70 protein-coding genes and 4 pseudogenes (1 of these 74 running past the window's edge) are annotated in these 115,343 nt (G+C 75.6%); 30 read left to right on the top strand and 44 right to left on the bottom strand.

Going from position 1 to position 115,343, the window contains the following annotated elements:
- Both ABD363_RS18210 and ABD363_RS18205 read right to left on the bottom strand, forming a co-directional pair.
- Nucleotides 1–574, bottom strand: the beginning of a protein-coding gene (locus ABD363_RS18210; RefSeq protein ID WP_344604758.1) for an amidohydrolase family protein. It extends 668 nt beyond the left edge of the window; the window shows 574 of its 1,242 coding nt (coding positions 1–574); the start codon lies at nt 572–574; its stop codon lies beyond the left edge, outside the window.
- A 183-nt stretch (nt 575–757) separates the two neighbouring features.
- A pseudogene (locus ABD363_RS18205) lies at nt 758–1,200 on the bottom strand (Rrf2 family transcriptional regulator).
- Nucleotides 1,201–1,468: 268 nt separating this feature from the next.
- Between ABD363_RS18205 and ABD363_RS18200 the strand changes: the two are divergent.
- From ABD363_RS18200 to ABD363_RS18190, 3 genes and pseudogenes are all read left to right on the top strand, one after another.
- Nucleotides 1,469–2,110, top strand: coding sequence for a hypothetical protein (locus tag ABD363_RS18200; RefSeq protein WP_344604756.1), 642 nt, complete (start codon nt 1,469–1,471; stop codon nt 2,108–2,110).
- A 114-nt stretch (nt 2,111–2,224) separates the two neighbouring features.
- Nucleotides 2,225–2,536, top strand: a complete 312-nt coding sequence (locus ABD363_RS18195; protein ID WP_344604754.1) for a site-specific integrase — start codon at nt 2,225–2,227, stop codon at nt 2,534–2,536.
- Nucleotides 2,475–3,421: pseudogene (locus ABD363_RS18190) on the top strand (GlxA family transcriptional regulator). Before ABD363_RS18195 ends, ABD363_RS18190 begins: the two are co-directional and overlap by 62 nt.
- A 29-nt stretch (nt 3,422–3,450) precedes the next feature.
- Here ABD363_RS18190 and ABD363_RS18185 read toward each other — a convergent pair.
- From ABD363_RS18185 to ABD363_RS18170, 4 genes are all read right to left on the bottom strand, one after another.
- A complete protein-coding gene (locus ABD363_RS18185) occupies nt 3,451–3,708 on the bottom strand; it encodes a DUF5133 domain-containing protein (protein WP_344604752.1) in 258 nt (85 codons plus the stop codon).
- A gap of 474 nt (nt 3,709–4,182) precedes the next feature.
- Nucleotides 4,183–5,952 (bottom strand): ABC transporter ATP-binding protein, encoded by a 1,770-nt coding sequence (locus tag ABD363_RS18180; protein ID WP_344604750.1) that lies wholly within the window; start codon nt 5,950–5,952, stop codon nt 4,183–4,185.
- A 122-nt stretch (nt 5,953–6,074) separates the two neighbouring features.
- Nucleotides 6,075–6,620: a hypothetical protein gene (locus tag ABD363_RS18175; RefSeq protein ID WP_344604748.1), complete on the bottom strand. Its 546-nt coding sequence runs from the start codon at nt 6,618–6,620 to the stop codon at nt 6,075–6,077.
- A gap of 28 nt (nt 6,621–6,648) precedes the next feature.
- Nucleotides 6,649–7,140, bottom strand: coding sequence for an ATP-binding protein (locus ABD363_RS18170; RefSeq protein WP_425577997.1), 492 nt, complete (start codon nt 7,138–7,140; stop codon nt 6,649–6,651).
- 279 nt (nt 7,141–7,419) lie between these two features.
- On the opposite strand from ABD363_RS18170, the gene ABD363_RS18165 reads away from it, so the two are divergent.
- Together ABD363_RS18165 and ABD363_RS18160 are read left to right on the top strand one after the other, a co-directional pair.
- On the top strand, nt 7,420–7,665 hold the full coding sequence (locus ABD363_RS18165) for a DUF397 domain-containing protein (RefSeq protein ID WP_344604747.1): 246 nt from the start codon (nt 7,420–7,422) through the stop codon (nt 7,663–7,665).
- Nucleotides 7,666–7,815: 150 nt separating this feature from the next.
- Nucleotides 7,816–8,742, top strand: coding sequence for a helix-turn-helix domain-containing protein (locus tag ABD363_RS18160; RefSeq protein ID WP_344604745.1), 927 nt, complete (start codon nt 7,816–7,818; stop codon nt 8,740–8,742).
- A 177-nt stretch (nt 8,743–8,919) separates the two neighbouring features.
- Here the strand turns inward: ABD363_RS18160 and ABD363_RS18155 are convergent, their stop codons facing one another.
- From ABD363_RS18155 to bdeA, 9 genes are all read right to left on the bottom strand, one after another.
- Entirely contained in the window at nt 8,920–9,738 is an 819-nt protein-coding gene (locus tag ABD363_RS18155; protein WP_344604743.1) for an SAM-dependent methyltransferase, read from the bottom strand.
- A gap of 203 nt (nt 9,739–9,941) precedes the next feature.
- The gene (locus tag ABD363_RS18150) at nt 9,942–11,219 is read right to left on the bottom strand and encodes an ABC transporter substrate-binding protein (RefSeq protein WP_344604741.1); all 1,278 of its coding nucleotides are present in this window, start codon (nt 11,217–11,219) and stop codon (nt 9,942–9,944) included.
- Complete coding sequence (locus ABD363_RS18145; protein WP_344604739.1) at nt 11,216–12,331, bottom strand: branched-chain amino acid ABC transporter permease; 1,116 nt, start codon at nt 12,329–12,331, stop codon at nt 11,216–11,218. The genes ABD363_RS18150 and ABD363_RS18145 overlap by 4 nt, the downstream gene beginning before the upstream one ends.
- Nucleotides 12,324–13,220, bottom strand: a complete 897-nt coding sequence (locus tag ABD363_RS18140; protein WP_344604737.1) for a branched-chain amino acid ABC transporter permease — start codon at nt 13,218–13,220, stop codon at nt 12,324–12,326. The genes ABD363_RS18145 and ABD363_RS18140 overlap by 8 nt, the downstream gene beginning before the upstream one ends.
- Nucleotides 13,217–14,029 carry an ABC transporter ATP-binding protein gene (locus ABD363_RS18135; protein ID WP_344604735.1) on the bottom strand — a complete coding sequence of 271 codons (813 nt, stop codon included), beginning with the start codon at nt 14,027–14,029 and terminating at the stop codon, nt 13,217–13,219. Before ABD363_RS18135 ends, ABD363_RS18140 begins: the two co-directional genes overlap by 4 nt.
- Nucleotides 14,026–14,808, bottom strand: coding sequence for an ABC transporter ATP-binding protein (locus ABD363_RS18130; RefSeq protein WP_344604733.1), 783 nt, complete (start codon nt 14,806–14,808; stop codon nt 14,026–14,028). Before ABD363_RS18130 ends, ABD363_RS18135 begins: the two co-directional genes overlap by 4 nt.
- Before the next feature lie 168 nt (nt 14,809–14,976).
- The gene (locus tag ABD363_RS18125) at nt 14,977–16,248 is read right to left on the bottom strand and encodes an RsbRD N-terminal domain-containing protein (RefSeq protein ID WP_344604731.1); all 1,272 of its coding nucleotides are present in this window, start codon (nt 16,246–16,248) and stop codon (nt 14,977–14,979) included.
- A 121-nt stretch (nt 16,249–16,369) separates the two neighbouring features.
- Nucleotides 16,370–19,258 carry a helix-turn-helix transcriptional regulator gene (locus tag ABD363_RS18120; protein ID WP_344604729.1) on the bottom strand — a complete coding sequence of 963 codons (2,889 nt, stop codon included), beginning with the start codon at nt 19,256–19,258 and terminating at the stop codon, nt 16,370–16,372.
- A 209-nt stretch (nt 19,259–19,467) separates the two neighbouring features.
- Complete coding sequence (gene bdeA, locus ABD363_RS18115) at nt 19,468–20,412, bottom strand: bis(hydroxyethyl) terephthalate hydrolase (protein ID WP_344604727.1); 945 nt, start codon at nt 20,410–20,412, stop codon at nt 19,468–19,470.
- Between the two features lie 330 nt (nt 20,413–20,742).
- On the opposite strand from bdeA, the gene ABD363_RS18110 reads away from it, so the two are divergent.
- The gene (locus ABD363_RS18110) at nt 20,743–21,630 is read left to right on the top strand and encodes a Gfo/Idh/MocA family protein (RefSeq protein ID WP_344604725.1); all 888 of its coding nucleotides are present in this window, start codon (nt 20,743–20,745) and stop codon (nt 21,628–21,630) included.
- 47 nt (nt 21,631–21,677) lie between these two features.
- Here ABD363_RS18110 and ABD363_RS18105 read toward each other — a convergent pair.
- Nucleotides 21,678–22,576, bottom strand: a pseudogene (locus ABD363_RS18105) (GNAT family N-acetyltransferase).
- 481 nt (nt 22,577–23,057) lie between these two features.
- Between ABD363_RS18105 and ABD363_RS18100 the strand changes: the two are divergent.
- From ABD363_RS18100 to ABD363_RS18090, 3 genes and pseudogenes are all read left to right on the top strand, one after another.
- Nucleotides 23,058–24,260, top strand: coding sequence for a beta-1,3-glucanase family protein (locus ABD363_RS18100; RefSeq protein ID WP_344604723.1), 1,203 nt, complete (start codon nt 23,058–23,060; stop codon nt 24,258–24,260).
- A gap of 268 nt (nt 24,261–24,528) precedes the next feature.
- Nucleotides 24,529–24,738, top strand: a complete 210-nt coding sequence (locus ABD363_RS18095) for a hypothetical protein (protein ID WP_344604721.1) — start codon at nt 24,529–24,531, stop codon at nt 24,736–24,738.
- A 160-nt stretch (nt 24,739–24,898) separates the two neighbouring features.
- Nucleotides 24,899–25,060: pseudogene (locus ABD363_RS18090) on the top strand (Si-specific NAD(P)(+) transhydrogenase); the annotation flags it as partial.
- A 168-nt stretch (nt 25,061–25,228) separates the two neighbouring features.
- Here the strand turns inward: ABD363_RS18090 and ABD363_RS18085 are convergent.
- The 4 genes from ABD363_RS18085 to ABD363_RS18070 form a co-directional block, all read right to left on the bottom strand.
- Nucleotides 25,229–25,714 carry a DUF5709 domain-containing protein gene (locus ABD363_RS18085; protein WP_344604767.1) on the bottom strand — a complete coding sequence of 162 codons (486 nt, stop codon included), beginning with the start codon at nt 25,712–25,714 and terminating at the stop codon, nt 25,229–25,231.
- Between the two features lie 286 nt (nt 25,715–26,000).
- On the bottom strand, nt 26,001–27,494 hold the full coding sequence (locus ABD363_RS18080) for a hypothetical protein (protein ID WP_344604720.1): 1,494 nt from the start codon (nt 27,492–27,494) through the stop codon (nt 26,001–26,003).
- 265 nt (nt 27,495–27,759) lie between these two features.
- The gene (locus tag ABD363_RS18075; RefSeq protein ID WP_344604718.1) at nt 27,760–30,114 is read right to left on the bottom strand and encodes a glycoside hydrolase family 65 protein; all 2,355 of its coding nucleotides are present in this window, start codon (nt 30,112–30,114) and stop codon (nt 27,760–27,762) included.
- Nucleotides 30,111–30,848: an HAD family hydrolase gene (locus ABD363_RS18070; RefSeq protein WP_344604716.1), complete on the bottom strand. Its 738-nt coding sequence runs from the start codon at nt 30,846–30,848 to the stop codon at nt 30,111–30,113. The genes ABD363_RS18075 and ABD363_RS18070 overlap by 4 nt, the downstream gene beginning before the upstream one ends.
- Nucleotides 30,849–30,960: 112 nt before the next feature.
- Between ABD363_RS18070 and ABD363_RS18065 the strand changes: the two genes are divergently transcribed.
- Nucleotides 30,961–31,644: a nucleoside/nucleotide kinase family protein gene (locus tag ABD363_RS18065; RefSeq protein ID WP_344604714.1), complete on the top strand. Its 684-nt coding sequence runs from the start codon at nt 30,961–30,963 to the stop codon at nt 31,642–31,644.
- Between the two features lie 153 nt (nt 31,645–31,797).
- Here ABD363_RS18065 and ABD363_RS18060 read toward each other — a convergent pair whose 3' ends face one another.
- Together ABD363_RS18060 and ABD363_RS18055 are read right to left on the bottom strand one after the other, a co-directional pair.
- A complete protein-coding gene (locus ABD363_RS18060) occupies nt 31,798–32,199 on the bottom strand; it encodes a DUF3662 domain-containing protein (protein ID WP_344604712.1) in 402 nt (133 codons plus the stop codon).
- Nucleotides 32,200–32,251: 52 nt separating this feature from the next.
- On the bottom strand, nt 32,252–32,425 hold the full coding sequence (locus ABD363_RS18055) for a hypothetical protein (protein ID WP_344604710.1): 174 nt from the start codon (nt 32,423–32,425) through the stop codon (nt 32,252–32,254).
- A 167-nt stretch (nt 32,426–32,592) separates the two neighbouring features.
- Here ABD363_RS18055 and ABD363_RS18050 point away from each other — a divergent pair, with 167 nt between their 5' ends.
- The 4 genes from ABD363_RS18050 (at nt 32,593) to ABD363_RS18035 (ending at nt 37,730) form a co-directional block, all read left to right on the top strand.
- Nucleotides 32,593–33,510 (top strand): MurR/RpiR family transcriptional regulator, encoded by a 918-nt coding sequence (locus ABD363_RS18050; RefSeq protein ID WP_344604708.1) that lies wholly within the window; start codon nt 32,593–32,595, stop codon nt 33,508–33,510.
- Between the two features lie 432 nt (nt 33,511–33,942).
- A complete protein-coding gene (locus ABD363_RS18045; protein ID WP_344604706.1) occupies nt 33,943–34,323 on the top strand; it encodes a hypothetical protein in 381 nt (126 codons plus the stop codon).
- Nucleotides 34,324–34,523: 200 nt separating this feature from the next.
- Nucleotides 34,524–36,950 carry a SpoIIE family protein phosphatase gene (locus ABD363_RS18040; RefSeq protein ID WP_425577996.1) on the top strand — a complete coding sequence of 809 codons (2,427 nt, stop codon included), beginning with the start codon at nt 34,524–34,526 and terminating at the stop codon, nt 36,948–36,950.
- 318 nt (nt 36,951–37,268) lie between these two features.
- Nucleotides 37,269–37,730 carry a Zn-ribbon domain-containing OB-fold protein gene (locus ABD363_RS18035; RefSeq protein WP_344604704.1) on the top strand — a complete coding sequence of 154 codons (462 nt, stop codon included), beginning with the start codon at nt 37,269–37,271 and terminating at the stop codon, nt 37,728–37,730.
- Nucleotides 37,731–37,741: 11 nt separating this feature from the next.
- Here ABD363_RS18035 and ABD363_RS18030 read toward each other — a convergent pair whose 3' ends face one another.
- The gene (locus tag ABD363_RS18030; protein WP_344604702.1) at nt 37,742–39,085 is read right to left on the bottom strand and encodes a Gfo/Idh/MocA family protein; all 1,344 of its coding nucleotides are present in this window, start codon (nt 39,083–39,085) and stop codon (nt 37,742–37,744) included.
- A 62-nt stretch (nt 39,086–39,147) separates the two neighbouring features.
- Nucleotides 39,148–39,534 (bottom strand): PPOX class F420-dependent oxidoreductase, encoded by a 387-nt coding sequence (locus ABD363_RS18025; protein ID WP_344604700.1) that lies wholly within the window; start codon nt 39,532–39,534, stop codon nt 39,148–39,150.
- 366 nt (nt 39,535–39,900) lie between these two features.
- Here ABD363_RS18025 and ABD363_RS18020 point away from each other — a divergent pair, with 366 nt between their 5' ends.
- Nucleotides 39,901–40,956, top strand: a complete 1,056-nt coding sequence (locus ABD363_RS18020; protein WP_344604698.1) for a hypothetical protein — start codon at nt 39,901–39,903, stop codon at nt 40,954–40,956.
- A 170-nt stretch (nt 40,957–41,126) separates the two neighbouring features.
- On the opposite strand, the gene ABD363_RS18015 is transcribed toward ABD363_RS18020, so the two are convergent.
- The 5 genes from ABD363_RS18015 to ABD363_RS17995 form a co-directional block, all read right to left on the bottom strand.
- Nucleotides 41,127–41,312 carry a hypothetical protein gene (locus ABD363_RS18015; RefSeq protein WP_344604696.1) on the bottom strand — a complete coding sequence of 62 codons (186 nt, stop codon included), beginning with the start codon at nt 41,310–41,312 and terminating at the stop codon, nt 41,127–41,129.
- A gap of 200 nt (nt 41,313–41,512) precedes the next feature.
- A complete protein-coding gene (locus ABD363_RS18010; protein WP_344604694.1) occupies nt 41,513–42,208 on the bottom strand; it encodes a L,D-transpeptidase family protein in 696 nt (231 codons plus the stop codon).
- 157 nt (nt 42,209–42,365) lie between these two features.
- A complete protein-coding gene (locus tag ABD363_RS18005; protein ID WP_344604692.1) occupies nt 42,366–43,280 on the bottom strand; it encodes an SDR family oxidoreductase in 915 nt (304 codons plus the stop codon).
- Nucleotides 43,281–43,515: 235 nt separating this feature from the next.
- Nucleotides 43,516–44,145: an MBL fold metallo-hydrolase gene (locus tag ABD363_RS18000; RefSeq protein WP_344604690.1), complete on the bottom strand. Its 630-nt coding sequence runs from the start codon at nt 44,143–44,145 to the stop codon at nt 43,516–43,518.
- Nucleotides 44,145–45,233, bottom strand: coding sequence for an S-(hydroxymethyl)mycothiol dehydrogenase (locus ABD363_RS17995; RefSeq protein ID WP_344604688.1), 1,089 nt, complete (start codon nt 45,231–45,233; stop codon nt 44,145–44,147). Before ABD363_RS17995 ends, ABD363_RS18000 begins: the two co-directional genes overlap by 1 nt.
- Before the next feature lie 186 nt (nt 45,234–45,419).
- Between ABD363_RS17995 and ABD363_RS17990 the strand changes: the two genes are divergently transcribed.
- Together ABD363_RS17990 and ABD363_RS17985 are read left to right on the top strand one after the other, a co-directional pair.
- Nucleotides 45,420–47,174 (top strand): ABC transporter ATP-binding protein, encoded by a 1,755-nt coding sequence (locus tag ABD363_RS17990; RefSeq protein ID WP_344604686.1) that lies wholly within the window; start codon nt 45,420–45,422, stop codon nt 47,172–47,174.
- Between the two features lie 87 nt (nt 47,175–47,261).
- Nucleotides 47,262–47,627, top strand: a complete 366-nt coding sequence (locus ABD363_RS17985; RefSeq protein ID WP_344604684.1) for a nuclear transport factor 2 family protein — start codon at nt 47,262–47,264, stop codon at nt 47,625–47,627.
- Between the two features lie 114 nt (nt 47,628–47,741).
- On the opposite strand, the gene ABD363_RS17980 is transcribed toward ABD363_RS17985, so the two are convergent.
- A complete protein-coding gene (locus ABD363_RS17980; RefSeq protein ID WP_344604682.1) occupies nt 47,742–48,242 on the bottom strand; it encodes a metallophosphoesterase family protein in 501 nt (166 codons plus the stop codon).
- A gap of 195 nt (nt 48,243–48,437) precedes the next feature.
- On the opposite strand from ABD363_RS17980, the gene ABD363_RS17975 reads away from it, so the two are divergent.
- Both ABD363_RS17975 and rfbC read left to right on the top strand, forming a co-directional pair.
- Complete coding sequence (locus tag ABD363_RS17975; RefSeq protein WP_344604680.1) at nt 48,438–50,372, top strand: glycosyltransferase; 1,935 nt, start codon at nt 48,438–48,440, stop codon at nt 50,370–50,372.
- Between the two features lie 19 nt (nt 50,373–50,391).
- Nucleotides 50,392–50,985, top strand: a complete 594-nt coding sequence (rfbC, locus tag ABD363_RS17970; protein ID WP_425577998.1) for a dTDP-4-dehydrorhamnose 3,5-epimerase — start codon at nt 50,392–50,394, stop codon at nt 50,983–50,985.
- Nucleotides 50,986–51,051: 66 nt separating this feature from the next.
- Here rfbC and ABD363_RS17965 read toward each other — a convergent pair whose 3' ends face one another.
- The 6 genes from ABD363_RS17965 to ABD363_RS17940 all read right to left on the bottom strand — a co-directional run bounded on the left by ABD363_RS17965 (nt 51,052) and on the right by ABD363_RS17940 (nt 56,547).
- A complete protein-coding gene (locus ABD363_RS17965) occupies nt 51,052–51,855 on the bottom strand; it encodes a class I SAM-dependent methyltransferase (RefSeq protein ID WP_344604676.1) in 804 nt (267 codons plus the stop codon).
- On the bottom strand, nt 51,852–52,727 hold the full coding sequence (rfbD, locus tag ABD363_RS17960) for a dTDP-4-dehydrorhamnose reductase (protein ID WP_344604674.1): 876 nt from the start codon (nt 52,725–52,727) through the stop codon (nt 51,852–51,854). Before rfbD ends, ABD363_RS17965 begins: the two co-directional genes overlap by 4 nt.
- Nucleotides 52,724–53,704: a dTDP-glucose 4,6-dehydratase gene (rfbB, locus tag ABD363_RS17955; RefSeq protein ID WP_344604672.1), complete on the bottom strand. Its 981-nt coding sequence runs from the start codon at nt 53,702–53,704 to the stop codon at nt 52,724–52,726. The genes rfbD and rfbB overlap by 4 nt, the downstream gene beginning before the upstream one ends.
- On the bottom strand, nt 53,701–54,768 hold the full coding sequence (locus ABD363_RS17950) for a glucose-1-phosphate thymidylyltransferase (protein WP_344604670.1): 1,068 nt from the start codon (nt 54,766–54,768) through the stop codon (nt 53,701–53,703). Before ABD363_RS17950 ends, rfbB begins: the two co-directional genes overlap by 4 nt.
- 336 nt (nt 54,769–55,104) lie before the next feature.
- Nucleotides 55,105–55,527 (bottom strand): CBS domain-containing protein, encoded by a 423-nt coding sequence (locus tag ABD363_RS17945; RefSeq protein WP_344604668.1) that lies wholly within the window; start codon nt 55,525–55,527, stop codon nt 55,105–55,107.
- A gap of 93 nt (nt 55,528–55,620) precedes the next feature.
- On the bottom strand, nt 55,621–56,547 hold the full coding sequence (locus ABD363_RS17940; protein WP_344604666.1) for a LysR family transcriptional regulator: 927 nt from the start codon (nt 56,545–56,547) through the stop codon (nt 55,621–55,623).
- 194 nt (nt 56,548–56,741) lie between these two features.
- On the opposite strand from ABD363_RS17940, the gene ABD363_RS17935 reads away from it, so the two are divergent.
- A complete protein-coding gene (locus ABD363_RS17935) occupies nt 56,742–57,437 on the top strand; it encodes a type 1 glutamine amidotransferase domain-containing protein (RefSeq protein ID WP_344604664.1) in 696 nt (231 codons plus the stop codon).
- A 284-nt stretch (nt 57,438–57,721) separates the two neighbouring features.
- Here ABD363_RS17935 and ABD363_RS17930 read toward each other — a convergent pair whose 3' ends face one another.
- The 7 genes from ABD363_RS17930 to ABD363_RS17900 form a co-directional block, all read right to left on the bottom strand.
- Complete coding sequence (locus ABD363_RS17930; RefSeq protein ID WP_344604662.1) at nt 57,722–58,237, bottom strand: GNAT family N-acetyltransferase; 516 nt, start codon at nt 58,235–58,237, stop codon at nt 57,722–57,724.
- Between the two features lie 227 nt (nt 58,238–58,464).
- Nucleotides 58,465–58,668 (bottom strand): MbtH family protein, encoded by a 204-nt coding sequence (locus tag ABD363_RS17925; RefSeq protein ID WP_155072829.1) that lies wholly within the window; start codon nt 58,666–58,668, stop codon nt 58,465–58,467.
- 125 nt (nt 58,669–58,793) lie between these two features.
- Nucleotides 58,794–78,758: a non-ribosomal peptide synthase/polyketide synthase gene (locus ABD363_RS17920; RefSeq protein ID WP_344604658.1), complete on the bottom strand. Its 19,965-nt coding sequence runs from the start codon at nt 78,756–78,758 to the stop codon at nt 58,794–58,796.
- A 13-nt stretch (nt 78,759–78,771) separates the two neighbouring features.
- Complete coding sequence (locus ABD363_RS17915) at nt 78,772–97,383, bottom strand: non-ribosomal peptide synthetase (protein WP_344604656.1); 18,612 nt, start codon at nt 97,381–97,383, stop codon at nt 78,772–78,774.
- A 124-nt stretch (nt 97,384–97,507) separates the two neighbouring features.
- Nucleotides 97,508–98,857 carry a serine hydrolase domain-containing protein gene (locus ABD363_RS17910; RefSeq protein ID WP_344604654.1) on the bottom strand — a complete coding sequence of 450 codons (1,350 nt, stop codon included), beginning with the start codon at nt 98,855–98,857 and terminating at the stop codon, nt 97,508–97,510.
- Nucleotides 98,858–98,971: 114 nt separating this feature from the next.
- A complete protein-coding gene (locus tag ABD363_RS17905; protein ID WP_344604652.1) occupies nt 98,972–100,180 on the bottom strand; it encodes a cytochrome P450 in 1,209 nt (402 codons plus the stop codon).
- 714 nt (nt 100,181–100,894) lie between these two features.
- Nucleotides 100,895–101,701, bottom strand: coding sequence for a thioesterase II family protein (locus ABD363_RS17900; RefSeq protein WP_344604650.1), 807 nt, complete (start codon nt 101,699–101,701; stop codon nt 100,895–100,897).
- 1,063 nt (nt 101,702–102,764) lie between these two features.
- On the opposite strand from ABD363_RS17900, the gene ABD363_RS17895 reads away from it, so the two are divergent.
- The 9 genes from ABD363_RS17895 (at nt 102,765) to ABD363_RS17855 (ending at nt 112,524) form a co-directional block, all read left to right on the top strand.
- On the top strand, nt 102,765–102,980 hold the full coding sequence (locus ABD363_RS17895; protein ID WP_141306631.1) for a type A2 lantipeptide: 216 nt from the start codon (nt 102,765–102,767) through the stop codon (nt 102,978–102,980).
- Between the two features lie 138 nt (nt 102,981–103,118).
- Nucleotides 103,119–103,925 carry an HlyD family efflux transporter periplasmic adaptor subunit gene (locus ABD363_RS17890; protein WP_344604645.1) on the top strand — a complete coding sequence of 269 codons (807 nt, stop codon included), beginning with the start codon at nt 103,119–103,121 and terminating at the stop codon, nt 103,923–103,925.
- Nucleotides 103,922–106,144 (top strand): NHLP family bacteriocin export ABC transporter peptidase/permease/ATPase subunit, encoded by a 2,223-nt coding sequence (locus ABD363_RS17885; protein WP_344604643.1) that lies wholly within the window; start codon nt 103,922–103,924, stop codon nt 106,142–106,144. Before ABD363_RS17890 ends, ABD363_RS17885 begins: the two co-directional genes overlap by 4 nt.
- Before the next feature lies 1 nt (nt 106,145).
- Nucleotides 106,146–108,962, top strand: a complete 2,817-nt coding sequence (locus tag ABD363_RS17880) for an NHLP bacteriocin export ABC transporter permease/ATPase subunit (RefSeq protein WP_344604641.1) — start codon at nt 106,146–106,148, stop codon at nt 108,960–108,962.
- Between the two features lie 230 nt (nt 108,963–109,192).
- Nucleotides 109,193–110,200 (top strand): Ppx/GppA family phosphatase, encoded by a 1,008-nt coding sequence (locus ABD363_RS17875; RefSeq protein ID WP_344604639.1) that lies wholly within the window; start codon nt 109,193–109,195, stop codon nt 110,198–110,200.
- 74 nt (nt 110,201–110,274) lie between these two features.
- Nucleotides 110,275–110,448, top strand: a complete 174-nt coding sequence (locus tag ABD363_RS17870) for a hypothetical protein (RefSeq protein WP_344604637.1) — start codon at nt 110,275–110,277, stop codon at nt 110,446–110,448.
- 149 nt (nt 110,449–110,597) lie between these two features.
- Nucleotides 110,598–111,611 carry an iron-containing redox enzyme family protein gene (locus ABD363_RS17865; protein ID WP_344604635.1) on the top strand — a complete coding sequence of 338 codons (1,014 nt, stop codon included), beginning with the start codon at nt 110,598–110,600 and terminating at the stop codon, nt 111,609–111,611.
- A 21-nt stretch (nt 111,612–111,632) separates the two neighbouring features.
- On the top strand, nt 111,633–112,286 hold the full coding sequence (locus tag ABD363_RS17860; RefSeq protein ID WP_344604633.1) for a HemK2/MTQ2 family protein methyltransferase: 654 nt from the start codon (nt 111,633–111,635) through the stop codon (nt 112,284–112,286).
- Complete coding sequence (locus tag ABD363_RS17855; protein ID WP_344604631.1) at nt 112,267–112,524, top strand: CDGSH iron-sulfur domain-containing protein; 258 nt, start codon at nt 112,267–112,269, stop codon at nt 112,522–112,524. The genes ABD363_RS17860 and ABD363_RS17855 overlap by 20 nt, the downstream gene beginning before the upstream one ends.
- Nucleotides 112,525–112,743: 219 nt before the next feature.
- Here ABD363_RS17855 and ABD363_RS17850 read toward each other — a convergent pair whose 3' ends face one another.
- A complete protein-coding gene (locus ABD363_RS17850; RefSeq protein WP_344604629.1) occupies nt 112,744–113,178 on the bottom strand; it encodes a subtilase-type protease inhibitor in 435 nt (144 codons plus the stop codon).
- Between the two features lie 582 nt (nt 113,179–113,760).
- Here ABD363_RS17850 and ABD363_RS17845 point away from each other — a divergent pair.
- The coding region (locus ABD363_RS17845; protein ID WP_344604627.1) for a purine-cytosine permease family protein at nt 113,761–115,343 on the top strand (1,583 nt) is incomplete at its 3' end.

The raw sequence follows: 115,343 nt of genomic DNA, 5'->3' as shown, positions 1-115,343 counted from the left end.
TGCGGTCAGCGAGGTGGTGCACCAGGGCGCGGATCTGCTGCACGCTGTCGACCTCTCCCGTGAAGCGCTCGCGCGCCCAGGGGTTGCCGCTGAAGACAGTGGCGGCGGGATGCCCGTCGCGTCCGGTGATACCGCAACCGGTCGCCAGCAGTCGCGGGCCCCGTAGCGTGCCCGCGGCGATTTTCGCCCTCGTGTCCAGAATTCCGTCCGTCGGATCGCCCACCGACTTGATGGTGGTGATCCCGTGGTCGAGGAACAGTTCGAGCCTTCCGGGAAGTTCGTTCTCCTCGAAGGCCCGCATCGAATCCGGATCGGAGACCGCGCGCACGTCGTAGAAGTGGATATGAGTGTCGATCAGGCCCGGCATGACCCATCCTTCGGCCGCATCCACCTCCTGCCTGCCCCTGAGCGGCTGAGCCGAGACGGAAGCGATCTCTCCGCCATTGATGGCGACGTCGTACAGACCGGCGAGCGCCTGGCGGCCGTCGAAGACATGTGCGCGACTGATCACGAGGTCGTAGGTCGCGGGGCCAGGAGCCCCCGTGCTCGCAATTGCTTCGGATTCCTGGGGCATCGCTCTCACTCCTGGTGCGTTCTGAGCAGGTGTTCGGGCCGCAGTGCACGCGGACGGATCATGCGGCTGCTGGCATCGGGAGCCAGGAGGGCCCCGGAGGGCCCGGACCGGAAAAACTGTAACTAAACAAGTTGCAGTTAAGTCATGCATCATGACGCAGGGCAGGTATGCGTCAGCGCCTGATCAGTGATTCCTCGGTTCGTTGCCGGAGGCCAGTATCTGATGCAGCAGACCGGCGATCGTCGTCCTGCCGAGCTGTTCCTCCAGGGCTCGTTCCGCGCTCCGGAACTCGACGTCAAGCAGGTCGCCGATGTTGCGTCCGACCTCGCACGCCCCGCTGGGCGGATGGGTGTACCGCGAGAAGATCTGCCCTTCCTCGACGGCGGCGTACGCGTCATAGAGCGTGATGTCTCGCGGGGCGCGAGCAAGGGACCAGCCGCCCCCCGACCCTCGGCGGACCACACCAGGTGAGCGTCTCGCAAGCGACCGAGGATACGCCGCACGAGGACTGGATTGCTTTCAAGGCTGTCCGCGATCTCCGTGGAAGTCAACGAGCCCCCACGCCGGTGCGCCAGCATCGCCAGCGCGTGAATCGCGACCGCGCTCCTACTGCTGAGCCCCGCCATCTCCTACTCCTTGCCGTCACCGGTTAACTGCAACCATAGCAGTTTCAGTTGGAGCGATAATCAACCGAGTTGCCTTGAAGGGGTATGACTCAGGTGAGAGCCCCAAAGGGGCCATGGGATGAACTTGAGGATTCGACCGCCGCAGTAAATGCCGGATTTACTGCGGCAGGGCCTCTACGGTGATCACCGCGACCTGCGGCGGGGCGTTCCGGCCGCCGGGGCGAGGTGTACGCATTTGCTGCGGTAGCGCTGGAAGGGCGAGGCGGGCATGACGATCGAACCAGCGACCGACCTCGGGAGTAGGGGCGCGCTTCGGCTGCCGCGCGCCCGAGTGGTGCCCCTATCCGCCCCGCCCTCGTCGTACACCGCGGCGGTCGAGCGGTACCTCACCGGCGCGGGCATCGCGAAGTCCTCCGCACGGATCTACCGGATCTCGCTCATGACATGGGGGTGGATGCTCGCCAGCGAACCCGCGCCGACCGGACCCGCCCGCCGGGGCGCGAAGCCGCCCATCTTCCCCGTCGCCGCGATCGACGACCCGACGCTGCCGGAGGTCCTGGCCGAACTGGCGGCGGCGCGGGCGGACGCAATGGACGCCGACACCGTCAACCGGGAGCTGTCCATCGCACGCAAGGCGATCGGCTGGTGGCAGCGCCAGGGCTGGGTCGACGGAGATCCGACGATCGGCATCGAGCGGCGGCCGGCGCCACCGGACCGCACCAAGGCCCTGGCCGAGAACCAGATCGCCGCCCTGTGGCGCCTGGACGTCGGGCTCAGGGAGAAGACGTTCTGGAAGCTCCTCTACGAAAGTGCCGCACGGGCAGATGAGGTGCTGTGCCTGAACGTAGAAGACCTGTATCGGCAGGACAAGCGCGGCAGGATCACCGCCAAGGGCGGGGCCACCGAGTGAATTTACCAGCAGTCCGGCACCGCCCAGCTCCTGCCCCGCCTCATCGCCCGCCGCACCTGCGGCCCGCTGTTCCTCACCGACCGCAAGGCCCCGGCCGGAACGCCCACGCTCGACGTGTGCCCCGAGACCGGCCGGGCCCGCCTCTCCTACCGCCGGGCCGAAGAAATTTTCGAGGAGAACACCCGTCTTCTGGCCAACCCTCTCGCCTCACCCGAGGACATCGAGGACCTGGACGGCTTCACGCTGCACCGGCTACGCCACAGCGCCCTGACACACGAAGCGGAGGGCGGCACCTCCACCCCCATGCTGCCGGCCCGCTCCCGCCACGCCTCCGTCCGATCCCTGGAGCGGTACGCCTGTCCCGGTGTCGACGCAGTCGCCCGACACGTCGCCGAGCGCGACCCCGCAGCATGTCGCCGCACGTGACGCCCCTCGTTTGCGGCTGGTGACAGCGTTCTTACTGGCACCCCGGATCGACCGCGGGCTCGACGCGCTGCGGGACGCCGACACGATCATCGTGCCGGGCCGCTCCGAGGAGACCGGTCCGCCGTCGGAGCGCGTCCTGGCCGCCCTGCGGCAGGCGGCCGGGGCGGGCACCCGCATCGCGTCCGTGTGCGTGGGCGCCTTCGTGCTGGCCGAGGCCGGGCTGCTGGACGGGCTGCGCGCCACCACGCACTGGTACGCCGCCGGGGAACTGGCCCGCCGCTATCCGCGCGTCGAGGTGCAGCCGGACGTGCTGTACGTCGACAACGGGCAGATCCTCACCTCCGCGGGTGCCGCCGCGGGCCTCGATCTGTGTCTGCACATGATCCGGCGGGACCTGGGGTCGGCCGTCGCCGCGCACGCCGCCCGCATGTGCGTCATGCCGCTGGAACGGGAGGGCGGGCAGGCGCAGTTCATCGTGCACGAGCTGCCGCCCGTGCCGCGGGGCTCGGCCCTCGAGCCGCTCGTGGAGTGGATCGAGGACAACCTGGCCCACGAGATCACGCTGGGCGCGATGGCGGCCCGCGCCGGGACGAGCGAGCGCACCCTGAGCCGCCGGTTCCGCGAGCAGACGGGCACCACGCCGCTGCGGTGGCTGCTCCGGGCGCGCGTACGGCGGGCCCAGTACCTGCTGGAGAACAGCGATCACCCGGTCGAGAGGATCGCGCAGCAGGCCGGCTTCGGTTCGCCCACGCCTTCCGGGAACGCTTCCGCAAGGTGGTCGGCACCACCCCGTACGCCTACCGCACGGCGTTCCACGGGAAGCGGGCCGCCCGCGCGGAGCGTGCGCAGGGCCTGTCTCGCGGTTCAGCCCCGGAACCGGGCTGAACCGCGAGACAGGCCCTGTTCCGGCGGCGTCAGACGGCCAGCGGCAGGCCGCTCTCGTCCTCCGGCTCCGCCGTGGCGGCGGTCGTCCGCCCCTTGGTGAGCAGCAAGGCGTCCGCCTTGGCGATCGCGTCGTGGATGCTGGACGTCCCCATCGTCACGCACAGCGTGTAGCTGACGTCCTCCAGCTCGCGCGCCGCCGTCGGTGTCGCCTGCTCCGCCTGAGCGATCCGCAGCGACGCGTACCGCGTCAGCAACTCCCTGATGACCTTCGGGTCCGGTACGAGCACGAAGCGCCCCTCTCTCGATTTTCGCTGCGTATGCCCGGACCGGGCCGAAACATTCGCTCTCCGCCCCCGCCTGTTCGAAGCTGGCCAAAAACGTTCGCTCACTGACCGATTACCGACCTTTTGAGGTGGAGGATCTACCGAAAAGGGCGTAGAACGACTCGCTTCTCCAAACCCCGCGGCCCGGCGGAACGGAGACGCCTCCGCTCCCGGACTCCGCGGCCCGGCAGAGCGGGAGCGTCTCCCCTCCCGGACCCCGCGGCCGGCCCGAGCGGAAGACCCCGCCCCCTTGGCCGAGCGACCCGCCGACGGGCCGCTCCGCCCGCCGTCCCACCGCCCCGCCGCTCCGTCCACCGCCCCGCCGCCCTCGCCACTGCGGCCTCCGCCGCACCGGCCGCGACGCCGGCCGTGCCCGCGCCGCCCGTCGCCGCCGTACGCGAGGCGGCGGCCCGCGGTCGGCCCCGCCGCCGGGCAAGGTCAGGCGACCTGGCCGCTGTGCAGTGCCGTGTAGGCCCCGCCCCGGCGCAGGAGTTCCTCGTGCGTGCCGATCTCCTGGATCCGGCCGTCCCCCATCACCACGATCCGGTCCGCGCCCCGCACGGTGGACAGCCGGTGGGCCACGACGAACGTGGTGCGCCCGCGCAGCAGCCGGGCGAGCGCCTGCTGGACCAGCGCCTCCGACCGCGTGTCCAGCGCCGAGGTCGCCTCGTCCAGGACGAGGACCTTGGGGTCCCGGATCAGGGCGCGGGCGATGGCCAGGCGCTGCCGCTGGCCGCCGGACAGCCGTGCGCCGTGCTCGCCGACCAGGGTGTCGAGGCCCTGCGGCAGCCGGTCGACGAACTCCAGCGCGTTGGCGTCGCGCAGCGCCGCCCGGACCGCCTCCTCGTCGGCGTCGTCCATGCCGTAGGCGACGTTCTCCCGGACCGTGCCGTCGAAGAGGACGGACTCCTGCGGCACCACGGACACGAACCGCCGGTAGGTGCGCAGGTCCAGGGTGTTCATGTCGGTCCCGTCGAGCAGCAGCCGGCCCGAGGTGGGGCGGATGAACCCGATGACGAGATTGAGCACGGTGGACTTGCCCGCGCCGGAGGCGCCCACCAGGGCGATGGTCTCGCCGGGCCGGACGGCGAGGGTGAAGTCGCGCACGGCGGGGCGTCCGCCGTCCTCGTACGCGTAGCCCACGTGCTCGAAGGTGATCTCCCCGCGCAGCGCGGCCAGTTCGGCCTTGCCCTCGTTGTCCTCCAGTTCCGGGGCCTGGAGGACCTCGCCGACCGAGCGGACGGATTCGAAGCCCTTGGTGACGACCGGGGCGAGTCCCGCCAGCGTTGTCGTGGAGTTGGTGAGGGTGGTGAGGAAGGCGCTGAGCATCACGACGTCACCGGGGGTGACGCCCCAGACGTCGTAGTAGGAGACGAGGGCCGCGCCGGTGAGGACCAGCACGCCGACCACGTTGAGCACCACCCAGGCCAGCGAGGCGAACCGCCCGTTGACCAGGTCGAGCCGCATCCCGGAGGTCAGCAGCCGGCGCAGCGTGCCGTCCATGCGGCGCAGCGCCTTTCCCTCCAGGCCGTGGGCACGGGTGACCGGAATCAGACGGGTCATCTCCGTCACCCGGGAGGACAGGGCCTCGACCTCGTGGCGGAAGTGCTCGTTGTGGGTGCGCAGCCGGGCCCGGAGGCGGGCCACGAGGAGGGCCGCGGCGGGCACGACGACGAGGAAGACCGGCAGGAACTCCGGGGTGCGCACGGCGATGATGACGAGACCGCCGGTGAGCACGGTGAGCGCGCCGAGCCCGTTCTCCGCCGTCTGCTGCACCATCTGCTCGACGGTCTCCACGTCGCGCACCACCTTGGCCTGGAGCACGCCGGCGCTGACCCGTGAGTGGTAGCCGATGGAGAGCTGCTGCATGCGGGTGCACAGCGCGGAGCGCAGGGCGGTGCCCATGCGGCGGACGCTGCCGTACAGCAGGCGGACGTACAGCACGTGCAGCGGGTAGTTGACCAGCAGGATGAACAGGATGATCCCGGCGCTGGTCCACAGCCGGCCGATCGGCTGGTGCTGGACGACGGTGTCGATGATGGACGCGGTGATCAGGGGCAGCAGCCAGACGGGGCTGTGCTTGACGGTGAAGACGACGACGGCCGCGGCCAGGCGGTGGCGGTCGGCGCGGAACAGGTAGGCGAGCGTGCGTATCGGGTGCTCGCCCCGGTAGCGGTGGTCGAGCGGTCTTTCCAGCGACGACGCCATCGGCGGTGGTCCTCCCCGGTTGCCGAATCAGGGGCAAGCGCTTTCCTACCCCGGTCGACGGAGAGTGCACCACACCGTCTCGTGCGCGGAGGACCCGCCCCCTCCCCCGAGAGGGGCGGGAGTCACTCCCCCAGCGAGCGGGCCAGTTCCGCGCTGGCCCGGGCGATGCCGGCGTCCTGGTCCGCGAGCAGCTGCCGCAGGGCGCCGCGCCGGGCGTGGACGGCCCGCCGTGCCGCCCGTTCCCACACCACGGGGTTCTCGCGGCGGTTGAGCAGCTTGGGATAGACGGCGGCGGTGTTCTCCCACTGGCGGGCTTCGGCGATGTTCCTGAGGAGCCGGATGATCTGCGCGCGGCAGCTCACGTGGGGCAGCTGGGCGAGTTCCCAGAGGAAGGGAACCGTCGCGGCGGTCGCCTGCTCCACGACGAAGCCGTACTGGCAGATGCGTCTGCGCAGGTCGTCGAGGGCCGAGAGGGCGGTGTCGGGATCTCCCCGGGCGATCCGGTCCAGAAGCAGCGGAACAGCCGCCGCGGAGCCGGTGGAGTCCCGGATCTCGCTCCACGGGACCCGGCTCAGCCCGGCGAGGGGCGCGGCCTTCGCCGTCCCGGTCGGCGGCGTCCCGCGGTCGGTGCGCTCGGTGCTCGGCTGCGGGGTCGGAGCGGTGCGCATGGCGTGGGGCCTTTCCACGGCGGTCGTGTCAGGTGGGGGGACGGGTGGACAACCTGGCCCAGACGGTCTTGCCGGCGGGACGTCTGGGGGCCCACCCCCACTCCTCGGACAGGGCGTCGACGATGCGCAGGCCGCGGCCGTGCTCCTCCAGGGCGGAAGCGTCCGGCGGCGCGTACACGGGAGGGGCGTCGGCGGGGTCGGAGACGCTCAGCGTGAGGCGTCCGGGGTGCAGGGCGATCAGCAGCCCGATCCCGGTTCCGTCCGCCGCGGTCCGCGGGACCGCGTGCGTCACGGCGTTGGAGGCGAGTTCGGTGACCACCAGGACGGCGTCGTCGCTGCGGTGGCCGAGCGACCATCCGCACAGCGTGTCCCGGGTGAAGGCGCGGGCCCGGGCGAGTCCCTCCCGGCCGCACGCGATGCGCAGTGCCGCGGCGGCGGGCAGGCCGGTCGGCTCATGAGGCTTCGGCAGGAGCCGGTCCCCCGGCTCCCCTGCGCGGGGACGTCCGTCGGCCGTGCCCACGGCGCCCGTCCGTGGCGTGAGTCCGCTCAGCGGCCGGAGCGCTCGGTGCGCGGGTAAGAACACAGCAACTCCCTGATGCGACGTCAGGACGGGGCGCCCACACAGGGGTTGACGCCGCAGTTATTATCCACGCTGACAGCGCTCGCGTGCAATTGCACGAGAAATTGCGCGAAAGTCGGCTGGGAGTCGACGGTCCCACGCGAAGGCCCCGCCCCTCCCCCGACGGCCGGTTTCTCGCAACGGCGCACGGCGGGGATCACGAACTGCAAGGAGACTGCGGTGCCACCAGTGCAGAACGGAGTGCGGGCCAGCTCGCTGGACGCCTGCTGGATCAAGAGCCGGCACAGCAACGCCGAGGGCAACTGCGTCGAGGTCGCCCCGATAGAGGGGGGCATAGCGATGCGCAACTCCCGCGACCCGGACGGCCCCGCGCTCGTGTACACCCACGCGGAGGTGGCGGCGTTCCTGGCCGGCGCGAAGGAGGGCGAGTTCGACCACCTGCTGCCGGGCGGCCGGCTGCCGTGAGGCCGCGGCCCCCTGCCGCACGGCGGGAGCCGGCCCTGCGGCGGTCCGGGAAGCGGAGCCCAACTCCCTTGCTGCTACGGGCGGATGCGGCGGGCGTCGATGGGATGCGATAGTGTGATTCCCGATTCTGCCGGTCTGCTGGGAGTCAGGATGTCCACCGCATCGCATCGCATCTCCCGTCTCGAACCGTACCTGGACCGGCCGGAGCCGGCTCCCACCCTGCTGAAGATGCTGGTCGGCGTCCAGCTGGCGGGTTTCCGCGAGGACGCCGGCCTCTCCCAGGAACAGGCGGCGCGCGCCCTGGGGTTCAGCGCCGCGAAACTCTCCCGCATGGAGTCGGGCAAGGGCCGCAGGCCCCCGACCGAGACCGACGTCCGCGCGCTGCTGACGTTGTACGGCACCGAGGAGTACGCGGTGTCGGTGCTGCTCAAGCTGTTGCAGCGGGCCGGGGAGCCGGGGTGGTGGCAGCGCTACGACAAGCGGCTGATGCCGGAGTGGTTCGACCGGCTGGTCGGGCTGCAGGAGGCCGCCGCCACCATCCGCACCTTCGAGATCCAGTACGTCCCCGGCCTGCTCCAGACGGCGTCCTACACGCGTGCCGTGGTGGAGCGGGGCCTGCCGAACGCATCCGCCGGTGAGGTGCAGCGGCGGGTGGAACTGCGGATGCGCCGGGCGCAGTTGCTGTCCCGCCCGGACGCTCCGCAGCTGTGGGCCATCATCGACGAGTCCGTGCTGCTGCGGGTGCTGGGCAGCCGGGAGGTCATGCGCGAGCAGCTCGCGCACCTCGTGAAGATGGCCGGACAGCCCCATGTGACCCTGCAGATCGTGCCGCTGGACGTGACCAACGCCTCGGCGCCCGCCATTCCGGTCACCTACCTGCGCTTCGGTGGCCTCGACCTGCCGGACGTGGTCTACCTGGAGCACATCAGGAGCGCCAACTTCCTCGAGGACCGCGACGAGACGGAGGAGTACCGGCTGGCGCTGGACCGGCTGGCCGACGAGGCGCTCACGCCGCGCGAGTCCCTGCGGTTGCTGCGGGGCACGATGGAGCAGCGCTACCCCGCACGGGAGAAGTGACGGACTCCGCGACGGAAGGGAACTCCTCTACGGAGGGGGACTCCTCGACGGAGGGAAGACGGTCCGCCGCCGCACGAGGAAGAAGCGGCAGCGGCGGGCGCGCGTTCCCCGGACGCGACGACGGCGTCCGGTGCGCCGGAGGCTCCCGGTGCACCCGAGCCGCGTGGCAGGCCGTGCCTAGCGGAGCCGGCCGACGCCGCCGAACTCGATCCACTCCTGGGTGAGCTGACGGGGTATCAGCTCGCTGTCCGGCCGCCAGGTGGACACCTCCACCAGTCCCGGTTCGAGGATGTCCATGCCCTCGAACCACTCGGCCACGTCCTTCTCCTGGCGGACGCGGCCCCAGTGCCCCTGGGTCGTCTGGTCCATGAAGTCGGTGACGAACGCGCGGACCTCGGGGTCCTCGCTGACCAGCTGGCACATCACCAGGTAGCTGCCCGGCACGATGCGTTCGGTGACCCGGCGGACCACGGCGAGCGGACCGTCGGTCTCGCTGTCGGGGATGCAGTGGAAGACCGAGTTGAACAGCACGGCGACCGGCTGCGAGAAGTCGATCAGGCGCTGCGTGTCGGGATGGGAGAAGATGCCGTCGGTGTCGCGCATGTCGGCGTGGATGACCGCGGTGCGCTCGTTCTGCTCCAGCAGGGCCCGCCCGTGGACCAGCACCATCGGGTCGTTGTCGACGTAGATCACGCGGGACTCGGGGTCGACGGCCTGGGCCACCTGGTGCACGTTGTCCTGGGTGGGCAGCCCGGATCCGTGGTCGAGGAACTGCCGGATCCCGTACTCGGCGGCCAGGGCCTTGACGACGCGCTGGAGGAAGCGCCGGTTGTTCAGGGCCAGCGCGCGGGTGCTGGGGACGACCTTGTCGAGTTCCTCGCACGCGGCGCGGTCGGCCGCGTAGTTGTCCTTGCCGCCCAGATAGTGGTCGTACATACGCGCGGCCGTGGGCACGTTGGCGTCGATCTCCGTGGACAGCCGCTTCTCGGTGCGCATCGTTCCCCCAACTCCGTTTTCCCGCCAACCCCGTTGGCCTGACCGAGATTACATCGCAGGAACCGTGCGTTCGCCGAAACCACCTCGGCAACGGCGCACACTTCCGGCCATGCTCCCGGGGGCGCCGAGCCGCCGGCCCGGCGCTCCCTCTCCGCCGCCGGCCCGCCCCGGGCGGAGCCGGGGCGGGCCGGGAACCGCCGTGGTCAGCCGCGCGAGGACAGGTACTCCTCGACGCCGGGCGCGCGGTGGGCGTCCTCCACGCCCACCAGGCCGCCGGTCGCCTTCCGGTCGGGCCGCAGCACATAGGTCTCCAGGCTCGCGGGCCGGGAGACGTCGGTGAAGTCCTGCGGGGTGCCGAGGCCGGTGTCGGCGTTCTTCTGCGAGCGGTGCGCCCGGACCACGTCCGCACGGGCCAGGCTGCCCTCCTCGCAGGCCTTCTCCAGGCCGACGGCGAGCAGGTGGGCGGCGTTGTACCCGGACAGGACGCCGGAGTCGACCGGCGAGCCGGGGTACTTCTTCTCGTAGGCCGCGACCATGCGCCGTACGCCGGGCAGGCCGGAGCTGACGGCCGGGGCGGCGCTCACCACGTGCAGCATGCTCTCCAGCGCGGCCGCCGCGGGGGTCTTCATCAGCTGCGGGGCGAAGCCGGGGGCGCTGCTGACGATCGGCACGCGCAGCCCGCGGGAGGCCGCCACGCCGGCGAGGGAGGCGGTCTGGGCGGGTCCCGCGCTGATCAGCACGGCCTTCACCCCGGCCTTGCGCAGCGCCGACACCTGGGCGGACAGGTCCGTGTCGGTCGCCTTGATCTCCTGGCCGACGACCTTCAGCCCGGCCCGTCCGGCGGCCCACTTCGAGCCCTCCAGCGCGTTGGCGCCGTAGTCGCCCTCGAAGTGGACGTGGCCGATCGAGTCGCCCTCGGCCAGTTTCCCGGTCCGGGTGAGGAAGTCGACGGCGGCGATCATGTCGAGGTCGTAGGTGGTGCCCATGACCTGGACGGCGTCCCGGCCGAGCAGCGAGGCCGCCCAGGCCTGCGGGAAGGTCAGCACCTGGTCCCGTTCGATGTCGTCGATCAGGGCGGTGACCACCGGCGAGCCGATGACCTGCGGCAGGGCCACCACGTCCGGGGCGATGTCGGCGTAGGCGGTGACCGCCTTCTGCACGTCGTAGCCGTGGTCCTTGACGATGATCTCCACCTTGCGGCCGCAGATGCCGCCCTCGGCGTTGGTCTCGTCGGCCCACATCTGCTGGGCCTGCACGATGCTCTTGCCGAGGGTGGCGTAGGGGCCGGTCAGGTCGGTCAGCGCGCCCAGCCGGATGGTGTCGTCGGTGACGCCCGGTCCGGCCTCGACGCCGTCGGCGCCGTCGGCGGCGCCGTCGCCGCCGGCCTTGGAGCTGCAGCCGGTGCCCGCGAGCAGCAGGACGGACAGGGCCGCGGCGAGGACGGTCCCGGTGGTGCGGTGCCTGGGGTGCGTGACGTTCACGGGGTGCGCTCCTTGGCTCGTGCGGCGGGGGCGGGTGGTCGGGGCGGGCCCGCCGCGTCCGGCGGGGGCGGGGCGGGGCGGCGGCGCGCGCGGACGCGGCGGGCCAGGCCGTGCAGGCCGTCGGGCGCGTACAGCAGGACGAGGACGATCGCCGCGCCGTACAGGTAGCGGGCGGCCTCGGTGGGCCCCACCGCGCCCTCGGCGGAGCCGGGCGCCGCCACCAGGGGCAGCTGGTCGGCGTAGCGCGTCATGAGCAGCGGCAGCGCGGTGACGAAGACGGCTCCGGCGACGGCGCCGGCCACGGAGCCCAGTCCCCCGATGACGATCATGGCGAGGTAGTCGACGGAGAGGGCGAGGCCGAAGTAGTCGGGTACGACGCGGCGGAAGGAGAGCGCGAGGAGCACCCCGGCGAGGCCCGCGTACATCGAGGACACGACGAACGCCGCCGAGCGGTACCGGGCCACGTGCACGCCCATCACCGACGCCGCGGTCTCGCTGTCGCGCAGCGCCGTCAGGGCGCGGCCGGGGCGTGCGCGCAGCAGGCCGCGGGCGGTGAACCAGGTGAGGGCGGACAGCGCCAGGCCGAGGTACCACAGCCGCTCCTCGGCGCCGAACGGCACGCCCAGCACGGTGAGTCCGGGATCCCCGGCGGCGAAGGCGAAGCCGCCCGCCTCCAGCGGCGGCACCGACCGCCCGTTGAATCCGCCGGTGACGGAGTCCGCGGTGAGCAGCACGTGGTGGCCGAGGAAGACCAGCGCGAGCGTGGCCACGCCCAGGTAGACGCCGCGCACCCGGCCGGCGACGGGGCTGAACAGCCCGCCGGCCGCGCCGGCCAGCAGCACCGCCAGGACGAGGGCGAGGGCGGGCGGCAGCCCGGGGCCGGGCTCGCCCGCGAGCCAGACGTAGCCGTAGGCGCCGACGGCGAGGAAGAAGGCGTGGCCGAGGGAGAGCTGCCCGGCCGTTCCGCTGAGCAGGTTCAGGCCGACGGCGCCGATGGCGGCGGCCATGGCGAACAGGCCGACGCGCAGCCAGAAGGCGTCCAGGTAGAAGGGCGGGGCGCACAGCAGGACGGCGAGCAGCAGGAGGCCGCCCCGTTTGCGGAGGTCAGACACGGGCCGCTCCCCTCGCCGCGAACAGTCCGGTGGGCCGGACCAGCAGGACCAGGACCATCACGGCGTACGGGACGACGTCGCCGAAGCCCTCGCCGAGGACGTGCAGTTCGGACTGGTAGCCGGCGACGAGGGCCTCGGTGAGGCCGATCAGCAGGCTGCCGGCGAGCGCGCCGGGCGGGGACGCCATGCCGCCGAGGATCGCGGCCGGGAAGGCCTTCAGCGCGATCTGCCCGGTGGTGCGTTCCAGGCCGGGCGCGGGGAACGCGGCGAGGAAGACCGCGGCCAGCGCGGCCAGCGCGCCGGCCAGGCACCAGGCGAGGGTGCGGATCCGGGCCAGCCGTATCCCCATCAGGGCGGCGGCCTCGGTGTCCTCGGCGGCCGCCCTGAGGGACAGGCCCCAGGCGGTGTACCGGAACAGGGCGAAGACGGCGCCGATGGCCGCGGCGCAGACCACGAGGGCGGCGAGCCGGCTGTCGGCGACGGTCACCGGGCCGAGGCGGGTCACCGAGTCGCCCCAGGGGTCGCCCAGGGGCAGCAGGTCGCCGCCGATGCGCCGGGCCAGGTCGGTGAGCAGGACGATGTCGACGCCGATGGTGACGATGGTCCGCACATGGGCGGCGTGCGGGTCGGGCCCTCCGCGTCGCAGCAGGAGGCGGTCGATCGCCCCGGCCACGGTCGCCGTCGCCAGGACGGCGAGGGCGAGCGCCCCGGCGAAGCCGAGGTCGTCGTGGAGGACGGCGGTGAGGTAGCCGCCGAGCAGCAGCAGGGAGCCGTGGGCGAAGTTGAGCACCCCGGACGCCTTGAAGATGGTGACGAAGCCGAGGGCGACGAGGGCGTAGACGGAGCCGAGGGCGAGGCCGGTCAGGACGTTGTCGAGGAAGGCGGTCACGCCGTGTCCTCCTCCGCGGGGGCGCCGGTGCCGAGGTAGGCGCGCAGCACCTCGGGGTCGCGGCGGATCTCGTCGGGGGTGCCGTGGGCGATGACGCGCCCGAAGTCCAGGACGGTGACCTGGTCCGCGAGGCGCATCACCAGCCCCATGTCGTGCTCGACGAGCAGCACCGACAGTCCGAGGCGGGCGCGGACGTCCCCGACGACCTCGGCGGTGCGGGCGCGTTCGGCGGCGTTCATGCCGGCCACGGGCTCGTCGAGCAGCAGCACGCGGGGTTCCAGGCACAGGGCGCGGGCGAGCTCGACGCGTTTGCGGTCGCCGTACGACAGCAGCGCGACCGGGGTGTCGAAGTGCGGGGCGAGACCGGTGAGTTCGGCGATCTCGCGGGCGGCGGCGAGGTGTGCGCGCTGTTCGCGCACGGCGCGCGGCAGGCGCAGGGCGCCGGCGGTGAAGCCCGCGCGGGACAGCGCGTGCCGGCCCAGCATGAGGTTGTCGGCGACGGTCCCCTCGGTGGTGACGATGTTCTGGAAGGTGCGGGCCACGCCGAGCGCGGCGATCCGGTGCGGGGCGAGCCGGGTCAGCTCGGCGTCGCCCAGCCGGACGGTGCCGGCGGTGGGCCGGCACAGGCCCGACAGGACGTTGAAACAGGTGGACTTGCCCGCTCCGTTGGGGCCGATCAGGGCGTGCACCGAGCCGGGCGCGACCGTGAGGGACACTCCGTCGAGCGCGGTGAGGCCGGCGAAGCGCACGGTGACGCCGCGGACGTCGAGCGCGGGAGGCGCCGAGGAGCCGGCGGCGCGGGCGGTCACGCGGCCCCCTGACCGTCGGTGGTCTCGCCCAGGTAGAGGCGGCGCACCGCGTCCGTCCGCGCGAGTTCGCCGGCGGGCCCGGACAGCCGGATCTCGCCGACCTCCAGGACGTACGCCCGGTCCGCGAGGGACAGGGCCAGGCCGGCGTTCTGCTCGACCAGCAGCACCGCGGTGCCCTGGGCGTTGATCTCGCGGACCACGCCGGCGATCCGGTGCACCATGCGCGGGGCCAGGCCCAGGGAGGGCTCGTCGAGGAGGAGCAGGCGGGGCGCGGCCATCAGGGCGCGGCCGATGGCCAGCATCTGCTGTTCGCCGCCGGAGAGCAGGCCCGCGGCCTGGCGGGTGCGCTCGGCGAGCCGGGGGAAGAGCGCGAGGACGCGGTCGCGGGCCTCGCGGACCTGGGCCGGGGCGCGCCGGCTCAGGCCGAGGCCGCCGGTGCGCAGGTTCTCGTCGACGGTGAGTCCGGCGAACACGCGCCGGCCCTCGGGCACCTGGACGACGCCGGCGCGGACCGCGGCGACCGGGTCCCGGCCGTCGAGCGCGGTGCCGCCGTAGCGGACGCGGCCGGCGGTGATCGCGCCGCGGTGCAGGCGCAGGGTGCCGGACACCGCCCGCAGCAGGGTGGTCTTGCCGGCGCCGTTGGCGCCGAGGAGGGCGACGACGGCGCCGTGCGGCACGGTCAGCGACACGTCGCGCAGGGCGGACAGGGCGCGGCCGTAGGTGACGTCGAGGCCCTCGACGTGCAGGGCGGGTTCCTCGTCCGGTGGTGCTTCGGGCATTGCGGCTCCTCGGAGTCGTGCCGGGCCGGCACGGGGGTTCGGGGAAGGAGGAGCACACGACAGCACGCGCGCCGAGGCCGGGTACAGGGCTTCCCGCCCGGTCGCTGCGCGGTCCCAGTGCGGGGGCGGGGGGTTTGTGCGGATGCCCACCGGCCCAGCGCCCGGTGTTCAGCCGCGCAGCAGTCCGCGGGCCGTCAGGGCCAGGCTGATCTCGACGACGTCGGCGGGCCGGGCCAGGCAGCGGCCGGTCAGCTGCTCGCAGCGGCGGAGGCGGTTGAGGACGGTGTTGCGGTGGCAGTACAGCCGCTCGCCGGCGCGCCGGGCCGAGCCGTCGCAGGCGAGCCAGGCGGTGAGGGTGTCCAGCAGGACGTCCCGGTCGGCGGGTTCCAGCCGCAGCAGCGGGCCGAGCACCCGGTCGGCGAGGGCCCTGCCGAGGCCGGGGCTGGAGACGACCAGCGCGGCGGGCAGGTGCTCGGGCAGCCGGACCGTACCGCCGCCCTCGGGGCAGATGCTCAGCGCCAGGTCCGCCAGTCTGCGGGCGTCCCCCAGGGCGGCCAGCCCGTCGACGGCGCTGCCCACCCCGATCCGCGTGCCCGCGGCCGGGCCGCCCGCCGGGACCTGGGGCAGGTCCCCGTCGCCGGCCAGGACGATCCCGTAGTCCGCCGTCGCTCCGGTGTGCCAGTGCACCCGCAGTCCCTCGGGCACGGCGGCGGCGCGTGCCGCCGCGCACGCGCGGGGGTGCCCGTCCGCGCCCGCGACCGCGACGACGGCGTACCGGCCGTGCTCCGGCAGGCCGAGCGCCTGCGCGGCCTCGGGCAGGTCGGCGATGCGGCCGGTCCCGTCGAGCAGGGCGGCGGCCAGCAGCCGCGCCCGGTTCTCGCGCCGCCAGTTCAGCTGCCGCTCGGCCTGCCGGTAGGCGTCGGCGACGAGGGTGCAGTGCTCGTCGACGAAGTTCCACACGTCGGCCGCCACGTGGACCAGGAGACGGACGTCCTCGGGGGCCGTGCGGGAGGTCTCCTCGACCAGCCGCTGCCACACCAGGGACCCGCCCAGCCGGAAGGCGTGCAGCAGGGCGTCCAGGGGCAGCCCCTGTTCGGCGCGCCGGGTGCCGATCTTCCACGAGCAGCGGCGGGCCGCGTCGCGGGCGCTGCGCGGATCGAGCAGGGACGCCACGCTGTGCCGCAGCGAGCGGTGCGCCTCCTGCCAGGTCCCGGCGGGGTCGGCGGCCAGGTCGGCGCGGTAGGCCGGTTCCTGGTCCCGCAGGACGGCCACCAGCCGGTCGGTGAGCTCGGGCAGGTCGTCGAGCAGGGCGCGGGCGGCCCGGTGCAGGACGCGCAGGGCGTCGGCGTCGATCAGCGACGGGCCCCGCCGGGTCCGCGGGCGCGGCACGGGCGCCGGTCCCGGGCGGATCGCTGTTCGTGACCGTAGGGCGTGCTGCATCGCGGTCCTCCCCCAGGCTCGGTTCTCCGCCGGGCGGGCGCCGCGCCGGGTGTCCCGCCGGCGCGGCGCCCGCCTCCTGACTCGTCCTGCCCGGAAGGATGGCATACCGTCCGGTCGGTCCCTAGGGTTGTGCAGCGGTCTTTTCGGCCTGTTCGACCATGCGGGCCAGTTCCACCCGGGAGCGCACGCCGAGCGCCGCGAACACCTTGCGCAGGTGGTAGTCGACGGTGCGGGTGCTGACGGCCAGGCTGAGCGCCACCTCCCGGTTGGTGGCGCCCTCGGCGACGTACCGGGCGATGCGCAGTTGCTGGGGGGTCAGCCGGGTCAGCCCGCCGGTGCCCGTGCCGCGCGCGGCGGCCCCGTTGGCGCGCAGTTCGCCGCGGGCCTGGTCGGCCCAGACGCGGGCGCCGCAGCGTTCGAAGCCCGCGAGCGCGGCGCCGAGCCGGTCGCGGGCCTCGCGCGGTCTGCGCCGGCGGCGCAGCCATTTGCCGTACAGCAGGGCGGTGCGGGCCCGTTCGAAGTCGCCGTCCGTCCGCTCGTGCAGGGCGAGCGCCCGCCGGTACAGGTCGTCGGCCCGTTCGGGCGGCGCGAGCAGGGCGTGGCAGCGGGCCAGTTGGGCGGCGGCCTGCGGATCGGCGCCGAACGCCGCCCACCGGGCGAAGTCCTCGACGACCGTCCGGGCGTCGTGCTGCCGTCCGGCGAGGACCGCGGCCTCGACGAAGCAGGGCACGGCGAGCATCCACACCGCGAAGTGGCCGCGCCGGGGGCCGGGCAGGACGAGCAGGCCGAGCCGGTCGGCGGCGTCCAGCGGACGGCCGCCGCCGAGGTCGGCGCGGGCCACCGCCCACTCCGCGAGGGTGGCCGCCTGGGCGAGTCCGTGCCGGCGCGCCGTCTCCAGCGCGGCCGCCGCGTGCCGGGCGACGACGCCGGGCTCGCCCTCGATCGACGCCGCCAGGGCCAGCACCGCGTGGTGGTGGGCGGCCGTGTTGCGCTGCCCGGTCAGGTGGGAGGTGCGCAGGCCCTCCTCGGCGTGCGTGCGCGCCTGCGCGTGGCGGCCGGCGCGCAGTTCGGCGTAGGCGAGGTACTCCAGGGCCCGTGGCACCAGCGCGGGGGAGCCCGGGGTGCGGGCCGCCGCCAGGGCCCGCGCCCCGGCCCGGCGGGCGGCGTCCACGTCCCCCAGCAGCAGCCCCGCCGCCGCCGACCGCAGCAGCGTCTCGGGCTCGTCGTCGGTCCGGGCGCGGTCCACCACCCGTCCGAGCGGTGCGAGGGCCTGGTCGAGGCGTCCTTCGAGCACCGCTCGCATACCGAGCCGGTGGTCGCGCACCGGGTCGTGGAAGCGGGGGGCGGGCGGCCCGGAGGCGGCTGCGGGGGCGGCCGGCGGTGGTTCGGGCGCGGCGGCGGGCGGCGGGGTCCCGCGCGGGGCGGTGCGCGCGGTCCCGCCCGCGGGGACGGCCTGTGCCGTCCCCGCGGGGGCGGTTCCGGCAGGCGCGGTCCCGTCCCCGGCGTGGGGGGCGCCGGCCCCCGCGGCGGCGTACGGCGCCTCCGGCGTCGTCCCCGGCCCGGTGCCGAGCGCCGCCAGGCACGTCGGCAGGTCGCCCGCCGCCCAGGCCGCGTCGGCGGCGGCGCCGGCGGCGGACGCCGCCTGGGCGGGGGCGTCCGCCGCCAGCAGGGACGCGGCCAGCAGGAGCGACTGGTGGGCGTCGCCGACGGGACCGTCCCGCAGTTCCGTCACGCCGCGCACCAGCTCGGCGCGTCCCCGCACCACGGCCGGCGCGGCGCCCTCGCGGGCGGCGGCGAGCAGGGGGCGGGCGCGGTGCGGGCGTCCGGCCAGCAGCGCCTGTTCGGCCGCGTCCGTGTACCGCCGCGCGCGGGCCGGGTCGTCCGTCGTCAGCTCGGCGGCGCGCGCGTACGCCGCCGACCGCAGCCGGGGGGAGGCCGCGGCCGTCGCGTCGGCCGCCGCGGCCGCCAGCCGGCCCGCCGTCCCGGGCGCGGGTCCCGTGGTGGCCCAGGCCCGGTGCAGCAGTCCGGGGAGCCGGCGCCCGTCGGCCTCCAGCACGTCGGCGAGCGCGCGGTGCGCGGCGCGGCGCCGGTCGGGCCCCGCCCCGGCGTGGACGGCCCTGCGGACCAGCCCGCTGTGGAAGCGGAGCCGGCCGCCGGCCAGGGCGAGCGGCTCGGGCGGCGGTTCCAGGCACGGCGCGGGAGCGGGCGGCCCCATCCGTCGCAGGGCTCTCAGGACGAGGTCCGCGTCGGCGTCCGCGTCGTCCGACTCCCGTGCGGCGGCGGCCACCGTCAGCAGCAGGTCGCGCGTGTCCGGCGGCAGCCCGGCCAGGGCCTCCCCCGCCACGCCCGCCAGCGTCCCGGCGTCGGCGAGCGGCCGGGGCAGGGGCCGCCGGCCGCTCAGCTGGGCGGGGGACAGCCGGCGGACCAGGGCGAGCAGCAGCGCCGGGTTGCCCTCGGCCTCCGCGAGCAGTTCCTCCCGGACGGCCGGGTCGACGGCGCCCTGTGCCGCGTCGTCGAGCAGGGCGGCGGCCTGCGGCGGCGGGAGCGGGTCGAGGCGGACGGCGGGCAGCCCGGCGAACTCCCGGTCCACGGCGCGGTGTCCGGCGACGGAGAGCAGCAGGCCGGTCCGGTCCTCCGCGCCCAGCAGGCCGGCGGCCGCGCCGAGGGCGGCGCGGGCCGGGGCGGCCCACCGGTGCGCGTCGTCGACGCACACCAGCAGGGGTCCGTCCGCGGCGGCGGCCCGCAGGGTCTCCAGCAGCGCCTGCGGCGTCGTTCCGCGCCGCGGGGGCGGCAGGCGGAGGACGGCGCCGGTGTGGGCGCGGGCGGCCCAGGCGAGGAGGGTGGTGCGGCCGAGTCCGGGCTCGCCGGTCACGACGAGGGCCGCGCCGCCCGTCCGCAGCCGGTCCAGCAGTGCGCGCACCGCACGCCGGGGGGCGCTTCCGCCGTGGATCCGGGGAGCCGTCCGCACGGTCGTCTCCGCGGTCGCATCCGAGAAGTTCTCTCCGGTCATTCCCGTGAGGTTACGTGCGGTAACTCGCAGGCGGAAGCCGCCCGTCCGTGGTGTCCCCCGCCGGGACGGGCGGTGCCACCTGCGCGTGTGGCCGCCGCGCGCCGGGGCGGGATTGTGCCGGTGCCCGGTGGTTCCGGTCCGCGTCCGGGCGCCCGCACAACGCGGACGGCGGCCGTGCCCGGGGCGCGGCCGCCGTCGGCAGGGACGCGTCAGGAGTTGTGCGGGCAGTTGCCCCGGTACTCCTCGATGGTCAGGCTGGGCCGCGGCAGCGGGCAGAGGAACTGCTCGTAGCGGGTGTCGTTGTCGATGAACCGCTTGAGCCAGGAGATGCTGTACTTCGCGATCGTCGTGTCCGACGTGTTCGGCGCGAAGTGGGTGGCGTTGTTCAGCTCCAGGTAGGCGCGGTCCAGGGAGGACGGCAGGCTGGAGTAGAACGGTTCGGCGTGCGAGGAGACCGGGGCGATCGTGTCGCCGTCCGCCCCGAAGATCAGCGTGGGGGTTCTCACCTCGGGCCAGGTCTTGTCGAGGTTCCAGGGCGTCAGGGGGATCGCGGCCTGGAGGGAGGGCCGGGACTTCGCGGCCTCCAGGCTGCCGCCGCCGCCCATCGAGTGGCCCATGACGCCGAGCCGGCTGCTGTCGATGCGGTTCCTGACCGAGCTGCGCTGGGTCAGGTAGTCCAGGGCGGCGAGGAGTTGCTCCCCCCGGGAGTCCGGCTGGTCGAGCGTGGTGTTGGTGTCGATGGTGAACACGACGAAGCCCTGCGAGGCCAGGCGCGGTCCGAGCCAGGCGATGGAGGACTGCAGCGCGGTGAAGCCGGGGGAGATCGCGACCGCGCCGAAGGTGCCGTCGCTGGTGCTGGTCGGGTAGTAGATGGTGCCGCCGCCGAAGCCGGTCACGGCGAGCGACGAGACGGTCGTCTGCGACACGGCGTACGGGCCGCGCAGCGCCTCGATGCTGGCGGTGGTGGGCGCCGGGCCCCGCTCGTAGGGGTTGTCGGCGGCGTGGGCGCCGGGGCTGGTGAGGGTGCTGAGTCCGACGACGGCGGCGATCGCCGCCGCGACGCCGGCGAATCGGCGCGGCCGTCCGCGGCGCGGGGCCCCGGACGGCCGGTGGGACTCCCCGGAGGCGGCGCTGGTGTGGGGGTGATGCTGCACGACGAGTCGTCCTCTCTGTCGTGGCGAGGTGCCCGGCCGGTGGCCGCACACGGCTCCCGGGCGCGTGGGGAACGCGCCCGCGGTCTCCGCCGGCCGGCGTCGCCGATGAACGTGCGGTGTCACTGTCGCCTCGTGCGCCGGTGCGGGGGATCGGCAATATCACCGGTCTTCGCCGGGGTGCGCGGCGGGCGGCGCCGGCCCCCGCGCGCCGTGCGGGTCCGGGCGCGTCCGGGGTACTTGCACGGGGTCCCGGGGCGTGTGGCACGCTCGGCCGCGACCGGCGTTCCGGCCCCGGTCACCGCGAGGTTCGGCATCCTGGGAAGGCGGCACATGCGCATCGGACTGCTCGGCACCGGCCCCTGGGCGGAGATGGCCCACGCCCCCGCGCTCGGCGCCCACGACGACCTGGAGTTCACCGGCGTGTGGGGCCGCCGCCCGGACGCCGCCGAGAAACTGGCGCGGGAGCACGGCACCCGGGCCTACACCGACGTGGACGCCCTGCTCGCCGACGTGGACGCCGTCGCCGTCGCCCTGCCCCCGGCCGTGCAGGCGGAGCTCGCGGCGCGGGCGGCGCGGGCGGGGTGCCATCTGCTGCTCGACAAGCCGCTCGCCACGACGGTGGCGCAGGCGCGGGCCGTGGTGGCGGCCGCCGAGGCGGCCGGTGTCGCCTCGGTGGTCTTCTTCACCACCCGCTTCCAGCCCGAGCCGGCGGCCTGGATCGCCGAACAGGCGGGCCGGCGCGGCTGGTTCACGGCGCGGGCCCAGTGGCTCGGCGCGGTCTTCACCGGCGACAGCCCGTTCGCCGGCTCGCCGTGGCGGCGGGAGAAGGGCGCGCTGTGGGACGTCGGCCCGCACGCCCTGTCCGTGCTGCTGCCGGTCCTCGGCGACGTCCGGCGCGTGGCGGCCGCCGCGCCCGGTCCCGGGGACACCGTCCATCTGGTCCTCGACCACGCCGGCGGCGCGTCGAGCACCCTGACCCTCAGTCTGACGGCCCCGCCCGCCGCGGCGGGGGCGGGCGTGGAACTGCGGGGCGAGTCCGGGGTGACGCTCCTCCCGCAGAGCGCGCAGGGACCGGCCGCCGCGCTGGGCCGGGCCGCGGACGCCCTGCTCGCCGCCGCCCGCTCCGGCCGCCCGCACGGGTGCGACGCGGCGTTCGCCCTCCGGGTCACGGAGATCCTCGCCGAGGCGGAGGGCCTGCTGGACGGCGCCGCCCGCTGACGCCGGCCGGTCGCCCGGCGGGCCGTCACGAGGCCGCCGGCCGGCGGCTACGCGTCCCTCGGCGCGGGACTGAGGTTGAGCCGTTCCCGGACGACCGGGTAACCGGCCCTGGCGAAGTTCGCGGCCATGGGGACGTTCCCCCGGTCGGTCGCGGCGGCCACGAACCCGGCGCCCCGCTCGGCCAGGAAGCGGGTGCACTCGGCGAGGAGGTCGTAGCCGTATCCGTGGCCGCGCTGTCCGGGCAGGACGCCGATGAAACCGACGCACGGCCCCGACGGGTTGCGCGCCGGGATGTGGATGCCCACCGGCTCGCCCCCGGGGTGTGGGCGACCTGCCACCACTCGCGCGGCGACGGGCACCACCGGAAGAAGTCGATCTCCTCCTGCGCGGCCCGGTCGACCCCGCCCTCCCGGACGGCCTTCAGCGCGTGCGCGTCGAGGGTGGCGGAGTGGATGCGGCGCAGCGCGTCGAGGAACACCGCGTCGTCCGGTTCGGCGCGGAACACCAGCCGTCCGGGCCGCTCGGGCAGCCCGCACTCCGGGGTCCACCGGTACACGAGGCGCTCCGCCAGGAGTTCGTACCCGGCCGCCCGCGCGGCGGCGAGGCGGGTCTCGGCGGCGGCGCGCAGCGCGGGGTCCCCGCGCCAGCCGGGAGGCAGGTCGAGCTCCAGCTCGACCTGCCGGCCGGCGGTGCGCAGGAGCTCGGCCCCCGCGTCCTCCTCGCCCTCGGCCACGTCGAACCAGTTGACGACGACGGGCTCGGTGTCGTCGGGGCCGCCCCACCAGGCACCGCGGGCGACGACGGCGCCGTCGCGCAGGGCGACCCGCTTCCAGTCGGGGCGGTGCCGGGTCAGCCGGTGCGTCTCACGGGCGCCCAGCGGGTCGGGCAGGGTGTCGAAGAGGGGGGCGGCGCTCTCGTCGAGCGCGCGGATGACCAGGTCGGTCATGGATTCCTCCGGGGTCGGTGGTGCGTGGAGCGCCCCCGGGGGATCACACAGGGTGCGCCGGGGCGGCGGGCAGGGAGCGCCGGAGTGGTGACAGTCGCACGGCTCCGCCCTCCTTCCGCCGGTGTCGGGGCGCACCGCCTCACGGTACGGGCCCGGCGTTCCGCGCATCCACCGCATTCCCGGCGGCCGGGAGGCGCTGTGCCCCCGCCGGCCGAAGCGCTGCGCGGCCCGGCGGCTTAAGCGGCCCTTAAACGCCGGTTAAGGGTTGCTGGTCGCCCTCCGCGTTTCTCAAGAAACCGCAGGTCGGAGCGGGTTGAGGGAGAAGACGGACGGGTTGGCGGCCGCCGTGGCCGTACGTAGCATCAGGGCCCCGCGGGCGGCGCCCAGCAGCCGGTGAGAGCGCTCTCATCCTGTCTCTCGCCCTGTCCTGCGGCCTGCCCGGAACGCACCAGCACCGCACGAAACCTGGGAGACCCCCCACATGACTCCTCGTCACCGGCGTCCTGTCGGCCGCCGCAAGCTGCTCTTCGCCCTCGGCGGCGCGGCGGTGGCCGCGCCCGCCGTCGCCGCGATCGCCCCCCACGCCCTCGCGGGCACGGCCCCGGACGCCGACAAGGCCGAGGCGGCGGGCGCGCTGCCGCTGACGATCGTCAACGACACCGGCGCCTTCGGCAACGCGAACGTCCACGTCTACATCGTGGGCAACCAGGGCGGCCGGCAGGTGCGGGTCACGCCCGACGGGACGCTCGCCCCGGTCTCCCTGTCGGACAACGGCGCCGACGGCTTCACGGACTACGCGATCAGCCTGGCCGGCAGCGGCGAGACCCGGCTGTCGCTGCCGTACATGTCGGGCCGGATCTACGTCTCCCTCGGGGCCAAGCTCAAGTTCAGGGCCGTCACGGACGGCGCCGGGAACGCGGCGCTGCAGTACCCGGCGGGCTGGGTGGCGTCGGACCCCAACTACGGGGTGCTGCACGACTGCGCGGAGTTCACGTACAACTCCTCGGGGATGTTCTGCAACACCACCATGGTCGACATGTTCAGCGTGCCGCTGAGCATCCGGCTGACGGGCGCCAAGGACCAGACGACGGGCACGCTGCGCGCCGGGGGGCGCGCGGCCGCGTTCGCCGCGGTGCGGGAGGTGGCGGAGTTCGCGCGGCTCGTGGTGGACGACACCCGGGTCATCGCCCCCGGCCACGGCCTGGACGCGGGTCTGTTCCCCAAGGACTACCTCGCCCCGTACATCGACGAGGTGTGGAGCGCCTACACCGGCAGGGACCTGACCGTCACCACCAACTCCGGGACCTTCACCGGCCGGGTGCGCGGCGACCGGTTCACCTTCGACGGACCCGCCCGGGTCTCCTTCGCCAGGCCCTCCACCCGGGACGTGCTCTTCTGCGACGGCGCCCTCGCCGCCCCCAACGACGGCACGACCGGGCCCGTCGCCGCGGTGCTCGGCGCCGGCTTCAACCGCTCCACGCTGATCTCCTCCCCCGCCCAGCCCACCACCGACCCCGCGTCCTTCTACCGGACCGCGCTCACCAACCACTACGCCAAGGCGATGCACGCGGCCAGCCAGGACGGCAAGGCGTACGGCTTCGCCTTCGACGACGTGGCCGACTTCGCCTCCTACATCCAGGACACCGCCCCGACGGGCGTGCGGCTGACGCTCACCCCCTTCTAGGAGGGGTCCGGGGCCCGGTCCCGCGTGCGCGGTCACCGTGGCGCGCACGCGGGTCACCGGGCGTGACCGCGTCCCCCGCCGGGCCGGTGCGAGGTTTCCGGTCGGCCCGGGAAGGTACCCCTGCTCCCATAGGGAGCGGCCGGCCGCACGGCGGCGTCCCCCCGCGGTCCGCGGATGCCCGGCGCGCTCCCGCGGTGAACGGTGAGACATCGGACCCCGATGACTTCACCGGGACCGCGACAGCGTTCCCGACCGAGGAGCACAGATCATGTCGACCTCACAGCCCGACGACGTGTCCCGGCCGTCCCGGGACCGCACCACCCCGGACGGCCTGCTCCACGCCCGCACCGGCACCGACGTCTCGCCGGAGGACGTGGTGCTGGCCGCGGGCAGGGACCTCACCCCGCGCAACCTCGAATGGGCCAAGCGCAAGATCGAGACGGAGGGGCCGGCGGCCCTCGACAAGCTCCTGCCCTAGGACGCGCCGGAACCGCACTCGCCCGGCCGCCGCAGGGCGGGCCCGCGGTGCCCGGCACGTGCGGCCGCGCGGCGCGGGGCCGCTCTCGCACCGGCCGGGCGAGGGCGGCCCCGCGCCGCGTGAGCGCGCGTGCCGGGCGCCGCGGAGCAGGCGGGTCTTCCGCGGCACGCTCACCGTGCCGGAGAGCGGCGAGGAGATCCCCGCCGCCGCCGTGATGTACTCGGCGGGCCGGCCGGGCCTGACCGAGGGACCGGACCTGGGCAGGGCCGGGCTGTCGGCGGACGCGCGGGGCCGGATCGCGGTCGACGGGCGCCACCGCACGCGACCGTGACGGGCTGCGGCGGCACCGTCGGCTGTCTGGCCGACGCGGTGTCCGGCTGTCCGCCCCTCGCGGGGTCCTGCAAGGTCGCCGTCCTGGACGCCTCGAACAAGCTCCGCCGGACCGCCCGGCTCGACGGCTGGGCACCGGCGGCCCCCGTCCCGTGCCGCGCTACCGCTCCTCCCGGTCGGGCAGGCCGGAGTCGTCCTCCACGACGTGCACCGCGGCCTCCTCCGCTCCGGCCGCGCCCGCGTCGATGCCCACGTCCTGGGCGACGGACTCCCGCGTGGTGTCGGTGCGGACACCCTCGTCGGGGGCCACCAGGCGGCCGGCGCGGGCCGTGCCCGCCTCGGGGTCGACCGGTTCGCCCTCTCCCCCGGGCAGGTCGCCCACGTCGTCCCCGCGGGCCGCGGAGACGTCCGGGACCTCCTGGGCGAGCCGCTGGTCGAGGGTCTCGCCGTCGTGCTGCTCGGCGGCCGTGATGCCGTGCTTGGTGACGCCGAGCGGCTTCTCCGGCGGCGAGTAGCCCTCGTCGAGCTGGTCGTCGTAGGTCCGTTCGTCGACGGCGTCCTGCAGGTCGAGGGGTGCTCCGTCCTCCTGTTCCTCGTTGGTTCCGGTGGGCTGGTACACGTCGTCGGCCATCGTTTCGGAGTCCATGCGGTCCGTGCCCATGGGACGCCTCCCTACTCGCGTCGCGTCGACTCGTCGGTTCTCGGTGTCTGCATTCGCGTTTCCCCAAAAGCCGCCCCTAACCTCGGCGGATCCCTCCGGTGGATCTTCGCCGGGGGCCGGGGCCGCCCTCACCCGCGGACCCCGTGCGACCGGCTGCGCACAGCGGCGGGCCCGCCCCTTCGCGGGGCCGGGGCCGCGAAGGGGCGGGCCGGGCCGTCCGGCGCGCGGCGGCCGCCCCGTGGGCCGGACGCGCCGCCGGGCGCGGGCGGGGTCAGTCCCGCGCCGCGGCGGGCGCCACGCGGACCTGGAGGCCCTGGACCCGGTGGACGGGCCAGGAGCGGGCGTAGGCGGGCGGGGTGCCGCCCGGTGCGGTGAGGGCGGCGACGGGGACGCGGCGTGCGGCGCGCAGGATGTCCGCCGCGGTGGTGTTGGCGTTGTGGCCGTGGGTGTTGGCGGAGGAGCAGCCGGTGTAGAACCCGATCGGGATGGCCTCGTGCCCGGTGATCAGACAGGGCGGGCGTACGCCGAGGCGGTGCAGCCCGTCGGCGGTGCGGGCCCAGTCGCGGCGGCTGTCGGTGTTGCGGTCCACGGTGCGCTCGAGGACGGCGAACTGCACGGCCAGGTGTCCGAGCAGCCCGAGCGCGACCAGGGCCGCGGCCACCGGCCGCCACCGGCCGCCCGGACCGGTGACCAGGTGCCACAGCGCGTCGGCGACCGGGAGCGCCAGCAGCGCGTAGGCGGGCAGCAGGAAGCGGGGCGCCGCGTACCCGATCATGAACAGGTACGGCAGGGCGGCCGTCACCGCGCAGGCCAGGGGGACCAGGGTGCGCGCGGCGCGCCGGGCCCGGACGGCGACGGCGAGCCCGAGCGCGGCGAGCACCGGCAGGACGAACCACCACAGGGCGACCAGCGGATGGGGCATCGACCCGGTGCAGGGGCGGCACAGGGCGCGTCCGCCCAGGCTGCGCAGCTGGTCGTCGACGGCGATCTGCCAGCCCAGGCCGCCCTGGATCCGGGAGGCCTCGGCGAGCCGTTCGGCCAGGCCGCCGTGGGCGGCGTACGCCTCGATCACCCAGGGGACCGCGCCCGCCGCGAGGCCGCCCGCGAGGGCGAGCAGCAGCCGCCAGTGGCGCCCGGCCGCCACGAGCACGAGCAGGAACAGCGGTACGGTCGTCCAGACCGCGTCGGTGGGCCGCATCCACGCCATCAGCGCGGCCCCGGCCGCCACGCCCCCCAGCGCGGCCCGGCCGGATCCCCGCGCCCGGTACCGCAGGAAGCAGCCGGCGCAGACCAGGGCGCCGATCGCGACCCAGTAGTTGGGCATGGCCTGCGGACCGTAGAAGAGGGTCACCCACAGGGAGGCGAACAGGGCGCCCGCGGCGGCCAGGACGCGGGTGGGGAACAGGCCCCGCCAGGCGCGCAGGGCCAGGAAGAGGGCCAGGCCGGAGAGCAGGGCGAGGTAGACGCGCAGCAGCGGGGTGGACGACGACCACGAGGCGACGGGCGCCACCAGCAGGGAGACCCCGCGGGAGCGCGGTGCGCTGAAGAAGGCGGCCGGGGTGTGGGAGGTGACCTGGCTGACGTACACGGTCTCGTCCCAGCCGAGGCCCAGAACGGGCCGTACCAGGGCCAGTTGGGCCAGGGTGAAGAGGACGGCGACCGCGGCGAGCGGGCCGTCGCCGCGCACCCGCCGGGCCGCGCCGGACCCGGTCGCCGGGCCGCGCCGTCGTATGCCGACGAGCACCGCGTTCGCACCGTTGGCCATCGTCCACCTCTCACCCCCGCACGGCGCGGGGTGTCCAGTGCCCCACGGGTTGCGGGTCGACGCCGGAAGCCAGGGAAGGCACGGACAAACTAACCCGCTTCCGCCGCGTCCGCAGGGCGGAATACGCCCGACGGTCCGGTCCGGCCGGCCCGCCGGGGGTGGCCGGCCACCCCCGGAAGCGGTCCCGCCGGGACGCGGCCGCCGGCGCCCGGGGCCGGGCCGGCCGCCGTGGGGCGCCCGGCGGGCGCGCTCGCTCCGGTCGGGGTCAGCGGGCGTTCGGGCGGCGGTGCGGGGGCTGTTCGGGGGCCGGGCGAGGGGTGAGCGCCGGAACGGGGCGGGTGACGGGACTCTCCCGGCGCACCGTCAGGTCCGCCCCGTGGTGACGGATCGTCAGGGGGCGGCCGGACAGGAGCCGGTATGTCGCCTCGTCCGCGCCGATCTCCACGCGCAGGGAGCGGTCCAGGAACCGCACCGTGAAGGCCAGGCGGCGCAGCCGCTGCGGCAGGCGCGGCGCGAACCGCAGGACGCCGTCGTCGCAGCGCATGCCGCCGAAGCCGGCGACCAGGGCCGTCCAGGTGCCGGCCAGGGACGCGATGTGCAGCCCGTCGCGGGTGTTGTGCTCCAGGTCCCCGAGGTCCATCAGCGCGGCCTCGGCGGCGTAGTCGTAGGCCAGGTCCAGGTGGCCCGCCTGGGCGGCGACGACGGCCTGGACGCAGGCCGACAGCGAGGAGTCCCGTACCGTCAGCGGCTCGTAGTAGGCGAAGTTGCGGGCGATCTGCTCCTCGTCGCCGTGCTCGGCGAACCAGCTGCCGCAGGTGAACATCGCCAGCACCAGGTCCGCCTGCTTGACGACCTGCTTGCGGTACAGGTCGAAGTAGGGGAAGTGCAGCATCAGCGGGTACCGGTCCGGTCCGGTGCGCGCGAAGTCCCAGCGCTGGTAGCGGGTGAAGCCGGCGTGCTGCTCGTGCACGCCGAGTTCGGCGTTGTACGGGACGTGCACGGCCTCGGCGGCGTCCCGCCAGGTGGCGGTCTCCTCGTCGTCGACGCCGAGCCGGGCCGCCTGTTCGGGGTGGCGTTTGCACACGTCGGCGGCGGCCAGCAGGTTGGTCCGGGCCATGAGGTTGGTGTACGCGTTGTCGTCGGCGATCGCGCTGTACTCGTCGGGGCCGGTGACGCCGTCGATGTGGAAGACGCCCCGGTCGTCGTGGTGGCCGAGGGAGCGCCACAGGCGGGCGGTCTCCACCAGCAGCTCCAGCCCGGTGTCGCGTTCGAAGTCCTCGTCGCCGGTGGCCGCCACGTAGCGGACGACGGCGTCGGCGATGTCGGCGTTGACGTGGAAGGCGGCCGTGCCGGCCGGCCAGTACGCGGAGCCCTCCCGGCCCTCGATGGTCCGCCACGGGAACGCGGCGCCCCGCAGGCCGAGCTGGGTCGCCCGCTCCCGGGCCGCGTCCAGGGTGTTCTGCCGCCAGCGCAGCGCCTCGGCCGCGGCCTCGGGCGCGGTGTAGGTGAGCAGGGGCAGCACGAAGACCTCGGTGTCCCAGAAGGCGTGGCCGTCGTAGCCGGAACCGGTCAGCCCCTTGGCGGGTATCGCCCGCCGCTCGGCGCGGGCGCCGGCCTGCAGCACGTGGAAGAGGGCGAAGCGGACGGCCTGCTGTATCTCCTCGTCGCCGTCGACCTCGACGTCGGCGCGGGCCCAGAAGTCGTCGAGGTATGCCCGCTGGTCCGCCAGCAGGCCCTGGAAGCCGCTGTGCGCGGCCGCCGCCAGCGCGGCCTCCACCTGGTCGCTCATCGCGGGCCGGGAGCGGGCGCCGGACCAGCCGTGGGCGACCAGCTTCTCCACCCGCAGGCGCTGTCCCGGCTCCAGGACGGAGGTGACGGTCAGCCGGGCCACGTCCACGTTGCTCTCGCTGGCCGTGGTGGTGCGCTCGGGGCCGGAGACGACGTGGTCGGCGGCCACGGCGACCCGCAGGCCGCTGCGCCGGGTCCGGTGCACCAGGCGCAGCCGGGGCCCCGAGGCGAAGTCCTCCTCCGGCTCCAGCGGCGACTTCAGCGCCCGCGCGGCGCGCGGGTCGCCGTCCGGTTCGGGCAGGCTCTCGTTGGCGACCAGCTCCGACTGCACGACCACCCGGGTGCGGCTGTCGACGGGCTCCACCTCGTACGCCACGGCGGCGACGGCGCGCTGGGTGAGGGAGACCAGCCGGGTCGAGCGCACCCGGACCGTCGAGCCGGCCGGGGAAGTCCACTCGCACTCCCGCTCCAGCACGCCCCGGCGCAGGTCCAGGGTCCGCTCGTGCCGGACGAGCCGCCCGTAGCGCAGGTCGAACGGCTCGTCGTCGACCAGCAGCCGCAGCACCTTGCCGTTGGTGACGTTGATGACCGTCTGTCCCGACTCCGGGTAGCCGTAGCCGGCCTCGGCGTACGGCAGCGGATGCAGTTCGTGCACACCGTTGAGGTAGGAGCCGGGCAGGCCGTGCGGCTCGCCCTCGTCGAGGTTGCCGCGCCAGCCGACGTGGCCGTTGGACAGCGCGAACACGGACTCGCTCTGCGCCAGCACGTCGAGGTTGAGCTCCGTCTCGCGCACGGTCCACGGCTCGACGGCGTACGCCCGCTGTGCGATCACTCCTTGCCCCCCAGTTCGGCGAGGTCCGTCACGACCCGGTCGGCGCCGTGCGCGTACAGCGCGTCGGTCTGCCCGACGCGGTCGACGCCGACGACATAGCCGAACCTGCCCGCGCGGCCCGCGTCCATGCCGGCCAGCGCGTCCTCGAACACGGCCGCCCGCTCCGGCCGCACCCCGAGGTCCCGGGCCGCGGCCAGGAAGGTGTCGGGGCGCGGTTTGCCGGGCAGCCCGCGCTCGGCGGCGACCACACCGTCGATCCGCACGTCGAACAGGTCCTCGGCGCCGATGGAGCGCAGCACGTCCCGGCAGTTGGCGCTGGAGGAGACGATCGCGGTGCGCAGGCCGTGGGCGCGGACCGCCTCCAGGTAGCGCAGGGTGCCGTCGTAGGCCTCGACGCCCTGGGTGCGGATCTTCTCCAGCAGGAGGTCGTTCTTGCGGTTGCCGAGGCCGTGCACGGTCGGCGCGTCGGGCGGGTCGCCGGGGTCGCCCTCGGGCAGGTCGATGCCGCGGGAGGCGAGGAAGGTGCGCACGCCGTCGGCGCGCGGGCGGCCGTCGACGTACTCGTCGTAGTCGGTGTCGTCGAACGGCTCGAAGTGTTCGCCCTCGCGTTCGCGCAGGAAGGCGTCGAACATCTCCTTCCAGGCGGCCGCGTGCACCACGGCCGTCTTGGTGACGACCCCGTCGAGGTCGAAGAGGCAGGCCTGGATGTCTTCGGGAAGACCGAGCTCCGTCATACCGGACCCGTTCCCCGCACGGCGGGTGTCCAGTGGGTGGCGCAGGCCACACCGGCCGTGCGCGGCCCGGTTCCCCGCCGGGGCCCGGCGCGGCGGTGACACACTCTTCGGTGTGTCTGTGACCTACGACGACCTGCTCACCCGCGCGCGTGCCCTGGCGCGGACCGGCCGGCGCGCGCTGCTCGGCATCGCCGGCGGTCCCGGCGCGGGCAAGACGACCCTGGCCGAACACCTGGTGCGGGACCTGAACGGGGACGGGGAGCCCTGGGTGGCGCACGTCCCCATGGACGGCTTCCACCTCGCCGACACGGAGCTGGACCGGCTCGGCCGGCTCGGCCGCAAGGGCGCCCCGGACACCTTCGACGCGGCCGGGTACGCGGCGCTGCTGCGGCGTCTGCGCGAGGAGACGGACGAGGTCGTGTACGCGCCCGGCTTCGAACGCGTCCTGGAGCAGCCGGTCGCGGGGGCGATCCCGGTGCCGCCGGGCGCCCGGCTGGTGGTGACGGAGGGCAACTACCTGCTGCTGGACACCGGCGCCTGGGCGCGGGTGCGGCCGCAGCTGGACGAGGTGTGGTTCTGCGAACTCGGCGAGCCGGAGCGGATCCGCCGGCTGGTCGCCCGCCACGAGGAGTTCGGCAAGTCCCACGAGGAGGCGGTGGCGTGGGTGCGGGGCACCGACCAGCGCAACGCCGACCTGATCGCCGCCACCCGCGACCGGGCGGACCTGGTGGTCCCGGCGGCCGCCCTGCCGTCACCGGACGAGCCGGGCGAGGCACGGCCGGCCGTCACCGGCTGACCGCGCCGGCACCGGTTCCGTGCCCGTGCGGGCGGGGCGCGGGCCGCGGGCCGTCCCGTGATCCGGGGCGGGCGGCCCGGCCGGTCGGCGCCGGCCGTCCGATCGGGACGGCCGGCCGTCCGGCCGGGATCCGCCGCGGGCGGGGGCGGCCCGCTACCGGTCCGTGTGCTGGAAGCCCTCCGCGCTCACGTGCGGCATCACCCGGCTCGCCACGCGGTAGCGGCCGTTGGGCACGTCGGCGGACCCGGCGACGTGCACCGTGAGCGGACCCGCCCATTCGTAGCCCCTGCGCTCGGCGTGCCGGGCCAGGCCGTCGGTGAGCGCCTGGCCCACCCGGCTGCCGTGGCGGCCCAGTTCCTGGTGCACGCCGTCGGCGAGTTCGACGTCGTAGGCGTTGGGGACCATCACCCGGCCCGTGGGCGAGACCACGGCGTTGCCGTCGCACTCCTGCCGCAGGGCGTCGAGGACTTCGACGGGTTCCTTGTCGAGGACCCGCGCCCACAGCGCCTCCCATCGGTTCTCCAGTGCCCGTTCCAGAGCGCTCAGTGCGCCCATCGCCTCTCACCTGCCCAGACGTGTCGGGTGCGGATGCGTACGGGCGGCGCCGTCACTTCTCCTCGTAGTCGTCGGGCCGCACCTCGGCCTCCTCCAGGGCCTCGCGCATCGTGCGGCCGGTGGCGCCGGGCTGCCGGGAGGCGTCCTCCTCGCGGTCCCCGAGCGTGTTCTCCAGGACGTCGTCGGTGGTGTCGGTCTTCGGCCGGCTCTCTTCCGGGAAGGTCATGACGTCGGACTCCTCGTCGCGTCGGTGTGTCGGTGATCTTTCGTGGCGGCGGGTTCCCGCACATCGCGCGGGTATCCCTCCGCCCGGCGCCGAAGCCTGCGCGGGCCCTGGTGAGCACGGTCCGTGAGCTATGTTGAACGTCTGTGGAAGACGAAGGGGGCGCACCGGTGCCATCGCCGCAGCAGGCACGCGCACAGGCATCCGCCATCACCTCGGGGAGGACCGGCCCGGAAGCGGAGGCCTCCCCGGCTTCCCGGCTCAGGGCGCTGTTCGACCGGCCGCGGCTGTCCCCGGGGCAGCGGCGCATCGCCCAGTACCTGATCGAGCACCTCACCGAGGCGGCCTTCCTGTCGATCACCGACCTCGCCGAGCGGGTCGGCGTGAGCCAGCCCTCGGTGACCCGTTTCGCCTCGGCGGTCGGCTTCAGCGGTTACCCCGCGCTGCGGGAGAAGCTGCAGGCGATCGCGCTCGGCACCTTCGCCGGCGGCCCGGCCGAGGAGAACCGGGGCAACGAGCTGCAGGCGGCGGTCGACGCCGAGATCGAGAACCTGGAGAACCTGCGGCGCGACTTCGCCGACCCCGACCGGGTGATCGACGTCGGCCGCGAGCTGGCCGCGTCGGCCCCGCTGACCGTGCTGGGCCTGCGCATCTCCGTCTCGCTCGCCGAGTACTTCGCCTACGCCGCCCGCCGCGTCCACCCCGACGTGCGCGTCGTCACCCGGGGCGGCAGCGTCGCCTACGACGCCCTGCTGCAGTCCCGCGAGGCCGGCGGCACCTGGGTGCTGGCGTTCTCCATGCCCCGGCACGCCCACGAGACGCTCACCGCCGTACGGGTCGCCCGCCGCGCCGGGCTCCGGGTCGCCCTGATCACCGACCTGGCCCTCGGGCCGATCGCGGACGAGGCCGACGTCACCTTCGCCACCGGCACCGGCTCACGCCTGGTCTTCGACTCCTACGCCGCACCGGGCGTCATGTGCGCGGCGCTGCTGCAGGCGATGACCGACGCCGACCCGGAGCGGACGCACGCCCGCCTGGAGGAGTACGAACAGGTCGCCGACCAGCACCAGTTCTTCCTCAAGGACTGATCCCCGGGCCGGCCCGGCGCGTCCCGGCGGCCGCCGTCCTCCCGCCCGCGCGGCTGCGCGCGAAACCTTTCACCACACAACGCGCATGAATGTTTTCATGCGTCTTGCAAAGGCAACGGCATATATAAATACTGCTCGCGGAGCGCGGCCCGGCCGCCCGGAGGCGCGGTCCACGTCCTCGCCCCCACCCGTCCCGTGCCCGGAGAAAGCCGACGGTCCGCCCATGCGCACGCCGCCCCACCCGCCGCGCGGGCGCCTCCCGCTGCCGGGCTCCCGCGCGAGCACCCGGGGCCGCCGCCTCCCGCCCGCCGCGGCACCGGGGGCGTCCGGCCGGGCCTCGCCCGCGCGAACGCCCGCGGCGGCCCCGGCCGTCCCCCGGTCCGGGACCGCCCGCCCCGCCGCGCCCCCTGACGACGCCGCACACCGGAAGCGATGATCATGCCCCTGCCGTCCACCCGCATCAGCCCGGACTGGCCGTGCCAGGTCAGGACACCCGGCTCCTACGACTGGGAGCGTTCCGCGGTCAAGTGGCTGCGCGAACTGGTGCCGGCGCGCTACGCCGGCTATCCCGCGCTGATCCGCCACCCCGTGCTGCTCGCCCGCCACGCACAGATCCAGGTCCAGCACGAGATCCGGGTGGCCCGCACCGCGCTGCAGACCGCGCGGGCCGACCTGCCCCGGCTCGGCCTGCCCGAATCGGTCATCGAACACACGATCAAGCTGTACGCGGCGGAGGTGCTGCACCTGCAGCACATCGCGCGCGGCGTGCGCGCCGTCGCCCGGGCGCTGGCCGACCACCACGCCGGACGCTGACCCCGGAGGCCGGCCCCCCGGGAGCCGGGCGCGCCCGCCCCGTCGCCGCCGTGCGCCGCGGCGTGCGCGCCGTCTGCGGCGCCGGCGCGCCCGATGCCGGCGCCGCTCAGCCGGTGGCCGCACCGGGCGCCCGGCATGCGGCCGGGCCCGGCTGCCCGTGCCGGGTCCGCGCGAAGAAGCCGGTCATCCCGCCCGGCTCCATGTGCGATGCTCGACGCGTGACGAGCGAACCCGCCGTGCCGGCCGGGTCCGGAGCCGCACCGGAGACGGCCGCACTGGCCAGGGTGGTCGCCAGGCAGCGTGCCGAGATGGACCGGCTGCGCGACCTGGCCGCGACCTCTGCCGTCCTGGAGCGCGCCAAGGGCGCCGTGATGGCACTGACCGGTTGCTCCGCGGACGCGGCGCGCGAGCTGCTGGCGCAGCGGGCCAGGGCCGAACACCGCACGCTGCTGGAGGAGTGCTGGATCACGCTGGGCAGCCTGGTGCCGCCCCTGGTCCCCGCCGGGCGCGAACCGGAGCTCCCCGCCGGGGCCTCCGGCCGGGCGCCCGGCGTCCCCGTTCCCGCGACGCTGCCCGCGCCGGACGACCTCTCCCCCGCGCTCGGCCGCCTCGCCAAGGCCCTCGTCCACACCGAGACCTCCCGGGACCTCGCCCGCTGCCTGCTGGAACATCTCGCGCCCGAGACCGGGGCCGACGCGGTGATGATCTACGCCCGGCTGTCCGCCGGCGGGCTCGAACTGGTCGGGCACGCCGGCATCGACGACACCCTGGCCGCGCAGTGGCACCAGGTGCCGCCGCTGACCGGGGTGGCGGCGCTGGACGCCCTGCGGGCCGGAGAACCGCGCTGGCTGGAGGACATCGAGCGGGACAGGGAGCGGTACCTGCTGATCGGCGATCCGCCGCAGCGGTGGCGGTCCCGGGCCTGGCTGCCGGTACCGGCCGGGGACACGGCCGGCGTCTGCCTGGGCGTGCTGCGCGGCGGGGGCGGGCCCTTCTCGCCGCGGGACCGGAGGTACCTGGAGGAGGTGGTGCGGCTGTGCGCCGGGTGGCTGCGCGCCTTCGACGCCCGCCAGGAGCGGGCCCCGCGGGGCGCCGCCGACGCCGTCCAGGCGGTGTTCGACGCGCTGCCGGTCGCGGCGATGCTGCTCACCCCGCTGCGCGCCCCTTCCGGGGAGGTCCGGGACTGGCGCGTCGACGCCGCGACCGGGCCGGCCGGGGACGTCGTCGGCGGCACCGGGGCCGAGCTGATCGGCCGGCGGCTCCTGGACTGCTTCCCGGGCGTGGCGGACCGGCCGCTGTGGCAGGGGTTCCTGCACACACTGGCCACCGGGGAGCCGTACGAGGGCGAGCCGTTCGCGCACCAGGGGGTCGTGGCCGGGGCCGCGGAGCTGTCCACGTACGCGGTGCGGGTGGCCCGGCTCGGCGGCCGGCTGGTCGTCACCTGGATACGGCAGGACTCCTCCGACCGGCAGGAGCAGCGGCTGGCGGACCTGCAGCGCCTGGGCAGTCTCGGCTGGGTGAACTGGAACCTGGTCACCCGTGAGGCGGGCTGGTCCTCCCAGGTCTTCGCCCTCTTCGGCCGGGACCCGGCGCACGGCCCGGTCCGCCTCGGGGACCTCCCCGGCCTCGCGCTGCCCGAGGACATGCCGGCGCTGGCCCGCGCCGTCGGGGAGCTCGTCCAGGGCGGCCGGCCGCTCGACGTCCCGTTCCGGATCCGGACCCCGGCCGGGGTGCGGCACCTGCGGTTCGTCGCCGAGACGGTGACGGACGCCGACGGCACGCCCGTCGAGGTGCACGGCTTCGTGCAGGACCTGACCGCGCGGCGCCGCGCGGAACTGGCCCTCGTCGAGAGCGAACGGGCGATCCTGACCCAGCACGAGGTGCTGCGGACCGAGCGGACGCTCGCCGCCCGGCTGCAGCACGCGCTGCTGCCGCTGCCCCGGCGGCCCGTGCGGCTGGCCGGGCTGCGCGTCGAAGTGGCCTATCTGCCCGCGCAGTCCGGGGTCCACGTCGGCGGCGACTGGTTCAGCGCGATAGAACTGCCCGACGGCGACGCCCTGTTCGTGGTCGGCGACGTCGCCGGACACGGCGTGGACGCGGTCGCCACGATGGCCCAGCTCCGCTTCACCGCCAAGGGCATGGTCATCACGGGCTCGTCGCTGACCGGTGCGCTGGCCCGGCTGAACACGCTGCTGCTGCACTCCCGCGACTCCCACGGCACCGCCACCATGGTCCTCGCCCGCTACGACCCCGCCGGGCGCCGCCTGCTCTGGGCGCAGGCGGGGCATCTGCCGCCGCTGCTGCTGCGCGGCGGCGAGGTGCGCTACCTGGACCGTCCGAGCGGGATGCTGCTCGGGGCGACCTCCGCACCGGTCTTCCGGGAGGCGCAGTGCCGGCTGGAACCGGGAGACCGGGTCCTGCTGTACACGGACGGCCTGGTCGAGCGCCCGCCGGACAGTCTCGACCGCGGCCTGGAGCGCCTCGCCCGGGCCGTCGCCGCCCACCACGCCGACAGGCCGGGCTCCCTGGGGCCGCTCCTCGCCGAGATGCTGGAGGGGGAGCGCCGGGACGACGTGTGCGTGCTGGACATCCGGGTGCCGCGGGAAGAGGCCGAAGAGCCGGTCTGAGGGCCTTCGCGCGGTGCTCCCCGGGGATCGGGGCCGTCCGGCGGCATCCGCCCGCTCCCCCCGCCGCCCGCTTCCGCGGAGCCCGACGGCGCGGTGGTGGTCCTCCGGCGCGGGGCGCCGCCGGGGCGGGTCCTCCAGGAGATCGAGCCGGCGCTCGACGGTACGTGACCCCGGCCGCCGGGGGTACGGAGTGCCTTTACGGGTGGCACTCAGTGCCATACATTGAGGGCGTGCACGGTGGCACGGCGAACCGCGCGCACCCGCGTGCCCGGGCGGCCGCGCACGCGGGATTCCGGCCGAGTGCAGGGAGTTGACAGCGTGTACCACCACTCAGGAAGCGCGGCCCGGCAGGCCACGGACTCCGTGACGGGCGTGCTCGACCCCGAGGCCGGTCCCGGAGCGGGCCCCCGGACCGGCCCGCAGGCCGGCCCCGGGGCCGGGGAGACGGACGTCCTCCTCTTCCAGCGCTGCACCTGGTGCGGCACCGCCGTGTACCACCGGCTGCTGTGCCCGGTCTGCCGGGGCAGCGACCTGAGGACCGAGCGCAGCGAGGGCACCGGGACGGTGCGCCACTCCACGGTGGTGCACCGCAACTCCCCCGCCGCGCGCAACGTGTCGCTGATCGAGATGGCCGAGGGCTTCGTCGTGCGCGGCCGGGTCATGGGCCCGCCCGTCGGCATCCACAGCGGGGACCGGGTGCGGCTGTCCACGGCCCAGGACCCGGTACGGGGCGAGCCGGTCTTCCAGCTGGTCGACGAGCCGTACCGGGCCTGGATCTGACGAGGGGCCGGTCACCGCGGACCGGGGAGCACGTCCGCCGTGCGCACGGGCCGCCCCGTCGCGAAGCTCCGGTTGGCCGCGAGCCCGACGGCCAGGGCGAGCGCCCCGTCGCGTTCGGTGGCCGTCGGATGCGCCGCCTGCCCGGTGTGCGCCGGCCGGCCGGGATCCACGGGTCCGAAGAGGGCGTCGAGCATGCGCGGGTCGCCGCCGCCGTGGGCCTCGTGATCGACGGACAGCGGAATCCCGACCGGGGGCCGCCACAGCGGACGCAGCGTGAGCCGGGCGCCGCCCGCGTGCTCGGCGGCCGTGTCCCCGTGCAGCGCGCCGCGGGCGGAGGTGATCCGGGTGCGCGGCGGCTGCCGGCGGCTCTCCTCGACCTCCAGCTCCAGCCGGCCGGCGCTGCCGTTGAACATCACCCGGTAGCCCTCCCAGGGGGAGTAGGCGGTCAGGTGGTACGTCATGGTCGCGCCGCGCGCGTACCGCACGAGGACCGCCATGTCGTCCTCGATGGTGACGGGGCCGTCGAAGACGTTGCGGTCGCGCAGGTAGCCGTCGTCGGGCTCGGCGTCAAGGTAGAGGGCGCGCAGGGTGTCGTCGGCGGCGAGGTCGAGCGCGAACGGGTCGCCGGCCGCCTCGGCGGAGCCGTGCGCGCGGTGGTAGTCCCGGCGCAGTCCGTGGCGTTCGCCTGCGTCACGGCCGTAGAAGCCGAGCCGGCCGTAGCCGAAGGTCTCGTGCGGCTCGTCGGCGAGCCACCAGTTCACCAGGTCGAAGTGGTGGGAGGCCTTGTGCACCATCAGGCCGCCGCTGTTGCGCTTCTCCCGGTGCCAGCGGCGGAAGTAGTCCGCGCCGTGCCGGACGTCGAGCAGCCACTCGAAGTGGACCGACAGCACCTCGCCGATCGCGCCCTCGGCGAGCAGGGAACGGACCTTCCCGTGCACGGGGTTGAAGCGGTAGTTGAAGGCGACGGTCAGGGAGTTGCCGGTCTCGCGGACGGTGTCGAGGATGCGGGCGCAGCGGTCCGCGTCGACGGTCATCGGCTTCTCGGTGACGACCCGGCAGCCCGCGCGCAGCGCCGGCACGATGTAGCGGTCGTGCTCGGCGTCGACGGTGGTGACGACGACCTCGTCGATGTCCTCCTCGGCGAGCAGGTCGGCGAAGCGCTCCGGCTCCCACCGGGAGGCGGCCGGCCGGCCCGCCTCGGCCAGCAGGCGGTTGTGGAAGGCCATCCGGGTCGGGCTGGGGTCGCACAGGGCGGCGACGAGGTGGCCGGGGCGTTCGGAGAGGCCCCGGGTGTACAGCTGGGCGCGGTGGCCGGTGCCGACGACGGCCGCGCGCAGAGGGGGAGTTCGGCTCATGGGGGTGGCCTTTCCCGGCGGGGGGCCGTCCACTCCCGTGTTCGGAAAGCGCTTGCCGCCCGTCAGGGCGTGAGGGTGATCCGTATGCCGACCGTGCCGTCCACGCCCCGGCGCAGCCGGCTGCCGAGGAGGGTGAGACGGCCCACGAGACCGTACTTGCGGGCGATGAGCCGCCGGTAGCGGACACCGGTGGCCGGGTCGCAGATCTCGGCGGTCGCGGGGATCTGGTCGCCGGTGGGGTTGCCGCGCAGGTCGCAGGGGCCGACCAGGACGTCGGAGCGGTGGCGGATCCGTCGGACCTTCCAGGAGTCGGCGGCCGTCCAGACGCCGAGCGCGTCGCCGTCGCGCACCACCCACACCGGGGTGGCGACCGGGGTCCCGTTCCTGCGGTGACTGGTGAGCAGCAGATACGTGCCGGCGCCGAGCCGGTCGAGTGGCGCGTCGTCCATGGCGGGCAGTCTAGGGGCGCGCGGGCGCGGCGGACAGCGCGGGCGCGGCGCGGGGCGCGGTCCCGTTCGCTCCGGCGCCGCCGTCCGATCCGGGCGGACGGGCGGCGCCTCGGCGCGGTCGGTGCCCGCCGGGCAGCCGGTGTCGCCGGGTTCCAGGGTTCCGGGGGCCGCGCGCACGGCGGGTCCGGCGGGGGCGCCGCCGGACCGGCTCCCGCGACGGCGGCGCGCCCTCGGGGCGGATGCGCCCTTTTCCGCTCGCACGGCGGCGGACCCGGGCGAGGGCGGGCGTGGGTGCGCGAAGGACCCGGTCCACCGGACGTGCGGTGCGGGATGCTGGTCATGGGCACGAGAGAGGGGGGACGTGGCGTGACCGGGAAACGCGAGGACGGGGAGCGGACCGCGCCGGCCGGCGCGGTCCTGGAGGTCGCCTGTGATGAGTCGGGGTCGGACGGCGAGAACCTCACCGGCGGGAACACCGACGTGTTCGCGCACGCCAGTGTGCGGCTGTCCATGGCCTCGGCGGCGGCCTCCGTGCGGGAGATACGGGACCGGATCCGCTCGCCGGCCGAGGAGTACAAGGCGAACCACCTGCTGCGGGAGAAGCACCGGGCGGTGCTGGAGTGGCTGCTGTGCCCGTCGGGGCCGATCCACGGACGCGCTCACGTGCACCTGACGGAGAAGGCGTTCTTCGTGGTGGACCGGGTCGTCGGGCTGCTGCTCGGCGACCCCGCCGAGGCCGCTCCCCTGTTCCGCGCGGGGCGGGGGACCTTCGGGGACGAGGCGTGGCGGGAGTTCCTGACGTCGGCCAACCGGCTGCTGCGCAGGAACGGCGTCCGGGACGGCGACGCGGACCGGACGGAACCTGTCGACGCCTTCTTCCGCACGGTCGAGGCCCTGTGCCGCGCGCATCCCGGCACGGACGCGGCGGCCCGGCTGGAGCGGCTCGCGGCGGCCCGGCCCCGGGCGGCCGCCCACCGGGCCCGGATCCTGGCCGGCCCGGCCCTGGTTCCCGTCCTCAATCCGCTGCTGCCCGCCGTCGTGGCCACGGCCGCGCACTGGAGCGCGGGCGGGCAGCCGGTCCACCTGGTGCACGACCGGCAGAACATGCTGACGCCGGAGCGGATCGCCTGGATCGAACAGACGGCCCGGCTCGGCGGCATCGGCCTGGTGGAGGTGCGGCTCGTCGCCGCGCGGCTGGATCCACGGGTGCAACTCGCCGACTTCCTCGCCGGGATCGCCCGCAAGATCGCCTCCGACGAGCTGAACGGGCACGGCGACGCGGAGCTCACCGCGCTGCTGCGTCCCTACGTCGGCACGGCGTCCGTCTGGGGCGACGCGCGCAGTTGGGCCGCGCTCACCCGGCAGGCGGACGACGCGGCCCTTCCGGCACGTCCCGACCCGGTCGGCCGGACGGCCCGTTGAGGCCGCGCCGCGCGAACGGACCGGCACCCGGCACCCGGCAGTCGCAGGCGGCCAGGGCCCGGGACCACCGGCTCGGCGGCGGTGGCCGCTGCGGGCCGACCGGTGACGGTGCGAGAAGGGGGCCCGTCCGGCGGGGCACCCCGGGACGGATCTCCGAGGCGGAGGCGGGCCTACGCCGCGCTTCCCCGGTTCGGGGCCGCGGCGGCCCACTCCATGACGAGGCGCTGGTACTCCTCGCGCTGCTCGACGCTCAGTGTCCCGCCCGACCGGAGCCACAGGGCCCGGATCTCCTCGTTGACCTCGTCAGCCGATCGCTCGGAAGAAGGCTCAACAGTGGTGGACATGTTGTGAAGCATAGGGCTCTGGAGGTGAAGACGATGTGAGTATTCGCACCCCAAGCGGACATTTCGGACCGTGTTGCTGCTCACGTCCATCTGCCGCGGGCGGTGGGCGAGTTCACCCACCGCCCGCCCCCGGCCCGGCTCCGGCGCCGGGCCGGGGCCCGGGTGTCGGGGACGCGTCCGGGGTGTGACGTCTCCCGGCGGACCGGGCGCGCTCACGTGCCCGGCTTGCGGCCGTACACGTAGACGTCGTCGCCGTTCTTCAGCAGCGACCAGTACTTCTTGGCGTCGGTCTTGGTCATGTTGACGCAGCCGTGCGAGCCGGGCGGGTTCCACATGCTGACGCCCACGGAGTGGAAGGCCTGGCCGCCGTCGAAGAACTGGGCGTAGGGCATCGGCACGTCGTAGATGGAGGAGACGTGGTCGATGTTCCGCCAGTAGATCTTCTTCAGGCCGGTGCGGGTCTCGTAGCCGTCCCGGCCCGTGCGGACCGGCACCGGGCCGTGGACGAGCTTGCTGCCGTCCTGGATCCAGCTCAGCTGGAGGGTGAGGTTCACGCAGGCGATGCGGCCCTTGTTCACCGGGCACTTGCCGTCCTTGTTGGGCTTTTTCCCGACGGCCTTCTGCTTGTTCATGAGGTCCATCACGCCCCAGGTGACGGGACCGGCGTAGCCGATGTTGGGCGTGATGCCGTGCTTGGTCTGGAAGGTCTGTATGGCCTTGCAGTCGGCGGTGGACTGCTTGCCGTCGACCGGGCGGCCCAGGAACTTCTCCACCTGTTTCTGGTGGGGGCCGGTCTGCGCGGTGCAGCTCGCGGCCTGCGCCGGTGCGGCGCCGAGCGCGAGGGTGAGCGGCGCCACCAGTCCGGTGATTCCCACAGCGACGGCTCCCCGTCTGCGGATGTTCCCCATGGCGGGTCATGCCTTTCTGCTCGACAGCTCGCATGGTCTGCGTTTCTGCCAGCTAGACAGGCGGCCCGGGGAAGGGGTTGTGCGGTCGGCCGGACCGCGACCGAACGGTGACATTCGGGTCCTCCCGGCGCGGGCGGGCGCCGGGAGGGCCGGGGCGTCAGCGGTACCCGGTGGTGTCGGCCGGCTTGCCCGCGTCCTGCACCTCGACGAGGTACCGCCAGGCGTCCGGCCGGCTGCCGTCGAGGTCCGTGAAGCCGTACACCCGGGCGAGGCCGCCGCTGGAGAGGGAGGCGCCGTTGAAGCGGGCCACGTCCGGGTCGGCGGCGAGGGCGGCGACGGCGCGCCCCACGTAGCGCGGGGTCTCCGAGATGGCGAAGTGGGGGACGCGCTCCAGGGCGTCGCGCCAGTTGTCCTCGCGTACGCCGTAGTGGTCGAGCATGATCTCCGAGCGCAGCCAGCCCGGGGTCAGGGCCACGGCGGTGGCGCCGCGCGGTCCCAGTTCGTGGCCGAGGGCGAAGGCCATGCGCAGCACGGACGCCTTGGCGAGGTCGTAGAAGAAGGAGACGCGGTAGTGGTCGCGGTTGTAGTCGGCGGTGCCGTCGGTGACCTCGACCACCAGGCCGCCGGGGCGGCGCAGCAGCAGGGGCAGGGCGTGGTGGCTGGTGACGGCGTGCGTCTCGACCGCGAGCCGGAGCAGGCGGAGCCCGTTGTCCAGGTCGTGCTCCCAGAGCGGGGTCTCCCACTCGAAGAGCGTCTCGCCGCCCCAGATGTCGTTGACGAGGACGTCCAGGCGGCCCTGTTCACGGGCGATGCGGTCGACGAGGGCGCGGACCTGCGCCGGGTCGAGGTGGTCGGCGGGCACGGCGATGCCGCGGCCGCCGGCCTCGGTGACCAGGTCGGCGGTGTCCTCGACGGTCTCGGGGCGGTCGTACTCCGAACGCCGTGCGCGAGTGCTGCGTCCGGTGACGTAGACGGTGGCGCCGGCCGCCCCGAGTTCCACCGCGATGCCCCGTCCGGCGCCCCGGGTCGCCCCGGCGACCAGCGCGACCTTGCCCTCCAGTGGAGCCGTCATGTCCTGCCTCCCGTGATCGTGGTGACCGATGTCGCTCCGACGGTGCCGGGGAAGCCGGACATCTCCTGTCGCCTTTTCCGGGTGTTTCCGGGTCCCGGGTTCCGGGCGTTTCCGGGTCCGGGGCGTTCCCGGAGGCCGGGCGTTCCCGGGCAGGCCCGGACTCCGGGTACGCCCGGACCCGGGCTCTCAGGAGGCCCGCGGTGCGCCGGGTCCCGGGCCTTCCCGGACTGGCGTCTCAGTGGCCGCGGGCGATCCACTCCTCCAGGTGCGGGGCCTCGGCTCCGATGGTGGTGGCGTCGCCGTGGCCGGTGAGGACCTTCGTCCCGGGCGGGAGGGTCAGCAGGCGGTCGCGGATCGAGTCGATGATCGTCGGGAAGTGGGACCAGGAGCGGCCGGTGGCGCCGGGCCCGCCCCGGAAGAGGGTGTCGCCGGTGAAGACGGTCGCCAGGCCCGGGTCGTACAGGCAGACGGCGCCGGGCGCGTGCCCCGGGGTGTGCAGGACCTTGAGGTCGGCGCCGGCGGCCTCGATCACCTGCCCGTCGACCAGCCAGGCGTCGGGGTCGCGGTCCGGGTGGGTCTGCTTCCACAGCGGCAGGTCGTCGTGGTGGAGCCAGATGGTGGCGCCGGTGCGCTCGGCGAGGGCGGGGGCGGCGTTGACGTGGTCGTTGTGGGCGTGGGTGCACACGATGGCGGTGAGCCGGCGGTCGCCGACGGCCTCGGCGACGGCGTCGGCGTCGTGGGCGGCGTCGATGACGACGACCTCGTGGTCGTCACCGACGATCCACACGTTGTTGTCGACGTCCCAGGTGCCGCCGTCGAGGCTGAACTGCCCGGAGGTGACGAGGCGTTCGATACGGGTGGTCATCACAGCACCACCACCGAGCGCAGGACGTCACCGGCGTGCATCCGCTCGAACGCCTTCTCCACCTCGTCGAGCCGGATCGTCTCGGTGACGAACGCGGCCAGGTCCAGGCGGCCCTGCAGGTGCAGGTCGATCAGCATGGGGAAGTCGCGGGAGGGCAGGCAGTCGCCGTACCAGGAGGACTTCAGGGCCCCGCCGCGCCCGAAGACGTCCAGCAGCGGCAGCTCGAGCTTCATCTCCGGAGTGGGCACGCCGACCAGCACCACGGTGCCGGCCAGGTCACGGGCGTAGAAGGCCTGCCGGTACGTCTCGGGGCGGCCGACCGCCTCGATGACGACGTCGGCGCCGAAGCCGCCGGTCAGCTCGCGGATCGCCTCGACCGGGTCGGTCTCGCGGGAGTTGACGGTGTGGGTGGCGCCCATGGTGCGGGCGGTGGCCAGCTTGCGGTCGTCGATGTCCACGGCGATGATCTTCGCCGCCCCCGCCAGGTACGCGCCGGCGACGGCCGCGTCGCCGACGCCGCCGCAGCCGATGACGGCGACCGTGTCGCCGCGGGTGACGCCCCCGGTGTTGATCGCGGCGCCGATGCCGGCCATCACGCCGCAGCCCAGCAACCCGGCGACCTGCGGGGGAACCGCGGGATCGACCTTGGTGCACTGGCCGGCGGCGACGAGCGTCTTCTCGGCGAAGGCGCCGATGCCCAGGGCCGGGGACAGCTCCCGGCCGCTGTCGGCCAGCGTCATCTTCTGCTCGGCGTTGTGGGTGTCGAAGCAGTACCAGGGCCGGCCGCGCAGACAGGCGCGGCACTTCCCGCACACCGCGCGCCAGTTGAGGATCACGAAGTCGCCGGGCGCGAGGTCCGTGACCTGCTCGCCGACCGACTCCACCACGCCCGCGGCCTCGTGGCCGAGCAGGAAGGGGAAGTCGTCGCCGATGCCGCCCTGCTTGTAGTGCAGGTCGGTGTGGCACACCCCGCAGGCCTGGACGCGCACCACGGCCTCGCCCGGCCCCGGATCGGGCACGACGATCGTCTCGATGCGCACCGGCTCGTCCCTGCCCGGTGCGATCACGCCGCGTACTTCCTGCGCCATGGTGCTGCCCCTTCCCTCTTCCCTCGACCGGTGTCCGTCGCCTCCGACCCTATGCGTGACTGATCGGTAAGGGATGCGACCCGCGGCATTCCGGTCGCGCCGGGCCGGCACGGGAACGGAATTCCCAGGTCCCCGGCGAAGGGCTCGGCGTAGCCTGATTGCTCCGTCCGAGCCCGAAGGAGCGTCGTGAGCACCGCAGAGACCCAGACCCCTGCACCCGCCTGGCGGCTGCTCCTCGGATACGTCCGGCCGCACCGGTGGGCCCTGCTGGCGGGCGCCGTGCTCTCGCTGGTCACCGGGGCGACCGGGCTGCTGCTGCCGCTGGTGGCGCGGGAGCTGATCGACGACCTGGCGCACGACCGGGCCGTCACCGGCGCGCTGGCCGCCATGTCGGGGCTGGTGATCGCCAACGCGGCGATGGGCGCGCTGGGCGCGTACGTGCTGCAGCGCACCGCCGAGTCGGTGGTGCTCGGCGCGCGGCGCGCCCTGTCGTCATATCTGCTGCGGCTGCGCGTCCGGGCCGTCGACCGCAGCGAGCCGGGCGACCTGATGGCCCGCATCACCTCCGACACCACCCTGCTGCGCGAGGTCACCACCGACTCCCTGGTCGGCCTCGGCACGGGCGGTCTCACGCTGGTCGCGACCGTGGTGATGATGGGCCTGGTGGACCCGGTGCTGCTCGGGGTCACCCTGGCGGTGATCCTGGCCGCGGGGACGGTCCTCGGGCTGATCGTGCCGCGCATCAACCGGGCGAGCCGCCGGGCGCAGGACGCGGTCGGCGTGATGGGCGCCGCGCTGGAGCGGACCCTCGGCGCGCTGCGCACGGTGAAGGCGTCCGGCGCCGAGCACCGCGAGGAGCGCGCGCTGCACGAGGCCGCCGAGGAGTCGTGGCGGCAGAGCGTGCGCGCCGCCAAGTGGTCGGCCGCGGCGGGCAACACGGCCGGGCTCGCGATGCAGATCGCCTTCATCACGGTCCTCGCGGTGGGCGGGGCGCGGGTGGCGACCGGCGCCGTCGACGTCGGCACCCTGGTCGCGTTCCTGCTGTACGTCTTCTACCTGATGGCGCCGATCCAGCAGGTCGTCGGCGCGATCACCCAGTACCAGACCGGCTCGGCGGCGCTCGCCCGGATCCAGGAGGCGCTGCGCCTGCCCGCCGAGCCGCCGGCCCGGCCCGCGCCGCTGCCCCCCGCCGGCGCGGAACCCGCCTCCGTCGCCTTCCGTGACGTCCGCTTCCGCTACGCCGACGACCTGCCCTACGTCCACCACGGGGTGACGTTCACCGTGCCCGCCCGCGGCATGACGGCGTTCGTCGGCCCGTCCGGCGCGGGCAAGACCACCGTCTTCTCCCTCATCGAGCGGTTCTACGACCCGGAGTCCGGCGAGATCACCCTCGACGGCCGCGGCCTCGGCGACTGGGAGCTGTCCCGGCTGCGGGCCGCGATCGGCTACGTGGAGCAGGACGCGCCGGTCCTGTCGGGCTCGCTGCGGGACAACCTGCTGCTGGGCAACCCGGGCGCGGACGACGCCGCCCTCGCCCATGTGCTGAAGACGACCCGCCTGGACGGGCTGGTCGCCCGCCTGCCCCAGGGCCTGGACACGCTCGTGGGGCACCGCGGCACCAAGCTGTCGGGCGGGGAGCGGCAGCGCGTCGCCATCGCCCGCGCCCTGCTGCGCCGCCCCCGGCTGCTGCTGCTCGACGAGGCCACCTCGCAGCTGGACGCGGTGAACGAGGCGGCGCTGCGCGACACCGTCGCCGACGTGGCCCGCACCACCACGGTGCTGGTCGTCGCGCACCGGCTGTCCACGGTGACGATGGCCGACCGGATCGTCGTGATGGACGCGGGCCGGGTCCGCGCGGTCGGCACCCACCGGGAACTCGTGGCGGCCGATCCGCTGTACGCGGAGCTGGCGGCCACCCAGTTCCTCGCCGCGGCCGACTGAGCCGGCGCCGCGCCCGGCAGGGGCGGCCGGGCTTGCCGGGCGCACCGGGGCGGAGGAGCCTCGAAGGGAGAGACGAAGGAGGTCGTCATGGGAACCGCGGCAGACCCCGCCTTCGACACCGAGATCCTGCGCCGGGCGATAGAGGGCGAGGACCCCCGGACCCTGGTGTCGCTCTACGCGGACGACGCGGAGCTGCGCATCGTGGACCGCGACGCCCAGCCGAGCCGCCCCAGGGTGCTGCACGGCCGGGACGAGATCGCCCGGATGCTCCAGGACGTCTACAGCCGGGACATGACGCACAAGCTGGAGCAGTGCGTCGTCCAGGGCGACCACGCCGCCTACAGCGAGTCCTGCCGGTACCCGGACGGGGTCCGTGTCCTGTCCGAGTCGATGCTCTCGCTCCGGGACGGCAGGATCGCCGAGCAGACGCTGATCCAGGCCTGGGACGAGTAAGGAGGACATACGGCCCGGCCCCCCGGCCGGTGCGGCGCACGGGGCGCCTTCCGCCCTCGAGGCGGCGGGGGAACGCGCCGGTGCCGCGACGCCGCGCGGGCCCGTCGCGGGGCCCTAGCGTGGCGGCAGCCGGTGCAGGACGACGTCGGTGAGCCGGCCGCCGGCGGCCGTGGCCGTCATGTACGTGCAGTGCGGCTGGCGGCGCCGGTCGGTCGGGGAGCCGGGGTTGAGCAGGCGCAGGCCGGTGGCGGCGGTGGTGTCCCACGGGATGTGGCTGTGCCCGAAGACCAGCACGTCCAGGCCGGGGAAGCGGGCGGCGCAGCGCGTCTCCCGGCCCCGGGCGGGACCCGTCTCGTGGACGACGCCGAAGCGGAGCCCGCCGATCTCGGCGTACGCCACCTCGGGCAGCCGGGCGCGCAGCGCCGGCCCGTCGTTGTTGCCGTACACGCCGACGAGTCTGCGGCAGCGGCTCTCCAGCAGATCCAGGGTGGCCGTGTCGACCCAGTCCCCGGCGTGGAACACGACGTCGGCGTCCGGGAGTTCGGCCAGCAGCCGCGCGGGCAGCTGCTTCGCGCGCTTGGGCAGGTGGGTGTCGGACATCAGCAGCAGGCGCACGGGGTCAGCCTAGGCCGCGGGCCGCCGGGCGGCAGCGCGGGGCGGCCCGGCGGGTCACCGGGCTTGCGGCGCACGCCGGTTCACGGAACGGTTCCGGCCCCGGCGCCTGCCGTACCGCCGATAGGGTTACCATCAGCCCACTCGCACCAAACCTGCATGTGAACGGCAAGCGACCCAAGGGGGGCCCGGAGCCCGATGCCGGTCAAGGTCAGCGTCATCGTTCCCGTCTACAACCCCGGGACGTACATCGAGGACTGCATCGCCTCGCTGCAGCGGCAGTCGCTGCCTCCCGAAGAGTACGAGGTGATCTTCGTCGACGACGGCTCGACCGACGACACCCCGGCCCGGCTGGACGCGCTCGCCGCCGAGGACCCCCGGATGCGGGTCATCCACCAGGAGAACTCCGGCTGGTCGGGCAAGCCCCGCAACGTCGGCATCGACGCCGCCCGCGGCGAGTTCGTGATGTTCGTCGACAACGACGACTACCTGGGCGACGAGGCCCTGGAGCGGATGTACGACTACGGCGTCGCCAACGACGCCGACGTGATCGTCGGCAAGATGGCCGGCAAGGGCCGCGGTGTCCCGGTGGAGCTCTTCCGCCGCAACCACCCGCGCGCCACCGTCGAGAACGCCCCGCTGATCGACAGCCTCACCCCGCACAAGATGGTGCGGAAGTCCTTCCTGGAACGCACCGGCCTGCGCTTCCCCGAGGGCAGGCGCCGCCTGGAGGACCACGTCTTCGTCACGGAGGCGTACCTGCGCGCCGGGAACGTCTCCGTGCTCAGCGACTACGTCTGCTACTACCACGTCAAGCGCGACGACGCCGCCAACGCCGGCTTCCAGCGCTTCGACCCCGTCGGCTACTTCAAGAACCTGCGCGAGGCCCTCGACGTCGTCGAGAAGTACACCGAGCCGGGCCCGCTGCGCGACCGGCTCTTCCGCCGCTGGCTGCGGGTGGAGATGGTGGAGCGGCTGCGCGGGCGGCGCTTCCTCGCCCTGCCCGAGGACTACCGCAAGGAGCTGTTCGACGAGATCCACGGGGTCGTCGTGGAGCGCTTCGGCCCCGGTGTCGCGGCCGGGCTGCAGCCGACGCAGCAGGTCGTCGCCGCGCTGGCCGCCGCCGGCCGGTTCGACGCGGTGGTGGCGTTCGCCGAGTGGGAGAACTCCGTCGCGCTGACCGCCGCGCCCGGCGGCGTGGAGTGGCGGGACGGCGCGCTGCGGATCGAGTTCTCCGCCGAGTACGCCCTGGCCGGTGAGCCGATGACGTTCCCCGCCGACAGCGCGAGCACCCCCCTCGGCGAGGCGCCGGAGGACGTCGCGGAGGCGGTCGCGTGGGTGGGCGCGGAGACCGCCGCCCGCTTCGACAAGGCCGCCGCGGACCTGCTGCTGCGCGAGCGCGCCAGTGCGGCGCAGCACTTCCAGCCGGTGACGTTCCACCGCGAGACCGTGCCCGCCGGGGCCGGCGGGCGGGTCCGGCTGGTGCTGCGGGCGACGGCCACCGTCGACCCGGCCGCCCTGCCGGGCACCGGGATCTGGGACGCCGTCGTCCGGGTCAGGCTGGGCGGCTGGACCAAGGAGTGCCGGCTCGGCCCGGTGCCCCGTGCGAGCCGCCCCGCGCCGCGGGCCGGACTCGTCGGGGGCCGCGCGGTCCTGCCGTACTGGACCGACCCGCACGGCAACCTGTCCCTGGACCTCGGCGCCTCGGTGAAGCGGCTCGGCCTCGGGCGGGCCGTCGTCAGCGCCACCGGCGACCGGTTCCGGGCCGTGCTGCCGTGGTACGTGCCCGGCGACAGCGCGGCGCTGCTGCGGCTCACCTCCGCCGGGCGGTCCGTCGAGGTGCCCGCCACGCTGGCGCCCGCCGCGGGCGGGCAGGGGGCGCGGCTGGAAGCCGGACTGCCCGTCGCCGGCCTGTCCGGCGCGGTGTGGCGGGCCGCGGTGTGCCCGGACCCGGACGCCGCAGCGCCGCGTTTCCTCGGACTGCCGCTCGCCCTGCGCGCCGGGAACGGCGGGGTGCGGGTGGTGCCCGTGCCGGGTCCCGGCCCGCTGCGGCGGCTGGCCCGCGGGGTGCGGCGCGTGCTCGGCGCGGCACGGAAGAAGACGGTTTCGCGGATCAGGGCGCGAAGGGTGTGACAGCGTGCGACCACTGGAGATGACGGGGGCCTGGATACTGGAGCCGAAGGTCTTCCCGGACGACCGGGGCAGCTTCCACGAGTGGTACCGCGGCCGGGAGTTCCGCGAGGCCACCGGGTACGACCTGTCCCTCGCGCAGGCCAACTGCTCGGTCTCCCGCTGGGGCGTGCTGCGCGGCGTGCACTTCGCGGACGTGCCGCCCGGCCAGGCCAAGTACGTCACGTGCGTGCGGGGCGCGATCCTGGACGTGGTGGTCGACATCCGGGTCGGCTCGCCCACGTTCGGGCGGTGGGAGGCGGTGCGGCTGGACGACGACACCCGGCACGCGGTGTTCCTCGCCGAAGGGCTCGGACACGCGTTCATGGCGCTCACCGACGATGCCACCGTCGTCTACCTGTGCTCGACGGGCTACGCGCCCGAGCGCGAGCACGAGGTGCATGCGCTGGACCCGGACCTGGGCATCGCCTGGCCCGAGGACATCGAGCCGGTGCTGTCCCCGAAGGACGCCGGGGCGCCGTCGCTCGCCGAGGCGCGGCGGGCCGGGCTGCTGCCCACGTACGAGGCGTGCACCGCCCATTACGAGCGGCTGCGCGCGGGACGGCCGGGCGGCTGACGCCCACCGCCGCGGCCGGCCGCCGGCACCGGCCGCGGCGCGTCGATCACGTCGGCCGCCGTGCGGCTAACGGCTGACGCCGATCTGCTCCACCGCGCGGCGCAGCGGTTCCCAGCCGCGGGAGCGGCCGAGGCCGAGGTTGCGGGCCCGGACGAGGCGCCCCCAGAAGCCGGCCCGGAGCAGGGTCTCGGGGGACACGGCCCCGGCCCGTTCCAGGATCGCCTCGGGCACCTTCTGCGGGTCGGGCACCAGGTATTCGGCGAGGATCTCCTCGTACTGGTCCTGCAGCACGGTGTTGCCGGAGTCGGCGCCGAACACCACGAGCTGTCCGGTGGGCTGGGTGTCCACCAGGACGGTCACCAGGTCGGGGCGGTACCGGGCGAGGATCTCGACGAGTTTGTAGACGTCGCCGGTCCAGGCGTCGGTGTGCCGGTCGCGGGCCGCCTCGTCCACGTTGCGCGGCAGCATGTCGTCGAAGACGATCACGCTGGCCCAGTCGGAGTGCTTCTCGATGTTGATGAAGTCGCGCAGGGCGTACTCGAACAGGTGCATACCGTCGATGAACGACAGGTCGAGCGTGGTGCGCCGCCAGTGGCCGAGCGGGGAGCGGCCCCGGCGCAGGTTGCGCAGCGGGTGACGGCCGCCCTTGAGGTGCGCCAGCGGGTTGTCGCGGGCGAAGAAGTCGTCGCTGGTGGCCTTCACCAGGTGGACGTCGCAGCGGATTTCCGTGACCACCTTGAACGCCGGGTCGACGGCGATGCTGGGAACCCGGGACAGCCGCAGGCTGCGGCCGTCGTTGACGCCGATCTCCAGGTAGTTGCGGTTGGCGCTGACCTTGTGCAGTTCCCGGAGGAACTCATGGCGTTTCACGAAGGGAACTCCTTGCGGATACGGGGAAGGGCCTCGTGCAGGGCGGCACGCCAGTCACGGGGCGGTGGCAGGCCGATGTCCTGCCACCGGCCGTGCGCGAGGGCGCTGTAGGCGGGGCGCGGCGCGGGCCGCGGGAAGGCCGCGCCGCTCGTGGGGCGGACCCGGTCCGGGTCGGCTCCGATCAGCCGGAACACCTCCCGGGCCAGGTCGTACCAGGAGGCCTCGCCCGAGCTGGTGGCGTGGAAGACGCCGTGCGCGTCGCGGCCGACGCGCGGGCCGAGGTCGGCGATGCGCACGGCGACGTCCGCGCTCCAGGTGGGCTGCCCGCGCTGGTCGTCGACCACGTCGACGGTGGGGCGGCGGGCCTCCAGGTCGATCATCGTCCGCACGAAGCTGCGGCCGTGGGCGCCGTACAGCCAGGCGGTGCGGACGACGGCGCCGGCCCCGGGGAGTTCCTCCAGGACGGCCCGCTCGCCGGCGAGCTTGGTGCGGCCGTAGGCGGTGCGCGGGGCCGGCGGATGGTCCTCCGGGTAGGGGGTGTCGCGGCGGACGCCGGAGAAGACGTAGTCGGTGGAGACGTGCACCAGGCGGACGCCGTGCGCGGCGCAGGCCCGGGCGAGCAGCCGCGGCCCGTCGCCGTTGACGGCGAGCGCCCGCGCCTCGTCGGTCTCCGCGTCGTCGACGGCGGTGTACGCGGCGCAGTTGACCACGGTGTCGGGCCGGTGCTCGGCGAACGCCTCCGCCACGGTGTCGGGCCGGGTGATGTCCAGGGCGGCGCGGTCCAGGGCGACCACGTCCGCGCCGCGCCGGGTCAGTTCGTCGACCAGGTCACGGCCGAGCATCCCGCCGGCCCCGGTGACCAGCCACCTCATCCGCGCTCCTCGGCGACGCGCCGCTTCAGCGGCTCCCACCAGGCGCGGTTGTCCCGGTACCAGGCGACGGTCTCGGCGAGGCCGGCCGCGAAGTCGTGGCGGGGGCGGTAGCCGAGCTCGTCGCGGGCCTTGCTCCAGTCGACGGAGTAGCGCAGGTCGTGGCCCTTTCGGTCCTCGACGTACTCCACCCGGTCCCAGTCCGCGCCGCAGGCCTGCAGCAGCAGCCCGGTGAGTTCCTTGTTGGTCAGCTCGGTGCCGCCGCCGATGTTGTACACCTCGCCGGGGCGGCCCTGGGTGCGGACCAGTTCCACGCCCCGGCAGTGGTCGTCGACGTACAGCCAGTCGCGGACGTTCCGGCCGTCCCCGTACAGCGGGACCTTCTTCCCGTCGAGGAGGTTGGTGACGAACAGCGGAATGACCTTCTCGGGGAACTGGTGCGGGCCGTAGTTGTTGGAGCAGCGGGTGACCCGCACGTCCAGCCCGTGGGTGCGGTGGTAGGCGAGGGCGAGCAGGTCGGAGGAGGCCTTGGAGGCGGAGTACGGGGAGCTGGGGTTCAGCGGATGCTCCTCGGTCGCCGAGCCGGCGGCGATCGATCCGTAGACCTCGTCGGTGGAGACGTGCACGAAGGTCCGCAGGCCGTGCCGGAGGGCGGCGTCGAGCAGCGTCTGGGTGCCGACCACGTTGGTGAGGACGAAGTCGGAGGCGGTGAGGATCGAGCGGTCCACGTGCGACTCGGCGGCGAAGTGCACCACGTGGTCCGCCTCGGCGACCAGTCCGTCGACGAGTTCGGCGTCGCGGATGTCGCCCTGCACGAACTTCAGCCGCGGATGGTCGAGTGGGAGGTTGTCGAGCGTGCCGGCGTAGGTGAGCTTGTCCAGCACCGTGATCCGCGGCGCGTCGGGCGCGTCGGAGGCGAGCAGCATGCGGACGTAGCGGGAGCCGATGAACCCGGCGGCGCCGGTGACGAGGAGGTTCATGAATGGATCTGCACCTTGCTGTGGTCTCCGAGGACGAGACGGTGGGCGCTGGGCACGGGCGGCGCCGGGGTGACCTCGACGTGCCGGCCGATCAGCGAGGACTCGATCCGGCCCACTCCGCGGATCGAGGAGCCCCGCAGCACGATGGAGAACTCCAGTTCGCTGTCGCTGATCCGGCAGTTCTCCGCGACGGAGGTGAAGGGGCCGACGTAGGAGTCGCTCACGACGGTCCCCGCGCCGATGACGGCGGGTCCGACGATGCGTGACCTCACGATGCGCGCGCCCTCCTCCACCACGACCCGGCCGATGGTCTCCGACTCGGCGTCCACCTCTCCGTCGATGCGGCGCTCCATGCCTTCCAGGACCGTCCGGTTGACCTCCAGCATGTCGACGACGTTGCCGGTGTCCTTCCAGTAGCCCTCGATGACCGTGCAGCGCACGTCGGCACGGCGGTCGATCAGGTGCTGGATGGCATGGGTGATCTCCAACTCGCCGCGCCAGGACGGTTTGACGGCCCGCACCGCCTCGTGGATGACGGGGGTGAAAAGGTACACCCCGACCAGGGCGAGGTCGCTCTTGGGATGCTCCGGTTTCTCCTCCAGGCCGATCACCTGCCCGGACGGGTCGAGTTCGGCGACGCCGAAGGAGCGGGGGTCGGGGACGCGGGTGAGGAGGATCTGCGCGTCGGGCCGGTTCCTGCGGAACTCGTCGACGAGGTCGGTGATGCCGCCGACGATGAAGTTGTCGCCCAGGTACATGACGAAGTCGTCGTCGCCCAGGTAGTCACGGGCGATCAGCACCGCGTGGGCCAGTCCCAGGGGTCGTTCCTGGGGGATGTAGGTGACGTCCAGGCCGAACTTCGAGCCGTCGCCGACCGCTTCCTCGATCTCGGCGGCGGTGTCGCCGACGATCATCCCGACCTCGGTGATGCCGGCTTCGGCGAGGGATTCCAGCCCGTAGAAGAGCACGGCCTTGTTGGCCACGGGCACGAGTTGTTTGGCCGATGTGTGGGTGATCGGCCGCAGACGTGTTCCGGCGCCGCCGGCGAGCACGAGAGCCTTCATCTGCCTCACCTTAGCCGTGAACCGGCGGAACGGAACATCGTTTGTTTACTTGTTGATTACGGTGGATTACCGCGGACGCCGTCACCGGTCCTCGTCCCCGGCGGCCCTCCCCCGCGCCGGGTGCGGCGCGCCCGGCGCCCCGCTCCCCGGCGGCCGGCGCCCGGGTGCGCGACGCGCCTCCGGCTCACCGGCGAGGGACGGGTTCCGCGCCGGCCTCCGCGGTCACGGCGCGTCGTCTTCCTTCCGCGCCGGCGTTCCTCCTTCCGCCGCCCGCGGGCGGGGACCGGTGCCGTCGCCGCCGGTTCCCGCCCGCCGCCGGGAACCCGGCCGTGTGCCCTAGGCGTTCGGCTTGGCCACGCTGATGTCGCCCAGTGCGGAGCCCGGGTCGCGCTCCATGGCCATGTCGCCCAGGGAGACGATGCCGACGGGGTGGCGTTCCTCGTCGACGACCGGGATGCGGCGCACGGCGTGCTCGCGCATCAGCTCGACCGCGTGGTCCAGGTCCTCGTCGGGCCGCACGGTCACCAGGTCCTCGCTGCACGCGCCGACCACCGTGGTCTGCTTCGGGTCGCTGCCCTCCGGGAGCAGCCGGACCACCAGGTCGCGGTCGGTCACCAGGCCGCGCAGCTCGTCGCCGTCGGTCACCAGGACGGCTCCGAGGTCCCGGTCGCGCATGATGCGGGCCACCTCGGCGACGGAGGTCTGCGGCTCCACGGTCACCGGGTCGCTGGTCATGATGTCGCGCACGTACTGCGCCATGACGCACCTCCCATGTTTCCTCGTTCGTCGTCGGTCTCGTTCACCGCTCGCCGGCCGGGTACCCGGCGCGGCCGCTTCCGCACGCCATCGGTGTCACCACTGGCGTGCGGCCGTCAGCAGGCGGTCGCGGACGAGGGCGACGTGCGGGTTGTCCGGGGTGCCCGGGCGCTGCACCAGGAAGGTGGTGTTGATCGGCGGGTCCTCGGGTTCGCCGAGGAGGACCAGGGCGCCGGAGGCCAGCTCGGCGGCGCACAGGTAGCGCGGCAGCACGCTGAACCCGGCGCCGGCCACCACCAGGGCCAGCACGGCCCGCAGGTCCGGCACGGAGACGGCCGCCTGGCAGGTCAGCCGCCGGCCGAAGACGTGCCGCCAGTAGCGGCGGACGATCGGCAGGTCCTCGGCGTAGCTGATCAGGGGCTCGGAGTGCAGTGCGCCGGGTCCGCCGGCGGCGAGGGACTTCCTGAGGCGCTCGGCGCGGGCGGGTGCGGCCACCAGGACGAACTCCTCGTCCGACAGCGGCACCGCGGACAGGGTCCGGCCGCGCGGCCGGACGGTGGCGATCACCAGGTCGTGCCGCCCCGCGCGCAGTCCGTCGAGCAGGTGGTCGGTCAGCCCCATCGTGACGCGCAGCCGTACGCCGTCGGTGACGAGCCGGGACAGGGCGGGCAGCGCGCGGGTGGACAGCAGCTCGGCCGGCCCGGCGAGGTGGACCGGTCCGGGCCGGGCCCGTCCGGCCGGGCCGTGGCCGGTCGCCGCGGCCAGCGCGTCCAGGGGAGCGGCGATACGGGCGGCGAGCTCGTCGGCGACGGCGGTGGGGGCGACGCCGCGCGGCAGGCGTTCGAACAGCTCACGGCGGGTCTGCCGTTCCAGGGAGCGGATCTGTGTGGTGACGGTGGGCTGGGACAGGCCCAGCAGCTGGGCCGCGGCCGTGAAGGACCCGGAGCGGTAGACGGCCAGGAAGGTGCGCAGCAGGTTCAGGTCGGGCTGCGCCGCCGGGCCGGGGGGATCGGTGTGCCTCACGCAGGCGACCCTAAGGCCCTGCCGGGGCCGTCCCCACGCCGCCTCCGCGAGGGCCGTCCCCGGGCCGCCTGTCCATAGGCGTTCCTATGGCAGCCATTGGGCGGGGCATTGGAATCCTGCGGGACCGTGGATCTACCGTCGGGTCAGCGCCGCGTCAAGGGCCGCGGCCCGTCCCACCGGGAGCAGAACACACCATGTCGAAGATCCTTTTCGTCGTCACCGGCGTCGACCACTGGACCCTGGCCGACGGCAGCCGGCACGCCACCGGTTTCTGGGCCGAGGAGGCCGTCGCCCCGTACGAGGCGTTCAAGGCCGCGGGCCACGAGGTCGTCGTCGCCACTCCGGGCGGTGTCGTGCCCACCGTCGACCGGGCCTCCCTGGCCGCCGAGGCCAACGGCGGCCGGGAGAACGCCGACCGGATCGCCGCGGCGCTGGAGTCCTTCACCGAGCTGCGCGCCCCGGTGAGCCTGGCGGACGTCCGGCTGGAGGACTACGACGCCGTCTTCTACCCCGGCGGGCACGGCCCGATGGAGGACCTCGCCGTGGACGCCGACTCCGGCAGGCTGCTCGTCCGCGCCCTGGAGTCGGGCATCCCGCTGGGCGTGGTGTGCCACGGCCCGGCCGCGCTGCTGGCCGCCGTGCGGGAGGACGGCCGCAACGCGTTCGAGGGGTACGAGGTGGCCGCGTTCACCAATGCCGAGGAGATCCAGGGCGGGCTGGCGGACCGGGCGAAGTGGCTGCTGCAGGACCGTCTCACCGACGCGGGCGTGCGGGTCCGGGCCGGCGAGCCGTGGGCGCCGAACGTGGTCGTCGACCGCACTCTCGTCACCGGCCAGAACCCGGCGTCGTCGGCCCCGCTCGCCGAGGAGCTGCTGAAGATGCTGGGCTGAGCGACGCCCGGCCGGCGGCCACGCGCGGACGGCCGTCGCCCGGCGCGGGGACGGCGGCGAAGGCGGGGACGCGGGCCTGTCCGAGGACGCGGCGCGGCCGTCCGGGCGCGCCCTGACCGGGTGTGATCGCCTCAAGGGCCGTCCCGGCGCGCGGATTCACGCTCCGCGCCGCCCGCGTCCCCACCGGTCACACCGCCGTCGCAGCGCTCGTGCGGCACCCCCGCGCAGCCTCCGGGGGCGGCCGGGGCTCACGGGCGCCGCGTTCACGGCACGGCGTCCCGCGTTCACGGCCCGGCATCCCGCGTGGAGATCACCAGCATCTTCGTGACCGAACCGTCGTCGCCGACCACGTCGCGCAGGTGCCGGAAGCCCAGGCGGCGGCACAGGGCCAGGCTGGCGGTGTTCTCCGCGCCCACCATGCCGTACGCCTCATCCAGCCCCAGGTCGTCGGCGGCGTGGCGCAGCAGGCCGCGGACCGCCTCGGCGCCCAGGCCCCTGCCCCAGTACCGCGGGGCGAGGGCGGTGACGAGCTCGTGGCCGTCCACGTTGCCGGTCTTCTTCACCTCCGCGTGACCCGCGTACCCGCCCTCGTGCCACAGGCCCCACACGTCGAACCGGCGGGTGGGGTACACGTCGGTGAGGATGGCGCGGAAGAGCGTGCGGATGTCGGGCTCGGGTATCCGGTCCTGGCCCATCCAGCGGCAGACCTCCTCGTCGCGCAGCAGGCCGACGAAGGCGTCCTCGTCCTCGGGCCGGTAGGGCCTGAACTCGAGCCGTTCGGTGCGCAGGGTGGGGATCATGTGGCCTCCTGACGTGACGGAGCGGGCCGAAGGGGGCGGGCGGCGGCCCGGCCGGGCCCCGTGGACCGGGGCGGGGTGCGCAGGGGGCGCCGGCCGCCCGCGGGGCGCATCCCGCGGGCGGCGGCACGGCGGAGGGCCGTCCTCGCACCGGGCGGGCGAGGACGGCCCCGGCGACGCGGCGAGCGCGCGTCCCGCCCGCGGGGCGGGCGGGACGTCCGCGGGGCGCCCTAGGCGCCGGCGTTCTCCATGCGCTCGCGCAGGCTGCGCGGGCGCATGTCGGTCCAGACCTCGTCCACGTAGGCGGAGCACTCGGCCTCCGTGCCCTCCTTGCCGACGGGGTGCCAGCCGGCGGGCACCTCCACGTCGACGGGCCACAGCGAGTACTGCTCCTCGTCGTTGCGCAGGACCTGGTAGCGGGTGTTCTCGTCCATCGGGTGCTCTCCTGTCTCGAAGGGGTGGGGGTTCGTGCGGGCGGCACCGCCCAGGGCGGTCCGGGCGGTGCCGCCGGGGCACGGCGCTCGTGGTGCTCCCGGCCGGCGCCGGGTGTGCCGCGGTGTCACCGGCGGCCCCGGGCGTGCCGTGCGATGTGGCGCAGGGCCTCGGCGAAGTCGGCGGCGGCGCGCCGCACGCTCGCGGTGTCGTGCAGCGCGGGGCGGTGGTGCCAGGTGAAGGCCAGGCGCCCGCCCTGCACCGCGCCCACCACCTCCAGCGGGTGCGATCCGCCGTCCCGGGGGTCGTGGTCCTGGCCGAGGGAGCCGTGCTCGGCACGCACCAGTCCGGTCGCGGGGGAGGCCGCGCGGGCGTCCCACTGGCCGAGGTAGTTGAAGACCACCTGCCCGTGCGGCGCGGCGCCCAGCCGCTCGCGCACCTCGGGCGGGCCGAAGGTGCGCAGGGCGCCGAAGCCCAGGCCGTTGCCGGGCACCGCGCGCAGCTGGCGGCGCACCGACTTCACCAGGGCCCGCCAGTCGCGGTCCGGGCCGAGGTCGCCGGGGCGGTCCACCCGGAGCGCGACCGGGTGGACGGTGGTGAACCAGCCGACCGTGCGGGACAGGTCCACGCCGTCGAGCAGGTCCTCCCGGCCGTGGCCCTCCAGGTCCAGGCGGACCCGGTCGCCGCCGGTCCAGCGAGCCAGCGCCAGCGCCAGGGCGGCCAGCAGGACGTCGTTGACGCGGGTGCGGTAGGCGCCCGGCGCGGCCCGCAGCAGTGCCTCGGTGTCCTCCTCGTCCAGCTCCACGGTGAGCGTGCGGGTCTCCCCCGCGTCCGCCCGGGGCGTGTCGTCGCCGGCCGGGAGCGGTGCGGCGGCCACCGTCTCCTCCCAGTACGGCAGCTCGTGGTCCAGGCCGCCGTCGGCGACGTGGGCGGCGAGCCTGCGGGCCCAGTCCCGGAAGGAGGTGGTGCGCTCCCCCAGCGTGACGGGCTCGCCCCGCACGGCCTGCCCGTAGGCGGCCTCCAGATCGTCGCGCAGGATGCGCCAGGACACCGCGTCGACCACCAGGTGGTGGGCGACCAGGAGGAGGAAGGCCGGGCGGCCGGCGTCCCCGGTGAACAGGGCCGCCCGCAGCAGCGGGCCCCGGCCGAGGTCGAAGCCGGTGTGCAGTTCGTCGGCGGCCTTCCGCATGGCCGCGTCCGCCTCCGCGGCGGACAGCCCGGCCAGGTCGTGCCGGACGAGGAGGCCGTCGTCGCCGCCCGGCGGCGGGTTGAACTGGCGCCAGCCGTCGGCGTCCCGGGTGAAGCGCATGCGCAGCGCGTCGTGGTGCTCCAGCAGCGCCCGCAGGGCCGCGCCGAGGGCCGCCGGGTCGGGCGTCCCGTCGAGTTCCCACAGGGCCGACTGGTTGAAGTGGTGGTGGCTGGCGCGCGGCGTGGTCAGGAACCACTCCTGGATGGGGGTGAGCGGCACGTCACCGGTGACCGGGCCGTCCTGCGCGCGCTGCGGCGCGGAGCCGGCGACGGCGGCCAGCTCGGCCACGGTCTGGTGGGTGAACAGGTCCCGGGTGGCCACGTACAGGCCGTCCCGCCGCAGCCGGGACACCACCTGCATGGTCAGGATGGAGTCGCCGCCGAGGTGGAAGAAGTTGTCGTGCGCGCCGACCTCGTCCACGCCGAGGACGTCGGCCCAGATGCGGGCGATCCGGCGTTCGGTATCGGTGCGCGGGGCGGTGCGCGGCCCGGCCGCGGCCGGTGCGGGGTCCGGTTCGGGCAGGGCCCGCCGGTCGGTCTTGCCGTTCGGGGTGAGCGGCAGCCGCTCCAGCGGCACGAACACCGACGGGACCATGTACGGCGGCAGCAGCCCGGCCAGGTGCTCGCGCAGTTGTGCCACGTCGAGCTCCCCGGGGGCGCCTTCGGCGGGGACGACGTAGGCCACCAGCCGGGCGGCGCCGTCGGCGCGTACGACGGCCGCCGCGTCGCGGACCCGGGGGTGGCGGCGCAGGGCGCTCTCTATCTCGCCCGGCTCGATGCGGAAGCCGCGCAGCTTGACCTGGTCGTCGGCCCGCCCGGCGAAGACGAGCCGGCCGTCGGCGTCCCAGCGGGCCAGGTCGCCGGTGCGGTACATCCGCTCCCCCGGCGCGCCGAACGGGTCGGGGAGGAACCGCCGGGCGGTCAGGCCGGGGCGGTTCAGGTAGCCGCGGGCCAGTCCGGGGCCGGCCACGTACAGTTCGCCGGTCACCCCGGGCGGGACGGGCCGCAGGGCGTGGTCGAGGACGTGGACGCGGGCGGCGCCGGCCGGGCGGCCGATCGGCGGCACGCCCGCCGACGGGGTCAGCGGGCCGGTCCAGGTGGCGACGACCGTGACCTCGGTGGGGCCGTAGGAGTTGATCATCCGGCGGCCGGGGGCCCACACCTCCACCAGGTCCGCCGGGCACGCCTCGGCGCCGACGATCAGGGTCCGCAGCTCCGGCAGCGCGCCGGAGACGGCGGGCGCCACGGTGGCCAGCGCGGCCGGCGGGATCAGCGCGTGGCTGATCCGCCGGCCGGCCAGCACCTCGGCCAGCCGCTCCCCGACCAGCGGCCCCTCCTCGCCGGTCACCAGCGTGGCGCCGCTGAGCAGGGACACGCACAGTTCCAGGACGGAGGCGTCGAAGCTGGGCGAGGCGAACTGCAGCACCCGGTCGCCGGGGCCGGCCGCGTAGCGCTCGGCCGCCGCGGCGGCGAAGGCGGCCAGGCCGCGGTGCGGCACCACCACGCCCTTGGGCGTTCCGGTGGACCCGGAGGTGTAGATCACGTAGGCGGGGTGGTCGGGGGTGAGGGCGGCGGTGCGGTCGGCGTCGGTGGGGGCCGTGTCCGGCCCGTCGGCGTCCCGGATCTCCGCGGGGTCGGCCAGGACCAGGTGGGCGCCGGCGTCGCGCAGCATGAACTCCCTGCGCCGCTCGGGGTAGTCGGGGTCCACGGGCAGGAAGGCGCCGCCGGCCTTGGCGACGGCGAGCTGCGCGACGACCGTCTCGGCGGTGCGGGGCAGGGCCAGGGCGACGACGCGTTCGGGGCCGACGCCGCGGCCGACGAGGTGGTGGGCGAGCCGGTTGGCCCACCGGTCGACCTCGGCGTACGTCCACCGCCGGGCCCCGTCGGCGAGGGCGACGGCGTCCGGCGTGCGGGCCGCCTGCCGTTCGAACAGCTCCGGCAGGGTCGCCGGCGGCACCGGCCGGGCCGTGCCCCGTCCCTGCTCCAGCACGGCCCGCAGCGTCTCCTCGGAGGCCAGCGGCAGGGCGCCCAGCGGGCGGTCGGGGTCGTCGGCGACGGCGGTCAGCAAGGTGGCGAGCTGGCCGGCCATGCGTTCGGCCGTGGCCGCGTCGAACAGGTCGGTGTTGTAGGTGAGCAGGCCGTCCAGCCCTCCGGTGTCCGTCTCGGCGAACTCCAGGGTGAGGTCGAACGCCGCGTGCCGCAGGTCCGTCTCGACGTCGGTGACGTCCAGGCCGGGCAGGTCCAGGCGGGCGGCCGGGGTGTTCTGCAGGACCACCATCACCTGGAACAGCGGGGTGCGGCTGGTGTCGCGCACCGGCTGCACCTCGTCCACGACCTGCTCGAACGGCACCTCCTGGTGCGCGAGGGCGTCCAGCACGGTGGCGCGCACCTCGTCGAGGAACTCGGGGAAGGGCCGCTCGGGTTCGACGCGTGAGCGCAGCACCAGGGTGTTGACGAAGAACCCGATCAGGTGCTGCGTCTCGGCCCGGTCCCGGCCGGAGGTGACGGTGCCGACGGCGATGTCCCGCCCGCCGGACAGCCGGGCGAGGAAGGTCTGCGCGGCGGCGACGAGCGTGGTGAACAGGGTGGTTCCCCGGTCCCGGCCGACCCGGGCGAGGCGGCGGGCGGTGTGCGGCGGCAGGGTGAGCCGGGTGGTCGCGCCGGCGCGGGTGCGCACCGCCGGGCGCGGCCGGTCGGTGGGCAGGTCCAGCGGTTCGACGCCGGACAGCTGCTCCTTCCAGTAGGCGAGCCGGCCGTCGGGGTCCGCCGCGCCCGTGGTGCGCTGCCAGTGGGCGTAGTCGGCGTACTGCACCGGCAGCGGCGGCAGCTCCCCTCCGCCCTCCCCGAGTTCGGCCCGGTACAGGTGGGCGAGGTCGCCGGTGAGCACGGCCGTCGACCAGCCGTCGGTGACGATGTGGTGCAGGGTCAGGGCGAGCACGTGCTCGTCGTCGGCGAGCCGGACCAGCGCGGTGCGCAGCAGCGGGCCGCGGCGCAGGTCGAACGGGCGGGTGCGCTCGTCGGTGAGCAGACCGTCCAGCCGGGCCGTGCGGTCCGGTTCGGGCAGCCCGGTCAGGTCGTGCAGCGGCAGCGGCACGTCCTGCGGCGGGTGGACGATCTGCACGCCGTGGCCGTCCACCGTGTCGAAGGTGGTGCGCAGCGACTCGTGCCGGGCGGCCAGCGCGCGCAGGGCCGCGGTCAGGGCCCGGACGTCGAGCGTGCCGCGCAGGCGCAGCGCGAGCGCGGTGACGTACTCGGCGCCGCCGGGCGCGAACTCCTCCAGGAACCACAGGCGCTGCTGGGCGTACGACATGGGTGCCGCCGTGTCGCGGGCGACCGGGACGATGGCGGGCCGCTCCGGGGCGTCGCCGGTCCGTGTCCGCGTGAGCAGGGCGGCGAGCGCGGCCGGGGTGGGGTGGGTGAACACCTCCCGCGGCGACAGCTCCGCGCCGAACGCCTCGGCCAGGCGGGAGGCGAGGCGGATGCTGAGGATGGAGTCGCCGCCCAGCCGGAAGAAGTCGTCCTCCACGCCGGGCCGTTCGCCGCCCAGCACCTCGGCGAAGACGTCCGCCGTGCGGCGTTCGGCCTCGGTGCGGGGCTCGGTCCGCGCCGTGCCGGACTCGGCGGCGGACTCGGGCCCGGGCGCCGGGAGCGCGGCCCGGTCGACCTTGCCGTTGCCGCTCAGCGGCAGGGCCGGCAGCGGGACGAACGCCGAGGGGACCAGGTAGTCGGGCAGGGTGCGGCGGGCGTGGGCCAGCAGGCCGGGGACGTCGTCGCCGGCCGGGCCGACCACGTACGCCACCAGGCGGCGGCCGCCCGGCCGGTCCTCGCGGGCCAGGACCGCCACGTCGTCGACGCCCGGGGCGGCCGCCAGCGCGGCCTCCACCTCGCCGGGCTCGACGCGGAACCCGCGGATCTTGACCTGGTCGTCGGCGCGGCCCAGGAACTCCACCGTGCCGTCCGGGCGGCGCCGGGCCAGGTCGCCGGTGCGGTACATCCGCTCCCCGGGCGGGCCGGACGGGTCGGCGAGGAACCGGGCGGCGGTCTCGCCGGGCCGTCCCAGGTAGCCGCGGGCCACGCCCTCGCCGGCCACGTACAGCTCGCCCGCGCAGCCCGGCGGGACGGGGCGCAGGCGGCTGTCGAGGATGTGCACCCGCAGGTCGTCCAGGGGCCGGCCGATGGGCACGGTGTCGGGCACCGCCGCCGGGTCGGCGAGGGTGTGGGAGGTCGCGAAGGTGGTCGTCTCGGTGGGCCCGTAGCCGTCCACCACGGTCAGGCCGGGGCAGGCGGCCAGCACCCGGCGCACGGCCGCCGCCGGGACCACGTCGCCGCCGGTCCACACCTGGCGCAGCCCGGCGAAGCAGTCCGGCGCGTCCTGCGCCAGCAGCCGGAACAGGCCGGCCGTCAGCCACAGCGCCGTCAGCCCGCCGCCGCGGGCCAGGGTGCGCAGCAGGGCCGCGTCGACCGGGCCGTCGGGGGCGACCACGACGCAGCCGCCGCCCAGCAGCGGCGCCCACACCTCGAAGGTCGCGGCGTCGAACGCCACCGGCGAGTGCAGCAGCACGCGGGCGCACACCCCGCCGGTGAAGCGGCTGTCGGTGGCCAGCGCCGCCACGTCGCGGTGGCGCACCGCGACCGCCTTCGGTTCGCCGGTGGAGCCGGAGGTGAACATCACGTAGGCCAGGCGGTCGGGGTCGGCGGGCGGAAGCACCGCCGCGTCCGCCGTGTCCGCCGGGGCGGACGGCCGGGCGTCGGAGACCTCCTCGGCGGTCAGCCGGACCGTGGCGCCCGCCCGGGCGAGCAGGGCGCGGCGGCGCTCCTCGGGGGCGCGGGCGTCCACCGGCACGTAGGCGCCGCCGGCCTTGAGGACGGCGAGCTGGGCGGCGACGAGTTCGGCGGAGCGGTCCATGAGCAGCGCGACCCGGTCCTCGGGGGCGAGGCCGCCGGCCAGCAGCCGGGCCGCCAGCCGGTCGGTCCAGGCGTCGAGTTCGCGGTAGGTCAGCCGCCGGTCGCCGTCGTGCAGCGCGACCGCGTCCGGGGTGTGGCGGGCCTGCTCGGCGAACAGGTCCACCGGCGAGCGGGGCGCGACGCGCCGCGCGGGGGCGTTCCACGCGCGCAGCAGCTCCCGGTCGGCCGGGGTCAGCGGGTCCAGCCCGGCCAGGTCGCCGTCCAGGCCGTCGGCGAGGGCGGTGAGCAGGGCGGCCAGGCGGGCGGCGGCGCGTTCCACCGTGTCCCGGTCGAACAGCGCGGCGTCGTAGGCCAGGTCGAAGGCGAGCCGGTCGGCGAGGTGGGCGCGCAGGCACAGCGGGAAGGTGGTGGCGTCGTCGGCGCGGACCTCCTCGACGCGCACGCCCGTGCGGGCCGTGGCGGAGGCGTCGACGGGGTAGTTCTCGAACACCACCATGCTGTCGAACAGGGCGTCCCCGGCCGGCCGGCCGCCCGCGGCCTGGATACGGGGCAGCGCGAGGAAGTCGAAGCGGCGGGCGTCGCTCTGCTCCTCCTGCACGCCGCGCAGCCACGGCAGCACGCCGCCGCGCTCGGGCACCCGGACGCGGGTCGGCACGGTGTTGATGAACATGCCGATCATGGACTCCACGCCAGGCAGGTCGGCCGGGCGGCCGGAGACGGTGGTGCCGAACACCACGTCGCGCTGCCCGCCGTAGCGGGCCAGCAGCAGTGCCCAGGCGCCCTGCACCACGGTGTTGACGGTCAGTCCGGTGCGGGCGGCCCCCTCCCGCAGCCGCCGCGAGACGTCCTCGTCCAGTTCGCGGGTCACGGCCGCCGCCGAGCGAGCGCGGTGCGCCTCGGCGGGCGTGCGGTCGTACGGCAGCGGGGTGCGGGTGGTGAAACCGGCCAGGGCGTCCGCCCAGTACTGTTCGGCCGCCTCGGTGTCCTGGGCGTGCAGCCAGCGCAGGAAGTCCGCGAACGGGCGCCGGGCGGGCGGGGCGGCCTGCGGGCCGCCGGTGAGCGCGGCGTAGCGTTCGCACACCTCGGTGAGCAGGTGCGCCGTGCTCCAGCCGTCCAGGATCAGGTGGTGGGTGGACCACAGCAGCAGCACCTCGTCGCCGGGCAGGGCGGCGAGGGTGACGCGGGTCAGGGGCGCGCGGGTCAGCTCCAGGCCGGCCGCGCGGTCCTCGGCGAGCAGCCGCTCGGTCGCCGCCGCGCGGCCCTCGTCGGTCAGGTGCCGCCAGTCCAGGTGGGTGACGGGCAGTTCGACGCGGTCGTGCACGATCTGCACCGGGTGCGGCAGGCCCTTCCAGTGGACGGAGGTGCGCAGCGCCGGGGTGCGGTCGGCGACCTGCTGCCAGGCCGCGGCGAACGCCCGCGGGTCGGCCACTCCGGACAGCCGGACCGCCGTCCGGTCGAAGTAGGCCCCGGCGTCGTCGACCAGGCCGTGGAAGAGCATCCCGGACTGCAGCGGGGTCAGCGGCAGCACGTCGGCCACGCCCCGCCCGTCGCCGATCAGCCGGTCCAGCTGGTCCTGGGCGAGGCCGGCGAGCGGGAAGTCCGACGGGGTGCGGCCGCCCGCGTCCGGGCGGGCGCAGTGCGCGACGATCTCGCGCAGCGCTTCGCGCATCTCCTCGGCGAGGCGCCGCACGACCGGCTCGTCGTAGACGGCCGCCGGGTAGGTCCAGCCCAGTTCGAGCCGGCCGTCCTGGACGACGCCGGTGACCTCCAGCAGGTAGGGGCGGGGCTCGTCGGGGTCGGTGTCGCGGCCGGCGGGCGGCAGGGCGGCGCGGTACAGGCCGTCGCCGGCGCCTCCCGCGTCCCACCGGCCGTGGTAGTTGAAGCCGACCCGCGGGTGCGGGGCGCCGGCCAGGGGGCTGCCGGGCAGCAGGTGGCGCAGCGCGCCGTGGCTCAGGCCGCGCAGCGGCACGGCCCGCAGCTGCTCCTTGACGCCGCGCAGGGTGTCGTGCCAGCCGGCGTCGGGGTCGACGGTCAGGGCGAGGGGGAACTCGGCGGTGAACCAGCCGACGGTGCGCGACAGGTCGACGTCGTCGAAGAGGTCCTCGCGGCCGTGCCCCTCCACGCCGACCAGGACGGTGTCGCGTCCGCACCAGCGGGCCAGGGTGCGGCCCAGGGCGCTGAGCAGCACGTCGTTGACCTGGGTGCGGTACGCGTCGGGGACGCGGCGCAGCAGGGCCTCGGTGTCCTGCTCGTCCAGCCGCACGGTGACGGTGGCGGCGGCGCCGTGGGTGTTGGGGCCGGGCCGGCCGGGCGGCAGGTCCGCCGGGGCGGTGCCGGTGCGTTCCCAGTACGCGAGGTCGCCGTCCAGGGCGCCGGAGCGGGTGTGCCGCTCCAGCCGGGCCGCCCAGCGGCCGTGCGCCGTGCCCGCCGGGGGCAGTCCGGCGGGGCGGCCGGCGGCGGCGGCCCGGTGGGCGGTCTCCAGGTCGGCCAGCAGGATCCGCCAGGAGACGCCGTCGACCACCAGGTGGTGGGCGGTGATCACGAGCTGGGCGGACCGGTGCGGGCCGCCGTCGAAGAGCAGGACCCGTACGACCCGGCCCTCGGCGGGGTCGAGGGAGGTCTGGGCCGCGTCGGTCGCGTCCTGCACCGCCGCCTCCAGTGCCGTGCCGTCCAGCGCGGCCACATCGTGGCGGGTGAAGACGCCGGCCGGCGCGTCCGGCAGGACCTCCTGGCGCCAGCCGTCGCCGGTGCGGCGGAAGCGGGTGCGCAGGGCCGGGTGGTGGCGCACCAGTGCCTCGGCCGCCTGCCGCAGCGCGGCGGCGTCGGTGCCGGGGGCCAGTTCCAGGCGCTGGGTCATGGTGAAGCGCAGCGGGTCGCCGGGGCGGCGGCCGTCGAGGTACCAGTGCTGGATCGGGGTGAGCGGCGCCTCGGCGGGTTCCCGCGCGTCGTCCGCGCCCGCCGGGTGCGGGCCGGTGCCGGTGACGCACAGGGCGAGTTCGGCGACCGTCTGGTGGCGGAAGACGTCCTTGGTGGTCAGGGCGAGGCCGGCCTGCCGGGCCCGGGAGACGATCTGGATGCTGAGGATGGAGTCGCCGCCGAGGGCGAAGAAGTTGTCGTCCGCGCCCACGCGGTCCACTCCGAGGACGTCCGCCCAGATCGCGGCCAGGCGCTCCTCGGTGCCGGGGCGCGGGGCCACGTACGCCGTGCCGCCGTCGGGCCGCTCCGGCGGGGCGGGCAGCGCGCGCCGGTCGGTCTTGCCGCTGCTGGTGCGCGGGATGCGGTCCAGCGTCACGAACGCGGCGGGCACCATGTGGTCCGGCAGCGTCCGCCGCAGCGCGAGGCGCAGGGCGTCGGCCGACGGGGTGCGGTCGGCGGCGGGCACGACGTACGCCACGAGCATCAGCCGCCCGGCGTGCTCGCGGGCGGCCACCGCGGCCTCCGCGACGTCCGGGTGGGCCAGGAGGGCGGCCTCCACCTCGCCGGGCTCGACGCGGAACCCGCGGATCTTGACCTGCTCGTCGGCGCGGCCCAGGAACTCCAGCAGGCCGCTGTCGTCCCAGCGGGCCCGGTCGCCGGTGCGGTACATCCGCTCCCCCGGCGCGCCGAAGGGGTCGGCGAGGAACCGGGCGGCGGTCGGGCCGGGCCGGTTCAGGTAGCCGCGGGCGACCTGGGCGCCGGCCAGGTACAGCTCGCCGGGGACGCCGGGCGGGACCGGGCGCAGCGCGCCGTCGAGGACGTAGGCGCGCAGGTTGGCGCCGGGCCGGCCGATCACCGGGCGGTCGGGGCGGTCGGCGGGGCGGCCGTAGGCGGCGTCGACGGTGCACTCGGTGGGCCCGTACATGTTGTACACGGCGATGCCGAGGTCCCGTTCGGCCTCGCCCAGCTCCCGCCACGCGGCGGCGGGGACGGCCTCGCCGCCGGCCAGCAGCAGCCGCGGGTGGTGGCGGCCGGGCGCGAGGAGCCCGGCGGCGGTGAGTTCGCGCAGGAAGGACGGGGTGACGTTCACCAGGTCCAGGCGGCGTTCGGCGACCAGCGCGCAGAACGCGTCGGGGTCCAGGCGCACGTCCTCGTCGATCAGGTGGACCTCCTGGCCGAGGGCGAGCAGCAGCGGCCCCTCCCAGGAGGTGTCGAAGGCGAAGGACGCGCTGAGCGCGGCGCGCAGCCGGCGCCCGTCGGCGGTGTGCGGGGCGACGAGCCGCTCGCGGTGGTCGTGGCAGAGGTTGACCAGGTGGCGGTGTTCCACCGCGACGCCCTTGGGCCGGCCGGTGGAGCCGGAGGTGTGGACGACGTACGCGGTGTTCTCCGGGCGCAGGGGCGCGGTGCGGTCGGCGTCGGACGGGTCGTGGGCGGGCAGCCGCTCCCAGGGCACCGCGCGCAGGGCGTCCGGCGTCAGGACGGTGTGCGGCGCGGTGTCCCGGAGCAGGAACGCGACACGCTCCTCGGGCAGGTCCGGGTCGAGGCAGACCAGGGTGCCGCCCGCCTTGAGCACGGCGAGCAGCGCCACGTACGCGTCGCTGGTGCGCGGCAGCCGGACGGCGACCACGCGCTCCGGGCCGACGCCGTGGGCGATGAGGTGGTGGGCCAGCCGGTTGGCGCGGTCGTTGAGGGCGGCGAAGCCGAGCGTGGCGTCCCGGGCGACCAGGGCGGTGGCGTGCGGGGTGCGGGCGGCCTGCGCCTCGAACAGGGCCGGGAAGGTGGCGCCGGCCACCGGCAGCCGGACGCCCTGCCCCTGCTGGAGCACCCGCCGGCGTTCGGCGCCGGTCATCAGGGGCAGCGCGCCGACGGCCCGGTCGGGGTCCTCGGCGGCGGCCTCCAGCAGCAGCCGCAGCCGGGCGGCCAGGCGCTCGGCGGTGCTGGCGTCGAACAGGCCGGTGTCGTACTCCAGGTAGCCGGTGACGCCTCCGTCGCGCTCGACGAAGTCGAGGGCGAGGTCGTAGGTGGCGGTGCGGACCGGCGGCGTGACCGGCTCGACGTCCAGACCGGGCAGGGCGGGGGCCTGGGCGCCGAGGTTGTGCAGCGCCACCATGACCTGGAACAGGGGGGTGCGGCTGGTGTCCCGCTCGGGCTGGAGGGCGTCCACCAGCCGCTCGAAGGGCACCTCCTGGTGGGCGAACGCCTCCAGGACGGTGGTGCGGACCTCGCCCAGCAGCCGGCGGAACGTCAGGCCGGGGCGTATCCGGCTGCGCAGCACCAGGGTGTTGACGAACATGCCGACCACGTCGTGCAGTTCGCTCCGCTCGCGGCCCGCGGTGACGGTGCCGACCGCGACGTCCTCCTGGTCCGCCCAGCGGGCCAGGAGCACCTTGCAGGCGGTCAGCAGGGTCATGTAGAGGGTGGCGTCGGCGTCCCGGCCCGTCGCGCGCAGCCGTTCGGTGAGCTCGGCGGGCAGGTGGAAGGTGACCAGGGCGCCGTCGCGGGCGCGGACGGCCGGACGCGGCCGGTCGGTGGGCAGTTCCAGCGGGGTCAGGCCCTCCAGCGCCCCGCGCCAGTGGGCGAGCTGCTTCTCGGCCAGGTCGGCGCGGGCGCGCTGCCAGACGGCGTAGTCGGCGTACCGCACGCGCAGCTCGGGCAGCCGGGGCGCGCGGTTCTCGTGCGCCGCCGTGTACAGCTCGGCCAGGTCCCGGCCGAGGACGGCGACGGACCAGCCGTCGGTGACGATGTGGTGGACGGCCAGGACCAGGACGTGCTCGTCGGCGGCCAGGCGGGCCAGCCGGGCCCGCAGCAGGGGCCCGCGGGCCAGGTCGAAGGGGGTGGCGGCCTCGCGTTCGAGGAGGGCGTCCAGCGCCCCGGGCCCGGCCCCGGTGAGGTCGTCCACCGGCGGGTCCACCGGGTACGGCGGGTGCACGATCTGCCGGGCCTGCCCGTCCTGCTCGGCGAAGGTGGTGCGCAGCGCCTCGTGCCGGGCCACCAGGCCGTCCAGGGCGGCGCGCAGGGCGGCCTCGTCGAGCCGGCCGCGCAGCCGCAGCACGGACAGCGTCGTGTACTCGGTGCTGCCCGGCTCGAAGCGGTCCAGGAACCACAGGCGCTGCTGCGCGTACGACAGCGGCGCCGGGGCGTCCGGGGCCGCGGCCGGTATGGAGTCGGCCGCCCGGTGCGGGTCCGGGTCGCCGAGGGCGGCGGCCAGGTCGGCCAGTCTCGGGTGGGTGAACAGCAGTCTCGGGGAGACGTCGGGGCCGAAGGCGGCGCGCAGCCGGGAGGTGACGCGCACGGCGAGGATCGAGTCGCCGCCGAGGGCGAAGAAGTCGTCGCCGGCGCCCACCTCGTCGGTGTCGAGGACGTCCGTCCAGGCGGCGGCGACCGCGCGTTCGGCGGGGGTGCGCGGCGCGGTGCGGTCGGCGCCGGCGGCGAAGCCGTCCGGTCCGGGCGCGGGCAGCGCGCGCCGGTCCAGTTTGCCGTTGGCGGTCAGGGGCAGGGCCGCCATCGGGACGTAGGCGGCGGGCACCATGTGGGCGGGCAGCAGGCGTTCCAGGTGGGCGCGCAGCTCGGCGGCGGGCGGCGGGCCGGTGTGCCCGTCGGCGCCGACGACGTGGGCGACCAGGCGCCGGGTCCCGGCGGCGTCCTCGTACACGCCGACCGCGGCGGCGCCGACGCCCGGGTGGGTGTGCAGGGCGGCCTCGATCTCGCCGGGCTCGATGCGGTAGCCGCGGATCTTGACCTGCTGGTCGGCGCGGCCGAGGTATTCGAGGGTGCCGTCGGCCCGCCGGCGGGCCCGGTCGCCGGTGCGGTACATCCGCTCCCCCGGCGCGCCGAAGGGGTCGGCGAGGAACCGGGTCGCGGTCAGGCCGGGCCGGCCGAGGTAGCCGCGGGCCAGGCCCTGGCCCGCCACGTACATCTCGCCGACGGCGCCGGGCGGCAGGGGCGCCAGGTCGTCGTCGAGGACGTGGACCCGCAGGTCGGGTATGCCGGTGCCGATGGGGCCGGCGGTGCCCGCGGCGGCCGTCGCGCGGTCCAGGGGCGCGTGGGTGACGTGCACGGTGGTCTCGGTGATGCCGTACATGTTGACCAGGCGCGGCGCGGTGTCCGGGTGGCGCGCGTACCAGTCGGCCAGGCGGGTCACGTCCAGCGCCTCGCCGCCGAAGACCACCGTGCGCAGCGCCAGGCGCGCGCTCACCTCGGGGTGGGCGGCGTCGGCGCGGATCAGCGGGTAGAAGGCGGACGGGGTCTGGTTGAGGACGGTGACCCGTTCGTCGGCGAGCAGCCGCAGGAAGTCCTCCGGGGAGCGGGCGACGTCGTCGGGGACGACCACCAGCCGGCCGCCGTGCAGCAGCGCCCCCCACAGCTCCCACACGGAGAAGTCGAAGGCGTAGGAGTGGAACAGCGTCCACACGTCGTGCTCGTCGAAGCCGAACCAGGGGCGGGTGCGGGTGAACAGCCGGACCACGTTGGCGTGCGGCACGACCACGCCCTTGGGGCGGCCGGTGGAGCCGGAGGTGTAGATGGTGTAGGCGGCGTTCTCCGGCAGCGGGCGGCGGCCCGCGGGGAGGCCGTCGGCGGGGCGGCGGGCGAGGTCGGCGCGGACGGCGGCGTCGTCCAGCACCAGGACGGGCACGCCGGCGCCGGCCGCCCGCCCGGCGGTGCGGGCGGTGGTCACGACGGTGACCGGGGCGGCGTCGGCGAGCAGCCGGGCGATGCGCTCGTCGGGCAGTTTCGGGTCGATCGGCAGGTAGGCGGCGCCGGTCTTCAGCACGGCCAGGATCGCCACGACCAGGTCCGTGGAGCGGGGCAGGGCGAGCGCGACGTGGCGTTCGGGGCCCGCGCCGGCCTCGGCGAGCCGGTGGGCGAGGCGGCCGGCCGCCGCGTCCAGGGCGGCGTAGTCGAGCCGGTCGGCGCCGCAGGTGACGGCGGTCGCGCCGGGGGTGCGGGCGGCCTGCGCCTCGAACAGGTCGACCAGGGTCTCGGCGGGGCGGCCGTGCGCGGCGCCGTCCCGGCCGGTGAGCGTCCGCCGCTCCTCGGCGGTGGTCCAGGCCAGGGCGCGCAGCGGGCGGTCCGGGCCGGCGGCGATCTCGGTGAGCAGCAGGCGGAGCCGGTCGGCGAGCGCCCGGACGGTCGCGGCGTCGAACAGCCCCGGGTCGTAGGCCAGGTCGAAGCCGAGCCGTTCACCCTGGTAGGCCCGCAGGACCAGCGGGTAGTTGGTGGCGTCGCGGGAGGTGACGTCCACCAGGCGCACCCCGGAGCCGGCCGTGCGGGCCTCGTCGAAGGGGTAGTTCTCGAAGGCGACCATGGTGTGGAACAGCGGGGTGCCGGACGGCACGTCGCTCAGGGCGGTCAGCTCGGCCAGGGAGACGGCGGCGAAGCGCCGCGACTCGGCCTGCGCCCGCTGCAGGCCGCGCAGCCAGGCGGACGCGGTCTGCCGCCGGTCGACGCGGACGCGGGTGGGCACGGTGTTGATGAACATGCCGACCATCGACTCGGCGCCCGGCAGGTCGTCGGGGCGTCCGGAGACGGTGGTGCCGAACACGACGTCCGCCTCGCCGCTGTAGCGGGCCAGCAGCAGCGCCCAGGCGCCCTGCACCACCGTGTTGACGGTGAGCCCGGCGTGCCGGGCGGTGGCGGCCAGCGCCGCGGACGCGGTGTCGGACAGGGCGGCGGTGTGGACGGCGGCGGAGCGGGCCCGGTGCGTCCCGCGCAGGGGGCGGTCGGCGGGCAGCGGGGTGGGGGCGGCGAACCCGTCGAGGACGCGGCTCCAGTGTTCGCGGGCGGCGGCGGTGTCCTGGCCGGCCAGCCAGCGCACGTAGTCGCCGAAGGGGCGGCGGGCCGGCGGGGCCGGTTCGCTCCCGGCGGTGAGGGCGGCGTACTCCTCGGTGACCTCGGTGAGCACCTGGGCCAGGCTCCAGCCGTCCAGGATCAGGTGGTGGGAGGTCCACAGCAGGTGCAGCCGCGCGTCGGGCAGCCGGACCAGGGTGAGCCGCATCAGCGGGGCCGTGCCCAGGTCGATGCCGCGCGCCAGGTCGTCGGCGCGCAGCCGCGCCAGCCGTTCGGCGCGCTCGGCCGGGTCCGTGTCCCGCCAGTCCAGGTGGGTGACGGGCACGCGCACGTCGCGGTGCACGACCTGGAGCGGCACGGGCACGTCCTCCCACACCACCGAGGTGCGCAGGGCGGGCGTGCGGTCGGTCACCCGCTGCCAGGCGAGCGCGAGGGCGTGCGGGTCGGCGACGCCGTCCAGCAGCAGGGCGGCCTGGTCGACGTAGACGTCGCCGTCGTCGTCGCCGACCAGGCGGTGGAAGAGCATGCCCTCCTGGAGCGGGGTCAGCGGCAGGATGTCCTCCACGCCGCGGCCGTCGCCGGCCAGCCGGTCCACGCCGGCCTGGTCCAGGCGGGCCAGCGGGAAGTCGGAGGGGGTGCGGCCGCCGGCGTCCGGCCGGGCGCAGTGCTCGGTGATCGCGGTGAGCGCCCCGGTCATGGCGTCCGCCAGCGACCGGACGGTGCCGGCGTCGTGCACCTGCTCGCTGTAGTGCCAGGTGATCTCCAGTTCGCCGTCCGCGACCACGGCCGTGACGTCCAGCAGGTGGTCCAGCGGTTCGTCGGCCGCGACGTCCCGGCCGGGCACGTCGGCGGCCGGGGCGAAGTCCCGCCCGGCCAAGCCGTCCCACTGCCCGTGGTAGGTGAACGACACCTGCGGCAGGGGCACGTCCCGCAGGGCGCGGGCGGCCGGGTCGGGCGAGCCGAGGCGGGCCAGCGCCTCGTGGCCCAGGCCGCGCCGGGGCACGGCCCGCAGGCGCTCCTTGACGGCCTTCAGGGTGGCGCCCCAGTCCGGCGCGGCGGGCGGTCCGGCCGGGGTGAGGGTGACGGGGTACTGGGTGGTGAACCAGCCCACCGTGCGGGAGAGGTCGACGTCGTCGAGGAGGCCTTCCTCGCGGCCGTGGCCCTCCAGGGCGATCGTCACCCGCTCGGCGCCCGCCCAGTCGGCGAGCACCCGGCCCAGCGCGCTGAGCAGGACGTCGTTGACCTGGGTGCGGTAGACGCCGGGCACCCGGCGCAGCAGCGCCTCGGTGGTGGCGCGGTCCACGCGGGTCCGCACGGTGCGCACCGACCCGGCGAGCGGGGTGCCGGGCCGGTCCACGGGCAGCGGGGTGCGCGGGGTGGCGGCCTCGGCCGTCCAGTACGGCAGGTCGTCGTCCAGCCCGCCGTCGCGGACCCGCCGGGACAGCCGTGCGGCCCAGTCGGTGAACGGCGTGCCGGCCGGTTCCAGGCGGACCGGTTCCCCGGCGGACGCCTGGCGGTAGGCCTGTTCCAGGTCGGCCAGGAGGATACGCCAGGAGACGCTGTCGACGGCGAGGTGATGGGCCGTCAGGAACAGCTGGGGGCGCCGTCCGGCCGGGGGCAGCAGCAGGGCGGCGCGCAGCAGGGCGCCGGTGGCCGGGTCGAGGGCGGCGCGGGCGGCGTCGGCGGCCCGTTCGCGCACGGCCGCGGCGTCGGCGTCGCCGGCGGGCAGGGGGTGGCGGGTCAGCAGGCCGGCGGCCGGGCCCGCGCCGGGGTGCTGGGTCCAGGTGCCGCCGGTGCGCACGAACCGGGTGCGCAGCGCCGGGTGGTGGGCGGCCAGCGCCTCCAGCGCCCGCTCCAGGGCCGGTTCGTCGAGGTCGTGGGGCAGGTCGAGCAGGAGCGACATGGCGAAGTGCCGCAGCGGGCCGTGCGTGGCGAAGAACCACTCCTGCACGGGGGTCAGCGGGGCGGGCCCGTCGTGGCGGGAACGCCGGGGGGCCGGTGCGGCGGCGGTCCGGCGGGCCACGGCGGCGGCCAGGTCGGCGACGGTCTGGTGGCGGAAGACGTCCTGCGAGTTCAGGTGCAGGCCGGCGGCGCGGGCCCGGGAGACGGCCTGGATGCCGAGGATGGAGTCGCCGCCCAGCTCGAAGAAGTTGTCGGTGACCCCCACCCGGGTCACGCCCAGCACCTCGGACCAGATGCCGGCCAGCGTCCGCTCCTGCTCGGTGCGCGGGGCGACGAACTCCTTCTCGCGCCGGGCGGTGTCGAGGTCGGGGGCGGGCAGGGCCCGGCGGTCCAGCTTGCCGCTGGTGGTCAGCGGCAGGGCGTCGAGCACGGTGAAGGAGGACGGCACCATGTGCTCGGGCAGGACCCGGCGGCAGGCCTCGCGCAGCGCGGAGGCGGCCGGGCGCGCGGCGCCGGCGGCGGGGACGACGTAGGCGGCCAGGCGGGTGTGGCCGTGCGCGTCGGGCACCGCGACGACGGCCGCCGCGGTGACCTCGGGCAGGTCCAGCAGGGCGGCCTCGATCTCCCCCGGCTCGATGCGGTGGCCGCGCACCTTGACCTGCTCGTCGGCGCGCCCGAGGTAGTCCAGGCGCCCGTCGGCGGTCCAGCGGGCCAGGTCGCCGGTGCGGTACATGCGCGTGCCGGGCTCGCCGTACGGGTCGGCGACGAACCGCGCGGCGGTCAGGCCGGGGCGGCGCGCGTAGCCGCGGGCCAGCTGCGCGCCCGCCAGGTACAGTTCGCCGCCGACCCCGGGCGGCACGGGCCGCAGCCGGTCGTCGAGGACGTAGGCCCGCACCCCCGGCAGCGGGCGGCCCACCAGCGGGCGGCCGTCGCCCTCGATGCGGCAGGCCAGGGCGTCGACGGTGCACTCGGTGGGGCCGTAGAAGTTGTACGCGGCCACGTCGTCGTGCGCGGCCAGGTCGCGCCACAGGGCCGGGCCGATCGCCTCGCCGCCGAGCATCAGCACGCGCGGGTGGTGGCGCGGGTCGGTGAGGAGCCCGGCGGGCAGCAGCTGCCGCAGGTAGGACGGGGTCAGGTCGAGGAAGTCGACGCGGTGGGCGACGACGTACTCCACCAGGGCGGCCGGGTCCAGCCGGGTGGCCTCGTCGACCAGGTGCAGCCGGTGGCCGTCGGCCATCAGCACCACGCCCTCCAGCGAGGTGTCGAAGGAGAACGACGCGGTCAGCGCCACCCGCAGCGGGCCGCCGCCCGCGTCGGCGACGAAGCCCTCGCGGTGGGCGGCCGACAGGTTGGCCAGCGAGCGGTGGGTGACGGTGACGCCCTTGGGGCGGCCGGTGGAGCCGGAGGTGTACAGGACGTACGCGGTGTGGTCGGGGTGCAGCGGGGCGCGCCGGTCGGCGTCGGTGGGGTCGGTGCCGGGGGCGGTGGCGGGCACCGCGCGCAGCGCGGCCTCGTCGAGCACCAGGGCCGGGCGGGCGTCGTCGAGCAGGAACGCCACGCGTTCCTCGGGCAGCGCCAGGTCGACGGGCAGGTAGCCCGCGCCGGCCTTCCACACGGCGAGGATCGCCACGATCATGTCGGCGGTGCGCGGCAGCCGCAGCGCGACCAGCTGCTCGGGGCCGGCGCCCCGGGCTATGAGGTGGTGGGCCAGCCGGTTGGCGCGGGCGTTGAGCGTCGCGTAGTCCAGGCGTTCGTCCCCGGCGACCAGGGCGACGGCGTGCGGGGTGCGGGCGGTCTGCTGTTCGAAGAGCTGCGGGCAGGTGGTGTCGGGCCCCGGGCGGGCGGCGGCGTTCCACTCCTGGGTGACGCGCCGCGCCTCCCGCGGCGGGAGCAGGGGCAGGGTGCCCAGCGGCCGGTCCGGCGCGGCGGCGGCGCCTTCCAGCGTCCGCAGCAGCTGGTCGGCCATCCGCCGGGCGGTGTCCGGGCCGATCAGGTCGGTGCGGTACTCCAGCAGGCCGGTCAGTTCCTCCCCGTCGGGCACGAACTCCACGCTCAGGTCGAAGGTGGCCGCCCGCCGGGGCACGGCGACCGGGGTGGCGGCCAGGCCCTGCGGGTCGGGCGCGGCGGGCGGGTCCGGGTGGAGCAGGACCATCACGTCGAACAGGGGGTTGCGGCCGGCCTCGCGGGGCGCGCCCACGGCCTCCACGAGCCGTTCGAAGGGGGTGTCGCCGTGCGCGAAGGCGTCGTTGACGGTGTCGGCGGCGGCGGTCAGCAGGTCGCGGAAGGAGCCCGCGGTGTCCACCCGGGTGCGCAGCACGACGGTGTTGGCGAAGAAGCCGACGGCCCGCTCCAGGTCGGTGCGGGAGCGGCCGGGGGTGAGGGAGCCGACGGTGATGTCGTCCTGCCCGGACCAGCGGGCCAGCAGCGTCTGGCAGGCGGCGACCAGGGCGGTGAACAGGGTGGTGTGCTGCTGCGCCGCCAGCTCCCGCAGGCGGGCCGTGACGTGCGCGGGGACGGTGAAGGCGTGCACCGCGCCGGCCCCGGACTCCTCGCCGCGGCGCGGGCGGTCCAGCGGCAGTTCGGGCGGCACGGCGCCGGCCAGGTGCTCCTTCCAGTGGGCGAGGTGGCGCTCCAGGCGGGCGCCGGACAGCTCCCGGCGCTGCCACACCGCGAAGTCCGGGTACTGGGTCGCCACCGGCGGCAGCGCGGGCGCCGCGCCCCGCACGAGGGCGTCGTAGGCGGCGCACAGCTCCTGCAGGACCACGCCCATCGACCAGCCGTCGGTGACGATGTGGTGGGCGGTCAGCAGCAGCACGTGCGCGGTGTCCGACTCGCGCAGCAGCAGGGCGCGCAGCAGCGGGCCGGTGCGCAGGTCGAACGGGCGGGAGTACTCCGCCAGCAGCGCGGCGTCCAGGGCGTCCGCGGCGTCGCGGGCGTCCGGCGCGGGCAGGTCGCGGACCGGCAGCGGCACCGGCCCGGCCGGGTGCACGGTCTGCGCCGGCCGGCCGTCGTGCTCGTCGAAGGTGGTGCGCAGCGCCTCGTGGCGCTCCACCACCAGCTCCAGCGCCCGGGCCAGGGCGGCGCGGTCGAGCGCGCCGGTCAGCCGCAGCGCGACCGCGCTGTTGTAGCGGGCGTCGCCGGGCCGCAGCCGGTCCAGGAACCACAGCCGCTGCTGGGCGAAGGACAGCGGCAGGGGCCGGGTCCGGTCCGCGCGGGGGATGTCCCGGCGGGCGGGCGTGTCCCCCGCGGCGGCCCGTCCGGCCAGCCGGCGGCGCAGCACCTCCTGGAGGTCCTGGGGCAGGGCCTCGGCGCGGTTTCGCTTCGAAGACGTCATGGTCGTCCGGTCCTCACCGTTCGTCGGGGTCGCTGTCGCCGCGTGCGGCGTCTTCGAGTTCGCTGAGCACCTGCTCCTCCACCAGGTCCGCCAGGGCGGCGACCGTGCGGTGGACCAGGACGTCGCGGGGCGTGAGGGTCACGCCGAACATCTCGCCCGCGCGGGAGGCGATGAGCACGGCCCGCAGGGAGTCGCCGCCCAGGGCGAAGAAGTCGTCCTCGGCGCCGACGCCGGTGTGCAGGGCCTCCTCCCACAGGGCGGCCAGGGCCTCCTCGGTGGGCGTGCGGGGCGCGACGTGCCCGGTGTCCCCGGCGCCGCGGGCGTCGTCGGGCGCGGGGGCGGGCAGGGCGGCCCGGTCGGTCTTGCCGTTCTCGGTGAGCGGGAAGCGGTCCATCACCACGAACGCCGACGGGACCATGTGCGCGGGCAGGGTGCGGGCGGCCAGGTCCCGCAGATCGGCCGGGGCGGGCGGCTCGGCGCCGGGCGCGGCGAGCACGTGGGCCACCAGGCGCGGCAGCCCCGGTTCGTCCTCCCGCACGCTCACCACCGCGTCCAGCACGGCCGGGTGGCGCGCCAGGGCGGCCTCGACCTCGCCCGCCTCCACGCGGTGGCCGCGCAGCTTGAGCTGGTGGTCGGTGCGGCCCAGGTAGTGCAGCTCGCCGCGGGCGTCGCGCCGTACCAGGTCGCCGGTGCGGTACATGCGCGTGCCGGGCGGGCCGAAGGGGTCGGCGGTGAAGCGGGCCGCGGTCAGGCCGGGCCGGTTCAGGTAGCCGCGGGCCAGGGCCGGGCCGGCCAGCCACAGCTCGCCCGGCACGCCGTCGGGGACCGGCCGCAGCCGGGCGTCGAGGACGTAGGCCCGGGTGCCGGGCAGGCGGCGGCCGACGGGCGGCGCGGCGCCGTCCGGCCGGAGCGGACCGGACCAGGTGGCGACCACGGTGGCCTCGGTGGGCCCGTAGGAGTTGACCATCCGGTGGTGCGGCGCCCAGCGCGCCACCAGGTCGGCGCCGCAGGCGTCGGCCCCGACGGTCAGGGTCTTCAGGTCGGGCAGGGTGCCCGGGGTGTCCGGCGGCAGGGTGGCGAGCGCGGCCGGCGGCAGCAGGGTGTGGGTGATGCGCTCGTCGCGCAGCACTCCGGCCAGCTCGGCGCCGAGCAGCGGGCCGGGCGGCGGCACGACCAGCCGGGCGCCCTGCGGCAGGGACATGCACAGCTCCAGCACCGAGGCGTCGAAGCTGGGCGTGGCGAAGGCCAGCACCCGGTCGCCGGGGGCGACCTGGTAGTGCTCGGCCTCGGCGGCGGCGAAGGCGGCCAGGCCCCGGTGGGTGACGACCACGCCCTTGGGGGTGCCGGTGGAGCCGGAGGTGTAGATGACGTACGCCGGGTCGTCGAGGTCCAGGGGCCGGGTGCGGTCGGCGTCGGTGGGGCGGTGCTCCAAGCCGCCGGGGCCCGCCGCGAGCAGGGCGGCCGTCTCCTCGGCGTCGAGGGTGACGGCGGGGGCCGCGTCCCGCAGCATCAGCGCGACCCGCTCGGGCGGGTAGGCGGGGTCGACGGGCAGGAAGGCGGCGCCCGCCTTGGCCACCGCGAGCCGGGCGAGGACCATGTCCGCCGAGCGCGGCAGGACCAGGGCGACGAGGTCGCCGGGGCCCGCGCCGCGGGCGATGAGGTGGTGCGCCAGGCGGTTGGCCCGCCGTTCGGCCTCGGCGAAGGTGAGCAGCAGGCCCGGAGCCTGTACCGCCGCGGCCGTGGGCCACCGGTCCACCGCGGCCTCGATCAGCGCGGGCAGCGGCACGGGGGCCGGGGGCGGGGTCGCGGGCCGGGCCGGCGGGTCGAGCAGCCGCGCCCGCTGCGCGGGCGGCAGCACGTCCAGCGCGTCCAGGCGCACCGCGTCGTCCGCCGCGGCCAGCGCGTGCAGGGTGTGCAGCAGCTGGCCGGCGAGGGAGCGGGCCGTGGCCTCCTCGAAGTACCGCGGGTCGTAGCCGAGTTCGACGACCAGCTCGTCACCGGGCGAGATCACCGCGGTGAGCGGGTAGTTGGTGGCCTCGCGGGCGTCCAGGTCCCGCACCGCGAGGCCGTGCTCGCCCGCGGTCGCGTCGCCGACCGGGTAGTTCTCGAACACCAGCAGGCTGTCGAACAGGGCGGTCCCGGCGGGGAGTCCGGCCAGGCGCTGCACCTCGGTCAGCGGGAGGTGGTCGAAGCGGCGGTCCTCGGCCCGCGCGGTCTGCAGCGCGCGCAGCCACGCGTCGCGGGGGGCGTCGCCGTCCACGGTGACCCGGGCGGGCAGGGTGGTGATGAACAGGCCGGTGATGGTGTCGGCGCCGGGCAGGTCGGCGGGCCGCCCGGAGACGGTGGTGCCGAAGCACACCTCCCGCTCGCCGCTCCAGCGGGCCAGCAGCAGCGCCCAGGCGCCCTGCGCCACGGTGTTGAGGGTGAGCCGGTGGCGGCGCGCGAAGTCCTGCACCCGGGCGGTCTGCGCCGCCCCGAGCCGGGCGGACAGCCAGGTCCCGGAACGGGCGGGGGCGCCCGGACCGGGCCGGCGGTCGTAGGGCAGCGGGGTGGGCGCGGTGAGGCCGGCCAGCGCGGCGCGCCAGTGGTCCTCGGCCTCGGCGGTGTCCCGGCCGGCGAGCCAGGCGGCGTAGTCGGCGAACGGGCGGCGCTCCGGCAGGCGCGGCCGCTCGCCCCGGGCGAGCGCGGCGTGGCTCGCCAGGACGTCCGACAGGACGTGGAAGACGCTCCAGCCGTCCAGCAGGACGTGGTGGAAGGTCCACACCACCCGCACCCGGTCCTCGGCGAGGCGGATCAGGTGCAGGCGCAGCAGCGGCGCCCGGTCCAGGGCGAGGCCGCGCGCCTTGTCCTCGGCGAGCAGCCGCTCCAGTGCGGCGTCGCGCGCGGCCGGGGCCAGGGCGGTCCAGTCGTGCCCGGTGACCGGCAGGGCGGCGGTGCGGTGCACGACCTGGAGCGGCACGGGCACCCCGCTCAGCACCACGGCGGTGCGCAGCACGGGCGTGCGGTCCACGACGTGCTGCCAGGCGGCGGCCAGCAGCTCCGGCTCGCGCACCCCGTCCACCACGAACGTGATCTGCTCGACGTACAGGCCCTCTCCGGGCGCGTCCAGGGTGTGGACGACCATGCCGGTCTGGGTGGGGGTGAGCGGGTAGACGTCCACCACGTCGCGGCCGGTGCCCACCAGCCGGTCGACGGCCGCCTGGTCGAGCCCGGCCAGCGGGAAGTCCGACGGGGTGCGGCCGCCGGCGCCGGGCTCGGCGCAGTGCCGCACGATCCCGCGCAACTCCTCCACCAGCTCGTCCGCCAGCCGGGCGACGGTCTCGCGCCGGTGCACCCCGCGGGAGTACGCCCAGGTGAACTCCAGCCGCCCGCCGGTCACCCGGCCGAGCACGTCGATGAGGTGCGGCCGGTCCGCGGAACGGTCCATGCCGCCCGTCAGGGGGCCGTGCGGCCCGTGCAGCAGGCCGCCGGGGGCCGTGTTCCCGTCCTGCTGCCCGAGGTAGTTGAAGCCGATCTGCGGCAGACCGGGCAGGTCCGCGCCGGCCGTGGGGTGCAGGTGGCGCAGGGCGCCGTAGCCCAGTCCGCCGCGCGGCACCGCCCGCAGGCTCTCCTTGACCGACTTCAGCGCGGTCCCGGTGTCCGCGTCGCGGGGCACGTCGAGGGCGACCGGGAACATCGTGGTGAACCAGCCGACGGTCCGGGCGAGGTCGACGTCGTCGAACAGGTGGTCCTCGCGGCCGTGGCCCTCCAGCGCCACCAGGACCCGGTCCCGGCCGGTCCAGCGGGCCAGGACCCGGCCGAGGGCGGTGAGCAGGACGTCGTTGACGCGGGTGCGGTAGGCGTCCGGCACCTCCTGGAGCAGGCGCCGGGTGTCCTCGCCGTCCAGGCCGGCCGTGAGGGTCTCCTCGTCGGCGGCGGTGTTGGGGCCGGCGTGGTCGGCGGGCAGCGGGGCGTCGTCCGCGAGGGACGCGAGGTCCCGCCAGTGGGCGAGTTCGTCGTCGAAGCCGCCGGCGGCGGTGTGCGCGGTGAGCCGCTGCGCCCAGGCGCGGAAGGAGGTGGTCTTCGGCCCGAGGTCCGGCGCCTTCCCGGCCCGCAGCGCCCGGTAGGCGGCGTCCAGGTCCTCCAGGAGCACGCGCCAGGACACCGCGTCCACCACCAGGTGGTGGGCGGCCAGCAGCAGCACGGGCGGCGCGCCGTCGCCCGGGCGGCACAGCGCGGCCTTCAGCAGGGGGCCGGCGGCGAGGTCGAATCCGCCGCTCAGCCGGTCGGCGAGGCCGTCCACCGCGAGGGCGTCGGGCAGGTCGTGGACCTCCAGGTGGGGCGCGTCGCCGGGCGCGGCACCGTACTGGCGCCACCGCCCGTCGCCGGCCTGCTCGAACCGCAGGCGCAGCGCGTCGTGGTGGTCGAGGACGGCGGCCAGGGCGGCGCGCAGCAGGTCCGCGTCGGTGTCGGCGGCCAGCTGGAAGGAGACCGCCTGGGTGAAGCGCGCCGGGTCGCCGGTGAGGGTGTCCAGCAGCCAGTGCTGGACGGGGGTGAGCGGCGCGTCGCCGACGACCGCGCCCTGCTCGGCGGTGACCCGCGGGGCGGGCAGGTCCTCGGCCGCGGCGGCCAGTTCGGCGACGGTCTGGTGGGTGAACAGGTGCCGGGGGGTGAGCGCGAGCCCGGCCCGGCGGGCGGCGGAGACGATCTGGATGCCGAGGACGGAGTCGCCGCCGAGCGCGAAGTAGTTGTCGTCGGCGCCGACGTCGGGCACGCCCAGCACGTCCGCCCAGATCGCGGCGAGCGTCTTCTCGGTGCCGGTGCGCGGCGGCCGGCCGGCCGCGCCGGCGGCCGGGGCCGCCCACACGGGTTCGGGCAGCGCCCGCCGGTCCAGTTTGCCGGTGGCGCCGAGCGGCAGCCGCTCCAGCGGCAGCACGGCCGCGGGCACCAGGTGGTCGGGCAGGGTGCGCCGCAGGAAGGCGCGCAGCTCGGCGGGGTCGGGGGCGTCGCCGCCGCGCGGCACCGCGTACGCCACCAGCCGCCGGTGCCCGTCGCGGTCCACCACCCGGGCGGCGGCCGCGGCGACCCGCGGGTGCCGGGCCAGCGCGGCCTCCACCTCGCCCAGTTCGATGCGGAAGCCGCGCACCTTCACCTGGTCGTCCGAACGGCCCAGGTACAGCAGGTCCCCTCCGGCGGTCCGGCGGACCAGGTCGCCGGTGCGGTACATGCGGCTGCCCGGCGGGCCGTACGGGTCGGGCAGGAAGCGGGACGCGGTCAGGCCGGGCCTGCCCAGGTAGCCGCGGGCGACGCCGGTCCCGGCCAGGTACAGCTCGCCCGGCGCGCCGGGGGGCACCGGGCGCAGCCGGCCGTCCAGGACGTAGGCGCGGGCGCCGCCGACCGGCCGGCCGATCGGCGGGACCCGGTCGGGGTCGGCCGGGTCGCAGGTGAAGGCGGTGGCGTAGACGGTGGCCTCGGTGGGGCCGTAGACGTTCATCACCCGGCAGCCGGGCACCGCCGCGCGCACCTGGCGGACGGTCGCGGCGGGCAGCGCCTCCCCGGCCAGGACGACGGTGTCGGCGGTGACCCGGACCGTGTCGTCCGTCAGCAGCCGGCCGAGGGCGGAGGGCACCGCGCTGAGCAGTCCCGCCCGCCACGGGCCGGGGCGTTCGGCCAGGGCGAGGACGTCGCGGACGACCTCCACGCGGCCGCCGGCGAGCAGCGGCGAGAAGATCTCGAACACCGACACGTCGAAGTTGAGGGAGGTCGAGGCCACCACGTGGTCCAGGCCCCGCCCGGCGAACTCGGCGGCGGCCCAGTCGGTCAGCGCCACCACCGACGCGTGCGCGACGACGACGCCCTTGGGCCGGCCGGTCGAGCCGGAGGTGTGGATGACGTAGGCCGGGTGGGCGGGCAGCAGCGGCGCGGTCCGGTCGGCGTCGCCGAGCGCGGCGGGGGACGCGGCGGCCAGGCGGCCGGCGCAGTCCGGGTCGTCCAGCGTGATCCGCCGGTAGGGGCCGTCGGGCAGCCGGCCGGAGGTCTGCGTGGTCGTGACCACGGCGGCCGGCTGGACGTCCGCGAAGAGGAACGCGAGCCGCTCGTCCGGGTGGCCGGGGTCCACCGGCAGGTAGGCGGCGCCGCTCTTGAGGACCGCCAGCAGTGCCACGATCAGGTCGGCGGTGCGCGGCAGCGCCAGCGCCACGAATCGCTCGGGTCCGGCGCCGGCCTCGACGAGCAGCCGGGCCAGCCGGTTGGCGCGCTCGTCGAGCTCCCGGTAGGTCAGCGACTCGTCCCCGGCCAGGACGGCCACGGCGTCGGGGACGCGGGCGGCCCGCTCCTCGAACACCTCGGGCAGGGTCCGGTGCGGGGCGGGCACCACCGGCCCGCCGAACCGGTCGAGCAGGGCGCGGCCCCGCGCCGGGTCCATCAGCGGCAGGTCGGCCAGGGAGCGGTCCGGGTCGGCGGCCATGCCGGTCAGCAGCGTGCGCAGGCTCGCGCCGAGTTCCTCGACCGTCTCGGCGTCGAAGGCGGCCGGGTCGTAGTCCAGGGCCACCGTCAGGCGGTCGCCGGGGGCGACGACCACGCTGAGCGGGTAGTTGGTCGGCTCGACGTCGCGTTCGTGCTCGATCGCCAGTCCGTGCCGGGCCAGGGCGCCCTCGTCGAACGGGTAGTTCTCGAAGACGACGATGCTGTCGAACAGGTTCGTGCCGCCCGGCACCTCGCTCCAGGACTGCAGCTGGGCGAGGGAGACGAAGTCGTGGCGCCGCGCCTCCGACTGGGCGGCCTGCAGCTCGCCCAGCCACTCCAGCAGTCCGCGCCGCCCGTCGACGCGGACCCGGGTGGGCAGGGTGTTGATGAACAGGCCCACCATGGTCTCCACGCCCGGCAGTGCGGCGGGCCGGCCGGAGACAGTCGTGCCGAAGACCACGTCGTCACCGCCGCCGTAGCGGGACAGCAGCAGCGCCCAGGCGCCCTGGAGGACGGTGTTGAGGGTCAGCCCGGCGCGCTGCGCGGTCTCGCGCAGCCGCGCCGAGCGGTCGGCGTCGAGCGTCACCGTCACCGACCCGGTGGAGGAGGTGCGGTGCGCCTCGGCGGGGCGGCGGTCGCGCGGCAGTTCGGTGGGGGCGGAGAAACCGGCCAGGGTCGTACGCCAGTGGCGTTCGGCGCGCGCGGTGTCCTGCCCCGCCAGCCAGCGCAGGTAGGCGCCGAACGGGGCCCGGTCCGGGACCTGGGGGCGGCGCCCGGCGGTCAGCGCCGCGTACCGCTCGCAGACCTCGTCGAAGACCTGGGCCGCGCTCCACCCGTCGAGCAGCACGTGGTGGAAGGTCCACACCACGCGGACCCGGTCCGGGGACAGCCGGATCAGGGTCAGCCGCATCAGCGGCGCCGCCGTCAGGTCGACGCCGGCCCGCCGGTCCGCCTCCAGCAGCGCGTCCAGGTCGCGGGCGCACCGCTCGGCGGGCCGGCCGGACCAGTCGTGGTGGGTGACGGGCACGGTGGCGTGGTGCTGCACGAGCTGGAGCGGTTCGGCGGTCTCCTGCCACACCAGCCGGGTGCGCAGCACCGCGTTGGCGTCCGCGGTGCGCTGCCAGGCCTCGGCGAGGGCGTGCGGGTCGGTGACGCCGCGCAGCACCAGCTGCACCTGGTTGACGTAGGTGCGGGACTCCGGGTCCATGAGGCTGTGGAAGAGCATGCCCGCCTGCATCGGCGTCAGCGGGTACAGGTCGGCGACGGCGCGGCCGTCCCCGACGACCCGGTCCACGGCCGCCTGGTCCAGGCGGGCCAGCGGGAAGTCCGACGGGGTCCGGCCGCCGGCGCCGGGGCGCAGGCAGTGGGCGACGATGTCCTCCAGCGCGCGCAGCATGCCCGTGGCGAGGCCGGCGACCGTGTGCTCGTGGTGGCGGCCGGCGCTGTAGTGCCAGGTGATCTCCAGCTCGCCGTCGTGGACGCGGGCCACGACGTCGAGGAGGTGCGGGCGCTCGGCCTCGGGCGCGTCGGCGCCGTCCAGGCCGCCGGGCACGGAGCGGACCAGGGCGGCGCCGTCGTCGGCGGACCAGTCGAAGCGGCCCAGGTAGTTGAAGCTGATGCCGGGCGCGGGCGCGGCGGCGAGCCGGTCGTCCCCGGCCAGGTGGCGCAGGGCGCCGTAGCCCAGGCCCCGGCCCGGCACGGATCGCAGCTGCTCCTTGACCGACTTCAGCGCCGGGCCCCAGTCGCCCCGGTCCGGGCGCGGCACGTCGAGGGCGACCGGGAACAGCGTGGTGAACCAGCCGACCGTGCGGGACAGGTCGACGTCGTCGAACAGGTGGTCCTCCCGGCCGTGGCCCTCCAGGCCGACGGCGACGGTGCCGCGTCCGGTCCAGTCGGCCAGGACGCGGCCGAGCGCGGTGAGCAGGACGTCGTCGACGCGGGTGCGGTAGACGCCGGGCACCTCGCGCAGCAGGGCGCCGGTGCGGTCCGGGTCGAGCCGGACCGTCACCGCCCGCAGGTCGGCGGCGGTGTTGCCGCCGTCGGAGTCGGTGGGCAGCGGGTGGGCGCAGTGCCGGGCGACGGCCTCCCAGTGCGCGCGTTCGGCCGCGAAGCCGCCGGCGGCGGTGTGCGCGGCGAGCCGTCGCGCCCACTCCTGCACGGAGGTGGTGCGTTCCGGCAGGCGCACCGGCTCCCCGGCGCGGGCCTGCCGGTAGGCGGTCTCCAGGTCCTCCAGCAGCACGCGCCAGGAGACGCCGTCGACGACCAGGTGGTGCACGGCCAGCAGCAGCCGGGCGGGCCGGCCGCCGGTGCGGGTGAACAGGCGGGCGGCCAGCAGCGGCCCGGTGTCCAGCCGGAAGGCGGCGTGCGTCTCGGCCGTCAGGCGGGCCTCGGTCTCCTCGGCCGCCGCCGCGTCGAGCCCGGCGAGGTCGCACACGCGCAGCAGTCCGGGCGGCTCCTCGTCGGGGGCGGGGCAGTGCTGGTGCCAGGTGCCGTCGTCGCGCCGGACGAACCGGGTGCGCAGGGCGTCGTGGTGGGCCCACAGGGCCGCCAGGGCACGGCGCAGGGCCTGCGGGTCGGGGTCGCCGGGGCTCTCCACGACGACGCACTGGTCGAAGAACTCCGGGTGCGCGGGCCCGGGGTCGAGGAACCAGCGCTGGATGGGCGTGAGGGTGACGTCCCCGGTCACCGGCGCGGCCCCGGCGACGGGCGCGGCGGTGCCGGTGGCGGCGGCCAGTGCCGCGATCGTGGGATGCCGGAACAGGTCCCGGGGGGTCAGCGCGAGACCGGCGGCGCGGGCGCGCGAGACGACCTGGATGCTGAGGATCGAGTCGCCGCCCAGCATGAAGAAGTTGTCGTCGACGCCGACGCGGGCCACGCCGAGCAGTTCGGCCCAGACGGCGGCCAGGACGCGTTCGGCGTCGGTGCGCGGCGCCCGGTAGGCGGTGCCGCCGGCCCCCGACCAGTCGGGGGCGGGCAGCCGGCGCCGGTCCACCTTGCCGTTGGCGGTCAGGGGCAGCTCGGTCACCGTGACGAACGCGGCGGGCACCATGTAGTCGGGCAGTTCGGCCGCGACGTGGGCGCGCAGCTCGGCCGCCGACGGCACGGCCGTCCCGGCGGCGGGCACCAGGTGGGCGGCCAGGCGCTTGCGTCCGTCGTGGGCGTGCACCGACACCACGGCCTCGGCCACGGCCGGGTGGGCGGTGAGCCGGGCCTCGATCTCGGCGGGTTCGACGCGGAAGCCGCGGATCTTGATCTGGTCGTCGGCGCGGCCCACGAAGTGCAGTTCGCCGTCGGCGCTCCAGCGCACGACGTCGCCGGTGCGGTACATCCGCCCGCCGGGCGGGCCGAACGGGTCGGCCAGGTAGCGGGCGGCGGTCGCGCCGGGCCGCCCGGCGTAGCCGCGGGCGAGTCCGGCGCCGGCGATGTACAGCTCGCCGGGCACGCCCGGCGGCTGCGGCTGGAGCGCGTCGTCGAGGACGTAGACCCGCGTGTTGTCGAGCGGGCGGCCGATGGGCAGCACCGCGGGCAGCGGGTCGCCGGCCCGGAAGACGCGCCGGGTGGCGAAGGTGGTGGTCTCGGTGGGGCCGTAGCCGTCGACGACGGCCAGGCCGGGGCAGGCGTCCAGGACCCGGCGCACCACCGCGCCCGGCACGGCCTCGCCGCCGGTCCACACCTCCCGGGCGCCGCGCAGGCAGGCGGGGTCCTCCTGGGCGAGCAGGCGCAGCAGGCCCGCGGTCAGCCACAGGCACCGCACGCCCCGCTCGGTGATCGCGCGGCGGACCACGGCGGCGTCCACGTCGCCGGGCGGGGCGAGGACGGCCGTGCCGCCGCGCAGCAGCGGCACCCACAGCTCGTAGGTGGCGGCGTCGAAGGCGTGCGGGGAGTGCACCAGCACCCGGTCGTGGCCCGCGAAGGCCCGGTCGAGGGCGAGCGCGGCGACGTCCCGGTGGCGCACGGCGACGCCCTTGGGGGTGCCGGTGGAGCCGGAGGTGAACATCAGGTACTGGACGTTGTCCGGGTGCGGGGCCGGGGCGGCGGCCGGCCCGGCGCCGGACGGTTCGGCCCCGGCCGGCGGAAGGTCCGCCCGGACGACCGCCCCTTCCGGCAGTACCGCGCGGGCCGTCTCCTCCCACGCGCCGTCGGTGAGCAGCAGGTCCGCGCCGGCCTCGGCGATCGTCCGCCGCAGGCGCTCGCCCGGCGCCCTGCCGTCCAGCGGGACGTACACGCCGCCGGTGCGGACGAGGGCGAGCTGGGCGACGACCAGCGGGACGGAGCGGTCCATCAGCACGCCCACCGGGCGCTCGGCGGCCACCCCGAGCGCGGCGAGCCGGGCGGCGAGGCGCGCGGCCCGCCCGTCCAGCTCCCGGTAGGTGAGGCGCTCGTCCCCGGCCTCCAGGGCGACGGCGTCGGGCGTGCGTCGCACCTGGGCGGCGAACAGCTCGCCCGTCGTCGCCTCGGGCACGTCGGCCGCCGTGTCGTTCCAGGTGCGCAGGACCTGCTCGCGGCGCTCGGGCGTGAGCAGCGGCAGCCGCGCGGGCGCGCGCAGCGGCTCGGCGGCCATGCCTTCCAGCAGGACGGTGAGGTACTCGCCCATGCGGGCGACCGTCGCGGCGTCGAACAGTTCGGGGTCGTAGCCGAGGCGCAGGGCCAGCCGCTCGCCCGGGTAGGCGACCAGGCTCAGCGGGTAGTTGGTGGTCTCGATGCCGTCCAGGCCGCTCAGGCGCAGTCCGTGGGCGGCGGCGAGGCCGTCGTCGACCGGGTAGTTCTCGAAGACGACGATGCTGTCGAACAGGGCCGACCGCTCGGGCAGCGCGGTGAACGCCTTCAGCCGGGTGAGCGGCACGTGGCCGAAGCGCCGGTCCTCGCTCTGCTCCTGCTGGAGGCGGCGCAGCCAGTCGGGCAGGGCCGTGTCGCGCGGCACCGTGACGCGGGCGGGCAGGGTGGTGATGAACAGGCCGGTCATGGTGTCAGCCCCGGCCAGCTCGTCGGGCCGCCCGGAGACCGTCGTGCCGAAGACGACCTCGTCGCGGCCCGTCTGACGGCTCAGCAGGACGGCCCACGCCCCCTGCACCAGGGTGTTCAGGGTCAGGCCGGCGTTCCTGGCGGTCTCCGCCAGGGCCCGGGTGGTGGCCTCGGGCACCGTGACGCGGACCGCCCGGGTGGACTCCGCGCGGTGGGTCTCGCGCGGTTCGCGGTCGAAGGGCAGGGCGGTGGTCCCGGCCAGGCCGTCGAGGCGGGCCCGCCAGTGCCGTTCGGCCTCGGCCGGGTCGCGGTCGCGCAGCCAGGCCACGTAGTCGCGGAAGGGCCGGCGGTCGGGGGGCGTCTGGCCGGCGTGGCGGGCGAAGACGTCCGAGAGGACCTGGAACAGGCTCCAGCCGTCCAGGATCAGGTGGTGGAAGGACCACACCACGCGCACGGCGGTGTCGGAGACCCGGGCGAGCACCAGGCGCTGGAGCGGGGCCCGGGCGAGGTCGACTCCGTGCTCGCGGTCGCGGGCCATGAGCTCGCGCAGCCGGCTCTCCCGTTCGGCGTCGGACAGGTCGCGCCAGTCCAGCCGGGTGACCGGCACGGGTGCGTGCCGGTGCACCACCAGCAGCGGTTCGGGCACGTCCTGCCACACGACGCGGGAGCGCAGCACCGGCGTGGCGTCCGTCACCCGCTGCCAGGCGTCCGCGAGCGCGGCGGGCTCGGGCACGCCGTCCAGGACGAAGGTCAGCTGCTGGAAGTAGGTGCCGCGGTCGTCGTGGCCCAGGCCGTGGAAGAGCATCCCGGCCTGGGTGGGGGTGAGCGGGTGGACGTCCTCGACGGCCGCGGGGTCGGCCCCCGTGATCCGGTCCACGGCCGCCTGGTCGAGCGCGGCCAGCGGGAAGTCGGAGGGGGTGCGGCCGCCGGTGCCCGGCCGGGCGGCGTGCCGGGCGAGCGAGGCCAGCGCGTCGGCGAACCGCCCGGCCAGTGCGGCGACGGTCTCCTCCCGGTGCAGCCGTTCGCTGTAGACCCAGGTGAACTCCAGGGCGTCGTCGGTCAGTCGCCCGATGACCTCCAGCGGGTGCGGGCGTTCGGCCGCGGGGTCCGCGTCCAGCTCCAGCGGGCGCAGCACGGCGCGGTAGAGGCCGTCCGGGCGGTCCGGCGGCGCGAACCGGCCCAGGTAGTTGAAGCTGATCTGCGCGCCGGGTTCCGCCGCGGGCGCCGGCGACGGGGCCAGGTACCGCAGGGCGTCGTGTCCCAGGCCGTGCCGGGGCACGGCCCGCAGCTGTTCCTTGACCTGCTTGAGCACCGCGTCCCAGCCGGCGTCCGGGGGGACGGCGAGGGCGACGGGGTGGCGGGTGGTGAACCAGCCGACGGTGCGGCTGGTGTCGACGTCGGCGAACAGCTCCTCGCGGCCGTGCCCCTCGACGTCCACCAGCACCCGGTCGTGCCCGGTCCAGGCGCACAGCACCCGGCCCAGGGCGCCGAGCAGCACGTCGTTGACCCGGGTGCGGTAGGTGTCGGGCAGGGTGCGCAGCAGGGCGGCGGTGTCCTCGGGGGTGAGGCGCACGGTCACCTCGCGGGCCGTGGCGTAGGTGCCGGCGCCGGCCAGGTCCGCCGGGAGGGCCGTCGCGGCGCCGGCGGTCGCCCTCGCCCAGTACGCGCGTTCGTCGTCGAAGCCGCCCTCGGCGGCGTGCGCGGCCAGCCGCCGGGCCCAGTGCCGCAGCGCCGACGACCGGGGCGGCAGCGCCGCCGCGCCGTCGTGTCCGGCGCGGCGGGCCCGGTAGGCCCGGTCCAGGTCCTCCAGCAGCAGGCGCCAGGAGACCCCGTCGACCACCAGGTGGTGGACGGCCAGGTGCAGCACGGGCGGCCGGTCCGCTCCCCTGGTGTGCAGCACGGCGCGCAGCAGCGGGCCGTGCCGCAGGTCGAAGGGGCCCAGGTGCGGGGTGTCGGCGTCCGGCCCGGTGTGGTGCGCCAGGCGGACGCGGGGCGCTTCCTCCGCGATGTGCCAGCGCACGCCCGGGCCGCCGGCCGCGGGCGTGCCGTCCGCGGTGAAGCGGGAGCGCAGCGCGTCGTGGTGGGCGACCAGGTCGTTGAGGGCGTCCTCCAGCGCGGCGGCGTCGACCGGGGCGGCCAGCTCCAGCGACAGCGTCTGGGCGTAGTGGCCGGCCCGCTCGGCGGCGGTGTCGAACAGCCAGCGCTGGATGGGCGTGAGCGGCGCCGGTCCGGTGGCCGGCACGGCGGCCGGCGCGGCGGTTCGCGGGGTCCCGGCCGCGTCCGCGCACCGGGCGAGGGCGGCGACGGTCTGGTGCCGGTAGACGTCCCGGGAGGTGACCGTCAGGCCGGCCTGCCGGGCCTGGGCCACCACCTGGATGCTCAGGATGGAGTCGCCGCCCAGGGTGAAGAAGTTGTCGTCCGCGCCGACCCGCTCGACGTGCAGGACCTCGGCCCAGATCGCGGCGAGGGTCCGCTCGGTGGGGGTGCGCGGCGGGACGTGCCGCGCGGTGTGCCCGGCGGGCCCCGGGGCGGGGAGCCGGCCCCGGTCCAGTTTGCCGTTGGGGTTGAGCGGCAGGGCGGACAGCACCACGACGGTCGAGGGCACCAGGTAGTCGGGCAGCGTACGGCCGAGTTCCCGACGGACCGCCTCCGGCGTCACGTCGGCTCCCTCGGCGGGCACGACGTAGCCGGCCAGGCGCCGGTGGCCGTCGCTCTCCCAGGTGCCGGCGGCGGCCTCGGCGACGCCGGCGCAGCGCCGCAGCGCCTCCTCCACCTCGCCCAGTTCGATGCGGAAGCCGCGCACCTTGACCTGCTGGTCGACGCGCCCGAGGTATTCGAGTTCGCCGTCGGCGCTCCACCGCACCAGGTCGCCGGTGCGGTACATGCGGCTGCCGGGCGGGCCGAAGGGGTCGGCGACGAACCGGGCGGCGGTCAGGCCGGGGCGGCCGAGGTAGCCGCGGGCCAGGCCGTCGCCGCCGAGGTACAGCTCTCCGGTGACGCCGGGGGGCTGCGGGCGCAGCAGCCGGTCCAGCACATAGGCGCGGGTGCGGGCCACGGGTCTGCCGATCGGCGGCGCCTGCTCGGGCACGGTGCCGTCGGCGAACCAGCCGGTGGCGTAGACGGTGGCCTCCGTCGGCCCGTAGAGGTTGGCCACCTCGCAGGAGGGCATGGCGTGCCGCACGTCCCGCACGGTCTGCGCGGGCAGCGCCTCGCCGGCCAGTACGACGGTGTCCGCCTCGACGGCGGCGCCGGTGAGCACCCGGCCGGCCACCGACGGCACGCCGCTGACCAGTCCGGCCCGGCGCGGGCCCGGCCCGTCGGCGAGGGCCGGCAGGTCGGCGACCACCTCGACGGTGCCGCCCGCCAGCAGGGGGCACAGCAGCTCGAACACCGAGACGTCGAAGTTCAGCGAGGTCGAGGCCACGACGTGGGCCAGGCGGCGGGCGCCGAAGCGCTCCCGGACCCAGGCGGCGAGCGCCGCCACGCTGCGGTGGGTGACCACGACGCCCTTGGGCCGGCCGGTGGAGCCGGAGGTGTAGATGACGTACGCGGGATGCTCCGGGTCCAGCGGCCGGGCCCGGTCCGGGCCCGCCGGGTCCGCCGGGTCCCCGTCGCCGGCCAGGCAGTCCTCCAGGATCAGCGGCCGGCATCCCTCGGGCAGCGCCCCGGCGGTCTCGCGGGCGGCCAGGACGAGGGCGGGGGCGGCGTCGGCGAGCATGAGGCGGATGCGCTCGGCCGGGTAGGCGGGGTCCACGGGAAGGTAGCCCGCGCCCGACTTCAGCACGCCCCACAGGGCCGGCAGCAGGTCGGCGGTGCGGGGCAGGCACAGCGCCACCAGCGTCTCCGGGCCCGCGCCGCGGGCGGTCAGCGACCGGGCCAGGCGGTCGGCCCGGCGGTTCAGCTCGGCGTAGGACAGCCGCTGATCGCCGCAGGTCACGGCGGTCGCCTCCGGCGTGCGGGCCACCTGGGCCTCGAACAGCGCGGGCAGCGTGGCGTCCGCGGGGGCCTGCCCGGCGTCCGCGGGCGGGTTCCAGGCGTCCAGCAGGGTGCGCCGTTCGTCGTCCGACAGCAGGGGGAGCTCGGCGAGTCTGCGGTGCGGCCCCTGCGCCATGCCGTCCAGCAGGCGGTGCAGGTGACGGCTCATCCGCTCGGCGGTGCGCGCCTCGAACAGGTCCGTGTTGTACTCGACCGTCAGCTCGTACCCGCCGTCCGGGCGCGGCGCGAACTCCAGGACGAGGTCGAAGCGGGCGGCGGGGCGGGGCAGCGGATGATCCTCGATGCGGACCCCGCCGGCCTGTGGCGGGTGGGCGGGAGCCGTCTGCTGGACCACCAGCGCCTGCACCAGCGGGGTGCGGCTGGGGTCCCGGGGCGGGGCGAGTTCCTCCACCACGCGGTCGAACGGCACGCCGCCGTGGGCGAAGGCGTCCAGCACGGTCGCCCGCACGCGCTCCACGAACCGGTCGACCGTGACGGTGTCGTCCACCTCCTCGCGCAGCACCACGGTGTTGACGAAGAAGCCGGCGACGTCCTCCAGGTCCCGGCGGTCCCGTCCGTTGGTGACGGTGCCGAACACCACGTCCCGCTGCCCGGAGTACCGGGAGAACAGCACGGCGGCCGCCCCGGCGAACAGGGTGAACACGGTCGTGCCGCGGCCGGCGGCCAGCTGCCGCAGCCGGGTGACCAGGTCCGCCGGGATCCGGTGGCGGTGGGCGGCGCCGGCGGTGGTGCGCACCGCGGGCCGGGGCCGGTCGGTGGGCAGGTCCAGCTGCTGCATCCCGGCGAGGTGCCGCCGCCAGTACGCGAGGTCGTCGGCGTCGGCGGCCGCGGGCCGCCGCTGTTCCCACGCGGCGAAGTCCGGGTACTGCACGGCGGGCGCGGGCAGGCCGTCCGGGGCGCCGGACGTCTCCGCGGCGTACAGGGCGGCCAGGTCGCGGGTCAGCAGGCCCACCGACCAGCCGTCGGTGACGATGTGGTGCTGGGCGAGCAGCAGCACGTGGTCGTCGTCGGCGCGGCGGACGAGCAGGGCCCGGGTCAGCGGTCCGGCCGCCAGGTCGTAGGGGCGGCTCAGTTCCTCGGCCAGCAGGCGCTCGGTGGCCCCGTCGCGCTGCCCGGCGGGCGTCTGCCCCAGGTCGGCGGTGCGCAGCGGGAGGACGGCGGCGTCGCCGACCCGCTGCATCCCCTGCCCGTCCACCGTGGTGAACGTGGTCCGCAGGGCGTCGTGGCGGGCGGCGAGCCGGTCCAGGGCGCGGCGCAGCGCGGCGGTGTCCAGCGGTCCGCGCAGCCGCAGCGCCACGCCGGTGTTGTACTCGGTGCCGCCGGCGGTGAGGTCGTCGAGGAACCACAGCCGGCGCTGTCCGCTGGACAGCGGCAGCGGCCGGCCGCGCGGGGCGGGCGGGATCGGGTCCGGCGGCGCGGCGGCGGCCGGGTCGCCGGCCAGCGGGGCCAGGTCGGCGACGGTGCGGGCGGTGAACACGTCGCGCACCGACAGCCGGACGCCCAGTTCGTCCCGGATCCGCGCCAGCGTCCGGGCGGCGAGGACGGAGTCGCCGCCCAGGTCGAAGAAGTCGTCCCGCACGCCGACGGCGTCGGTCCCGAGCACGTCCGCCCAGATGGCGGCGAGGATCCGTTCCTCGCGGGTGCGCGGCGGGACGTGCCCCTCGGCGGTCGCGGGGCCGGGCGCGGGCAGGGCGTTCCGGTCGACCTTGCGCTGCGGGGTGAGGGGCAGGGCGTCGAGGACGACGACGGCGGAGGGCACCAGGTGCGCCGGCAGGGCGGCGGCGACCGCCGCGCGCAGTTCGCCGGGGTGCGGGGCCCGTGCCGGGTCGGCGGGGGTGACGTAGCCGACGAGCCGCTGTCTGCCCGGTTCGTCCTCGCGCACCACCACCACGGCGTCGCGCACCGCGGGGTGGCGCTGCAGGGCCGCCTCGATCTCCCCGGGCTCGATGCGGAAGCCGCGCAGCTTGACCTGGCGGTCGAGCCGGCCGAGGAACTCCAGCTCCCCGCCCGCGGTCGGGCGCACCCGGTCGCCGGTGCGGTAGAGCCGGGCGCCGGGCGGCCCGAAGGGGCTGGCGACGAACCGGGCGGCGGTCAGGCCGGGGCGGCCGAGGTAGCCGCGGGCCACGCCGTCGCCGCCCACGTACAGTTCGCCGTCGGCGCCGGGCGGGACCGGCCGCATCGCGGCGTCCAGGACGTGGGCCTCGGTGCCGGGCAGGGGACCGCCGATCGTCGGGGCGCCGCCGCCCGCGGACAGCGGCCCGGTCCAGGTGGCCACGACGGTGGTCTCGGTGGGCCCGTACGAGTTGATCATGCGCCGTCCGGGCGCCCAGCGGTCGACGAGCCAGGCCGGGCACGCCTCGGCGCCCACGATCAGCGTGCGCAGGTGGCGGGCGGTGCCGGTCTCGGCGGGGTCGGGCAGGGTGGCGAGGGCGGCGGGCGGGATGAGGGCGTGGGTGATGCGGTGCTCGTCCAGGACGGCGGCGAGCTCGTCGCCCAGCCAGGGACCGTCCGGGGGGACGACCAGGGTGGCGCCGGACAGGACGGATATGCACAGTTCCAGGACGGAGGCGTCGAAGCTGGGCGAGGAGAACTGCAGCACCCGGTCGCCGGGGCCGACGGCGTACCGCTCGGCGGCGGCCGCGGCGAAGCCCCCGATGCCCCGGTGGGTGACCGTCACCCCCTTGGGCGTCCCGGTGGAGCCGGAGGTGTAGATGACGTACGCGGCGTGGTCGGCGTCCACCGCGGCGCCCGGCTCCGGGGCCGGGTGCGTGGCGCCGTCGGCCAGGAGGGCGCGGACCTCGGCCGGGTCGTCGAGGACCACGGCGGGCCGGGCGTCGGCGAGCATCAGGGCCCGGCGTTCGGCGGGGTAGTCCGGGTCCACGGGCAGGAAGGCGGCGCCCGCCCGGGCCACGGCCAGCTGGGCCGCGACGAGGTCGATCGAGCGCGGCAGGACCAGCGCCACCGTCCGGTCCGGCCCGGCCCCGCGCCGCACCAGTTCCCCGGCCAGGCGCTCGGCCCGTGCCGCCAGGTCCCGGTAGCTCCAGGTCCGCCGGCCGTCGGTGACCGCGGGGGCCTGCGGGGTGCGGGCCGCCCACGCGGCGAACAGCTCGCCGAGCGGCGGGTGCGGCGCGGGGCGGTCCGCGGCGCCTCCCGCCGCGGGGTCCGAACGGCCGGCCTGCCGCAGGGGGGACGCCGTCGCGGGCTGGTGGTGCAGGTCCGTCATGGTGAAGTCCTTCGGGGCGGGGACGATGCGGGCACGGACGGCCGGGGACACGCCGAGGGGTCCGGCCGCGGCGGCCGGAGGGTCCGCGGGGGGGGCGGGCCCGGCGCGGCGGCCGGGCCGCGGATCAGCGGGCGTCGGAGCGGCGGGCGGTGCGTCCGGAGATCTGCACGCGGTCGATGACGCCGGTGGCCCGGTCGCGGTGGAAGCGGCCGCCGGGCTGCGGCCGGCCGGTGGCCGGGTCGACCAGGTCGCAGGAGAGGTCCTGGTAGCAGATCAGGGGGATCGGGCGGTCGCCGTCCACGGACAACGCCGGGGTGCCGTCCGCGCCGAGGGTGATCCGGTACTCGGTCCGTCCGTTGCGGTAGGTGCCGGCGCAGCCGGGGAGGGCGACGGAGGGACCCCGGCGCACGGGGGTGCGGGCGGTCGGCACCCGCAGGCCGGTGATCCTGGTGAGGTCGTCGGCGAGGTCCTGCCACAGGGCGGTGGCGCCGCCGGAGTTGCCGGTGAAGGCGACCACCACGCCGCTGTCCGGCTCCGCCCGCAGGTGGCAGGAGGTGCCCTGGGCGTTGCCGTCGTGGCCGCACCACCACAGCCCGTCCTGCCGGAACAGCGCCAGGCCGAGTCCCCAGGCGTCGGCCAGGCCCGCCGGGGTGGCGCCCGGCTGCGGGCGGCGCAGGTCCGCGGCGGCGTCGGCGGGCAGCACGGCGGAGCGGCCGACCAGTGCCCTGCCCAGCGCCAGCAGGTCCGTGGCGCTCGCCAGCAGGCCGCCGGCCGGTTCCTCCACCGGGGCGAGGTTCTGGTGCGCCGGGAGCATCCGGCCGGACGCGGTGTTGCGGGCGTGGCCGGACGCGGCCGGGCGGGCGGGGAGGGTCTCGCCGAGGAAGCACGGCGTGGTGCCCAGGGGGTCCAGCAGCAGTGCGCGGACGGCTTCCTGCCAGGTCATGCCGGTCACCGCGGCCACCAGCCGGCCGGCGGCGACGTAGCCGGCGTTGGAGTAGGAGAAGTCGGTTCCGGGCGGGAAGAGCGCGTCGCCCGCGGTGCACACGGTCGCCAGGTAGCGGGAGGCGGTGATGCCGGCGGCGGTGTCCGAGTCCGGTCCGGTGGGCAGGCCGGCGGTGTGGCCGAGCAGGTGACGGATCGTCACCTCGGGGAACTCCCGTAATTCCGGGAGGAACTCGACGGCGGGGTCGTCCAGGTCGAGGTCGCCGTCGTCGGCCAGCAGCGCCACGGCGGCGGCCGTGTAGGTCTTGGTGAGGGAGCCGAGAGGGACGGCGGTGTCCTCGGTCATCGGGGCGCCGGTGGCGGCGTCGGCCGTGCCGGTGCGCACGCTCAGGACGTCGGTGCCGGTGTGCACGGCGAGCTGGGCGCCGGGTACCCGGTGGAGGCGGGCGAGGGCGTCCAGGCGGTGCTGGAGCGTCTGGTGGGTCAGGGGCGGTCGCCGGTCGACGACCTGAGCGGTGGTGGTGTACGGCATGAGGGGGATCTCCCGGTAGCTGGGCTCATGGCAGGTGGCGCGCCGGCCGGCGGGGACTGCGGTGCGGGGACGGGCCGGGGGCGCGTCGGTGCGGGTGCTCCGTGGGTGCGGGTGTCACGTCCTTTCGACCTCGACCGGCAGACGGCGTACGCCGACGATGACGGCCGGGTTCTGGAAGGCGACGTCCGTGTACGTGGGGACGGCGAGATCACGGAAACGTTCAAGCAACAGGCGCAGCGCGATCCGGGCCTCCAGCCGGGCGAGCGGCGCGCCGAAGCAGAAGTGGATGCCGTGGCCGAAGGTCAGGTGGGGGTTGGGACTGCGGCGCACGTCCAGCACGTCCGGGTCGGCGAACCGGGCCGGATCGCGGTTGGCGGCGCCGAGATGGGCCATCACCAGGGCGTCGGCGGGGAGTCGGTGACCGGCGAGTTCCACGGGGCGGGTGACGCGGCGCCCGAGTTCGGGGAACGGCGGCAGCCAGCGCAGCACTTCCTCCAGGGCGTCCGGCAGCCGGCCGGGATCGGCCCGCAGCGCGGTGAGCGTGCCGGGATGCCGGTCGAAGGTGACGACGGCGTTGCCGAGCAGCGCCGTGGTCGTGATGTGCCCGGCGACCAGCAGCAGGGCCACGAATCCGATCATCTCCTGGTCCGTCAGCCGGGCGCCGTCCACCTCCGCGGCGATCAGTCTGCTGGTGAGGTCCTCACCGGGGTGGGCGCGGCGGTGGCGGATGTGGTCCAGCATGTAGCCGTTCATCTCGCGCACGGTGGGGGCGATCGCCTCCAGGGCCCGTTCCAGGTCGGCCATGTCGGGCGCCTCGCCGAGCTGGTCGCCGCCGAACAGCACGCTCGCCCACTCCTGGAACAGCCGGTGGTCGCCGGCCGGTACGCCGAGCAGTTCGGCGATCACGATGATGGGAAGCGGATAGGCCAGCGCGTCGACCAGGTCGAACCGGTCGTGGTCCGCGACGGCGTCCAGCAGCCGTTCGCACACGGCCTCGATGCGCGGTTGCAGCCCGTGCACCACCCGGGGGGTGAACGCCTGGCTCACCAGGGTGCGGAGCTTGCGGTGCTCCGGCGGGTCCATGCCGACGAAGTTGCCCTGCCGGAAGGTCTCGAAGTCCTGTTGGGTGGGGGCGATCGGGGAGAGGTCCGAGGAGTACGTCGCCGGATCGGCCAGTACCGCGGTGACGCCCTGGTGATCGGTCACCTGCCACACGCCCTGGCTCTCGTCGTACCGCACGGGGCCGGTCTCGCGCAGGGACCGCCACCGGTCGGCCAGCGTGTCGAAGGGTAACTGCTCCCCTGTCGGTCGCTCTCTGATCACGATCTCTCCCTCGTGGTGGGGCGCGTGGGCACGGCGAGGCCTTGCTGCGGAGCTGTCGAGCGGTGGGCACCGAGGCGCGGGGCCCTGCGACGGCGGGCGCGGTGGAGTGCGCCGCGTCCGCCGTCCGTGCGGGCGCGCCCGCGTCGCGGCGGCCGGCCGGCCGGTCCGGCGTCGCGGGCGGGGGACCGGTCACGGCCGTCGGGGACCGCGCCGCGTCCTGGGGCCGCACGGCGGTCGTCCGCCCGTCACCGGAACCGTCCGGGCGGGGTCAGCACATCCGCACGGTCTCGCCATGACCGTTCGTCCGGCCGAGAACGGACGGCGGCACCCGCGTCGCGGCGGACCGGACCGACATCAGCACATCCCCCCTTGTGCGCTCCTCCGCGCAACCGCTGCGCGGAACCTTCCCCCAACAGGCACGAACAGACGGCGGACCTGGCGGAACCGACCGTCCGCTGACGGTGTACGAGGGTATACATACCTGACATGTCCTGTCCGGTACTCACCCAAAGCGGATGGCAACGCCCTCGTCCCGGTCAAACGCGCGCCTAGTCTTCATGGCGGAACACTTCGCTGCAACCCCTCCGAAATGTAACGGGAGTTGCCATAGTGCTCCGCCTGGGTGACCGCGGGGTTGCCGGGGTGATGCCTGGTGCCGCGCCGTGACGGTCCGGGCCGGATCGCCGCCAGTCCGGGTGCCCGGCCGACGCGTTCTCAAACCCGCTTTTTTTCCTCCCCGTTCCCGGCGCCGCCCCACGGGCCGGAGCCGCCGGCCGCGGAACCGGTCCAGTCCGTGACGAGACGGGCCACTTCCTCCTGGTGCTCCATCAGGAAGAAGTGGCCGCCGGGGAAGGTCCGCAGCCCGAAGTCCGACGAGGTGTGCTCCTTCCAGGCGGCGGCGTCCTCGGGCGTGGCCCGCCGGTCCTGCTCGCCGACGAGGCACAGGAGCGGCACGTCCACCACGGTGCGGCGCGCCGGGCGGTAGCGCGCGACCGCCCGGTAGTCGTTGCGCAGGACGGGCAGCAGGAGTTCCAGCAGGTCGGGGCTGCCCAGGATCTCGGCGTCGGTCCCGCCCAGCTCGGCCAGGCGGTCGAGGATCTCCTGGTCCGTGCCGCGGTACACGTCGTCCTCCCGGCGCGCCGACGGGGCGGGACTGCCGGAGACGACCAGCCGGCACGGCGCCGCCGGATCGCCGGCGGTGAGCCGGTCCGCGGTCTCGAAGGCCACGCACGCCCCCATGCTGTGCCCGAAGAGCACGAGCGGCACGGGGTCGGCGGCGTACCGCCGAAGGGCGGCCGCCAGGTGGTCGGCGAGCTCTTCGACGGTGTCGACGAAGGGCTCGACGAAACGCTCCTGACGCCCGGGGTACTGGGCGGCCGAGACGTCGACGGCCGCGGGGAAGTGCCGGGTGAACGGCGCGAAGTACGTGGCGACACCGCCGGCGTGCGGAAAGAAGACCACGTGCGCCGTGGGCCGGCGTGTTCTGCGCAGTTCGCGGATCCAAGGGTTCTCCCCCGTCATCGGCACTTCTCGCCCCTCTTCCCGAACGGACCGTCGCGGCGGCGGGACGCCGGCCACCGCCCGGCGGGCGGTGGCCGGGCGGTGGAAGCGGCTCCCGGCCGGCCACCGGCGACTGTAGGCGGCCCCGGTCCGGGCCGTCGAGGGCGACCCGGACCGGGGCCCGGCCGGCCCGGCCGCGGGGAACCCCGCGGACGGGCATCCGGGCGGGGTCCCGGCCAGGGGAACCGGGACGTCTTCCGTCGGGTGCACAGGGGGCGCACATCCGGCGCCTGCGCGCTGTCACACGCATCGACTGGCGTGACATGAGTCTCGGGAGCACCGGGGCGCACGGGCTCTCCTCGCCGGGTGCGGCGTCCCGCGGGCCGCGCCCGGGGGACCCCGGCCCCGTCCCCGGCTGCCGGGGCGGCGATCCGTACGGCGCCGCCGCCCGGGGCGGCACGTCCGTACGGCGTCCCGGCCCGGCCGGCCGCGGGCACGTCCCCGTGCGGCTCGCCGCGCGGGGAGCCGGCCGCGGGAGTCCGCTTTCCGGGGCCCGGCGCGCGACCGCAGCGAGGCGTCGGGGCGGATCGCGGTCCGTGCGAGCAAGGAATGCACACTCCCGAACCAATACGTTCAGCGATCGATCAATGACTGTCCGTCCAGATCACCGAGCGGAATCCTGGCTTCAGCGAATCTGCACATCGAATGCCCAACCCGGTCACCGGATTCGGCGGACCTCCACCGGCCCGCGGCACCCCCCACGCCTTTGGGGCCGGAGTGCCGGATTCACCGCCGGGGCCGCAAGACCCCCCGCGGGGCGGACGTCGTGCGGTGTGTGAAGAAGTCGCCGACGAGGCGTGCGCGCACCTGCACGCTTCACCGTCTCCGCCGGCCAAGTTCCCAGGTGAGAGGGGTGATTGATTGGAAGCGCGCGGCCACCGCGTGCTTTGATCCATCGCACCGCGGGGGCCGCGGAGCTCCCGGAAACGGGCGCCCGGCGTCCCGTGGCCGCGGCCGTCCATCTGTCCCCAGAGGGGGCCGCTCCCCCCTTAATTGAGATATCCATACGAAGGGAAGTTCCATCATGAACTCCACCCCCCAGGTTGAGACCGTCGAGATCTCCGACGCCGAGCTCGACAACGTCTCCGGCGGCCTGTCCGTGAACGCGGTCAACACCGTCGTCGGCGCGGTGGACGGCATCGCCCCGGTCTCCGGCCTGGTGGACACGGCCGTGGGCACCGTCGAGGGTGTCACCGGCCTGAACACCGCCCCGGTCACCAACCTGGTCGCCGGTCTCTGACAGCACCTCCTCTCGTGCTCTCGAGGTCCCGGAGCCGCACCCGGCGGTTCCGGGACCTCGGACGCCGTCGTGTCCCCGGCTCGCCCCGCCTCGCACGCGAGCCGGCCCCCCAGCAGTTCCACAGGTGAGGGAAGACCCGTGCAGTTCCGTCAACAGGCCCTCGCCAAGCTCCAGTCGCCGGAGGAGCTCGACCTCCCGGTGCGTCTGGCCCGTCCGCAGGGCTGGCTGGTGCTGTCCGTGACGGTGGTCGCGATGGCCGCCGCGTCCGTGTGGGCGGTGACCGGATCGGTGGCCTCCACGGTCACCGCGCCCGCCGTCCTCACCCACGGCCGGGGCAGTTACGTCCTGCAGAGCCCCGTCGCGGGCCAGGTCACCGCGGTCCTCGCGCGCCAGGGTGAGCGGCTGCCCGCCAACTCCCCGGTGCTGAAGGTCCGTACGAGCCAGGGCGAGAGGGTCGTCCGGTCGCTCGACGCGGGCCGGGTCTCCGCGCTCGCCGCCGCCGTCGGGCAGATCATCCGGACCGGCGCGGACGTCGCCGCCGTGGAGCGGACCGCCCGCGCCGAGGACCCCCTGTACGCGACCGTGTACGTCCCCGCCGAGAGTGCCGCCGCCATCCCCGCGCACGCCTCCGTCGACCTCACCGTGCAGTCGGTGCCGAGCGGGCGGTACGGCGTGCTGCGCGGCCATGTGAAGTCCGTCGGCCGCTCCGCGCAGTCCGCGCGGCAGATCGCCGCGTTCCTCGGGGACAGCCAGCTGGGCGAGCAGTTCACCCGGGAGGGCAGGCCGGTGGCCGTCACGGTCGGGCTCGACGAGTCCTCCGCCACGAAGAGCGGATACGCGTGGTCCTCGGCGGACGGACCGCCGTACGAGCTGACCTCCATGACCCTGGCCACGGGTTCGATCCGGCTGGCCGACCAGCGTCCCGTCGATTGGCTGCTGCCGTGAGCACCGCATCTCAGACCCGGGGCAGGCGCCGCGCCGCCCCGCCCGAGCGCGCCGTGCCCAAGGCCCGCGCGAAGACCGTCCGCACGCCCACCGTGCTCCAGATGGAGGCCGTGGAGTGCGGTGCCGCCTCGCTCGCGATGGTGCTCGGCCACTACGGCCGCCACGTCCCGCTGGAGGAGCTGCGCATCGCCTGCGGCGTCTCCCGCGACGGCTCGCGCGCCAGCAACCTGCTGAAGGCGGCCCGCGCCTACGGCCTGACGGCCAAGGGCATGCAGATGGACCTGGCCGCGCTCGCCGAGGTGAGGTCGCCGGCCATCCTGTTCTGGGAGTTCAACCACTACGTCGTCTACGACGGCATGGGCCGCCGCTTCGGCCGCCGCGGGGTGTACATCAACGACCCCGGCAAGGGCCGCCGCTTCGTTTCCCTGGAGGACTTCGACGGCAGCTTCACCGGTGTCGTGCTGGTGATGGAGCCCGGAGCGGACTTCACCAGGGGCGGCCGCAGGCCGGGGGTCCTCGGCGCGATGCCGGCCCGGCTGCGCGGCACCGCGGGCACCCTGCCCGCCGCCGTGCTGGCGAGCCTGCTGCTGGTGGCGGTCGGCGCGGCGGTGCCCGCGCTCAGCCGCACCTACATCGACGAGTTCCTGATCGGCGGCCGGACCTCGCTGCTGGGCGTGCTGTTCGCGTCGATGGCGGTGTGCGTGCTGCTCACGGTCGTGCTGACCTGGCTGCAGCAGGCCAACCTGCTGCACGGCCGGATCATCTCCTCCACCCTCTCCAGCGCCCGCTTCCTGCGCCATCTGCTGCGGCTGCCGGTGACGTTCTTCGCCCAGCGCAGCCCGGCCGACCTGGTGCAGCGCCTGCAGTCCAACGACGCCGTGGCCGAGACCCTGGCCCGCGACCTCGCGGCGGCGGGCGTGGACGCGGTGGTCGTCGTCCTGTACGCCGTGCTGCTCTACACCTACGACCCCCAGCTCACCTTCGTCGGCGTCGGCGTGGCCCTGCTGAACATCGTGGCCATGCGGGTCGTCGTACGGCTGCGCGCGACCCGCACGGCGAAGCTGCGCGCGGACACCGCCCGGCTGACCAACACCTCCTACACCGGTCTGCAGCTGATCGAGACGATGAAGGCGACCGGCGGTGAGGACGGCTACTTCCGCAAGTGGGCCGGGCAGCACGCCACCACCCTGGAGGAGCAGCAGCGGCTCGGCGTGCCGAGCGCCTGGCTGGGGGTGGTCGCGCCGACGCTGGCGACGCTCAACAGCGCGCTGATCCTGTGGATCGGCGGCCTGCGCGCGGTGGAGGGCCACATCTCCGTCGGCCTGCTGGTGGCCTTCCAGGCCCTGGTCGCCCGCTTCACCGCGCCGCTGACCCGCCTCAACGGCGTCGCGGGCCGCATCCAGGACTTCGCGGCCGACGTGGCCCGGCTGAAGGACGTGGAGAACTTCCGGGCCGACCCGCTCTACGGCCGTCCCGGCGCCGGCGAGTCGACGCGCCGCCTGCGCGGCCACGTCGAGCTGGAGAACATCACCTTCGGCTACAGCCCGCTGGACAAGCCGCTGCTGACCGGCTTCGACCTGACCGTCGGCCCCGGACAGCAGGTCGCGCTGGTCGGCGGCTCCGGCAGCGGCAAGTCCACGGTGTCCCGGCTGATCTCGGGCCTGTACACACCGTGGGAGGGCGTCATCCGGATCGACGGGCAGCGCATCGAGGACATCCCGCGCGGGGCGCTCGCCGCGTCCGTCTCCTTCGTCGACCAGGAGGTGTTCCTCTTCGAGGGCACGGTCCGCGACAACGTGGCGCTGTGGGACCCGTCGATCCCGGACGACGCCGTGGTGGAGGCGCTGCGCGACGCGGCGCTGTACGACGTCGTCATGCGCCGCCCCGGCGGCATCCACAGCAGGGTCGAGCAGGACGGCCGCAACTTCTCCGGCGGGCAGCGCCAGCGGCTGGAGATCGCGCGGGCGCTGGTGCGCCGGCCGAGCATCCTCGTCCTCGACGAGGTGACCAGCGCCCTCGACGCCGAGACCGAGCTGGTCGTGATGGACAACCTGCGCCGGCGGGGCTGCGCCTGCGTGGTGATCGCGCACCGGCTGAGCACCGTGCGCGACAGCGACGAGATCGTCGTCCTCCAGCACGGCACGGTCGTGGAGCGGGGGCGGCACGAGGAGCTGGTGGCGCGCGGCGGCGCGTACGCCGCGCTGGTCAGGGAGCGGTGAGATGACGACCGTCCAGGGCGACGACTACGTCCTCGGCGCGCTGGGTTCGCTGGGCACGCCGATCGACTGCTCCGGCTTCAGCCGCCTCGACCTGGCCGGGCCGCAGGTGCTGTGGCTGGTCGCGGCGGGCGCCGTGGACCTGTTCGCGGTGGACGCCGGGCAGCAGGGCCACTGGCACCACCTGGGCCGTCTGGAGGCCGGTTCGCTGCTGCTCGGCCCGGTGCCCGGCCCGCAGCACACGCTGGTGGCGCGCCCGCTGCGCGACTGCGTGGTGCACCGCATCGGCCTGCGCGAGCTGTACCAGCCCGCGAGCACCCAGACCTGGTCCCACGACGAGCACGGCGCCCCGCAGTACGTCCCGCCGGCGACGAGCCCGCTGGAGTACGCCCTCGCCCTCGGCGTCGGCCGCAGCCTGTCCGTCCTCTTCCAGGCGCCGATGGCCGGCGAGCGGGCCGCCGCCGCCACCGACGACGACGTGTTCTGGATGCAGGTGCCGCCGGGCAGCGTGCAGTACGGCTCGCTGTACGGGGCGGAGGCGGCGGCCGACCTGCTGATGGACCCGGCGCTGTGGCAGAGCATGGTCGACCAGCAGTACCGGCTGCTGACCACGCTGGACCGCTGGATCGAGCAGCTGGAGCGCACCCACGAGACCCGGACGGCCGAGGGGATCAGGGCGGGCGAGGCGGTGCGCGCCCAGGCCGACCGGACGCTGCTGGCGTCCATCGGCAAGCGGCCGGCGCGGCGCACCACGGCCGCCGACGCCGACGCGACCTACGCGGCGTGCAGGCTGGTCGCCGAGGCGGCCGGGATCACGCTGGCCGAGCCCGCGCGCAGCGGCACGGAGAGCGACCGCCTCGACCCGGTGGAGCGGGTCGCCCTGGCCTCCCGGGTGCGCACCCGGGCCGTACGCCTGGACGGCCGCTGGTGGCGGGACGACATCGGGCCGCTGGTGGGGCACCGGGCGCTGTCGGGGGCGCCGGTGGCGCTGCTGTGGCGGCGCGGCGGGTACGTCGCCGTCCATCCGTCGACCGGCCGGGAGACACCGGTCGGGAAGGCCAACGCCGAGGAGTTCGAGCCGCGCGCGGTGATGTTCTACCGCCCGCTGCCCGAGCGGCGGCTCGGCCCGCTCGGGCTGCTGCGGTTCAGCCTGCGCGGTACCCGCGGCGACCTCGTCAACCTGCTGCTCAGCGGGCTGGTGACGGTCCTGATCGGGGCGCTGGTGCCGCTGGCGACGGGCAAGGTGCTCGGCGAGTTGGTGCCCGAGGCGCAGACCGGCCTGATCGCTCAGGTGTGCCTGGCGGTGATCCTCAGCAGCGTGGTGTCGGCCGCGTTCATGCTGCTGCAGAACCTCACCCTGCTGCGGCTGGAGGGCCGGATCGAGGCCACGCTCCAGCCTGCCGTGTGGGACCGGCTGCTGAGGCTGCCGACGAAGTTCTTCACCGCGCGTTCCACCGGCGAACTGGCCGGCGCGGCCATGGGCGTCAGCGCGATCCGCCGGCTGCTGGCGGGGGTGGCCCCGACGGTGGCCCAGTCCGTGACCGTCGGATCGGTGAACCTGGCGGTGCTGTTGTGGTTCAGCGTGCCGATGGCGCTCGCGGCGATCGGCATGCTGGCCGTCGTCACGGCCGTGTTCCTGGGGCTGGGGCTGTGGCAGGTGCGCTGGCAGCGGCGGCTGGTGGCGCTCTCCAACAAGCTGAACAACCAGGCGTTCCAGACGCTGCGCGGCCTGCCGAAGCTGCGGGTGGCGGCGGCCGAGAACTACGCCTACGCGGCCTGGGCGGCCCAGTTCGCGCGCAGCCGTGAGCTCCAGCAGCGGGCCGGGCGCGTCAAGAACCTCACGACGGTGCTCGGCGCGGTCTACCTGCCGCTGTGCACGCTGCTGATGTTCATGCTGCTGGCCGGGCCGGCCCGCGGCTCGATGTCGGCGGCCCAGTTCCTCGCCTTCAACACCTCGGTGACGATGGTGCTGACCTCCGTCACCCAGCTGACCGGCGCGTTCGTCTCCGCGGTGGCCGCGCTGCCGCTGTTCGAGGAGATCAGGCCGGTGCTGGAGGCGACCCCCGAGGTGCGCGCGGCGAGCACCCGGCCGGGCCCGCTGTCCGGGGCGATCGAGGCGCGGCGGCTGTCGTTCCGGTACTCCGACGACGGGCCGCTGGTCCTCGACGACGTGTCGTTCGAGGTGCGGCCGGGCGAGTTCGTGGCGATCGTGGGCCCCAGCGGCTGCGGCAAGTCGACGCTGCTGCGCCTGCTCATCGGCTTCGACCGGCCGCTGTCGGGCAGCGTCCTGTACGACGGCCAGGACCTGGCCGCGCTCGACCAGTCGGCCGTGCGCCGCCAGTGCGGGGTGGTGCTCCAGCACGCGCAGCCGTTCACCGGCTCGATCCTGGACGTCATCTGCGGCACCGAGGCGTACACGCCGGAGGAGGCGATGGCGGCGGCCGAGCTGGCGGGGCTCGCGGAGGACATCAGGCGGATGCCGATGGGGCTGCACACCATCGTCTCGGGCAGCGGCGCGGTCTCCGGCGGCCAGCGGCAGCGCCTGATGATCGCCCAGGCGCTGATCCGCCGCCCGCGCATCCTCTTCTTCGACGAGGCGACCAGCGCCCTCGACAACGAGACCCAGCGCACGGTGATCGAGAGCACGCGCAAGCTCAACGCCACGCGGATCGTCATCGCGCACCGCCTGTCGACGGTGCTGGACGCCGACCGGGTGATCGTCATGGAGGACGGCAAGGTCGTCCAGGAGGGCCCGCCGGCCCAGCTCCTCGCCGACACCGGTGGCCGGCTGCACGAGCTGGTGCGACGGCAGATGGCGTGACGGGACGGGCTCCCGGCCGCCGCCGGAGGTCCGCGGCGGCCGGGAGCCGCGCCGCGTGCCTCCGGCGGTCGGCGGCCGCCCGCCGCGGGGACGCCGGCCGCCCGGCGCACGGGGCCGCCGTGCGCGGGAACCCGGGGACGCCGCGACCCCTTTGCGCTGATATGCGTGGCGATATCGGCCGTCACCGCGGGAATCCGTTGGTCCGGCCCGGAAACGGGTACCTGCGGCCCATGCGGATCAGCGTGGTGGATGTGGGATCGAACACGGTCCGGCTGGTGGTGGCGGACGCGGAGGGCGGGGTGCCGCTGCCGGTGCACACCGCCAAATGGCGCCTGAGGCTGTCGGAGCAGGTCAGACCGGGGGCACCGGTCCCCGACGAGGCCGTCGACAGACTCGTCGACGCGGTCGCCGAGGCGAGCCGGGCCGCGGCCCGGTGGGGCGCGGCCGGGCCGTTGGCCTTCGCGACCGCCGTGGTGCGCGCCGCGCCGAACCGGCAGGAGGTGCTGCGCGCCGTGCGGGACCGCGCGGGCGTGGAGCTGTGCACCCTGCCCGGCGAGGTCGAGGCCGAGCTGACCTTCCTCGCGGCCCGGCGCTGGATGGGCTGGCGGTCGGGGCCGCTCGCCCTGCTCGACATCGGCGGCGGCTCCCTGGAGGTCGCCTTCGGCCGGGGCCGGATGCCCGACTTCGCGGCCTCGCTGCCGCTGGGCGCGCAGCGGCTGACCCACGAGTTCTTCGCGGACCAGGACCCCCCGTCGCCGGAGCAGGTACGGGCGCTGCGCCGCAGCGTCCGCCACCAGCTGCGGGACGTCGCGGCGCGGATCCGCTGGGAGGGGCCGCGCACCGCGGTCGCCACCTCGCGCACCTTCCAGCAGCTCGGCCGGCTGTGCGGCGCCGCGCCCGGACGCCACGGCCCGTTCACGGAGCGGGAGATGCACCGCCGCGAGCTGCGGGCGGCGATCGAGCGTCTGGCCGCCCTGCCCACCGCGGAACGGGCCCGCCTGCCCGGTATCTCCGCGCCGCGGGCCCGGCAGAGCCTGGCCGGCGCGGTGGTGGGGCACACGGCGATGAAGCTGACCGGGATCAAGGCCGTGACCATCTGCCCCTGGGCGATCCGCGAGGGCATCCTGCTGCGCCACATCGAGGAGGGACCGGCCTGGTGGGCGGAGATCACCCGGCTCGACGAGGATCCCGCTCCCCCGGATCCGGTCCCGCTGCGCATCGCGGCCGCGACGACGTGACGGGCCCGGGAGCCGCCCGCACGGGGACGGCGGCCGGACGAACGGAGCAACCGCAGGAGAGAGAGGAGACACCCGTGTCGCAGGACGGCAACCGCACCGGGAAGCAGCCCGAGACCGCCATCGAGGAGGTGCTGCGCGAGGTCGAGGAGGCCGAGACCCGCACCCGGGACTCCGCGGAGCGGCGGGGCCGGGCCGGGGACGCGATCACTCCCAGCACGCGGGCCCAGGAGGAGTCCGAGGGCGAGTGAGCCGCGGCGCCCCCGCACTCGCCGGGCCGGGCCCCTTCCGCGGGGCCCGGCCCGGCGCCGTCCGGCCGGATGCCGCTCCCGCGCTCCCCGCGTGGACGGACGCGCCCCCGTGGACGGATGACGGGGCTCCCGCCGGGTACCCGGGGCGTATGGATCACCACCGCGAAGGACCAGGGCTGCCCCCGGCCCGGGGCCGGATCTCCGCAGCCGTCGAGGAGTACCTGCTGGGCACGGGCCCGCTGCCCCGCCCCGAGGACATCACCGACGCCCCCGCCTACGGCGACGACCTCCAGCTCGCCCTCTACCTGTGCTACGAACTGCACTACCGCGGCTTCGCGGGCGTGCCCGCGGAGCGCGAGTGGGACCCGGACCTGCTGCGCGTCCGCGCGGCGCTGGAGCAGCGCTTCCTGTCCGCGCTGCGCTCGGACATCCCGGTCCGCGACAGTGTCGAGGACGCCGTCGCGGAACTCCTCGTCGAGCCCGTCGAGGGCACGGGCGTCACCCATCACCTGCGGGACAAGGGCGAGTTGTGGCAGCTGCGCGAGTACGCGGCGCAGCGTTCCCTGTACCACCTCAAGGAGGCCGACCCGCACGCCTGGGTGCTGCCGCGCCTGACGGGCCGGGCCAAGGCGGCGATGGCGGCGGTGGAGTTCGACGAGTACGGCGGCGGCCGCGCCGACCGCCTGCACGCCCGCCTGTTTGCCGACCTGATGGAGGACCTGGGCCTGGACACGACGTACGGGCGGTATCTCGACGCGGCCTGCGCGGAGGCGCTGGTCACGGTGAACCTGATGTCCCTCTTCGGCCTGCACCGGTCCCTGCGGGGCGCTCTGGTGGGCCACTTCGCGGCGGTCGAGATCACCTCCTCGCCCGGCTCCCGCCGTCTGGCCGAGGCGATGCGCCGCACCGGCGCCGGCCCGGCCGCCGAGCACTTCTACGACGAGCACGTCGAGGCCGACGCGGTCCACGAGCAGATCGTCCGCCACGAGGTCATCGGCGGGCTGCTGGAGCAGGAGCCGCACCTCGCGCCGGACGTCGTCTTCGGCATCGACGCCACCGGCCTGGTCGAGGACCGGTTCGCCGCCCGTCTGCTCGCCGACTGGCAGGAGGCGCGGTCGTCCCTGCGCACCCCCCTGACCTCGGAAACCTCCCATACATCCTGAATCACCGGGTACGTGGGGTATGTGACTCAACCATTGGTGCTGCCGGGCGTCTACGCCCCTCAGGAGGACACCGAGCTGCTGGCCGGGGCCCTGTCCGACGAACCGCTGCCGCCGGGTGCGGCCGTCCTCGACGTGGGCACCGGGACCGGTGCGCTGGCGCTGGAGGCCGCGCGGCGGGGCGGCCGGGTGACCGCGGTGGACGTGTCGTGGCGCGCGGTGTGCGCCGCGCGGCTGAACGCCACGCGGGCCGGCCTGCCGCTCCGTGTCCGGCGCGGGAACCTCTTCGACCCCGTCCGGGGCGAGTCGTTCGACCTGATCCTGACCAACCCGCCGTACGTGCCGGCGCCGGACGGCACGCGCCCGCGCGGCCCGGCCCGGTCCTGGGACGCGGGCCACGACGGCCGGCTCGTCCTGGACCGGATCTGCCGGGAGGGGCCCGAGCTGCTGCGGCCCGGCGGAGTGCTGCTGGTCGTGCAGTCGGCGCTCAGCGATCCCGACCGGACGCTCGGGCTGCTGCGCACGGCCGGCCTGAAGGCGGCGGTGATCCGGCGCCGCCGGATCGACTTCGGCCCCGTGCTGCGCGGCCGGGAGCACTGGCTGCGGCACCGGGGGCTGCTGTCCGCCACCGACGACAAGGAAGAGCTGGTGGTCGTCCGTGCCGAACTCCCCGTCTGACCCGCCGCGCCGGATCTCCGTCCAGCGCCGGGGCCCGATGCTGGTCGAGGGCCCGGTGGAGGTGGAGCTGGAGGACGGGACGACGGTGTCCTCCGACCGCTTCCGGGTCGCGCTGTGCACCTGCCGGCGCAGCCGCCGCTATCCCTGGTGCGACACCAGCCACCGCGCCAGGACGTCCGCGGGCGGCCCGGGCCGCCCGTCCCCGGACAGCTGCGCGGAGGGCCCGGATTCCTCGTGACGGGGCGTGCCGGGCCGCGGCCGACGGTGGCCGGCGCCGCCGCGTGAGCGCGTACCCGGCCATGGTGGTTCCGGGACCGGCGGGCGGCCCCACTCCGCCCGCCGGTCCCGTGCGGGACCGCACCTTCCCGTGACCGGGCCCGCACTCCCCATCTGCGAGCCACAGCCGGTGTCACGGAAACCGTGCGCTCCCGGTCCTCCGGGGAACCCGGGGGTTCCCTCAGAACGCGAAGACGCCCGTTCCGTGGGCGTTCTTCACGCACTCGTTGGCGAAGGTGCGCTCGTAGGAGACGCGGCGGCCCTGCCAGACGCCCTCGACGGTGACGACCACGGGGGCGTACTCCTTGGTGCACAGCACGTCGCTGTCGGCGGACAGGGCGCCGGGGTCCCCGTCGACGCCGCGCAGTGCGGCACAGGCCCGCGCGGGGTCCGGGTGGGTGCCTGCGGGCCGGGGGGCGCAGGTCAGGGTGACCGCGCGTTCCGGTGTGACGGTCGCGGCGCTGTCACCGCGGCCCACGGCGAGCACCAGGGCCGAGGGGGCGTGGAGCGACGCGGTGGCGCTGTCCGGGGCGGCGAGGGCGGTCGGGGCCAGGGGGCCGGAGACGGCGGTGGCCGTGAGACCCAGGATGGTCGCCCAGCGCGCGGCGTTCCGCATTGTGTGCATCCTTCCGCTCGATTTCCAGGGGTGCCGGCCCGGCTCGGGTCGGACCCGGGACCGGCGAGCGCGAGTCTGCCGAGTCCGTCGCCGAAACTCACCTCGACCCCATGGGTTTCGGTAACGTCGCGTATTGAATCAGTGGCGCGAAGTCACGGAGCGCGGGTCCTCCGATCCCCTGAATCACAAGGCTTTCGATCACGGGATCCGGCCATCTGACCGATTTACTCGTGTCGGTTAATCGGCCTGAAACATTCCGATTGTGCTCTCGGCGGACCGTTCGCGGCCCCCTCGTGTTCATGCTCCGGTGAAGCAGCGGTCATTGCCCGATCACGGGTGAGCAGCGCGGGACACTGCGCGGATCGTTCGCCGGGCGGCGCCCGCCACCTGGACGTTCCCTCCACCCACGGCGCGGAAGATGGACGAACCGTCCTCTGGCGGGCCGTCCGCGCCCCGCCTTACCGTCGGCGGACCCCGAGAGGACGGACCTCCGGTGCCGCCGCACACCCCCGCGCCGGCGACCGCCCGCCCATGCCGCCGCGCCACCCCGCGCTCCACCGCCACGTCCCCGCTGGAGCCCCGTTGTCCCCGCAGTCCGGCCTTCCCGCCCCCGCCCCGGCCACGCCGCCCCCGTCCCTGACCGAGGTCGAGACCCACGGCGTCGACCGCATCCCCGACGCGGAGCGCACCGCCACCCCGCTCGATCTGTTCCGGCTCGCCTTCGGCGGCGCCAACACCTTCTCCACCTGCGTCCTCGGCGCCTTCCCGATCCTGTTCGGCCTCTCCTTCTGGCAGGGGCTCGCGGCCACCCTCCTCGGTGTCGTCACCGGTGCGCTGATCCTGTGCCCGATGGCGGTGTTCGGCCCGGTCACCGGCACCAACAACGCCGTGTCGTCGTCGGCCCATCTGGGGGTGCACGGACGTGTCGTCGGCTCGTTCCTGTCGCTGCTGACGGCCGTGGCGTTCTTCTCCCTCTCGGTGTGGAGCTCCGGCGACGCCCTGGTCGGCGGCGCGCACCGGCTCTTCGGCCTCCCGCGCGGCGACCTGGCGTACGCGGTCGCCTACGCGCTCTTCGCGGGTCTGGTGCTGGCCGTGTGCGTGTACGGCTTCCGGTTCATGCTGTTCGTCAACAAGGTCGCGGTGACCTCGGCGAGCGTGCTGTTCCTGCTCGGCGCCCTCGCCTTCGCCGGTGACTTCGACCCGTCGTACCCGGGTGTCTTCACCGGCTCGGCGGACGCGGCGACCGAGGCGCTGTTCTGGCCGTCGTTCATCGGCGCCGCCCTGATCGTGCTGTCGAACCCGGTGTCCTTCGGGGCGTTCCTCGGCGACTGGTCGCGCTACCTCCCGGCCGGCACCCCGCGCCGCAAGGTGGTCGGCGCCGCGTTCCTGTCGCAGCTCGCGACGTTGCTGCCGTTCGGGTTCGGCCTGGCGACCGCGAGCATCGTCGCGCGCCGGGCGCCGGACTACGTCGACCCGGCGGCGCCCGACTTCGTCGGCGGGCTGCTGGCGGTCTCGCCGGGCTGGTTCTTCCTGCCGGTGTGCCTGCTGGCACTGATCGGCGGCATGTCGACGGGCACGACCTCGCTGTACGGGACCGGGCTGGACTTCTCCTCCGTCTTCCCGAGGCTGTCCCGGGTGCGGGCGACGCTGCTGGTCGGCGCGGTGTCCATCGCGTTCATCTTCGCCGGCCGGTTCGGCCTGGACCTGGTGCGGTCCATCTCCGCCTTCGCCACCGTGATCGTCACCTGCACCACGCCGTGGATGGTCGTGATGATGCTCGGCTACTGGACCCGGCGCGGCTGGTACGACCCGGACGCGCTGCAGGTCTTCAACCGCCGTCAGCGCGGCGGGCGTTACTGGTTCGCGCACGGCTGGAACTGGCGCGGCCTGACCGCCTGGTGGGTCGCCGCGCTGACGGGTGTGCTGTTCACCGACCTCCCCGGGCAGTTCGTCGGGCCGCTGGGCGGCCTGGCGCACGGCGTGGACATCAGCCTGCCGCTGTCGCTGGTGGTGTCCGCGGTGCTGTATCTGGTCCTGCTGCGGCTGTTCCCCGAGCCGCGGGCCGCCTACGGGCCCGCGGGCGCGCGGTTCGCGCGGACCGTCGACGTGCCGGTGCCGCCGATCACCGGTCCGGGCGCCCCGGCCGGCGAGGCGTCGTCGCCGGA

Source organism: Streptomyces glaucus, from assembly GCF_039533365.1.
Classification (GTDB): Bacteria; Actinomycetota; Actinomycetes; order Streptomycetales; family Streptomycetaceae; genus Streptomyces; species Streptomyces glaucus.
This window is presented reverse-complemented; position numbering and strand designations above follow the sequence as displayed.

What these genes read in the sequence shown, in the direction of transcription:
- ABD363_RS18200 (WP_344604756.1), top strand. Translation starts at nt 1,469, where the DNA reads ATGACGATCGAACCAGCGACCGACCTCGGGAGTAGGGGCGCGCTTCGG.
- ABD363_RS18180 (WP_344604750.1), bottom strand. Translation starts at nt 5,952, where the DNA reads ATGGCGTCGTCGCTGGAAAGACCGCTCGACCACCGCTACCGGGGCGAG.
- ABD363_RS18175 (WP_344604748.1), bottom strand. Translation starts at nt 6,620, where the DNA reads ATGCGCACCGCTCCGACCCCGCAGCCGAGCACCGAGCGCACCGACCGC.
- ABD363_RS18160 (WP_344604745.1), top strand. Translation starts at nt 7,816, where the DNA reads ATGTCCACCGCATCGCATCGCATCTCCCGTCTCGAACCGTACCTGGAC.
- ABD363_RS18155 (WP_344604743.1), bottom strand. Translation starts at nt 9,738, where the DNA reads ATGCGCACCGAGAAGCGGCTGTCCACGGAGATCGACGCCAACGTGCCC.
- ABD363_RS18130 (WP_344604733.1), bottom strand. Translation starts at nt 14,808, where the DNA reads ATGCCCGAAGCACCACCGGACGAGGAACCCGCCCTGCACGTCGAGGGC.
- ABD363_RS18125 (WP_344604731.1), bottom strand. Translation starts at nt 16,248, where the DNA reads ATGCAGCACGCCCTACGGTCACGAACAGCGATCCGCCCGGGACCGGCG.
- ABD363_RS18120 (WP_344604729.1), bottom strand. Translation starts at nt 19,258, where the DNA reads ATGACCGGAGAGAACTTCTCGGATGCGACCGCGGAGACGACCGTGCGG.
- ABD363_RS18110 (WP_344604725.1), top strand. Translation starts at nt 20,743, where the DNA reads ATGCGCATCGGACTGCTCGGCACCGGCCCCTGGGCGGAGATGGCCCAC.
- ABD363_RS18100 (WP_344604723.1), top strand. Translation starts at nt 23,058, where the DNA reads ATGACTCCTCGTCACCGGCGTCCTGTCGGCCGCCGCAAGCTGCTCTTC.
- ABD363_RS18095 (WP_344604721.1), top strand. Translation starts at nt 24,529, where the DNA reads ATGTCGACCTCACAGCCCGACGACGTGTCCCGGCCGTCCCGGGACCGC.
- ABD363_RS18085 (WP_344604767.1), bottom strand. Translation starts at nt 25,714, where the DNA reads ATGGACTCCGAAACGATGGCCGACGACGTGTACCAGCCCACCGGAACC.
- ABD363_RS18080 (WP_344604720.1), bottom strand. Translation starts at nt 27,494, where the DNA reads ATGGCCAACGGTGCGAACGCGGTGCTCGTCGGCATACGACGGCGCGGC.
- ABD363_RS18070 (WP_344604716.1), bottom strand. Translation starts at nt 30,848, where the DNA reads ATGACGGAGCTCGGTCTTCCCGAAGACATCCAGGCCTGCCTCTTCGAC.
- ABD363_RS18060 (WP_344604712.1), bottom strand. Translation starts at nt 32,199, where the DNA reads ATGGGCGCACTGAGCGCTCTGGAACGGGCACTGGAGAACCGATGGGAG.
- ABD363_RS18055 (WP_344604710.1), bottom strand. Translation starts at nt 32,425, where the DNA reads ATGACCTTCCCGGAAGAGAGCCGGCCGAAGACCGACACCACCGACGAC.
- ABD363_RS18045 (WP_344604706.1), top strand. Translation starts at nt 33,943, where the DNA reads ATGATCATGCCCCTGCCGTCCACCCGCATCAGCCCGGACTGGCCGTGC.
- ABD363_RS18040 (WP_425577996.1), top strand. Translation starts at nt 34,524, where the DNA reads ATGTGCGATGCTCGACGCGTGACGAGCGAACCCGCCGTGCCGGCCGGG.
- ABD363_RS18030 (WP_344604702.1), bottom strand. Translation starts at nt 39,085, where the DNA reads ATGAGCCGAACTCCCCCTCTGCGCGCGGCCGTCGTCGGCACCGGCCAC.
- ABD363_RS18025 (WP_344604700.1), bottom strand. Translation starts at nt 39,534, where the DNA reads ATGGACGACGCGCCACTCGACCGGCTCGGCGCCGGCACGTATCTGCTG.
- ABD363_RS18015 (WP_344604696.1), bottom strand. Translation starts at nt 41,312, where the DNA reads ATGCTTCACAACATGTCCACCACTGTTGAGCCTTCTTCCGAGCGATCG.
- ABD363_RS18010 (WP_344604694.1), bottom strand. Translation starts at nt 42,208, where the DNA reads ATGGGGAACATCCGCAGACGGGGAGCCGTCGCTGTGGGAATCACCGGA.
- ABD363_RS18005 (WP_344604692.1), bottom strand. Translation starts at nt 43,280, where the DNA reads ATGACGGCTCCACTGGAGGGCAAGGTCGCGCTGGTCGCCGGGGCGACC.
- ABD363_RS18000 (WP_344604690.1), bottom strand. Translation starts at nt 44,145, where the DNA reads ATGACCACCCGTATCGAACGCCTCGTCACCTCCGGGCAGTTCAGCCTC.
- ABD363_RS17995 (WP_344604688.1), bottom strand. Translation starts at nt 45,233, where the DNA reads ATGGCGCAGGAAGTACGCGGCGTGATCGCACCGGGCAGGGACGAGCCG.
- ABD363_RS17985 (WP_344604684.1), top strand. Translation starts at nt 47,262, where the DNA reads ATGGGAACCGCGGCAGACCCCGCCTTCGACACCGAGATCCTGCGCCGG.
- ABD363_RS17975 (WP_344604680.1), top strand. Translation starts at nt 48,438, where the DNA reads ATGCCGGTCAAGGTCAGCGTCATCGTTCCCGTCTACAACCCCGGGACG.
- rfbC (WP_425577998.1), top strand. Translation starts at nt 50,392, where the DNA reads ATGACGGGGGCCTGGATACTGGAGCCGAAGGTCTTCCCGGACGACCGG.
- rfbD (WP_344604674.1), bottom strand. Translation starts at nt 52,727, where the DNA reads ATGAGGTGGCTGGTCACCGGGGCCGGCGGGATGCTCGGCCGTGACCTG.
- rfbB (WP_344604672.1), bottom strand. Translation starts at nt 53,704, where the DNA reads ATGAACCTCCTCGTCACCGGCGCCGCCGGGTTCATCGGCTCCCGCTAC.
- ABD363_RS17950 (WP_344604670.1), bottom strand. Translation starts at nt 54,768, where the DNA reads ATGAAGGCTCTCGTGCTCGCCGGCGGCGCCGGAACACGTCTGCGGCCG.
- ABD363_RS17945 (WP_344604668.1), bottom strand. Translation starts at nt 55,527, where the DNA reads ATGGCGCAGTACGTGCGCGACATCATGACCAGCGACCCGGTGACCGTG.
- ABD363_RS17935 (WP_344604664.1), top strand. Translation starts at nt 56,742, where the DNA reads ATGTCGAAGATCCTTTTCGTCGTCACCGGCGTCGACCACTGGACCCTG.
- ABD363_RS17930 (WP_344604662.1), bottom strand. Translation starts at nt 58,237, where the DNA reads ATGATCCCCACCCTGCGCACCGAACGGCTCGAGTTCAGGCCCTACCGG.
- ABD363_RS17925 (WP_155072829.1), bottom strand. Translation starts at nt 58,668, where the DNA reads ATGGACGAGAACACCCGCTACCAGGTCCTGCGCAACGACGAGGAGCAG.
- ABD363_RS17920 (WP_344604658.1), bottom strand. Translation starts at nt 78,758, where the DNA reads ATGACGTCTTCGAAGCGAAACCGCGCCGAGGCCCTGCCCCAGGACCTC.
- ABD363_RS17915 (WP_344604656.1), bottom strand. Translation starts at nt 97,383, where the DNA reads ATGACGGACCTGCACCACCAGCCCGCGACGGCGTCCCCCCTGCGGCAG.
- ABD363_RS17910 (WP_344604654.1), bottom strand. Translation starts at nt 98,857, where the DNA reads ATGCCGTACACCACCACCGCTCAGGTCGTCGACCGGCGACCGCCCCTG.
- ABD363_RS17900 (WP_344604650.1), bottom strand. Translation starts at nt 101,701, where the DNA reads ATGACGGGGGAGAACCCTTGGATCCGCGAACTGCGCAGAACACGCCGG.
- ABD363_RS17895 (WP_141306631.1), top strand. Translation starts at nt 102,765, where the DNA reads ATGAACTCCACCCCCCAGGTTGAGACCGTCGAGATCTCCGACGCCGAG.
- ABD363_RS17880 (WP_344604641.1), top strand. Translation starts at nt 106,146, where the DNA reads ATGACGACCGTCCAGGGCGACGACTACGTCCTCGGCGCGCTGGGTTCG.
- ABD363_RS17875 (WP_344604639.1), top strand. Translation starts at nt 109,193, where the DNA reads ATGCGGATCAGCGTGGTGGATGTGGGATCGAACACGGTCCGGCTGGTG.
- ABD363_RS17865 (WP_344604635.1), top strand. Translation starts at nt 110,598, where the DNA reads ATGGATCACCACCGCGAAGGACCAGGGCTGCCCCCGGCCCGGGGCCGG.
- ABD363_RS17850 (WP_344604629.1), bottom strand. Translation starts at nt 113,178, where the DNA reads ATGCGGAACGCCGCGCGCTGGGCGACCATCCTGGGTCTCACGGCCACC.